Genomic DNA, 115,037 nt, shown 5'->3' with positions numbered 1-115,037 from the left:
AATGAAAATAGATAAAATGCTTAGCCAAAATGTAAAATAACCAATTTCAGACATATACGCATTGAGCATGCTGTATCTTGGCATCATAGAAAAAACGTAATCAATGATATCATTATGTACGGCCCATACAGCGGCAACCGCTACATGCCATAACTTAATCCGGTAAAACGGTACGTATAAAAGCCCTTGAAAAGCCATTGCTGCATGAGAAGCCATTAACATAAGCATCATCCAATCAATGTATCCTGTTAACACATAGACCAATACATTCATTATAACGGCCCAAATCCCGTATTTAAACAGCGTGACCATGGCTAAAGCTTCAAATAGTGAAAAATGTTTTCCAAGTAAAAGACCGATAAGTACGATAACAAAAAACAAGCTTGCCGTTGGACTATCAGGTACAAATAATAAAAACTTCTTAGGTGTTTCCGCTAATTGACTCCCATACCAAATATATCCGTAGATTGTTCCTAGTATATTTACAATCAGCAAAAACGTTAAAAAACGCTTATCTTTTAAGGTATACCATAACCAAGCCATTCAGAAAGTCTCCTTTACATTTAATCTCTTCTTTATTATGTACAGTTTTTGGACAATAGCAAGCACCTATCTCATTGATATAAACCACAACATTAAATAAATTCAAAAAAACCAGCCTTTTGGCTGGTTTTCATTATTCTTTTCCTAAGTTTCCGACAAATTCCGAGAGCGTTTTCAATTCTTTATCTGAACCTTTGAAAACACCTTTTGGCATATTGCCTTTACCATTTTTTGCGATATTGGCGATTTCTTCAGGAGATAAATCAATTCCTGTTAAAGCCGGAGCCGCAGGGCCTCCCTGTAAATTATCACCATGACAGGTCAAGCACGTTTGCTTTTGCATAATTTTGTAGCCTTCTGAATTTTTGTCAATCGCTACTTCTTCTCTAATTTTCCCTTGCTCTTCACGTGCTTTCCAATCTACCTGTGTCGCTGACTGCCACGTTAGGAAAAAGACTGCTGCTATAGCCAGAAGCATGAATCCTGTCGCAAACGGTCTCTTAGCCGGTCTTCTTTCTGGTCCGCGATCAATGAAAGGAGCAAGCATTAATGCGCCAAATGCAATCCCAGGAATAATAAATGCACCTATAATATTATATGGACCAGAAGCAAATGAATATTTAAGCAATTGATATAGGAACAAAAAATACCAGTCGGGAAGAGGCAAGTACCCCGTATCAGTCGGATCGGCAATACGTTCAAGCGGAGATGGATGAGCGATGGTTAAACATAAATAACCAATTAAAAAAACTGCTCCTACCATCCATTCTTTTAGTAAAAAGTTTGGCCAGAATGCTTCTGTTTTCCCTGGAAATTCAGAGTAATCTTTTGGAATATTGGGTTTTCGTTCTGCAGGAACACGTGAATCTCCAACAAACTTCATCCCTTTACCACGATGCATGTTCTCCCTCCTTTTTCTCACTGTTCTAGTGAAAGTACTAACAACGGAGTATGTGCTTGATGCATATGATGACTAGTGTGATTGACTAATTGAATAAAGCGTATAAACTTTTATAGTGGTCCTGAAATTCCTTGTTTACGAATCATTAAGAAGTGGGCACCCATTAAGCCAAGCAGGGCTCCGGGTAAAAAGAATACATGAATGGCGAAAAAGCGAGTTAGTGTTTGAGCACCAACGATGTCTGGATGTCCTGAGAGTAATGTCTTCACTTGCTGGCCTATAATTGGTGTGGATTCAGCAATTTGCAAACCTACTTTCGTTGCAAATAGCGCTTTCATATCCCACGGCAACAAATAACCTGTAAAACCTAAACCTAACATAACAAAGAAAATTAACACACCCACAATCCAGTTTAACTCGCGGGGTTTTTTGTATGCTCCTTGGAAGAAAACACGAAGTGTATGTAAAAACATCATGACGATAACCAAACTTGCTCCCCAGTGATGCATACCTCGAACAATTTGTCCGAAAGCGACTTCATTTTGCAGATAATAAACGGATTCCCATGCATTTTTTATATCTGGTACATAATACATGGTCAAAAACATGCCTGATAAAATTTGAATAACGGTAACAAAAAACGTCAATCCACCAAAACAATACACAAATGCTGAAAAGTGATGTGCAGGATTTACGTGTTCTGGCACTTCATGATCGGCCACATCTCGCCATAAAGGAGTAATATCTAGCCGTTCATCCACCCAGTCATAGATTTTATTCAACATTTTCTATGCCCCTCCTTGTGGTTTGGCTTTTCCTAGATATAACGTACCGCCTTTTACCTTTTGAACGTATACATCTAACGGTCCCATCGGTGGTGTCCCCGGTACATTTTTACCGCTTTTTTCATACATTCCCCCATGACAAGGGCAGTAGAAACGATGTGGATAGTTTTTGTCACCAGCCCAGTTAACCGTACAGCCTAAATGCTTACAAATTGGTGACAGCGCGACGATTTCACCTTTATCAGTTTTGTACACCCAAGCCGATCTTGGTTCTTCTGATTTATGCCACGCATCCACTTGCTTGATTTTAAAATCGACACGTTTCGGCTCTTTTGTAATGTCTTTAACCTGCGCTACAGCTACTAAATCCTGACCCGCTTCTTTTTCCAAAATTGGATCTACTGCAAAGCGCACCATTGGCATTAACATTCCAGCAGCCATAAATCCCCCTACACCAGTGAGCGTATAGTTTAAAAACTGTCGTCTTGATACCCGATCACCCATGCTTTTCCCCCCTTTAAAAAAGTTCAGTCCAGAGAATTTTGGACACATGATGGACCATTCTATTAAACTAGGACATAATCATGATATATTAATATTTCTGGAAGGTCAATACAATAAAAACCTAAAACATGGAAATAATCTTTATTTTTCTAAATTTTTCGTCATTATTTTGTTTGCGCTTCCATTGCTTATTCTACAGCCTTTTTAAACACTCCATTTCTCTACAAAAATCGGCAGGAGCTGTTGGACTTGTTCATGTATGAGCGTATACTTATGCGAGTCGTCTATATGCTCAAGCGGTAAAGCAGGTATCCAAATGCAGTGAGCCCCTATTTCTTTCTCATACTGCAGCCAATCTCGGTCGCTAGTAAGCACAAAAAGATGTTTGACTTCATTGTCATTTATATGCTCATTCCAACGAAGTAATGTTTCATAAACAGCAGCTACTCCATCTTTTTTTAAGTATGTAAAACTAGGTGTTAAAATCACTCTTCCTTTAAATTGTCTCTCTAACTCTTCAGTAAGAGCAGTCGTATATTCACTCATAGATGCAGTAAGCTTTAAATCTTCTCCGAAATCAATAGGAATGAGTGGAACCAATACAGTATCAACATAACTTTTGGATTGTAAATACACATCCATTTCCTTCGCCTGCAGCTTCAACTTTCTTCTCCTCTCAGCAAGCTTGCTAAGGCTTGTCTTATTTATTTTTCAAACTGAATAAGGAGATAAAAAAAGAGATTGACCTTTTTCTAAGAAGCTAGCCAATCTCTCGTTTATCTACTGTACATAATGGTTATTTAAATATTCGCTTAAGCGCTGAAATTCCTCTTTATCATTTTCATCTAATGCTTTATCAATTAGTTCCATGATTTTTGATCGTTGAAATTTCTGAATAGATTCTTCCAATATTTGCTCAGCTAATACTCTATCTTTTTCATTTGTTTGATTAGCTTTTGGCATATACGGATTGTCTTCCAGTACAGCCACATATTGAGGCGATGAATACAACGATCGGAAGTTTAATTGAATATAAATGTCTTCTTCTCGATTCAAACGAATATCATGAAATGATTTTTCTGCATCGGTTGTCATGATATTTTCTTTATAAAAACGAAATGGAGGGTCTTCCACACAGTGCGTAGACATCACCATCCCGCGAGGACAAAACTGTGCTTGCTCAACGAAGTGAACTCGTTTCATCAATTGATCATGGCTCATCAAATAATTTAAAATCCATACACATTCTCTGCGCTTCAGCTGATAATTCGTTAAAAACCAGCGAACAAATTCTTTTTTCTCGTTGACAGTAACAGGGGTCGTCATATTCTCACTTCCCTCCTCTGTGTTTAAACTCTCAGTTAAAACACCTTTTACAGTTATTTATTCCACACGGCAGCAATAAAATCCTCTGAACTATTATTTATTCTTCTAATTGAAATAATATGTCTTGAATTTCATCTACTGTTGGATCCATGGCTAATAAAGCTTGGAAAATCCCCTTCGCTTTCGAGCGCTGTCCTTCTTCTAATAAGAAATAGCCATACTCTTCTAAAAACGCATACTCTTCTTTAAAAACAGTATATGCAGATTCGTAGTATTTTAGCGCTTCTTCATAATTTTCTAATTCCTGATAAGCTTTTGCTAAATCCCATTCAAAATGAGGATCATGCTCATTATATTCTTTGGCATGCTCGATATTCTCTACTACATCTTCATATCTCTCTTGACTCATATAAAGTTTAGAGAGAGTTAAAATAGCTTCAATGTACCCTGGATCTAGTGCAATCGCTTGTTGAAACGCCGATTCAGCCTCTTCTTCTAGACCGCGCTTTAATGCTATTTTACCTTTAAAAAAGTAAAGTTCTTTTTGAAATTCATCCTGCGCAATACCTTCGTTGACAGCCACCGCAGCCTCTTCTAGCATCTCTTCATGTTCATATGACTTTGCTAAATATAAATAAAGAGAATGGTACTCACGGTCTAACTCTTTTAGTTCTGTAAACTTTTCAATAGCGGTCTGATAATGACCTGCTTGATACGCTGAAATCGCATATTCAAATAGTGTGTTAATCTCAAGCTTATCTTTTAACGCTTGATCAAAGTAAGGAAGCGCTTCTTCGAACTGGCCGATACCTGCTAGACTTTCAGCTAATCGCTGACGAAGATCCGTACCGTTAAATTCTTTTTCTGTTTTTAGCAGCGTTTGATAAAAAGGAATTGCCTTTTGATAAATTCCTTGACTGCTGTAAAATTCACCGAGCCCAAAATCGATAACCGGCTCATTTGGAAGCATTTTTTTCGCTTCCATTAACTTTTGCTCACTTACTTCACTAAGGCCTTGCATTTGATATAAGTCAGCTACAAGAAGCAGAGCTGGCACATAATTATCGTCTTCGCTGTTAATTTGATTTAAAATATGAATGGCTTCTTCTTCTTCTTCTAAATCAATGAGCATTTCAGCTTTTAATAAATACAGCTCGCCTTCTTCTGGGTATTTAGCGATGAGCTCGTCTATTAAAGGCAGCGCATCATTTACTAGTCCCCACTCCTGCAGCTGTTCAGCCATTAAAAACTTTTCTTCGTCTGTAGCTTTATCTTTCAATTCATGAATAAGGGCAAGACCTTTTTCAATTTCATTGGATTCTACGTAACCTATCGCGCGGTCTAGTTCTTTCACACACAATTCTCCTTTATTATTACATTCACTTTTTATATAAAAATAAAACGAATTAATTTTCTATTTTTCCAAACTCGAAGCAAGAACACATGCTTCTATACACAATGATAAAATAGTTTGAGCGTTTGTTCAACAAATCAATTTGAATACGCTTACATTTTTTAGGTAAAAACGAGATTGAGACATGAAACCTTCGTTCACCATCTCAATAAAAAATCCGAACGAGTTTGATTTTTCATCAACAATATCAATTCCTCGTTCGGATTTCCCTTCAACCAAAATACGTTTGTTCCAGCCTCTTCCTTATTGGCTTAGCTCATCAAGATCTTCAAAAAAAGTAGGGTAGGAGACGTGAATGGCATCACTTCTATTTAGCGTTACCTCTCCCGTTGCAATGGCTGCTGCGACCGCAAGCATCATTCCAATTCGATGATCTCCGTAGCTGTCTACTTCACCGCTTCGCAGGGCCGTCTTGCCTTCAATGATGAGGCCATCAGCTGTTGGCGTAACAGAGGCACCCAGCTTGCTTAGCTCGGTTGCAACCGTATCGATGCGGTTCGTTTCTTTTACTTTTAGTTCTTCCGCATCTTTAATCACCGTTTTCCCAGTTGCCTGAGTCGCCAAAAGAGCGATTACCGGAATTTCATCAATTAAACGAGGAATTAAATCGCCCCCAATTTCAATCCCTTTCAACTGAGACGTTTCAATCGTCAAATCGCCAATAGGCTCTCCATTTTGAATACGTTCATTGGAAATTGTAAGGCGTGCACCCATTTGCTGAAGCACATCAATAATACCTGTTCTTGTAGGATTGAGTCCGACGTTTTTCAAAACGATTCGGCTGTTTGGAACAATGGCTCCTGCAACAAGAAAGAATGCAGCTGAAGAAATGTCTCCAGGGACGTACACATCCGTTCCGCGCAGGGATTGTCCCCCTTCAATACTTACAGTCGTTCCATCTACCTCTACGTCTACTCCAAATGCGCGAAGCATACGCTCGGTATGGTCGCGTGATGTAAAAGGCTCGGTTACTTTTGTTGTGCCTTCGGCATGAAGTCCCGCTAGTAAAATCGCCGATTTTACTTGTGCACTTGCTACAGGAGAATGGTAATGAATTGCTTTTAATGCTCCTCCTCTAGTAGATAAAGGCGTATATTGGCCATGCTCACGCCCATCAATCTTTGCACCCATAGAGCGCAGCGGCACCGTAACACGGCTCATTGGACGCTTGGCAATCGACTCATCTCCAATTAGAGACGTATGAAATGGCACACCGGCAAGAATCCCCAGCATTAAACGAGTAGTTGTTCCTGAATTTCCTACATCTAAGATGGAAGTAGGTTCACTTAATCCTTCGATACCTTTACCTTCCACTTCAACATACTCGCCTTCTCTTTTAATCGATACGCCCATCTTTTCAAAACAAGAGATGGTACTTAAGCAATCTTCACCTGCTAAAAAATGATTAATCGTAGTTTTCCCTTCTGCCATCGCTCCGAACATCACAGCTCTGTGAGAAATCGACTTATCCCCGGGAATAGAAATTTCTCCTTGAAGAGATGAAAGATTCGTTTTTAATGGTTTTCCACTCATTTCATTCACACCTTTCGTACATTAAGAAATAAACGTCTGATATTGATGCTGATGGAGACACGCTCTTGCCCGCTTTCTATCTTCCTCTGTTTGAAAGCTCAAACGTAATACTCCGTATATATCTTCTCGTGTTTCTAAAATTCGAATGTTTGTAATACTGATTTCATCTTCTGCTAAATAACCGGTTACTTCTGAGATAATACCCGGATAGTCAGGAACATCCACATAGAGATCATAAAAGGATGGAATCGCTCCTTTGGTTCGTACAGGAAGCTGATCTCTAAATTGTTTCGCTTGTGAAAAATATGTATAGATATCATTCGCATCTTTTCGTTCGATCATATTTCGCACGTCGTTCATTTCTTCAAGCCAGTGGTCAAACATTGAAAGAAGCGCATCCTGGTTATGAAGCAAAATATCTCTCCACATAGCTGGACTGCTTGAAGCAATACGTGTAATATCACGAAACCCTCCAGCCGCAAGCTGCGAAACTAGCTGATTGTCTTGTTGGTAATATTCTGCTTGATGAACAAGGCTTGCAGCAATAATATGTGGAAAATGGCTAATGACACCTGCTAATTTATCATGTTCTTGTGGTGACATTACAATAATTTTAGCTTTTGTACCACTTAGCAATTCCTTTAAGCTGTTTAAAGCCTCCGAAGAAGTAGAAGATGAAGGTGTTAATACATACATTGCATTTTCAAATAAATGAGCTTTAGAAGCAGCTACTCCGCTTTTATGAGACCCCGCCATTGGATGACCCCCGATAAACTCAATGCCTTTAGAAATAAGAGCCTCGGCTGTCTTCACTACTTCTTCTTTTGTACTTCCTACGTCTGTTACGATGACAGACTGTTTGAGCGTAAAATGTTCGAACTGTTTTAGCACTTCCGCTGCTTGGGTGACTGGAATGGCAATAACAATATAATCCGCTTGCTCAGCGCCTTGTTGCAAAGAAGAAGCCGCTTGGTCAATTACGCCTAGAGTTTTAGCGAGCTCCAGCTGCTCTTGATTAATGTCAAAACCTATTACATCAAGATGATGATGCGTCTTTTTTATATTAAGTGCAAGAGATCCTCCAATTAATCCTAGGCCTATAACAAAAACATTTTCTTTCACTTTCCTTCACCTCATTGTGCATATGAAGATGAGAGTGTGAAATCACACTCTCATCTTTTACTATATTAGGTATTAAGCTTTCGCCGTTTCTTGGTTAACAAACTGCTGAAGCAATTCAATGATTTGTTCATTTTGTTCTTTTGTTCCCACCGTAATACGAACGGAAGTTGGGAAGCCTAATGCATTCCCTGAACGAACGATAAATCCGCGCTCCAATAAAAATTGAAACACTTCATCCCCTTGACGGCCAAAATCAATTAGAACAAAATTAGTGAAAGAAGGATAATAGTTTAAGCCATTCTTATCACAGAAAGCATAGTACTGCTGCAAACCTGCTTCATTTTTCTTTTTGCACTCTTCAATGAACGCTTGGTCTTCAAGAGCAACGATTGCTGCTTTTTGAGCCATGCGGCTTGTATTAAAAGGTTCGCGAGCCGGCTCAATTTTTTGTAGCAATGATTCGTTTGCAATACCGTAACCAATACGCAAAGAAGCTAAGCCGTATGCTTTTGAAAATGTGCGAAGTACAATTAAGTTTTCGTATTCATTCAAAAGCTCTACCGTATTCGGATAGTCGGCTTGATCTGCTGCATACTCAAAATACGCTTCATCCATAACGATTAACGTATGCTTAGGAACTTGCTTCATAAAGGAAATTAACTCATCGCCCTTCACATACGTTCCCGTTGGATTATTAGGACTGCATACCCATACAATTGTCGTATTTTCATCAATTGCACGAAGCATAGCATTTAAATCATGATCTCCGCCGCGCAGCGGTACTTCACGAATTTCTGCACCTTCAATTACGGCATTGTGCTTATATTGAGGAAATGATGGCGTTGGCATGACAGTGTTTGTATCAGCCGATAGTAAAGCTCGGCAAATAATTTGAATGACTTCATCAGACCCATTTCCAAAAATCAGCTGATCTTGATCTACACCTACGTGTTTTGCTACTGCTGCACGCAGTTCAGCTGCATAACCGTCTGGATAAAGCGCCATATTTTCAATTTCTGCAGCAATCGCCTCTTTTACTAAAGCAGAGCTGCCGTAAGGATTTTCATTGGATGCTAATTTTACAACGCGATCTAAATTAAATTCACGCTTCACTTCTTCAATTGGCTTACCTGGTTTATATGGAGATAAAGTTAGTAATTGTTCTTTTACTTTCACCGTGTTACACCTCGCATTTTTGTATAGGCGAAACGATGGATGCAACATACTCCTCAATTTGATTTAATCCGTCTCGACGTGTATCCTTATTTAAAAGAACTTGTTCAAGCTGGCCAATTTTATTAACAATTGCACTTCCGATTACAATGCCGTCGCTGTGTTCTTTTAATACCTCTACTTGTTCGCTTGTTGAAATCCCAAAACCGACGGCAACCGGTATAGAAGCTACTGCTTTCACATCTTCTAAAAAGGTGCCAATATCAGCCGGCAGCGTAGAGCGAACCCCAGTAACGCCTAAAGACGACACGCAGTATAAGAAGCCCGTTGCATCTGCAGCAATTTTTTGAATACGCTCTTTAGATGTAGGAGCAACCATTGAAATGTACGCAACTTCATTTTCAGCGGCAAGCTCCCGGATACGGCCACTCTCTTCGTACGGTAAATCCGGAATTAGCACTCCATCTATTTCATTTTCTCGCATTAACGCGAAAAAGGATTCTAAACCTAATTGTAACACAGGATTAAAATAGGTAAAGAGAATTACCGGTATTTTCACACCTTTTTTTCTCATCACCGATACAAGCTTAATAGCTTTTGAAATAGACATGCCGCCAGATAAAGCTCTTTTGGACGCCTCTTGAATAATTGGACCATCTGCTAAAGGATCGGAATACGGTACGCCCAGCTCTAAAATAGAAGCACCTTGCTTTTGCAAAGACAAAGCAATCTCCACCGTTGCATCTTCATGAGGATCTCCTGCTGTAATAAATGGAATAAATAATGTTTCATGTTTAGGTAGTCTCGCTTCAAACGTATTCATGTTCTTCTTCCTTCCCTTCTAGCAAGTTTACTAATGTATGAACGTCCTTATCTCCTCGACCTGATAAGCAAATTAAAATGGTTTCTTCTTTCGTCATGCTTTTAGCCAGTTCAAATGCTTTTGCCAGCGCATGGGCGGATTCGATAGCCGGGATGATTCCCTCCGTTTTCGCCAGCAGCTGAAGAGCTTCGATTGATTCATCATCCGTTACACTTTCATATTCTACTCGTCCAATAGATGAAAGGTGAGAATGCTCTGGACCGATACCCGGATAATCCAAACCTGCTGAAATAGAATAAGGCTCTGTAATTTGACCATTTTCATCTTGAAGTAAATACGTGAGCGTTCCATGAATAACACCTTTTGTGCCTTTAGCCATTTTAGCAGCATGAAGAGCTGTATTTAGTCCTTTCCCCCCTGCTTCTACTCCAATCAAGCGTACATTTTCTTCTTTAATAAAATCATAAAACATACCGATTGCATTACTGCCGCCTCCGACGCATGCCACGACAGCATTCGGAAGTTTTCCTTCTACCGCTGTAAACTGTTCTTTTGCTTCTTCTCCAATAATTTTTTGGAAATCTCGAACCATTTTAGGATAAGGATGCGGTCCAATTGCCGAACCAATTAAGTAAAAATGATCTTCACAGTGTTGAACCCAGTAGCGGATCGCTTCATTTGTTGCATCTTTTAGCGTTTTTGTTCCAGAAGTTGCAGGAATGACTTCCGCTCCTAGAAGCTTCATGCGAAAGACGTTCAACGCCTGACGTTCAATATCTTCTTCTCCCATGAATACTTTACATTCCATTCCGAACTTTGCAGCTACTGTAGCTGTGGCTACCCCGTGCTGACCCGCTCCTGTTTCAGCAATAATTTTTGTTTTGCCCATTCGTTTAGCAAGTAAAATCTGTCCAATGGCATTGTTGATTTTGTGAGCACCCGTATGATTTAAGTCTTCACGTTTTAAATAAATTTTTGCCCCGCCGAGTGTTTCGGTAATATTATCAGCATATGTTAAAGCCGTTGGTCGCCCTGAGTAATTGACGAGTAAGGATAGATACTCATCTTTAAATGCCGGATCTTTCATTGCTTCATTCAAAGCTGCTTCTACTTCTTCAAGTGGTTTCATTAATGTTTCAGGTACGTATTTTCCGCCAAATTCACCAAAGCGGCCAAATTCATCAGGGTGATTGTATGTCATAGTATGATCTTCCTTTCAATCTCTATAATTTTTGTATAGTCCTTCGTTCCATTTGTTTCAATACCGCCAGAAATATCAATCGCCCCAGGCTTGTAGGGTAACAAGTTCTCAATGTTAAAAGCATTGATTCCTCCAGCAATAAAGCATTTTTTACCTAACTTTTGTGCAGCTGATTCATACTGAGGAACGAAGCTCCAATCAAAAGCGACGCCCGTTCCTCCGAATTGTTCTTTAACCTTGCTGTCAATTACATAACCGTCAGCTTCTTCATATACATGCATTTGCTGCAGCGTATCTTTATTGTGCGGGAGTGCTTTCCATACTTCATATCCACGCTGCTTTAACTCACGTACTTCAGCAGCTGTTTCTTGCCCGTGGCACTGAATCACATCTAAATTTGTCACGGAGGCAATTTCAAGTATTTGATCCACCGGTGTATTGACAAATACCCCTACTAGCGAGACTTGTTTTTTTATTTCATCCGTTACAAACTCATTTACTCGTTCAGGCTTTACATATCGTTTACTTTTAGGGTAGAAAATAAAGCCAATGTGAGTAGCAGCCGACTTTTCGATTAAAGCTATATCTTGTTTTGATCGAATACCGCAGTACTTAATAAGCATATTCACTTTCCCCAAACAGCTTTTTAATCGCTTTGGTTTGATTATCCTGTCTCATAAGCGATTCTCCTACTAAAATAGCTTTTGCTCCGGCTTCTTTTACGTAGGAAACATCATCGTATAAGTAAATGCCGCTTTCACTTACTAAAAGCTGATCTTTCAGCACGTGCTTAGCGATTTCTTTTGTCTGCTGCACGCTGGTTTCAAACGTATGAAGATTTCGATTATTAATCCCGATAATCTTCGGTGTAAATACAGCTAACAGCTGTTCAAGCGTTTCTAAAGAATGCACTTCTACTAAACAATCTAACTCTTTTTCAGCAGCTTGAAGATAAAGCTCTTGCAATTTTAATGGTTCAAGTGCTTCTCCGATGAGTAAAATAGCATCGGCACCGATTCTTGCACTTTCTTCCACTTGAATGGAATCAATGATGAAATCCTTACGAAGCACAGGAATAGAGACATGCTGTTTAATATCACTTAAAAACGTTCGGTGTCCTTGAAAATAGTGCTGATCCGTTAACACAGACAAAGCATCTGCTTTTCCTTCCTCGTAGGCTTTAGCAATTTCCACAGGCTGAAAATTCTCCTTTATTAACCCTTTGGAAGGAGAGGCTTTTTTTACTTCTGCAATAAGAGCCAGCTCTCGATTTGGATTTGATAAAGCTTCTAAAAATGATCGTTTTGTAACATTTTGCTGTTCGGGTAACTGTAGGTTTTGAATTTCTTCTTTTTTTGTTTCAATAATTTTATTGAGCATGTTCAACCACCTTTTTCGATTTCAATCGTTGTAATTGCGTGTATGCAGCACCTGATTCAATTGTTTCTAAAGCTACAGCTACTCCTTCTTCAAAAGTAGAAACGTTTCCGCTAACGTAAATAGCTGCAGCAGAGTTCAACACGACTGCATTTTTAGCAGTTACATTACTTTTATTTAAAAATAGCGATTCAATGAGCTCTGCACTCGATTTCGCGTCTTCTACCACCAAGTCTTCAAGCTTCCCTCTCTGTAAGTGTACATCCTCTGGTGCAAGCGTATATTCTGTAATAACATTGTCTTGCACTTCTACAATATCCGTTACATCCGTAGCACTAATTTCATCCAAACCGTCCCTGCCCGCAACGAGAAGAACGTGGTTAGCTCCCAGTACAACAAGGGCTTCTGCTAATTTCCGTGCAAGCTCAATAGAGTAAACGCCAATTACTTGCTTTGTGCAATTAGTAGGGTTTGCTAACGGACCTAATGCATTAAAAACGGTTCTAAACCCTAATTCCTTTCGAGTAGCAGCAACGTGCTTCATAGCAGGGTGATAAAGCGGCGCAAATAAAAAGGACATGTTGAGGTCAGACACCGCATTTTTCACTTCTTTTTCATTTCCTTGAATCCATATATCCAGATGTTCTAACACGTCTGCACTTCCGCTTTTAGAAGACACCGCGCGATTCCCATGTTTCGCAACCTTTACTCCAGCAGCAGATGCCACAATCGCACTAGCCGTCGAAATATTAAACGTAGAGGCGCCGTCTCCTCCCGTACCGCACGTATCTACTACGTTTAATTCTTCTAGAGAAATAGCATTCATGTTGTTTTTCATACCCCGGACAAAACCAACAATTTCATCGACGGTTTCTCCTCGGTACGTTAAAATGGTTAGCACGCTAGCAATTTGAGCTGCCGGGACTTTACCGTTCATAATATCATTCATAATTTTTTCTGCTTCTTCTGCTGAAAGTGACTCGCCGCGCAAACACTTTTTCAACAATTCTTTAAACATATACATCCTCCTTTTTATCGTAGATGTCTTGAGCTAATTGAATTGTTTTAATTAAAGCGCTAGCTTTATTGCGGGTTTCTTTCCACTCAAGCTCCGGTTTTGAGTCAGCAACCACTCCTGCTCCAGCCTGTATATAAGCGGTTTGGTCTTTCAAAAGAATGGTACGAATTGCAATGCACGAATCAATGTTTCCATCAAATCCGAGATATGCTACGGTTCCTGCATATACATTTCGCGCAACTGGTTCAATTTCATTTAAGATTTGCATCGCCCGCACTTTTGGAGCGCCAGATACGGTACCCGCTGGAAATGCAGAAAGCAGCGCATCAATAGGATGTACTTTTTCATCTAGGCGTCCTGTCACTTTAGAAATCAAGTGCATGACGTGCGAAAAATTAACCTGCTGCATTAATACCGGCGTTTGGACACTTCCATACTGTGCAACTCGGCCGATGTCATTTCTTGCTAAGTCCACGAGCATATAGTGTTCTGCCCGCTCTTTTTCATCGTTAATTAAGTCTTCATACAAGCGCGCATCTTCTTCTGCATCTCTGCCGCGTCTTCTCGTTCCTGCAATTGGATGAATTTCTAAATGGCCGTTTTCAATTTGAATCAACCGCTCAGGGGAACTTCCAATCAATTCCACTCCCTTTACTTTCACGTAAAATAAATAAGGAGATGGATTAACTAATCGCAATACTCTGTAAATATCAAATCCAGCTACGGTCGTATCAATTTGAAATCTCTGCGACAATACGGCTTGAAAAACATCTCCGCTTTTAATGTATTCCTTAATTTTTTCCACATCTTGCACAAATTTATCTTTTTGGTATGACGATGTCACACCTTCAAAGCTAACTTCGCGCTGCTCGCTTTCAAACATCATCGGCTTTTCTTTCACCGTCTGCGCTATTCTTTCAACATATCGATTGATCTCTGCTAGAGCTTCATCATGTTTTTCTTTTTTCTGCTGTTCTTTATCTTGCTCATCAAGCTGAATGTAGTGAATCACCATAAGCTCTTTTGTTTGGTGATTATAAGCGAGCATCGTTTGACAATAGATAAAGTGAAAAGTAGGCATGTTCAAATCGTTTTGGGCATGTACGTTTACTTTTTCAATTTGCGATACTGCGTCGTAGCTGATAAATCCTACTGCTCCTCCTTTAAAAGGAAGTGCAAGGTCTGGTACTTTCACTTTCAGCTCTTGCTGAATTTTACAAAATACCTCTTTAAAGCTGTCTCCTTGCAGCACAGGTTGAAGCTGCTTGTTTTTTGCTAGATAGGTTCCGTTCTCTTCTTCTACATACAAAAACGGATTCAAGCCAATAAAAGAATAATTGGACCATGGTGATGATTCATCATTGCTTTCAAGCAAATATACAGCTTCATCTTTTACTTGCTGAAAAAGATCAACAGGTGTCATGCTATCGATAAATATTTTTTTTATGATTGGAATGGTTAAATACTTTGTAGAGTCTTCTAAAAAAGAAGTATACGTGTTCGTCATATCTTTCAATCCTCCATTTCATGGAGAATGAGAATAGATGAGGTTATATAAAAGAGGATATAATAAATAAACCCAAAGACACATCAAAAATGGGCCTTTGGGTATACGAATGGTAAAATTCACTCAACTAAACTCTGCTCAACTGTCTCATTCTCGTCTACCCTAATCTCAACTAAACTGTCTATTTTTTTCTCATAACTAAAATCTCTAAACTAACTTGTTACCAATTGTAGTACGTTTCAAATTCATTTGTCAACTACTATCTACTTGGCTTTTGAAGAAACTACGCTTGAAGCTCTTCATTCAGCAGCTTAAGAATCACTTCATCTTCTACTTGTTGAACAAAAGGTTTTCCTACGCCTTCAAGCAGTACCATATGAACATTGCTTGATTTGGACTTCTTGTCTGCTTTCATTCTCACGAGCAGCTTTTCAGCTGAAAGGTGGTTTGGAACAGACGTCTCATAGCCAAATTTTTCAAACCATTTCGCAATTTCAGCTACAGGGAACTCGCTTTTCCCAAGCGTATTGCTGACTTTCATAGCAAACAGCATCCCAATGGCTACGCCTTCTCCGTGACTGATTTGTCCATAGCCGCACTCTGCTTCGATCGCATGACCTAACGTATGTCCAAAGTTCAGGTGAGCGCGAACGCCAGCTTCTGTCTCATCTTCTTTTACAACAGATGCTTTGACTAAAATACCGCTTTGAATAGCATAAATTAATTTTTCATCTTGTAAATCAGTCAGCGATTGTATATTTTGCTGAAGCCATTCATAAAATGCTTCATCGTGAATAAAAGCATGTTTAATCACTTCTGCAAAACCAGAACGCCACTCTCTTTCAGGAAGCGTTTTAAGAAGATCAATGTCATAAACAACCGCTTCAGGCTGATAAAAAGCGCCAATCATATTTTTTCCAAGCTCATGATTAATGGCTACTTTACCGCCTACAGCACTATCGTGAGCAAGAAGCGTCGTTGGCACTTGAATAAACGAAACCCCTCTCATGTATGTAGCGGCTACAAATCCAGCTAAATCGCCAACTACCCCTCCGCCGAAAGCAATAACGAGCGCATTGCGGTCAAGCTGCTGCTCGAGTGCAAAAGTCTGACAATCGTAGTAATGTTGAAATGACTTTGCGTGTTCACCGCTTGGTACTACGTATTTAGCCACTTTAAACTGCGTCTCAATCGCTTTTACAACCGCTTCTCCATAATATGAATCTACAGCCGAATCAGTGATGATTAACACCGACGACAGATTAGGTTTTACACTCTCAATAATAGAAGGCAGCTTTTCAATTAATCCATTTCCTAAATAAAGAGGATATGTTTTGGATAAAGTTTGAATATCAATTTGCAACATTAAAACTCCCTCGCATGTACACGCATTTTCTCAATATTTTCAGCAATTAAATCAATTCGGTCTTGTCCAAACTGTTCGATTAGCGCATCAGCCAATTCCCAAGCTACAACGGCTTCTGCTACAACGCTTGCTGCCGGCACAGCACAGCTGTCTGAACGTTCGATGCTTGCCTCGAAGGCTTCTTTCGTTTCAATATCAACACTTTTTAACGGCTTGTAAAGCGTTGGAATAGGTTTCATTACACCGCGTACTACAATTGGCATACCTGTTGTCATGCCACCTTCAAAGCCGCCTAAGTTGTTTGTTTTACGGGTATATCCATTCTCTTCATCCCATAGAATTTCGTCATGAACTTCGCTTCCTGGTCTGCGAGCCGCTTCAAATCCAATCCCAAACTCAACGCCTTTAAATGCATTAATGCTCATAACAGCTGCAGCAATCTTCGCATCTAATTTACGATCGTAATGGACATAGCTGCCCACTCCTGCTGGCACGCCTTCAATAATAACTTCTACTACGCCTCCGATCGAATCGCCGTTTTTCTTAGCATCATCGATTGCTTGCATCATGTCTTTCTCAACAGCTGAGTCAAAACATCTTACTGGAGAAGCTTCAGTGACTTCTTGAAGTTCCTCTAAGCTTTTGTATTGAGGAGGATTTGCCTGTACGCCGCCAATTTCTAATACATGTCCAGCTACAGAAATCCCGAACTGAGCAAGGATTTGACGAGCCACAGCACCTGCTGCTACCCTTACAGTTGTTTCACGAGCTGAAGAACGTTCTAATACATTTCTCATATCGCGATGACCATATTTAATAGCGCCGTTTAAATCGGCATGCCCTGGTCTTGGTCTTGAGATTTTACGCTTTACTTCTTCTGATTCTTCTTCAGAAATTGGCTCGATGCCCATAATTTTTGTCCAGTGTTTCCAGTCGTTATTTTCTACCGCTAACGTAATAGGAGATCCTAGCGTATAGCCGTGGCGAACACCGCTTAAAATTTCCGCTTGATCTTTTTCAATTTGCATACGTCTTCCGCGACCATGACCTTTTTGTCTTCGCGCTAAATCTGTATTGATGTCTTCGGCTGTTAAAGGAAGTCCTGCGGGAACACCCTCTAAAATAGTAGTCAACTGTGGACCATGTGATTCTCCTGCTGTTAAATATCGCATAATCGTACCTCCGCTTAATATGTATTATTCGTCAGAATTTTTCCATTTTTAAATATGACTATACCATACTATAACATAAGAATATATAAAAAGTTTCACCTCAGCTTGTAAGAAATCGCTTCAGGTTATCTCAATTAAATGGTCTTTACTTTTCTGTAAAAAAACGTATCAGCCGTTTCAAACCCATACTTTTGCGGAGTGAAAATCTGCTCTGTGCTCCCTACAAATAAGATGCCTCCAGGTGCTAAAGCTCTGCTAAACTTTTCATATAAAGCATGCTTTGCTTCATCGGTAAAATAAATAAGCACGTTTCGACAAACAATCAAGTCAACGTTTTTAGGAAAAGAGTCTGACAGTAAGTTATGTTTTTGAAAAATAACTGTTTTTTTGATTTTTTCATCTAATAAGTACCCGGTTCCTCTTTGTTGAAAGTACTTATTTTTCATCGAAACAGGCATTTCCTGAAGTGAACGTTCATCATAAAAGCCTATTTTTGCTTTTTCTATCACTTTTTCATCCAGATCGGTCGCCAATATAGAAATACGCGAAAGCGGAAAAAATGTTGATAAAACCATCGCTAGTGTATACGGCTCTTCCCCTGTTGAACAGGCAGCGCTCCACACTTTCAGATCTGTTTTTCCTTTTACAAGAGTCGGTAAAATTTTTTGCTCCAATATATCCCACCGCTGATAGTTGCGATAAAACTCTGACACGTTAATCGTCATCCGATCTAAAAACTCCTCAAGCAGTTCGTTGTTACTGTTCATTGCTCGATAATATTCAAAAAAACTAGAAAAACCTTTTTTTTCATACAGCGAGGTGAGGCGGCGGTGCATTTGAGACTGCTTATATAGTGATAAATCAATGCCTGTTTTTGTTTTTATTTTCTCCACAAACGCGTCGTATTCATCTATCATTTTTGACTCTCCTTTCTCATTCCTATACGTTTATGTTAGACGTATAAAGAAATAAAACCTTTATATACGCTTATCTTCTTATTAATATATCGGAATACATTATGAAAATGTTTATGCGGGGAAATCTTTGCACTTAATAGCCTAGAAGCCTATTTATACACACAATAAAAAAGACGAATGAAAATTCATTCGTCTTTTTGCGCTATCTAAATTAGTAAATCCAAGCGTCTGCGTCTTTTTTATAGAAAGTCAGCTCTTCACTTTCAAAGAATAAGCTGATTTCACGCTCCGCACTTTCTGGTGAATCTGAGCCGTGAATAATATTCTTATCCACAATCAGTCCATAATCACCTCGAATAGTTCCAGGAAGCGCTTCTTGAGGGTTAGTTTTCCCCACCATTTGACGTGATACTGAAATCACGTTTTCACCTTCCCATACCATAGCAAAAACTGGACCTGATGTGATAAATTTCACTAACTCACCGAAGAAAGGTTTCTCTTTATGTTCACCATAGTGTGTTTCAGCTAATTCCTGCGAAATATGCATAAGCTTAGCTCCAACTAATTGAAAACCTTTTTTCTCAAAGCGAGAAATAACCTCACCAATAATGCTTCTTTGTACCCCGTCTGGTTTGACCATTAAAAACGTTTTTTGTATCATTTTACTCTCCACCCCTGAAGTTCATGATATGTAAACAAGTTTTGAAAGCGCAATCACACCTCATGAAGATATTAACATTGTTTCGAGCAGTTTACAACTTATGAAAGTAAATAAATCAAAATTTCCGTTTTCCAATGTACTTCGCAATTTGATGCAGCGTTTTTTTCGCCTTGTTTGGCGGCAGTTCTTCTAAAATGCTCATCGCTTTTTGCAGATAACGATCGCTCATCTCAAATGAACGTTCAATGGCGTTAGAAGATTTAATATCAGAAATAATTTCATCGATCAGCTCTTGCTCATATTCCCTCTCGAAAAGCTGTTCTACTTTATCTCGAAACTCAGCATTTTCAATGGCATACAAAACTGGCAGCGTAATATTTCCTTGCAGTAAGTCGCTGCCAACTGGTTTCCCAAGCTGTTCTTCTGATGAGATAAAATCTAAAATGTCATCCGTAATTTGAAATGACATTCCCACGTAATATCCAAACCAAAATAAACGTTTATGTATATCTTCAGGAGCTCCCGCTGCAATTGCGCCTAACTGACAGCTTGCAGCAATTAGCAGTGCCGTTTTACGTTTAATTCTACGCAGATACACGCGTAAGTTTTGGTTTAGGTTGTATTTGTCCTTAATCTGTTCAATTTCACCGAGCGTTAATTCCACCATCGTATTAGATAAAATTTTATGTGCTTCCACATCTTTAACCTCACTCATAACTTCAAGTGCACGAGCAAAGATGTAATCCCCTGTATACATAGCAATACGATTGTCCCATTTTGCCTTAATTGTTGGTTTTCCCCGTCGCTTATCAGCGTCATCAATAACATCATCATGAACAAGAGACGCCATATGAATCAGCTCAAGCGCTACTGCCACATGTTTGATTTGGTCGATATTGTAATGCCCAAATTTAGCTGCCAACAAAACAAATACAGGGCGAATTCGTTTCCCCCCTGCTTGTAAAAGGTGAAGAGAAGCATCTGTGATAAGTGTTTCATCGGTATGAACAGTTTGTTCAAGTTCTTTCTCAATAAGGGTAATATCCGTATTCAAAAAAGCGTACATCATTTTTAGTTTCATTGGACTCACCTTGCATTATATATTCATTCTTTACTCCTTATCCTACAGGCTGTTGCACCTGTAGGACAAGCTTTTTCTCTTTTATCGTTTGTACCCTAGATGCATCGCCGCTACTCCACCTGTGTAAGATTTCACTTCAACATCTGTCAAACCGGCTTCACGGAACATATCAGCCAATTGCTTTTGACCTGGAAAGTCCCTAGCTGACTCTTGAAGCCATGAATATTCATCATAGCTTTTAGCGACCATCTTTCCAAGCGCAGGCATAATATACTTAAAATAAAGCAAGTACATTTGTCGGTAACCAATCATCGTTGGCTGAGACGTTTCAAGGCAAACCACTTTTCCGCCAGGTTTCACGACGCGCTGCATTTCCTTTAAAACTTGAAGGTAATCGGGCACGTTGCGCAGTCCGAATCCAATCGTTACATAGTCAAATGAATTATCTTCAAAAGGAAGCTCCATTGCATTGCCATGTAGTAAAGTAATATTTGAAAAAGGTGAGTTTTTTACTTTCTCTTCACCAATCTTTAGCATATTTTGACTAAAATCCAGGCCAACTGCCTCTCCTGTTTCTCCAACTGCTTCAGCCATAGCTAGCGTCCAATCCGCAGTTCCGCAACAAACATCTAAAGCTTTTGTTCCTTTTTGAACATTCATTCGCTTCATCGTATCTTTGCGCCATGCCTTATGACGCTGAAAACTAATAACAGAATTCATTTGATCATAATTTTTGTATATTTTTTCAAATACGCCATGGACACGCTGTTCTTTTGATTGCTGCATATCTCTATCCTTCTCCTACGACATTTTTCAACACTTCTAAGCTAGATGTAAGTTCATCTAAGTGCTCTCTTAAAAACTCATTCATCGCAAATTCACTTCGCAAGTACCCTCTAACAATATTTACAGACTGTTGAGTATACGAATAAAGGTATTCTTTTATTTGTTCTTGATTCATGCCAATTTGTTTGCAATAGTTTAGCAAGAGAGTAGGCTCTTTATGCTGTAATGACTTTAATTGCTTTAATATCCCATTCAAATACGCTGCATGTTTTAAAAGTTCTTTCCACTCTTCACGTTCAAAATAGTCACATAAGCATCTTACAAACGATGATTCTGCTGCTAAAAAACTATTCATAACGTCGTGTGGATTAGTAGAGCGATTGTTATAAATGTGTATCTTAGCGATATTAATTTCTTTAATAGCAGATGCTATAACTTTCATTAAATTCAGCTGGCTGCTTTGAGCTAAATAGTAATAGTACAGGCCGCTGTAATAATCTCCGGCCAAAACTACCAGCTGCCTCTCATGCAGCTTCCCTTCATTTCCGCTAACATTTTGAGTGGAGACTAGATCGTGGGTATCAAGTGCGGTTTGAACGAGCATCACAGATAGCACAGAGCTGTTCTTTTTTTCTTCTTCCATTGAAAGAGTATCTAAGAACGAACACATGTACAGTAATCTATTTTCATCAATACGCGGATGATGAATATATTTTTTTACATATGGATGACTTAATTCAACATGAAGCTGTTCTTTCATGTTGGCCACAATATCATAGATGGTTTTTACGCTCATCATCCTTGTCTCCCTTTCCATCACTATTTGTTTAAAGTTCTTTTAACTCCAAATCGATAGTGTCAATTATAACATAATTACATTATAAAATATCCTTTAAATTCTTTTGAAGCTTTTTCACGGTTTAAATCCTTTAGCTGCTCATCCGCTTGAACACCGTTCATCTACATACCATCTTGATTTCTTAGACAGTAATTTAAGATATTGCTTTTAGTTTCACCATGTTTTTCCTGTTCTTATTCATTTATTTTAAATATAAATAAAAGCAGGAAAATCCCTGCTTATTTTTTCGTATCGGATTCAATTTCTCCGTGAACAGTCTGAACGACGGCTTTGCCACGAATTTTAATTGCGGATGTATGCTCAGTAAACTGCGCAATCATCACTTCGCCTTTATCTAGTTTTTCTGAATGATGAAATCGCGTATCTGCTCCTCGCGTTAAGCCAATTACGTTAACTCCATCTTCGACCGCTTTAATGACAATATACTCTGGCGTTCCTTTTTGTGTCATATTCTCTTCTCCTTCATCATCCACATTATGATTTAATCAATGATAAAACTTCAGCTCTAGAACTTGCATCGTGTTCTAACACTCCACGCACAGCAGAAGTGATTGTCATAGCCCCAGGCTTTTTAATGCCTCGCATGGTCATACACATGTGCTCTGCTTCCACTACTACCATTACCCCGTGCGGCTCTAATATTTCTACAATAGAATCCGCCACTGTAGATGTAATTCTCTCCTGAAGCTGAGGACGTTTCGCAACAGCCTCTACCGCTCTTGCCAGCTTACTTAAACCGGTCACTCGTCCGCCTTTTGGAATATACGCAACATGAGCTTTTCCGTAAAAAGGCACTAAGTGGTGTTCACACATAGAGTAAAAAGGAATATCTTTTACAAGCACTAGCTCTTCATGATCTTCTCCAAAAACTGTTTTAAAATGCTCTTTTGGATCTTCATTCAACCCGGAAAAGACTTCCTCATACATTTTAGCTACTCGCTTTGGTGTATCTAATAATCCTTCACGGTTTGGATCTTCGCCAATTGCTTCTAAAATTAGTCTCACAGCTTGTTCGATCTGTGGTTTATTTACAGATGACATGTTGTTGCCCTCCAATTCGTTGCATTACGACTTTATGAAAAAAATTCTAGCATATGTATATACCAAAGGCAAAAAAGAAAGGTCGCAAATGTGCGACCTTTCAAAGCTCTTCATCAACGGCTATGAATAAAGCCATTTTATGTAGATATTATTTTACAGCATCTTTAAGAGCTTTACCTGGTTTGAATGCAGGAACTTTGCTAGCAGGAATTTCGATTTCTTCGCCAGTTTGTGGATTGCGTCCTTTACGAGCAGCACGTTCACGTACTTCGAAGTTACCAAAACCGATAAGTTGAACTTTGTCCTCAGCTTTTAAAGCTTCTAAAATTGTATCGAAAACAGCATCAACTGCTTTTGTAGCATCCTTTTTTGAAAGCTCACTTGCTTCTGCAACAGCATTAATTAATTCTGTCTTGTTCATGCCATTCACCTCCTCCCAAAATCGGATCATATAATAACTAAAAACCTTGTTAGAAAAGGAATCTAGTAATTCGTTATATCTCATTCTTTAACAAAACAAATGGATATTATACATAACCTGTGTATCGACAAGCCTAATCATAAACGATTGAACTAAATAATTCAATGTTTTTCATTCATCTGCCGTATGTATGTAGTGAAAACAGTATGATCGATCGATTTCTGTTAAAAGATTAACATATTGAACAAGGCATAGCAAGCAGAAAATAACGCAGGAATAGGATAACCACGCGATCTATCACAATATATGTAAAGTTTTGTATGATCTATCCAAAAAGAAGAGGCTCCTTTATGAGGAGCCTAACCTTATATTCTTATAAAATAATCGCGATTAAACCTCCAGATCCTTCGTTAATAATCCGTTCTAGCGTTTCTTTTAACTTATATCGCGCATTTTCAGGCATCAGCGACAGCTTTCCTTGAATCCCTTCTCTTACGATTGAACTTAGAGAGCGGCCAAATATATCTGAATTCCAAATTGAAAGCGGATCATCTTCAAAGTCTTGCATCAAATAACGAACTAATTCTTCGCTTTGCTTCTCCGTTCCGATAATCGGCGCAAATTCTGATTCCACATCCACTTTAATCATGTGTATAGAAGGTGCCACTGCTTTTAAACGAACTCCAAAACGCGATCCTTGGCGAATAATTTCAGGTTCATCAAGGCTCATATCTGAAAGCGAAGGTGCAGCTACACCATAACCCGTTTGCTTAACCATGCGAAGTGCATCAGAGACTTGATCATACTCGGTTTTTGCATGCACAAAGTCTTGCATTAACTGCAGCAAATGATCTCTTCCGCGAATTTCTACTCCCACGATTTCTTTCAAAATCTGATCATATAAGTCATCTGGAGCGTATAAGTCAATTTCGGCAATCCCCTGCCCCATCTCAATTCCGGCTAATCGAGCCTGATCGATAAACTCAAACTGGCTAAATTGCTCTACTACCCGTTCAACGTCTCTCAGTCTCTTAATATCTTTTACCGTTTCTTTAACGGCTTCTTGATAGCTTTCACGCAGCCAATGTTTATCTTTTAAAACCATTACCCAGCTTGGTAGATTAACGTTGACTTCTAATACAGGGAACTCGTATAGTGCTTCTCTTAATACGTTCATCACATCAGTATCGCGCATGCTTTCCACACTCATCGCTAATACTGGGATATCATATTTTTCATTAAGCTTTGCACGAAGCTTTTCTGTATCAGGATGATATGGCTGTACGGTATTAATAACCATGATAAAGGGTTTGCCTACTTCTTTTAGCTCATTAATGACGCGCTCTTCTGCTTCCACGTAATCTTGACGAGGTATATCTCCAATTGAGCCATCTGTTGTAATGACGACACCAATCGTTGAGTGTTCTTGAATGACCTTTCTCGTTCCAATTTCAGCCGCTTCGTGAAATGGAATTGGTTCTTCATACCAAGGTGTATTGATCATTCGAGGTCCATTTTCATCTTCGTACCCTTTAGCGCCTGGCACTGTATATCCTACACAATCTACTAACCGTATGTTAACTTCTAGCCCGTCATCTACCAAAACATTGACTGCTTGATTCGGTACGAATTTTGGCTCAGTTGTCATAATCGTTTTTCCAGCTGCACTTTGTGGTAGTTCATCTTGTGTGCGAGCTCTTTCTGCCTCGTTCTCGATGTGAGGCAGGACCACCAGCTCCATAAACTTTTTAATAAATGTAGATTTTCCTGTTCGAACTGCTCCCACCACACCTAAATATATATCGCCTCCTGTACGTTCAGCGATATCTTTAAATACATCCACCTTTTCCAAAAGATCCCCTCCGATCTATGAGTTCATGGAATATGACATCCATTGCGAGAGTAAATTAGGACACTATATAGTTATGACGTTGTCCTATTAAAATATGACTTTTGATAGAAAAATTTATGATTTTTTTCATGCACATGCTGACTTAGTCATTCTGATTTTCATTATTGGTGTACAAGAAAGAGAAAACCCCTTCTCTCTGAATATTATTCAAGGAGAAGGGGTTCATGACTTATTTTTTAAAAAATATTGGTTCATTCTTATCGTTAACTGTATAAGGAAGAGAGTAAGCAGGTACAAAATCACTGTTTTCCACAAGGAGCTTTCGGATATCTTCACCCGGTTTGTAGGAGCTTTTATGCTTTTGAATGGCATCATACAAATCAGGACGATAATCTACAAATACATCTCCCTGCCCATTAACAATTAAAGAAAGACTATTCCCTGTATACGGGCTAGTAACGACAGGGGGTTCTTTCATATTCAATTTCTTATAGTTAATAGAGAATACGCCGGGAGCGATGACGTCTTTAAACGGTACGTACCCTTTATGGTTTTGACGGTATATATTCAAATGTACATTAACATCTTGAATCGTATCCGCCATCCGTAAGTCTAATAATTTAACCGTGGGCTTTGTTTCTGCATCCACAAGCACGTACGCAAATATCCCTCCGCTTTCATACGAATTCCCAGGTGCGTCTTGCATGTATCTAGGAACAATTTTTGTAAAGTCAATCGGATATTTTTGATAAATCGGCGTGTCCATATCTTTCGTTTTTATCGGCAATAAGCCTCCGCTTTCTTCTTTAAATTGATCAACGGCCGTTTGTACGGAAGCAACTTGATCTTTATAAGGAACTTGATTTTGAGACATTCTTTCCGTCGGGTATAAACAACCGGATAATACAAAAATGGTTAACCCAACCATAGACGTTAGCATGAATTTTTTCATTTTCCTCACCCTACCATATGTACATTAAGCATCTGTCGGACCGCTGAATACAACAATTACCATAATAAGACCTGCTACAATCATGAGCGAATAGGCAATGAAAGCGAGTACAATTTTACCAACACGGTTCGTGATTTTATAACGACTAAAGTAAATAGAAAATACCGCAATAAACATAAATACAATGGAACCCAATGAAATCCACATCTTTAACAAACCTGGCGACAAATTGCATCCACTCCTTTTTTCACCGTTATTATAACATAAGGACTTATAGTTAAGACGGATATTAATAGAACTTTCTAAATTAACTATTTATTCACCTTCCATTGATTTACGCTCTATAGTAATTACTTTCCTATTAAATTGACAAATTCCTGCTTTTTCACATAAAAAAAATCGAAGCGAAGGGGGCTCTTCGCTTCGACCGTAACTAAATATTCCCATACTAACAGTTCTACTCATCTTTATTTACACGTTATTTTATGCAAGTAAATGATTTTGGGTATCACCAATTGCCTATTTTTTCATATTTCTTTGCACTTAATTTAATTTTTCTCCTAAAACATTCGCTAAATCTTCCATTTCATGTGTTTTAGTACGAGACATAAGCGCGTCTACTGCATCTTTTGCCTTCACATCATTAAACAGTACATTATATAAAGCATCAGCAATCGGCATTTTTACGTCGTATTTTTGAGATAGCTGGTAAGCTGCTTTCGTCGTGCGTACACCTTCTACAACCATTCCCATATTTTCTAATACTTCGTCTAAATTTTTGCCTTTTCCAAGAAGATTACCAGCGCGCCAATTTCGAGAATGAACGCTTGTACACGTTACAATCAAATCTCCAATCCCGGTTAAACCTGAGAACGTCAGAGGATTGGCACCAAGCACCGTACCTAAACGAGCGATTTCAGCTAAGCCACGAGTCATAAGAGCGGCCTTCGCATTGTCACCATATCCAAGTCCATCCGTGATACCAGCAGCAAGAGCAATAATATTTTTTAACGCTCCCCCAATTTCCACACCAATCACATCAGGATTTGTATAAACACGGAAGTACTGTTGATTATTAAATAAATCCTGTACTTTTTCTGCTGCTTGTATATTTGTTGAAGCTGACGTCACGGTTGTCGGCTGCCTTCTACTTACTTCTTCAGCATGACTCGGGCCTGATAAGACAACGATGTCTTTTGTATCAATTTCTTGTTGAATCATTTGAGATATACGTAAAAGAGAATCCGGTTCAATTCCTTTACTTACGTGAACAATTGTAAACAGTTCATCGGTAAGGGATTTTAGCTGTTGCAACACTTCACGAATGGCCTTCGTTGGAACAGCTAAAATAAGAGTTTCAACACCCTCTATTGCCTTTTCTAATGACGTAAAACCTTTAATCTGATGAGGAAGCTCTACACCAGGCAGATATTTTTCATTCTGATGCGTCTCGTTGATTTGATCAATGACTTGTTGTCTATGTCCCCAAATGCGAACATCGTGTCCATTTTCCGCCAATACGAAAGCTAATGCAGTTCCCCAACTCCCTGCTCCTAGTACAGCTATTCTTTCCACGCCGATCACATCCTCTGTTATTTTCTTGGTCTTGCAATAATTTTAATTGGAGTTCCTTCGAATCCAAAAGCTTCACGAAGCTTATTTTCTAAGAAACGTTTATATGAAAAATGCATTAGCTCAGGATCATTTACAAACACAACAAAAGTTGGCGGCTTGATTGCTACTTGAGTTGTGTAATAGATTTTTAAGCGGTTGCCGTTGTGAGTAGGCGTAGGGTTCATTGCTACTGCATCCATAATTACATCGTTTAAGATGCTTGTTTCTACACGTACCGCATGGCTTTCGCTTGCAAGATCAATCATTGGCAATAGCGTATGCGTACGTTTTTTCGTTTTAGCTGAAAGGAATACAATTGGAGCATATGTTAAGAACTGAAAATGCTCGCGTATATTTTCTTCAAATTTTTTCATTGTTTTTTCATCTTTTTCTACTGTATCCCATTTGTTCACAACAATGACGACAGCTTTTCCAGCTTCTTGTGCATAGCCAGCAATTTTCTTATCTTGTTCAATAATACCCTCTTCAGCATTTAATACAATTAAGACAACGTCTGAGCGTTCAATTGCCTTTAATGCGCGAAGTACGCTGTATTTTTCAGTACTCTCGTACACTTTTCCACGCTTTCTCATTCCAGCTGTATCAATAACAACATATTCTTGATCTTCTTTTGTAAACTTCGTATCAATAGCATCGCGTGTCGTACCGGCGAGATCACTGACAATAACACGATCTTCACCTAGAAGAGCATTAACTAATGAAGATTTCCCTACGTTAGGACGACCAATCAATGAAAATTTAATGACTTCTTCTCCGTAGTCTTCGTCTTTTTCTTTTGGAAAATGCTTAGCTGCCTCGTCTAACAGGTCACCTAAACCTAAACCATGGGTTCCTGAGATTGGGAACGGTTCTCCATATCCTAGTGCGTAGAAATCATAGATTAATTCTCTCATTTCAGGATTATCTACTTTATTAACGGCTAGGACGACGGGCTTTTTGGATTTGTATAAAATTTTCGCCACTTCTTCATCAGCTGCAGTAATTCCATCGCGTCCATTCACTAGAAAAATGATTACGTCCGCTTCATCAATTGCAATTTCTGCCTGCTGTTTGATCTGTTCTAAAAATGGCTCATCTCCAATATCAATACCGCCAGTATCAATAATGTTAAAGTCCAAATTCAGCCACTCACCTGAACTATAGATACGATCACGAGTTACACCCGGAATATCTTCTACAATAGATACTCGCTCTCCTACAATTCGGTTGAAAATTGTTGATTTTCCTACGTTGGGACGACCAACAATCGCAATAATTGGTTTTGGCATACGATTCTTCCCTTTCCTTGATCTTTTTTATGTATCGGCAACCAGTCTTTAATCGACTAAAGGTATTTATCTACATGTACAAATAAATAAGATCATTCGTTTTTCAAAAATTGAGGCCATGCAGCGTGGCATGACCTCTACTAATCGATCATAAGCGATAAAGCAGGATTTTTATCAGCTCTTTCTTATACTGAACTGATTAACTGCCTATCCGCTGAATAAGCATTACTCTTTCAATCAAACAATTTTATCAAAAATCACCGGTAACAACAATATAATTTTACGAAATCTCTTCTTCTATTTGTAAGTACTTTGCTTTTGCCTGTGAGACTTCAGCACGTACAAATCTAAATAAGCAGAGAAATAAACCAGCATCTCCCAAATAAACATCGCTCCTACTGCTGTGGCTAAAACGTCGAGTGTACGAAGAGACCCTATTTCATAAGATGCGATATCCCGAATGACAACTGCGTATAAAAAGTCTCCTCCAACTACACCTAAAATGATTGCTGCGAATCTTTTTTCAGCATCTTTAACCACCATAAAGCAAATATATAAGATAAGTCCAGTCAAAATCCACTTACGATCAATAAAAATCCACACAGGATCATAGAGCTCAAGTAAACAAAAACTAGCATAGGCAATTATTATAATGCCGCATACAATAACATAATATAACTGCTGAAATCGGCTGTAGCCTGAAGCATACACACACGCTACTCCCACTAAAAACAAAGCGGTGTAGCTACATGAAAACTGAGTCATATGCATGTTCATTCCGCTTAGGAGTATACTGATTAATATAATGGCTGCTACCTTCCAACGCCTAGCTGTTTTGGGCATAAGAAAAGTCGCAACAATCCATCCCATCCACGAAAGCCAATAAAAGAAAATTCCGTCCACTGAATATGGCACCTCCCCTATCTGTCATCAGTATGTATCAATTTTGGAAAACTTAATCGGGGTTTTAGAATAGAACCGCTTATTTTGGACAACCTATCAGAAAAAAGGAGGGAATATAAAATGGGAAAAGATCGTCAAGAGAAAAAATTAAAGGAATCAAAACGAGTTGAATCTGACCGTGATCAAGGACTTCACTATCCGGGAGCAACTAGCTTGCAAAGTCCTGAAGAAGCGCGCGAGTTAAATGAGCATAAATAAAAAAATGCGCTGACTTAGTCAGCGCATTTTTTATTTTAAAACTGGATGTGAAACAGGATAGGAACGTTCTTTCTTTCCTGTAAACAAAAAGAGAACTCCTCCCACTAACAATAGTGCTCCTGACAAATAAAATCCGAATTCCATACTTCCAAGTTTATCTGCAAAATATCCGGTAATGTAAGGTGCAAAGATCGATGACAGCATGCCGCTGAAGTTAAAAAAACCGTACACTTTAGAGTACATGGAAGAGGGAGTAATATCCGCCATATACGAAATTAAAATCGGATCTAATGCTAATTTCCCTATCAGACCGTACACAATTAAGCCGATTAATAGCCAAGAATAACTCTCTGTATAGGGAATAAAAAATTGACATAAAGCGCCCGCTACTGACAAACTCACAATTAATGCTTTTTTATTTGCAATTCGATCCGATATATATCCAAAGAAGATTGCTCCTGGAATAGACGCCCACGGTACTAAAGATGCTATGATGCCTGTTTGAGACCCTTCTAAGCCGCGCGAGTGCTGCAAATAATAAGGAAGCCACGTCAGCATCCCAAAAAATCCGTAAAGAGAGCAGAAGATTAAAATGTATACGAAAATATGATTTTTTGTAAATAATACTTTTAGCGACTGCTTTGTTTCTTTATTTAGCGAATTTTTTTCTTGATCCCTTTGCTTATCTTTTACAAAGAAAGCTATTAAAATAGCTATTACTATAGTCGGAATAGCAAATAAGTAAAAAGTAAACTGCCAGTCTTTTTCTAACGTATATGTAATGTATGTAGAACCGATAAAACCAAGCGATATACCAAAAGCCATTCCACTATTGATGAGCGCAGACACTAGACCTCGGTATCGTTCAGACGTGATGCTTGAAGAAATTCCGTATTGTGAACCATAATACGTTCCTTCTCCAAGTCCTGTCAGCGCCCGCATGAGCAAGAACATACCGAAAGTAGTCGTAAGTCCTGTAAAGAATGTGGCAACTCCAAACAAAATGTATCCAGCCACTAAGATCTTAACGCGACCAAATCGATCTGCCAAAAAACCCGTTGGAATCTGCATAGCTGCATACGCTGCAAAAAATACGGTAGACATTAGCCCAAGTTCAGCTTTATTAAGATCCCACTGCGCACCGATATCTCCCATAACTGGAGATAAAATATTACGATCTGCATACATGAAAACCCAGCCTAAAAAGAAAAGAAAAATTGTAAATATAGGATGTCCCTTTTTCATTACGCCACCTCTTTTTCTGATTTTTCTGTTTATATAACTTATTATAAGTGGCTAACGTTTGGGATTTCATGCTTTTTGTCACTTCTTCTGCCAACATTTTTTGTTTTTTTAAATGAGAACGCGATCATTCATCTTCTAAGGAAATAAAAAAGCAAGCAGTTAACTGCTTGCTTTTTTATCATCTGTTATTAAATGCTTCTATAGATACATTTCGCTGAGTCAGCCAGCTATGGGTATCCCCTGTAATAACTAGAGGCATTTGCTGAAGCTTAGCAATAGAAGTTGCTCCTAATGCAGCCATGATAAACGTTAACTCCTCATGCAGCTCGGCTATCTCTTCTACGACTGCTTCTAAACCAGACTTCATTAAAATGGATAGAAAATATCCTGCCATTCCCGTTGCAGAAGCTCCTAACGCAATGGACTTAGCAACATCCATAGAGGTTTGAATACCTCCTGAACCAATAATGGATATACCTTCTACGTGCTGAGATACTTCCGCTAAAGAAGCTGCTGTGGAAATTCCCCAATCATTAAAGAAGTGAAAATGTTTTGCTCGTCTTTCATTTTCGATTTTCGAAAAATTGGTACCACCGTACCCACCAATATCAACGATTTCAACACCAACATCTTTAAGTTTTTGCACTGCTTGAGCGCTCATCCCAAAACCTACTTCTTTGACAATTACAGGAACGGTTACTTCTCGGACAATTCGTTCAATACGACGTAATGCATCGGTAAAATCACGATCTCCCTCTGGCATGACCAGTTCTTGTATAACATTTAAATGAATTTGAAGTCCATTTGCTTCAAGCATATCAACCGCTTTTTTAGCTTGTTCAACTGTAGCTTCACTGCCTAGGTTGGCAAAAATAATTCCGTTAGGGTTTTCTTGACGCACTACTCTGTATGATTGTTCTTCCTTTTCATCTTTAATCGCAGCCATCTGCGATCCAACGGCCATTGCTAATTGACCATGATGAGCAATTTGAGCAAACGAACGGTTAATCCGTTCCGTTTCTTGTCCGCCTCCACCCGTCATAGCATTTATAAAAATTGGCGAACTTAACAAAAGTTCGCCAATTTTTGTATCAATATGAACATCGTGCACGCCTGTATTTGGTAAGCTATTATGAACGAAGCGAATATCATCTAGCCCGTGCAGCCGATGCTGTCCCGTTTGAATCGCATGATGAATGTGATCAATTTTACGTTTTGCTCTGCTCACAAATCATCACCATTACTTATCTTAATTTTTTTAATTGATCCCCAATCATATCACCTAATTGGAAGCCTTTTGACTCTTCTTGTAATTCATAGTCACCGTAATCTTCTTGCTCTTCTTCCTCAAGGTCACGAATGCTTAACGAAACGCGTCGTTCTTGTTCATTCACATCAAGTACTTTTACCGTCACTTTTTCGCCTTCAGAAAGAACTTCATGCGGTGTCCCGATATGCTTATGTGAAATTTGAGAAATGTGTACAAGTCCTTCTACTCCAGGTAGAACTTCCACAAAAGCTCCAAAAGATACAAGTCTTTTAACAGTTCCATCTACTACATCACCTTGGCGAAGCTTCGTAGAAATGTTGGACCATGGACCTTCTAACGTATCTTTAATAGATAATGAAACACGACCCGTTGATTTGTCAACAGATAATACTTTGACTTTCACAGTATCTCCCTCAGCTACTACGTCTGAAGGCTTTTCTACACGCGTATGTGAAAGCTGAGAGATATGCACTAGCCCATCTACTCCGCCTACATCTACAAACGCACCAAAGTCTGTTAAGCGCTGAACGGTTCCTTCTAAAACCTGACCTTCTTTTAATGACTCAAGAACATTTTCTTTTTGTTGTACAAGCTCTTCTTCTACAACTGCACGATGCGAAAGGATCACGCGATTTTTTTCTTTATCTAATTCCACTACTTTGACTGTAAGAGTTTGATCTTGATATTCTGCGAAATCATCAACGAAATGAGTTTCAACAAGAGAAGCTGGAATGAACCCTCTTACACCAATATCTACTACTAATCCGCCTTTGACAATTTCTTTGACTACCGCTTCAAACACTTCACCTGAAGAAAGTTTTGCTTCTAAACCGTCCCATGCTTTTTCAGCATCTACAGCCCGTTTAGATAACACAAGCACATCGTCTTCCACTTTAATTACTTTCGCTTCGACTTCGGCACCTTCTTGGATTACATCCCCTGCTTTTTCAATATGTAAGCTCGCTAATTCACTAATTGGAATAATACCGTCTAGTTTGCTGTTAGGCACATCTACATACACTTGCTTTTCTTCTACTTTTGTAATAGTACCTTTTACTGTTTCTCCTACTTCTAATGACGTTACCTCTACTTGATTCATATCTTCTGTCATCGTCTTTTCCTCCTCCAATATCCATCTACAATATGTATTCCCTTGTAAGAGTTCTTCACTCTTTTAGCTCATCATTATTGTATATAGCTCTGTATAGAAAAAACTCTCTTTGTTACTAACTTCTAATAAATAGAATCTTTTGTCAAGTCATAAGGTTACAAACTATTGATATTTTTCAATTAATTCACCAATGCTTTTCATAATAACTTCGGTTACTTCCTCGGCTGATGCCTTTCGTTCACGAAGTTCATCCATCTGAATTGGCGGTCCGTACACTACTTTTAACCTTGCAAAACGCTTATATGGACCAATAACAGCACAAGGAACAACAGCTGCTTTTGAACGCAAAGCAAAAAAGCCTACTCCAGCCATTCCTTTTCCTAATTTTCCATCTTTACTTCTTGTTCCTTCTGGAAACAATCCAAGCACTTTTCCTTCTTTTAAAATCTTTAACCCTTGGCGCAAAGCTTCACGATCTGCCATCCCCCGCTTTACAGGGAACGTTTCTAACTTTGGCAGAACCGTCTTCAGAAAAGGTGCTTTAAACAGCTCTGCTTTTGCCATAAACGAAATAGGCCTTGGACATGTCACACCTACCGTAGGCGGATCTAAGTTGTCAATATGATTTGAACAAAGCAAAACTCCGCCTTCTGAAGGGATATTTTCTGCACCGATTACTTCATAACGGTAAACTGGTGTTAAAATACCTTTTACAATGCCACGTGCAAACATATAAAAGCTCAAAATCATCCAATCCTTTCGTTTGTAATAGAAAGTATTTTTTCTACAACTCCTTCAATCGATAAGGAAGTTGTATCGATTTCAATTGCATCTTCAGCTTTTTTAAGAGGTGCTACTTCACGCTCAGAATCCAGCTTGTCTCTGCGGGCAATTTCTTCTTTTAAACGCTCTAAATTTGATTCAAAACCTTTTTTTATGTTTTCATCATGGCGTCGCTGTGCTCTTTCATCCACAGACGCTAATAAAAAGATTTTAACTTCTGCCTGAGGAAGCACGTGTGTACCGATATCACGTCCATCCATTACAACGCCTCCATCTTTAGCAAGACCCTGCTGTCTCGCTACCATCTCTTCACGAACTGCACGATGTTTCGCGACGATGGATACAGAATTGGTTACTTCTGCGGAACGAATTTCACTTGTAACATCCTGTCCATTTAAAATGACTACCTGCCCAGATTCAGACGGTTTTAAATCGATTACTGTTTCGTTAAGCAAATGCAATAGCTCTTCTTCATTTTGCAAATCTACCTGGTTTTTCTGCGCTTGATACGTTAGAGCACGATACATCGCTCCTGTATCAACATAAATATATGATAAGGTTTCTGCTATAATCTTTGCCACTGTACTTTTCCCAGCAGCTGCAGGGCCGTCAATCGCGATTGAAATTTGTTTTTTCATAAGTGCCTCCCTTAATTTCAAAACAGGAACAAACCACTTTCATCTTTTATACAATGAGCCATTTTATATGAAACGTTTATAAACGAAAAAAAGAGCAGGGGGTCTTCTCCTGCCTGGTGTTCACTGCATGTTTCTTTCCTAGTTATTCTACCATACGTCCGACTACTGGTCGAATGTTTCAATAATTTTATTAAAATTATTTTTGCTAACTCCCTCATACTGAATGACCTTTGAGAAATATGTACTGTGACTGCTAGATAGTAAAATACATTGGGCAATTATTAAAAACACAAATTGAATAACCACTAATTTAATTAAAATTCGTTCTATTCGATTCATCTTTTTCTCCTTTTGTAAGAAGTGATACCTTTGCTTACAGTTTAGGAAAGAGAAGTTTTTTTTATACGCTAAAGAAGACCTTTTCTCCTTAGGTCGAGCTGACGCTTTAAGGTATAACGAATCATCATTTCTTTCGTTTGTTTTTCCATGTCCATAAATTTAATAGATAGCTGACCTACTTTACAGGAAGTCGGGGCGGTAATTCGTACAACTTCCCCTTTTAATTCAAGATGCTGCAAAGTTCCCTCACGATTAGGAAGACTTAATCGTACAACAACGGAATCTTTCTCATTAAAAAGCAGCGAATGATGGAAGGAGCCGGCTACTCCACCTGCACTGATGTTTTTAGTCATGATTTCCATTACGGCCTGCTGTTCTTGTTCACTTTTTATCACCGCCTTCACTGTAAGCGGCACACGGAAAAAATTTCTTCTTTGGATGGACTTTAACTTTTTATCGCCCGGGTAAAAGAGTTTTACAACAGGCATGCCTTTTATTTCGCGTCCTGTTACTTCAGTTGGAAAGGTATATACATTTTGATTATATCCAATAAACGTAGCCAGCAATTTTGTACCTTTTAGTAAAAAAGCACTTCGCTGCGTTTCTTCATTTAGCGGATAGCTAATATAAATCACGTCTTCCGTAAACTCAACTACCTTACATCGATACGTTTGTTGTAAGGTAGACTCTCTGTGCCCGCTCTCTAACGTCAACCTCATTCCCGCTTTTATCATCTTCTCTCTCCTTCAGTTCCACTATATACACTTTTTCCCTTTATTTAAACATAGTCAAATATATTTATTTTGTAAATAAAAATTAGTCATTTAGACTCAAAAAAACTTATATAATACAAAAAAACCGGTGTCTATAGACACCGATTTCTCAGCTTTATACTTCATTATATAAAGGTTCTGAGTTTTGCAGTTTTTCGACTTTCTCTTCAAAACCCGTATCGGCATTGATAAAAATACGATACGTATCATTTTTAATTGTCCCTAAAAACTCATAGCATAGCACTTCTTCGTTTAAATCATTTGTAATAATTGCCAAGCGGTCTTCCATCACTTTTACATTCGAGTTTAGCTTGGTTTTTGCCTGTTCTTTCGAAATTTTAGGTTTTGGAATATCTCTTGTACGATGTTTTAATAAGAAGTCTTTAGCTGAGAAGCCAATCACAGATCCATCTTCTAAAGACATTTTCATTTTAACTGAATCCGGATAAATCCGAACTCCACTTTCCGTTTGCTCAACGAATGTAAAGACTCCCATGTTATCGTATTGAGCGCTTTCAGCCATCACTAGGCTTTCAAAACGATGATCTTTTAAAAACTTAGTCGCTTTGTTCATAGCATCGTTTAAACTAATATTTTGTTTTTTAATATCTCGATCTTCGAGCACCCAAAGCGGATATCCACCTTTTTGGGTAATATCCATATACGTCTCTTGTTTAGTCTTTGGATCTGTAATGGTTAAGCTGTACACCTCATAATCGGCATCTTTTCCGCTCTTTACAATATGAATTTGTTCATTTCCTTTTAAATTCAAAAACGAACGCGCCACTTGTTTGGCAACATCTTCACTAACTTCTCTACCTTTTAATTGATGAAAAGCGTTTTTTTCCTGTTCATTCGTTGCATTCATAACCCCTAAATCTGTTTCGGCAAAAGAATCCATACTTTTTTCAACGGTTTTTAATCCGTCAATAATCGTATTGTCCCCTTGCTTTTCTTTTGTGGCTAGAGCTAGCTCAACATCCATCCAGCGCAAGTTATTATCAATGACTAGATGCTGTACTTGGCGCATTTCATTTTGAATTTCGCCTGACTGATCATAAAGCGAATTTAACGTTTTATACTCTTTATCTGTTAAGGGAGATTTGCTTAAATCCCTTACCGCCACTTTGTACGTAAAGTCACCAACATCTGAAAGAAACTCTTCTGTTTTATTGAACGGTAAAAGCGATAAAGGCAGCTGTCCTACATTGTTATGAGCTTCAGAAGTTAAACGCCATACTTCTGCAAGCGCGGGCGAAAGCTGATCTCTCGAACTCATGGCAAGCGTGCCACCGATTTTATCATTTAATAAATCTAGCTGATATGACAAATCATGAAATGCTCGTTGATACGTATTCTCCGCTTGAAGCAGCACAGCATCTTTTTCTTGATGTTCGCTGTACCCCCAATACCCTACACCTACAACACCAATAGCTAATAATACAATTAAAATTGTTCGAATCATGTTTCCTTCACCTCTCTTTATCGACAGAAAATGTGTTTCCCGATTTGCTTAATTTGAGGACGTGACCAAATCCATGCGCTTGTTGCTGTATCCGGATTAAAGTAATAAATAGCATTCCCAGTAGGATCCCATCCGTTAATCGCATCCATAACCGCTTTTTTAGATGTTGGATTGGGTTCAAGCCAAATTTGCCCATCTGCTACGGCAGTAAATGCACGCGGTTCAAAAATAACTCCAGCGACTGTATTTGGAAATGACGGACTGTTAACTCGGTTTAAAATAACGGCCGCTACGGCTACTTGGCCATTATATGGTTCACCCCGTGCTTCACCATGCACAGCATTTGCCATGAGCTGAATATCATTTTGTGAAAACCCGCTCGGTACATTCACCGCTGTTGGCTTTTGTGCTTTTTCTTTCTGTTGTTCAGAATTTCCTTTAGACGTATTACGCTGCGGCTGACTGGCAGGTTTTTTTGCTTGAGAAGATCCGCTTTGTGCTTTTTGCTGACCATTGTTCCCGCTGCTTTTTCCACTGCTACCGCTTCCTTTAGACTGCTGATCAAGAGGCTTACCGCCATAGTGCGTAAACTTATTGCCTTTTCTAATTTGATTTTTCACATAGCTTTCGTGATATTTTGTTGCGTTAGCTAATTTAATCTTTGTTTGCCAGCCTGCTAAACCGTCAATCTTTTTAATGCCAAATTCATATTGAAAATTGCGCAGTGCCCAGTATGTGCTCCATCCAAATACACCGTCAATTTTCCCGTTATAATAACCTAAATACTGAAGTCTCGACTGCAGCTCAATAACGTCATCTCCAACTGCTCCGTGTTGAATGACTTGATTTGAAAACGCGTGAGCGGCCTTTGGACTCACAACGGACGCTGCAATAAATGAACATATGCATATGAGACATGCATACTTTTTAAAACATCGAAATGATAACATGACAAAACCTCCTACATCGTATGTAACTGATAAGATGATAGGAGTATTTTTTGTAAAGGTTGTTTTTTTATACAAGATGCGCAAAATTTACCGAAATGAAAAAACTCAGCTTGTAAATCTCTCAAAAAAGATTTACAAGCTGAGCCTAGACAATCGATGGCTGTTTGGCCTTTTTTACTTTTCTTAATGCCAGCCACCATAAATAAATCATAAATGGAATAATAATAAATACCCAATGATCCATTGTTTTTAAAATATAATCATATGTTCCATGTAAAATGAGCGGCGCAAATACGGAATACAGCGTCCACTTCGTTTTTTCCTTTCCTTCAGAAAACTTTGCTTTCCCTAAATAATACCCCATAATGACGCCGAATAAAGCATGACTAGATACGGGTAAAATGGCTCTTCCTAGCGCTGATTCTAAACCATTTGCAAATAAATATAAAATATTTTCAACGGTAGCAAAACCTAATGAAACAGCTGCCCCGTAAACAATTCCATCGTAATGCTCATCAAATTCCACATGCTGATAAATCGTGAAATATAAAATGAACCATTTGAAAAATTCTTCTAAAAAGCTTGTCGTAAAAAATGCTTCAAGAAAAGGTGATTGAAAAACGTGTTCTTCACCAAATACATATTGAATAAACATAATTGGCAAAACAAGCATTGCTCCAAAAATAAATGTTTTTAATACCATTGAAATAGGCTCAGTTTCATATTCATCTTTCAAATAAAAAAAACTTAACAATGCCAATCCTGGCGCAATGCCTGCAGATACAATCGCCAACATAAATAGCGCCTCATCTCCTCTATTTTTTTTAATAGTAACATGTTATCTTTAGGATGAAAATCTCCGTCTATAATGTCCTTATCTTTATATGTAAATGCTCACATAACTTGCTGTCGATTTACAAAGCCTAACAAAGACCTTAAACAAGTATACCAAAAAATGTATCATACTTATACGAAAAATTGAAAGGAGCTCTCTATGAAAACTGTTTATATTCTTCACACCGGCGGCACAATCTCGATGAAAGAAGACATGGCAACTGGAGCGGTAGCACCAGATATTCAAAACCCGCTTCACCGCTCAACATCATCTGTTTCAGGTATGGCCAATGTAATCGTAGAAGAAGCATTTCATCTGCCTTCTCCTCACATTACTCCTAAGGAAATGCTTATACTTTCAAAAAAAATACGCGATAAAATTAATGAAGGCAAAATTGATGCAGTCGTGTTAACCCACGGCACGGACACGCTGGAAGAAACCGCTTATTTTTTAGATTTAACAGTGCATACAGATATTCCAATTGTCTTAACTGGAGCTATGAGATCAAGCAATGAAATCGGTTCAGACGGTCCTTATAATTTTATATCTGCGGTTCGGGTGGCTATTAGTGACGGGGCAAAAGGAAAAGGTGTCTTAGTTGTGATGAACGATGAAATTCATACCGCTGAAAATGTGACCAAGACCCACACAAGCAACGTGGCGACATTTCAAAGCCCTCAGTACGGGCCAATAGGATTAATCACAAAACGCGGCGTATCTTTTCACCACATGCCTACAGAACATGAATTTTATCCTGTTAATCAAATAGATAAACAAATCACTTTATTAAAAGCTTATGCAGGAATGGACGACCATTTATTTCAAGCAGTGGCTTCAATGAATGTTGACGGACTTGTAATTGAAGCCCTCGGTCAAGGAAATCTGCCTCCTCTCACCATTCCAGGAATTCAATTGCTTTTGAAGCGAAAGATACCCATCGTGCTCGTTTCTCGCTGTTTTAATGGAATTGCTCAAGATGTATATGGGTATGAAGGCGGTGGCAAGCTGTTAAAAGAGATGGGCGTTATTTTTTCAAATGGCTTAAATGGTCCTAAAGCACGCATTAAACTGTTGGTTGCTCTCCAAGTAACAACGAATCATGATGAGCTGCAGCAGCTATTTAATCATTAGTAAAACAACGCATAGAAGCCTATGCGTTGTTTTTGTTGATAATATGAGAAGCGATTGATTTCCCATGAAAACGTCCATTTTCAATAAAAATCTCATTAGCATTGTTTCCTGCAGCAATCACACCAGCGATATAAATTCCTTCCACGTTTGTTTCCATCGTCTCTTCGTTAAAAGAAGGGCGGCCTGTTTCATCATCTAATTCCACACCCATTTTTGTTAAAAACGAGTGATCAGGGTGATAGCCAGTCATGGCAAAAACGAAATCGTTACTAATCGTAAATTCTTTCCCTTCCTGCTCATATGTTACCGTTTCATCCGTTATCTTTGTTACATGAGCGTTAAAATGCATCCCAATCGTTCCATTTCGAACCAGCGCTTCAAATTCAGGCAATATCCAAGGTTTTACGCTAGGGGAGTAATCTGAGCCACGATAAATAACCGTCACCCTTGCATCACACTTCACCAATTCCAGAGCTGCATCGACGCTAGAGTTTTTTCCGCCTATAACGACTACATCTTTATCAAAATACGGATGCGCTTCTTTGAAATAATGAAATACCTTTGATAAATCTTCACCAGGAACATTCATATAATTAGGATGATCGTAATAGCCTGTAGCTATAATGACATTCTCCGCTTCATATGTCTCTTTGGATGTTGTGACAATAATTTGGTTTTCCCCTTGTTTGTCTACTTGCAAGACACGTTCAAACGGCTGAATTCGAACTTGCTTGCGCTTCACCACTTCTCGGTAGTAAGCAAGAGCTTGGTTGCGCACAGGCTTACGATTTTCGGTAATAAAAGGGACATCCCCAATTTCTAGTTTTTCACTTGAACTAAAAAACGTTTGGTGGGTCGGATAGTTATAAATTGCATTCACAATATTGCCTTTTTCAATTACAAGGGCATCAATACCTGTATGTTGAAGCTCAATAGCTGCTGAAAGCCCGCATGGTCCTCCGCCAACAATAATTACTTTTTCTTTCTTCATGCCTGTCACTCCTTCAGTTGTAAACGCACCTTTTTTTTATTTTAACGCAGTGTAAAACAAAAAAATCTCCTCATTAATGATAGGAGATTTTTTCTATTTACGCAATTGTTCTGCTGTTCTGCTGTTCTGTTTTTAAATCCAGCCTCTGAAGCGAGAGCCTTCTGCCATTTTTCTTACGCCTATCATATAAGCAGCTAGACGCATGTCGACTTTTCGAGTTGTAGAAGTTTCGTAGATGTTATTAAATGATTTCACCATTACTTTTTCAAGCTTTTCTTCTACTTCTTCTTCCGTCCAATAATAACCTTGGTTATTTTGCACCCATTCAAAATAAGAGACTGTTACACCGCCCGCACTTGCCAAAACGTCTGGAACTAATAAAATCCCTCTCTCTGACAAGATGCGCGTTGCTTCAAGAGTTGTTGGTCCATTTGCTGCTTCCACCACAATACTCGCTTGAATGTTATGGGCATTTTCTTCTGTAATTTGATTTTCAATCGCAGCTGGAACTAGGATGTCACAGTCAAGTTCAAGCAGCTCTTTGTTGCTGATAGTATTATTGAATAATTTCGTTACTGTACCAAAGCTATCGCGTCGATCTAATAAATAATCAATGTCTAAACCATTAGGATCATGCAGCGCTCCGTATGCATCAGATATCCCTACAATTTTAGCACCAGCGTCGTGCATGAACTTAGCTAAAAAGCTTCCTGCATTTCCAAACCCTTGTACTACTACCCGTGCACCTTGTAATTCAATGCCTCGTTTTTTCGCTGCTTCACGAATACAAATAGTTACTCCTTTTGCAGTCGCTGTTTCACGGCCGTGCGAACCACCTAAGACAAGGGGCTTTCCAGTAATAAAGCCAGGCGAGTTAAATTCATCAATCCGGCTGTATTCATCCATCATCCAAGCCATAATTTGTGAATTTGTAAACACATCCGGCGCTGGAATATCCTTTGTTGGTCCAACAATTTGGCTAATCGCACGAACATATCCGCGGCTTAAACGCTCTAATTCTCCAAAAGACATATTTCGAGGATCACAAACAATTCCACCTTTTCCTCCACCGTAAGGAAGGTCAACGATTCCACATTTTAAACTCATCCATATAGATAGAGCTTTTACTTCTTTTTCAGTTACGTTTGGGTGAAAACGAATTCCACCTTTCGTAGGACCAACTGCATCGTTATGCTGCGCTCGGTGACCTGTAAAAATCTTAACTGATCCGTCATCCATACGAACAGGAATTTTTACTGTCATCATTCGTAATGGCTCTTTTAATAGTTCATACACTTCATCAGGATAGCCTAGTTTTTCTAACGCTTTATGTATCACTGTTTGTGTAGATTTTAAAACATCATGCTTCTCTTCTTGACTATTTTTACTGTCTTGCATCTTGTCGGCTACCATCTGTAAACCTCCTAAAATGTATCGAAAATTATTCGTTTTTAATTGAATGGTGCTTCTTTCATGACATAGTATACACCCTTAGTTTTACATTGCAAAGGAAAATATCGAACTTTTAGTATTTTTTGTGTTCTTCTAAGAAAACGCTTCCAATAACTTTACAAGGTATGCTACAATGTTTTAAGTCTGCCTCTTTCCTAGTATGCGTTAATCGTCTTAAAAAAATAAAAAACACCCGGTGATAAAGAGCACTTTCAACAACTTTGTACAAGCTGACAGTGCAGCCACTCTTATTTTAATAAAAGTGCTTTATCCTTCACGGGTGTAATTATTTCAATTAAACAGTTAAGAAAAGACAGAGTTAATATACTCCAGAGCTCTCTTTTCTACTAATATTTTTCCATATTCATTTACGCGGTGCTTTGTAATTGTAGAGGGATTTCCATACTCCGCCAAAACCGCAATCATATTCCCAACTTCAGCCGGTGACAGCATGTGATAATCCAACAGCACGTAAAAACGTTTTTCGAATGAATAGAGCACGCTATCCGTATCGTAAAAGTTTGACATGCGCTTGGTCAGCTGAATGACATCTTCAAATGAATCAAACTCAAAAAACATGTCTTCGCTTTCATCTAGCATGACCTGCATTTCAATGAAGTCCTCGAACTCGTCTTCATCGAACTCACCGTAGCTGGTTTCTTCTTCATACTGCTTTGTCACAAATACAACCATTCCCTGTGCTTGAAGTGAAAAAACTTCTACCGAAAGAGAATTTGTAGGTTCAAAGTTCAGTTCTTGAGAAGCTTGCTCTATCATCTCACGAAAGAGCTGTTTTACTTTGAATGTATCTGTCCATAGATCTTCTTTTGTTAACCCTCTTTCTTTTAAATCATCGTAGGTCAAAAAAACTTTTAGCTTATTATAGTTTAATCGTTCAAGCCTCATTAGCGTCCCTCCCCGCTTGCACTCATAACCACATGGTTCGATAATGCAGTATATGTATTTTTTGGAAAACGGTTCGTGATGTTTACTTACGAGTTTACAGGTTTATGAAAGGAAAGACAAGCTATTCTCAATCAATTTCTGCTAATTTTTTTGTTAGCCAGCTGTTCCACTCTTCTTTTGTATTTCCTAAAATAAACGGCTGAGCCTCGCCTTTTCTTTTGCTATCTAAACCATCAAACACATAACCGCCTAATCCTACTTTAAGATGCGGGAATTTCTTTATCATTTGGTTCGTCAAATTCAGTGTTTTCTCGGCATTTTCCATCATTGTGCATGACATAAATAAAAACGTTGGGTCTACTTCTTTAACAATTAGCTCAACATCTTTATCTTCAATGCTGCTTCCTAAATAAATAACCTCAAACCCTTTACGGCGTAAAAATAGCGTAAAGACTAGAAGTCCAACTTCATGTGTCTCATTAGGCCCACATACAGCAATCGCTTTAGGCAATAAGCCATTTGAAGGCAGCGAATAAAAAATCATGCTGATACGCGTTTTTAATACTTGAGTCGTATAATGCTCATGAGCACTTGTGATTTGCCCTTTTTCCCACATATCTCCAACCGTCACGAGTAGAGAACCCAAAATATCAATAACCACTTTTTCTACCGAATACAGGCTAAACGCATGATTAATTAAATCCTGTGCTTTTCCTTCTTCAAAAGATAGAAGCATCGTTAACAGCTCATCCCTAATTTTCTGAGGGGAATCTACTTCTCCTTCTTCTTCAAACGCTCCTACTGTACTACTTTCCGTTTCTAATAACGAAACCGCTTGACTAATCGTAAAACCTCCGCTCACTTTTTCCGTGAGCCATTTTAATTTCCGCAAATCTTCCTCTGTATATAACCGATGCCCCGATTCATTGCGGACAGGATTTAAAATTTGATAGCGTCGTTCCCATGCACGCAAAGTTCCCGGCTGGATCCCGACCATATTTGAGATGGCTTTAATATTATACTTCCCTTCGTGAGCCATACGTAACCTCCAACTACTCTTCGTGAACTGTTTCTATTAATTGAATTATAGGATAAGTTATCCTGTGTGTAAAATTTGTATATGCTATGTAAAGAGTTTGTTCAAGGCTATTCTTTCCTTTTTAAAGTGATATAATGCGTTTGTGCTCTAGCTTGTAAACGGAGAGGCAGGGAGGTTGTACCATATCCATTACTAACAAAAAGAGGAATCTGTCTTTTCTCTTTCAGCCCTCCTAATTCATACATACCAAAATTAAATAAGCGTATCTGTCCTCCGTGTGTATGTCCGCTCAAAATTAAATCTACTTTTGATTCTTCATCTACATAATAGATAACATCAGGATTGTGGCTTAGAAGAATGGTAAGCTGGTCAGGTTCAATGGAAGAAACAGCTCGCTTTAGATCCATCTCACCTTCGGATAAATCATCTACTCCCGCAAAATTGCATGTAGTACCATGTTTAGAAACTGCAGAGACATGCTCGTTTTTAAGGGTAATAACTCCCTCATCCTTAAGCATCTGCTTCAATTGCACTTGACTTACTTCGTAATCATTATTTCCCCATACAAAATAGACCGGTCCAAGCGTTTTAAGCTTTTGAATATTTTGACGAGCACGCAATAAAGGTACTCCTCCTTCTAGTAAGTCACCGCCTATGATCACAAAATCTACTTCACCAGGTATTTTTTCCAACAGCTTCGACGAAACTGTTCGCTTATGTACATCCGATATAAAAAACAGGCGTAAAGGCTGCTGATTTCCGGGAAATGTTGATAAATGAATCGTTCTTTCTTCTACATATGTACGATGGGCTTCCGAAAACATAAAAATCAGCAGGCCTATGCCTAACGCTAAAATAATTAAAGAAATAACCATATATTCTCCTTCTTTTCATTTTATACACGGTGTGTTTCTGTTAAAGAAGAAAGGGCATAAATTGTCGCAATTGTTAACAAACCTACTACTTGATAAAGCGCAACTGTGCTTAACGATAAAACTCCTATCACACATAGACATGAAACAAGATATTCATGCCATTTTACCTTATAGCCTTTTAGAAACAACCGACTTTGCAGAAACACTTTACGAACTGCCGCCGACAGACAAAAAAGAGCCGTGAAAAATAAAATTATAATACCAAACACATCTAACGGATGTAAAATCATTTGAATAAGTAAATAGGTTAACGAAGCTTTTGAGCCTACAGCCGTTAAACTGCTGATATAATAACTGCATAACCACGCAGCCAGCAAGTTAAACCAATCTCTCACAAAAAAACCCCCTTCACTAAACTTCTATGTAAAAAGAGGCTTTTTCATGCGATTCTATTTATTTTCATGATATAAATTAATTCCATAAGTGGACTGCATCCAGCGGAACGTTTCTTTTCGGTTCTCCCATGTTTCAGGCGTCGCCCATAGCTCTTTGCTTCTTTTAATAATCTCACAGCGCAAGTCTTGAAAAGTCTTTTCCGCTTTCTCGCTTTTTTTCTGCAGCTGTACAGTATAAAAATAAAGGGAGACGGTGAGCAATAGAAACATCAAATGCCCTATGTTACCTAACAAAAATGAGAAAAATTCGCTAAACGTCGTAAAAAAACCGCTTTGAAATATGAAAAAAAAGTAGCTAATAACAGCCGTTACGCTGGCTAAAAACAAAAGCTTCCATCTTTTCTCTTTAGCTTTCAGCTTATTAACCGTCTCTTTTCTTTTGATAACGCTCGCTAATATATATTGAAGTGTTTCATCGCTTTCAAAGTCTATCAACTTGTTTTCCAACATTCCACCCCCTCGTATGCTAGTACAACATATGAGTGAATATAAAAGATTATGTGGATAACACTGAAAATAATGGCTGTTTCCTTAACCTTTACTGCATGAGTTCTTCTGACTGTACAGATTTCCCTTTTGACTTTCGTATCTGCAGGCCTAATAAAAAATCAATGAGAAAATGAGTAAAAATCGTGACATACAAATTTTCAGTCCACCAAAACAGCAACCCTATTAAAAAGCTTAAAACCACAACCGAAATAAAAAGAAACCACTTTTTTAAATATCGAATGTGAACGAGTGCAAATACGATACTCGCCCAAAAAAGGCCAAACTGAACTTGTATAACCCCTCGAAATAATATTTCTTCTGAACAGGCAACGATTAGGCAAATAAGGGCTAGATGAGGAATGGAACGATTAGCAAATAAACGTTCATTAATCCCTCCGTCATCATATAAATGCTCGGGTACACACTTCATTAGAAGCATATCTCCTCCTACTACCAAGAGAGCTGTACCTCCCCCGTACAATAAAATAGAAGCCCAATCCAGCTCAAAAAACTGTAAAAAGGAATGCCACGAATCAAATGTGAAAAAACCGATGCCTAAAGCAATAAAGCAGATGAGCAGCTGCGTTACATATAAATTTTTAACCAGCTCTGCATCCGTCATGGATGAAATAAGCTCTTGCTGTGACTTTGCCATTATATCTCTCCTTGACGAAGCAAACGAGCTAATTCTAATTCCCAGCCTTGAAATGTCCATTGCTCTTGCTCACCATTTGTTTTTTTATAGGCTTCTAAATCCAATCCGCAGCAATCGCAACAATTCTGAAGCTCTGATTTTCCCAGCTCATTGAAATAGCCAAGCAGCACCTGACGACGGCATTCTTTTGCCTCAATAAACTCCTTCATCGCACGGTACTTGTCATGTTTGTTTCGAAGACGTTTATTTACAGCTGCAACAATCGTTTCATGCAGCGATTCAGGGATTTTCCTAGGTTCAACATGTTCATTTTCCACTACATTTTCTCTGTACAAATAATAACGAATAAATCGCCAATGTGTTTCTTGAATACCCACTGTATAAAGAAAATGAGACTCTACTTGTTTTAAAGGAATGGCCTGATCATGATTTCGTAAATACGACAGGCAGTATAAGATGATATCTGAAGAAGGAAGCTCAATTTCAAGTAAAGAATGAGCAAAATCATCGTCTCCTTCGGCATAAAGCAAAATCGCAATACTGTTTTGCTGATCGCGTCCACTTCTTCCAATTTCCTGTACGTATGCTTCTAGCTGCGTAGGTGTATGAAAATGAATAACAAAGCGAACATTCGATTTATTAACCCCCATTCCAAATGCACTTGTGCAGCAAATGATATCCAGCTGATTTTCTAAAAATTGCTGTTGAACAAGCATTCTTTCATTCGGTTCCATTCCCCCATGGTAATACTGCACTCGCTGTATCCCATTTTCCTTTAGAAGCTGTGTTAATGCTTCTGTCCAAGATCGGCTGGAACAATAGATAATTCCTGGACTTTGCAGTTCACTAACGTACATCAGCAACTTCTCTTTTTTCTCTTCAATACTTGCAACAAAATCAACTTTCATCGCAATATTACTTCGATTCATGGAATAGATGTGCTCGTTGACAGCAGGCAGCGATAAGTAGCGCTTAATATCTTCCACTACTTCCCTAGTCGCAGTTCCTGTTAGTGCCAGACATAGCGGACTGCCAAGTTCCTTCCATATATCTCCTAACTGAAGATAATCCAAACGGAAATCATGTCCCCACTGAGAAATACAGTGCGCCTCGTCCACAACGAAAAGGCCTACCTTTGCCTGTTTTAATGCTTCTACCACAACAGCGTTTTGCAAAATTTCAGGAGATGCATAAATAAAACGATAAAAAGCTAAATCTTTTAGCGCCCGTCTTTTTTCTTCTTGTTGTAGGAAACTATTTAAGGCAATAACTCTCTTTTCTCCACTTGCCTTTAGTTGTTGAACTTGATCTTCCATCAGTGAAATTAAAGGAGATACAATCAGCACCGGTCGGTTCAACACATAAGCGGGGAGCTGATAGCACAATGATTTCCCTGTTCCTGTAGGAAGAACCGCTAACACATTATGACCTGTTAAAATATCTTGAATAATCTCTTTTTGTCCTAGTCGAAATTGGCTATAGCCAAATTGTTTCTGTAGAAGTTGTTCTATCTTCACATCAAACACCACTTTTTTTAGTATCAGGTAAAATGTTTTGCTAATACGAGACGAATCTGAAAATAGGTAACGTCGTCTTTTACTTCTTCCTTTATCGCCTTTAATTTATTTGTACGCAAACTTTCAAAAGCCGAGATAATTTCTTCCTGCTGCTTAGGCGATACGTATGCATCGATTGAAAAAGATGGAACAAACAGAGCTAATTCTGCAATATGATCTTCAATTGTACTTTCTTTTAAACGCCTTATATAAGCAATTTCTTCAAGCGCCTTTCCTTTTTGAAGCCAGCTATACGTTTTTAACGTCGAGCTTGTCAAAGGCAATTCTAAATATAGATCATGCAAAAAAGAAGAAAGTACATGAAAGCTTTCATTATTTTGACTCACTTTTTCAATGATATGATGAATAACCCCTAAAAGTTGAATATGCACATAATGCTCATCGAGTTCATATTGATATGCTAACTGATTTTTTGTAAAGCCTACTCTTTCGTATCCAGTCAGTTGCAAAACAAAAAGAGACGCATCCCGTTCCGTACAATCTTTCAAGCACGTTCGGAGCTCTTTGAATAGCTCGGCGGCTAACTCTTGACGCGTTTGCTTTTGAGACATAATATACGTTTTGACCCATTGAATGACCTCAGGATTTTTGGAAATGGGTAAAAACCCTTTTTGAAAATACTGTAGGTTTGATAAGGTCTGAATGAACAAAGTGATTCTTGCTAAAAATAATTGAGTACTGCTTGCGAATTTCCATCCGTCTAAAGCTGGATGAAAGGGCCGAGCCGTCAGTTCATCTTCAAGGCGTGTTCGTCCCTTATCTGTCATCACATACTTTTGATTTTCAGTTTCTTCGATATACTGCTGTTCTTTTAAATATGCAACGCAGGTTTCAAAAGACCGTTTATCTAAGTAAAGAAATGACTGAAAAAGAAAAGAGATTCCAAAAATTTTTCCGTCTTGAATTGTTTGCGCTGACTTTTTACCTGTTAATAAATGATAAATACCATAGGCGGTTCGCTCACCTTTTAACTGTTTTATACAAAATAAAATGCTAACTTGAATATAATTCAAAGGTGTCAACTTCCTTTCTCATTCATTGTACCAAAAGTGACCAATAGCATGTGAGATAAAGGCTTTTTAGCTCTTTCCTTTATGTATCAAAACGTTTGGATAAGTGAAGAAACCTTGATTTGATAAGCATTCTCAGTGACTTTTCTATTGAAAAGTTTTATAAATCATTTTACAATGAATAAGGAGAAATTTCACTCTTGATTCGCGAAGAGATTATATAATAAGAAATTTTCGAACACTTTACAGGAGGTCTTGTTATGCCAAAATATACAATTGTTGATAAAGATACTTGCATCGCATGCGGCGCTTGCGGAGCAGCAGCACCAGACATTTATGATTATGATGATGAAGGTATTGCATTCGTAACATTAGATGATAACCAAGGTGTAGTAGAAATTCCAGAAGATCTAGAAGATGATATGATGGATGCAATGGAAGGCTGCCCTACGGATTCAATTCGCGTAGCGGATGAAAAATTCGAAGGCGATGCTAATAAATTCGAATAAGTATTGAACAAACCTGTAGTATAGTACATGCTGCAGGTTTTTTTATATATAAAAATCGCTCTCCCCGGGAGAGCGATTGAATTAAACAGCAACGCGGCGCGTGATCCATTGCTTCATTTTTGAAAACAATAAGACAAAAATAACCCCTGTTGCTGCTCCTTTTATTAAGTTAAACGGCAAAATACCTGCAACGATATATTGACGCGCTTGTTCACTAGACATTTCTGGCGATTGTAAGAAGATTGTATACGCCGGTAAAAAGACATAATAATTTAAGACAGCCATGAGTACCGTCATTACAACCGTACCCGTAACCAAACCTATCGTTACGCCTTTAGCTGTTTTAAATCGACGGAACATATATGATACAGGAAGAACGAACAGTAAACCAGCTACAAAGTTCGCCACTTGACCAACCGGAACCCCTGTGGCACTTCCTTGAATTAAATAATTCAATAAATTTTTTATTCCTTCTACTATAACAGCAGCCATAGGTCCAAATATAATTGCTGCTACGAGTGCAGGAATTTCGCTAAAATCAATTGTTAAAAACGGAGGTAATCCAGGAATCGGAAAATTAATCATCATTAAAATGTAAGCAATACTGCTTAACATTCCTAGTACAACCAGCTTTTGAGTTTTCTTACTTTGTTGCATCTTGCCTCTCTCCTTCTTTGTGATCCACTCTTCAAAGAAGAAAGGTTCAACTTCATATCCCCACGCAAAAACCTCCCAACAAATGATTCGTTGAGAGGAGACATGGCAGGCATATTTAATAAACGTTCATCACATTAGGTTTTGAACGCTGAACCTCCACCTTCTCCCATCCAGACTGTACTGTCGGCTTTGGAATTTCACCAAATCTGCTCGTATGCATTACATATAAGCTCGCGGGCTCAAAACAATTTGTTTTTTTACCGCCGGTCGGGAATTTCACCCTGCCCCGAAGATAGACCAATATTTAATTATGAATTTATTATATGTTATCTCGAATTAAAAGTAAATAAAGAAGTTTTTTTATTTCCTATTAAATTGATGTCTTTTATAAACTTCATTACTGTTTTATATGTAAAATAAGGAAATAAGTGCATAACCAACAGCATTATGACATATTTATAGTTTCAATTTTACGTTTACAATTGTGTATTTGATAACTAATTGTAAAGTTTAAAAAATATAATTGACAGAATTTTTTTAACATGGTAAATTATCAAATATTTGATGATAGTAAAATCCAAGGGAGATGTTCACGTCATGTATAACGTATTAGTAGCTGATTCAATTAGCAATGAAGGTCTTGCTCCACTACTTGAAGCTCCTCATGTGAATCTTACGCGAAAAAAAGTTGAAGAAGTTGAGAATGATTTGCATACGTACGATGCGCTTTTAGTACGGAGTGCTACGACGGTTACAGAGGATTTGCTGGCAAAAATGCCGAATTTAAAAATTGTTGCTCGCGCTGGAGTAGGTGTCGATAATATTGATATTGAAGCCTCAACCAAACGAGGGGTTGTCGTTATTAACGCACCGAACGGAAATACCATTTCAACGGCGGAACATACATTTGCTATGATGGCTAGCTTGTTTCGGCATATCCCCCAAGGAAATGCTTCAGTCAAAGCGCGCGAATGGAACCGCTCAGCATTTGTTGGAACAGAGCTTAATCGCAAACACCTGGGCATTATCGGATTTGGACGAATTGGCTCAGAGCTTGCTAAACGCGCAAAAGCCTTCAATATGAGCGTTCACGTTTACGATCCTTTTTTAACCTCTTCCCGAGCTGAAAAACTAGGCGTAGAACTATTATCCCTGGATGAATTACTAGCAGCAGCGGATGTAATTACCGTACACACTCCGCTTACGAAAGAAACCAAGGGATTGCTCAATCATGAAACATTAGCCAAAACAAAGAAGGGTGTATTTTTATTAAACTGCGCACGCGGCGGGATCATTGATGAAAAATCCTTAGTTCATTATTTAGAAATTGGCCATGTTCAAGGTGCAGCTATTGACGTATTTGAAGTTGAACCGCCGATTGATAACCCTTTGTTACATTTTGATCAAGTTATTACAACTCCCCATTTAGGAGCTTCTACAAAAGAAGCCCAGCTTAACGTTGCTGAAGACGTGGCACATGACGTTCTGCGTTTTCTAGAAGGTAATCCTGTAAGTTCATCCATTAATTTACCAACGCTTTCTAAAGAAGTTTTTGAAAAAATTCAGCCGTTTACGAGCCTTACTAAACAAATGGGAGCTATTTTATCTCAATGCATGCGAGAACCCGTTCAGCATATCTCGATCTCCTACGGAGGTACAGTGACGGATTTAGAAACCACTTATATTACACGGAGCTTGTTATCAGGCTTTTTAACCCATCGTATTGACTCACCTGTTAACGAAGTCAATGCTTCTATGATTGCCAAAGAACGAGGAATTACATTTGGTGAAAAAACATCGGAAGATACACAAGGATATTCTAATATAATTGACGTTACAGTAACAGGCGAACAGCGTACATTTACGATTACGGGCACTTATATAGCAGGATATGGACCTCGAATTGTTAATATTGATTCGTTTGATATTGATTTTTATCCAGAAGGACATCTTCTTTATATCCGTCACAGTGATCAGCCCGGAGTTATTGGAAATGTAGGGAAAGTACTTGGAGATTTACGTATTAACATTGCTACCATGCAAGTGGGCCGTAAGCAAAAAGGCGGCGAAGCCATTATGATGCTCACGTTTGATAAACTTTTAGATGATTCTGTCATCACTTCATTAAAACAAACAAGCGAAATTGTGACCATACAGCGCATTGAGTTGTGACATTGAAAAAAGAGCCTTAGCGGCTCTTTTTTTATGGACTTATTTTTAACACTTGTCCTGCATTTAAAGCGGTGTTTTTTAAATGATTCCACTTTCTTAGCTGCTCCACATCGACTTCATATTTGGCCGCAAGTTCAGATAATGTATCTCCTTGATGGATAAGAATACAGTTATCAGAAGCCTGATGTAACTGCTGAAAAACCGTGGCAGCTAAATCGTTTTTTACGTATGCCGATAGTTTTTGCCTGTCCAATTTGGCGAGTGGGTTTACCGCATTGGTTTTATCCGGATTCCAACTTCCTTGATGAACTTCAAAATGCAAATGTGCACCTGAAGATCGTCCTGTATTGCCAACCCATCCAATGTTTTGACCTGCGGCTACAGAATTTCCTTCTGCAACAAGTCGTTTCTCTAGATGAGCATAGACCGTTTCGTATCCATTTGTTTGTTTGATAAAAACAACTTGCCCGTATGTATTTGAATAATAAGAGCGGCTCACCACTCCTTTTGCAACAGCATACACCTGTGTACCAACAGGTGCTGCTATATCGATTCCAAAGTGTTTGGCGTGACGAGAACCAAATATATCGGTTAAGACTCCTTCAACCGGCCACTCCCACTGCTTCTCTTCTGCCTTTACCATTTGCCCGCCCAAAAATAAAAGACCTATACACAATCCCATCACTAATACAACCAATATTCTTCTTAACACGTCAATCATGAAGAAAGAACCTCCTATGTAGATCTTTGCACACAAAACATACTATATGCCAATTCCTTCTTTTTTAGACTTGTTTATAGAAAAAATAAAGAGATGTGATTCTCCAATGAATCACATCTCTTTGCTATTCTTATTATTTCAGCCGAAGACAAACTGTTAATTAGCATGTGTTTACTTTGGCAGTTTGATAAAGAAAGTTGTTCCTTCATTTAATTCACTTTCAACCGCAATAATCCCTTGATGTGCCTCCACGATATTTTTAGCGATCGCAAGCCCAAGACCAGTTCCTGACTTTCCTCTCGTTCTAGCTTTATCAGCTTTATAAAATCGCTCAAATACAAACGGAAGATCTTCTTTTGGAATCCCTGCTCCCGTATCTTGAACAGAAAGATGGATTTCGGATTGACTTTTATCAAGATGCAGCTTTACTTCTCCGTAGTCATCCGTATGACGAATGGCATTATCAATTAAGTTTGTCAGCACTTGTTCCATACGGTCTGAATCAATCATCGCTTCAAATTCATCTTCTATTTTTCCATTAAGAGACAGTTTAATATGTTTTTCTTTAGCTAACCCTTGAAACTTGCGCAAAACACGTTCTGTAAATTCAACCATTGCTACAGATTCTAAGTGAAGCTGCACATGTCCCGCTTCCATTCGCGCTAAATCTAAAAGTTCATTTACAAGCCGGCCCATACGGAGTGATTCATCATAAATCACCTGTGCAATTTCTTTCTTTTCTTCATCCGTACTTGCAATATCGTCAATAATAGCTTCACTATAACCTTGAAGCATAGAAATAGGTGTACGCAATTCATGAGACACGTTTGCAATAAAATCTTTTCTTGATTTATCAAGTTTACGCTCTTCAGACATATCTCGCAGTACAGCTACAGCACCGCGGATTTTCGTTTGATTATAGAGCGGTGACATTAAAATGACCCACGTTTTCCCTTGAATTTTCAACTCTGCACTTCGCTCCGTTTCAGTCTCTACTACCGTTTGAAACAAATGCACGACGTTTGCTGGAAGCTCAGGCACCTGCTGGTTGTTCACATCCTGCTCGTAATACCAAGTCTGAAGAAAATGCTCCGCTGGGGGATTGGTAATTAAAATCGATCCGTCTCTACTAAACGTAATAACACCGTCTGCCATACTGCTTAAAATACTTGAAAGCTGTTCTTTTTCCTGATTGAGCGCATTGAGATTAAACTTTAACTGCCTGCCCATTTGATTAAAAGCAATCGCTAACTCTCCAATTTCATCGTGAGTTAAAATAGGTACTTTTGTATCAAAGTTCCCTTTGGTTACTTCAAATGCCGCCTGCCTCATTTTTCTAAGAGGTGCTGTAATTCGAGTGGATAAGAAAAAAGCAAAGATAGTAGTTAAAATAATAGCAATACCTGCAGCCAATAAAATGAACTTAGTCGTATATTGAGCGGGCTCTTCAATTTCAGAAAGAGATTGATACAGATAAACGCCGCCTGTCGGTTTATTATCTTTCATTAAAGGTACACCGACAACAAACATTAAAGGCTCATCACTCGTGTCTTTCTTTGTGGTCATGTACATTTTTTCCCGTATTACTTTGCCTTTTTCAACCACTTGATTTAGCTGATCGTTTTGTTTAACAATGGCCGAAATAGCTTTCTTATTTTCTTTATCAGGATGTGTGGAATGCCAATAGAAATCTTTATCTTGAACAATAACTACACTTGCTTGATCTGCAAGTTCACGAGCAATGGATAGTCCTAGCTTTTCATCCTCTGTTTCCTGCACAATGGTAGAGATTTTAGCAGCCGTTTTAGTTAAACGGTTTTCTGCGTCTACAACATGATAATTTTCAAAAAACTGAAGCAGTAAAATGGTCAAAATAAATAAAACAAGCGTAACGAGCAATAGGATAGTAAACCATAGTTTACCAACTACACTTCTCCAAAACATCAGTTATTTTCAACCTCAAATTTATACCCTACTCCCCAAACGGTTACGATCATTTTCGCCGCTTGTGACGATACGCGATTTAACTTTTCACGCAAACGCTTGACGTGCGTATCTACCGTACGAAGATCTCCAAAGAAATCATAATGCCACACTTCACGCAGCAGCTGCTCTCTGTCGTATACTTTATCTGGCGTTTTTGCAAGGTAGCATAATAATTCATATTCTTTTGGAGTTAAGTTAACTTCTTTTCCGTCTGCTGTAACGCGATGTGCATCATTATCAATCGTTAAGTGATCAAAGACAATAAGGTTTTTCACGCTCGTTTCTGGCTGAATAAACGTTGCTTGAGAAGAACGTCGAAGCAGTGCTTTTACGCGAAGAACCACTTCTCTTGGGCTAAACGGCTTAACGATGTAATCATCTGTACCTACTTCAAACCCTTGGACTCTGTTTACTTCTTCACCTTTAGCTGTAAGCATGATAATAGGAGTTGCTTTTTTCTCGCGAATTTGTTTACAGACCTCAATACCGTCTATGCCAGGCATCATTAAATCTAATACAATCAAATCATAATCTATGTGTAACGCTTTTTCGATTGCTTCATGCCCGTCGGCTGCTTCTTCAATGATGTATCCTTCTTTTTCTAAGTACATTTTTAACAATCGTCTAATGCGATCTTCATCGTCTACTAGCAGTAATCTTTGTTCGTTTTGCATGTATTTTCAACCTCCTAGTCTTAGTGTACAAAAAAAAACCGGCGAGTTCTACTTATGTTACCCAAACAATGTGACAATTCGTGAACACCTTTATGAAAAATAGCTTTTTTCCTCAAAAAAGAGGTTGAGACATATCGAAATCCATCCAATCTACAGATGGACAAATAAAATACAGGAGCTAGAAGCAACTACATATATGAAGCCTCCGTTCACCATGCAAATAAAAAAATCCGAACGAATGTGATTCTCCATCAAGAATCTCAACTCATCGTTCGGATCTTCTTCAACTAAAATATCTTTATTTCAGCCTCTATTCTATTTTTAAAGGTTACGCATATGAATGTAAACCTGCAATAACTAGGTTCACGGCCACTAAGTTGAACATGATGATGGCAAACCCGCCAACTGCCAGCCAAGCTGATTTTTCACCGTGCCATCCTTTAGACAGCCGAAGATGAAGAAAAGCGGCATAAAATAAAAAGGTGATCAGCGCCCACACCTCTTTGGGGTCCCATCCCCAAAAGCGCGTCCAGGCCATCTGAGCCCAAATCATAGCGAAAATAAGTGCTCCTAATGTAAAAATAGGAAATCCAATCGCCACTGCTCTGTAGCTTACTTCATCAAGCAAGTCGCTGTTTACCTGCTTTACAAGCGGCTGCAGTGCGGCTCCAATTCGCTTCCGTAAAATAAGACGAATCAGCCAATATAAGACAAACCCACCGGCTAACGACCAAATAACCGTATTTAATTTTTTAGCATTGATAATAGCCGGCATATCAACAAGCGGCTGTATGTCGTTCCCGTCTGTCCACTCACTTTGATGAGGCCCCACTAGCGGAACCATATGATATACGACTTGCTCTTGTTCGCCACTTTTATTAACCCAATTAAATGATGACTCGTAGTGAGCCGCATTAAAAGCCAGCGTCACCGCTACAAACCCAAGCGTACTAATAAGCGTATACAGGATGAATTCCAGCCAAAATGCTTTTTTATTTCGCTTGGATTGATCAATTGTTTTGATTAAATAAATCAATCCTGCAACAAAGCTAATGGAAAGCACGGCTTCACCCGTAGCTGCCGTTGTAACGTGAATATGCAGCCAATTCGTCTGGAGAGCTGGTATCAGCGGCGTAATTTCAGTTGGAAACATGCTTGCATAAGCAATGATTAAAAGAGCCACCGGCAAGGCAAAAAGTCCAAGCATGCTAAGACGATAAATAAAGTAAATAACAATAAATGCGCCAACAAGCATCATGCCAAAAAACGTCGTAAATTCAAATAAATTACTAACAGGAGCGTGGCCTGATGCAATCCACCTTGTAATGAAATAGCCAATCTGTGCAATAAAACCGATGATGGTAACCGCAATTCCAAACGTTGCCCACTTTGTTTTCTTTTGAGCTGCTCGCTTATCTCGAATAGCTCCTCCGAAAAAAAAGGTTGCAACTAAATAAGCAATAAACGCCACATACAGTAAATTACTACTTATACTCGCGTAATCCATGCTTTTTCCTCCTATTTTGTTTCTTTATCATTTTGGTCCTTCAGCTGTGTGAGGGATGTGGATTCTAATAAACCATTTAATTCTTTTTTAAGACCATACCAGTTTTTATTTGTATGTGCGGCCAACCATATCTCATTATTGACTTTTTGAATCCACATGCGGCGATGATTCCAATACATCCCTTGAATCACACCAATCATAAAGATGGCTCCGCCAATCCCTAAAAACCAAAGCGTATAGTCTCTGCGAACGGTTAATCCCGTTACATTTTTCGTTTCTACACCAGCAAAGGTCATTTTATAATCGTTATTTCCTAGCGGTTCCAAGTTCTCTCTAATTCCAACAAAAGCAACTTCGCCTTTTTTATGCTGAGGCGTAATCATTTTAAATACAAAAGCCGGGTTGTTAGGCACTCTTGTTTTTGTATTTGGGTTTCCTTCATCATCAAAGAAAAAGTCTGGAAAGTAGCTCATGAGCTTGACTTTATATCCGTTTTTTATATCATATGTTGCTTTTGGATTATGTAAATCTACTGTAAGTGAACCAACGTTTTTATTTGCATTTTTATCTGTTAAATGGAAAGACATAGAGCTAAACTCATTTAACTTGAAGTCCACTTGGTACATGGCATATCCTTCAAACTTAAGCGGCTGATTCACACGAATCTCTGAATCTTTTATTTTCTTTAGCTTTGGATCTGCTCCCGGTATAAGCTTTCCTTCGCGCTTATACAGACTAACATCCGCTTCATATTTTTTGGCTACTTTATTATTCCCTGCACGATCAATTGCTTCTTGAAACACGGCGCTTTCGCTATCTTTATCATACGTTTCCACAGTAAAACGATGGTTTTTCAAAAAATACTCTCCGTTCGTCCCAGGAATAACTTTTGTTTCACCTTCACGGATCCAAAGAACTTCATCTATATACATACCTGGTACAAATCTAAGCATAGCACCTAGTAAAAAGATAATGAGACCGATATGATTAACGTATGGACCCCATCTTGAGAAGCGTCCTTTTTCAGCCAACAGATTGCCCTTTTCTTCGCGAATAGAGTATCTTCTTTTTTTCAGCATGCTTTTTACATGTTCATAATCTTGATCCGTCCACGATGATGAAGTGCTGTATAAACGCTGTCTCTTTAAGAAGTTTGGATGTTTTGTTACACTCTGCTTTTTTAGAGCTCGGTACAAAGGCACTACTCGATCTAAACTGCAAATGACTAACGACATTCCTAAAGCAGCAATTAAAAGCAAGTACCACCACGATTCATAGAGATGATGAAAACCTAACTTATAATAAAGCTCTCCTGTCCATCCATATTCCTTTTGATAATACTCACCTGCTGTCACATTAGGAGGTATGTAAGCTTCTTGAGGATAAATGGTTCCGACTGCAGACGCAACAAGCGTCACAATAATGATCCAAATGCCTACCTTTACAGAAGAGAAAAAATTCCATATTTTATCGATAACTGTTTTATTGTACGTTTGCGATCGCCTTGCGCTTCCTTCATAACGCATATCTACTAATTTTTCAGTTGTTTCTTCTGCAATTGGTTTACCACAGGCTTCACACAAAATCGTACCATGCGGGTTAACGTGTCCACATTCACATTTTACGTGTTTCATTGTCAACACTCCCTATGGTTTAATTTCTTCCATATATTCTTTTATTTTAGATTCTTCTAATCCGCCAATAAAGCTGTCTACAATCTTTCCGTTTTTATCAATTAAAAACGTAGTCGGAAGAGGATCTATCCCGTACGCACCCAACACTTGTGAATCTTTATCCATCAAAATTGGAAAAGATAGCCCATACTGTTTAGCAAACTGCTCTACCGCTATATTCGTTTCTGCAACGTTAACAGCTAAAATTTCAACGCCTTGCTTTTTATATGCTGCATACTGCTTTTCCATCGCCGGCATCTCTTGTTTACAGGGCTTGCACCATGTTCCCCAAAAATTCAAAAAAACTCCTTTGCCTTTGTAATCTGATAGCTGATGAGTTTCTCCATTAATATCTCTTAATATAAAGTCAGGTGCCTCATCTCCTACCGATACCTTTTGTTTATCAGCAAAAAATTGAGCATAAAGGGTATATCCAACCGCGCACAGTAAAACTGCTAATATAACTGTTCGAATAATCAAGCGCTTTTTTTTCATAGCACGAACTCCTTTTAACCGCTTTCAATACGCTTTTTTTCTACCATTATATCATTTTTTTGGTAGTGGCTTTCCGATAATATTTCGACGTTTCTGTGAAGTCTTCCTCTCATTCTACAAGTTCGACATTTTTTCAAAAAACCTTGCTTGATTTTCTAATTCACGACATTTTTCATAAAAAAAACAGGTAAGTGAAAATTACTTACCTGTTTGAGACATTGAATATAATTGTTTGACTTCATGAGCCGTAAGCTCGCGTGCTTCTCCTGCATTTAATCCGCGTAAGTCTAAAGGTCCGTAGCGCTCACGTTTTAACTTTAATACAGAATGTCCGATTGCATCGAACATGCGACGTACTTGACGGTTTTTCCCTTCGTGAATCGTCAGTTCTACGATCGCCGTCTGCTTGCTTTTATCAATGGAAAGAACTTTTGCACGAGCTGGTGCTGTTTTTCCGTCTTCAAGCATCACTCCGCGCTGCAGCTGTCTGATGCTTTCACGACTTGGGATTCCTTTAATTTTAGCCACATACACTTTATCCACTTCAAATTTCGGGTGCATTAGCTGATTAGCAAATTCACCATCATTTGTTAAAAGAAGTAGACCCGACGTATCATAGTCCAGACGTCCAATCGGGTAAATTCTTTCTTCTACATGCGGAAAGAAGTCAACGACTGTTTTTCTTCCTTTGTCGTCGTTAGCAGCTGAAATCACGCCTCTTGGTTTGTATAGCATAAAATAAACGGGCGCTTCGCTTTCTACCGGCACTTCGTCTACTTCAATTTTATCGTTAGGACCTACTTTCGTGCCCAATTCTTTTACAACTTTTCCATTTACTTTCACTCGGCCTTGGCCGATTAATTCTTCAGCTTTACGTCTTGATGCTACACCTGCGTGAGCAATCACTTTTTGTAATCGTTCCATTAACACTTCACCTCTTGTAACATCTTACTTGTTTACGAAGTAATACACAAGTCTATTTGCCACACAGAGGTAGAATTTTCGATTTCTTACCGGCCAAATACAAGGATTACGATCACAACTGATGCAATAATCCCTACCAAATCCGCCAGTAAACCAACCTTCAGCGCATCTCCCATTTTTTTAATACCTACTGCTCCGAAATAAACCGTTAAAATATAAAACGTGGTATCTGTACTTCCCTGCATGGTCGATGCCAAACGACCGATAAAAGAATCAGGTCCATATGTAGAAATTAGATCCGTTGTGATACCAAGGGCAGCCGTTCCAGATATGGGTTTAATAAGAGCTAAAGGTACAATTTCAGCCGGAACGCCGACTGCTTGCAGCATAGGTTTTAAAACAGATAAGAAAAAATCAAGGGCTCCTGAAGCTCGAAAAATAGAGATGCTCACTAACATGCCGACTAAGTAAGGAATGATGGAAAAAGCAATTTGTAATCCGTCTTTCCCTCCCTCTACAAACTTTTCATACGTAGGAATTTTTTTGTAGGTTCCATAAAGTAAAATACATCCTACGATAAGAGGAATAAACATCAATGATACTTGATTAAGCATCGTCATTTTCGTTTTCCTCCTTTTCGCGTACGTCGATAATAAAAGAAGCGATCGATGATGATAGCTCCTATTGTAGCTACAACAGTTGCTAAAAGCGTAGTACCCACAATTTCAGTAGGATTAGCCGAGTTATACGTAATTCGAATGGCAATAACTGTGGTCGGTATAAGCGTTAAACTGGTTGTGTTAAGTGCTAAAAGTGTGATCATAGAACGGCTTGCTTCGTCTCTGTCGCCGTTCAGTTTTTTAAGCTGCTCCATCGCTTTAATACCAAGAGGAGTTGCCGCATTCCCCAGCCCAAACATATTCGCCATCATATTGGACAATATGTATCCTAAGGCCGGATGATCTTTTGGAACATCAGGGAAAAGTCTAGTAATAATGGGTCGAAATAGTCTCGCTAACTTGTCGAGAAGCCCTGCACTTTGAGCAATATTCATCATACCTAACCAAAAGACCAGCACGCTGATTAATCCAATGCTGATGGTCACCGCTTCGCCTGCTCCTTGAAAAATTGCTTTGTTTACATCACCAATTTTCCCATTTATAATTGCAAAAACAATTCCGATAATGGTCAGCAGCATCCAAATAATATTAACCATCTGTTTTGGCTCCAGACTGAATAAACATTAATCGCTTCACTCGATTAAAGAAACCTTCTTGCTGCTCGGCCTGCTTTTCGAAATAAATAGGAACACTGTCAATCGTTTCTCCACTTCTATAAATATCGAGCTTCCCTACAACATTGGGAACTTTCCCTGTTTCTTCCCACTGCTTTTTAGGCTGAATTAACGTTGTTTTCACTTCTACAGAGCTCTGTTCTTTCTTTGTAAGAGGATAGACGACATTTCGTTTAATATACAACTGATCTTTATAGAAAGAATCTTTTATATCTGCCAATTCGCCTTTTGCAGCTAAACTGGTCATATCATATTTATCAAATGCATTTTCATACATGGAAATGTGATCGTTCCAATCATCTGGCGCATTAATCGTTACGGCGATTAAATCCATTCCATCTTTTGTAGCAGTTGTCACAAGCGTTCGTTTTGCTAATTTTGTATATCCTGTTTTTCCGCCAGTACAGTATGCATATAGTGTTGTCAGCAGTTTATTTTTGTTTTTCCACACTCGATCCCATTTCTCTTCAGGGTGCTTCATTCGATAGACTTTTGTTCCTGAAATCTCTTTGAAAATTTTATTATTCATTGCATAGCGCATAAGCAAAGCCATATCGTGCGCTGTTGAGCGATGATTTTCATGATCGTCTAATCCATGCGGATTTTGAAATGTTGTATTCGTCATGCCAATTTCTTCTGCTTTTTTATTCATCAAATAAACAAATCCATCTTCGCTTCCTCCAACGGCTTCTGCGATAGCTACAGCAGCATCATTACCTGAGCGAAGCATCAAGCCATACACTAAATCTTTTAATTTTATTTTTTCACCTTCAACTAAATACACAGAAGAACCTTCAACGCCAACTGCGTTGTGGCTAACGGTAACTTTTTTATTTATTTTGCCAGATTCAATCGCCAGTATTGCTGTCATAATTTTTGTGATGCTAGCAATTCGGCTAACTTGATCTGCATTTTTAGCGTATAACACTCTTCCTGACTTCTGTTCCATCAAAATAGCACTATGAGCACTTACACTCCCTGCTGCAGATGATACGGAAGGCCAACCGCTGAGACATAGCAATACAATAAATAGATAGATGATACTTTTTTTGCTTCTTTTCATGTCATCCCCGTCCCTCTACCTGTTTGTACAAGTTTATGCTCGTCTTTTTTGGTTATGAATGAAAAGATTTGTCCATACAAAAAAGAACATAGAAAAACTCTATGTTCTTTTACGGTTTCACTTCATTTCTTGAAACGATTGAAAAAATAAATCTGCCTCTTGATTGGTTCCTTCTTGTAACAAATCTTCTGGAAGCGGCGGCAGCTCTTCGATACTTTTAAGCCCAAAATAGCCTAAAAATTCTTTTGTCGTTCCGTATAAGATGGCACGCCCTGCGCCTTCCGCTCGTCCCACTTCTTTTAACAGAACCTTTCCAATTAAAGTTTGAAGAGGTCTTTCCGTTTTCACTCCGCGAATCTCTTCGATTTCAGCTCTTGTAATTGGCTGCTTATACGCTACAATAGCTAACGTTTCAAGCGCTGCTTGTGACAATGATTGATTAGCAGGAGCTTCTACGAGCTTCTCAATATATGGTGCATGCTCTTTTTTTGTAACAAGCTGATAGGCCCCGCCTATTTCAACAAGTGTAACTCCTCTGGACTTACACTCTTGCTCTAAGCTTTCCAAAGCACCTTGAATGTCTTCATGAGGCTTTTCTATAATCTCAGCTAACCGGCTAATAGACAGACCTTCATCACCAGAAACAAAAAGTAAGCTCTCAATAATAGCCTGTAAATTATTCGTTGTCATTCCTCTTCATTCCTTTCTCGATACGATACATAAAGCTCGTCTAGATTGTGCTGCTGTTCCACAACGATTTCATTTTCTTTCATTAATTCCAGCACAGCTAAAAACGTTACAACAATATGATCACGCTCTTGATAAGGAAACAGCTGATAAAAACTTTTTTTCCCTTTAAAGGCTTTTAATTCATTCACAATTTCACTCATGCGCTTGTCAATTGGAATATCTTGTCTTGCTATTTTCGTCTGCATAGGCTTTTTGTTTTGCTTTCGTTTCATTAACTTTTGAAAAGCACTTAGCATATCATACAGTGATATATCCAACCCTTCGTCCTGAGGCTGCGTACGTTCTTCTGCATTTATTTGCACATTACTTGGAGGTTTTGTATACACATGACTTTGGTCTTCTTCCAGCTTTTGAAGCTCTACTGCCGCTTCTTTAAACTTTCGATATTCAATTAAGCGCTGCATCAATTCTTCACGCGGATCTTCTTCATCGACCATTTCAATTTCATCCATATCTTCTTCATACGTAGGCAGAAGCATTTTACTTTTAATTTGAAGCAAAGTTGCTGCCATGACTAGATACTCACTGGCAACGTCTAGCTGAAGCTCATTCATTGTATGTATAAACATCATATATTGCTCAGTAATTGTCGCTACTGGGATATCGTAAATATCAATTTCAAATCGGTTAATCAAATGCAGAAGAAGATCTAAAGGTCCTTCAAACGCATCTACTTTTACACTGTACTCCACTTTTATCTCACCAACACTTTTCAATTGCTTATCATTTCTGCTGCTTTATATAACGTTACTATCATTAGTATAGAGGATTATAGACACATGTCCAATACAAATTAACGTAAAAATAGGTCATTTGCCCATACAAAAAGTTTAAACATACATATGATGTCAAGGTAATAACATTTTCAAATGGCTGAAGGAGGAACTCGCATGGGTGAAAAATCTTGTGGATACGGTAGCGGTTTCGCTTTAATTGTTGTACTGTTTATTTTATTAATTATTGTTGGTTGTTCTTGCTTACGCTTCTAACCACACATATTGAATAAAAACAAACGTGTTCGCCATACCTTGAGCACGTTTGTCTCTTTAAAGGCACAGCGCTGATGAATAGCTAATTTTTGTGATACACTACATATAGAGTCTTACCAGGAGGGAACAAGATTGTATTCACAAGCCTATATTGATTATTTAGTTCATTTTCATGGCGACCGGGATTACTTTGAATGCCATGAACTGCTAGAAGAACACTGGAAAAAAGACGAAAGAGGACACCGCAATATTATTTGGGTTGGCCTTATTCAAATTGCTGTTTCACTCTATCATCATCGACGTCAAAATTTCGCGGGAGCCAAAAGAACGATGCAAAAGGCGCTGGCAATTTTAACGAAGGAAGAAGAAAATATTGCACAGCTTGGACTTAATTATCCTTCACTGCTTAAACTTCTTCGCAAACAATTAGCTTTAATCGATACCTATCAGCCATATAAAAGCATTAACTTACCTATTGAAGATCCAGCATTATTACGAGCTTGCAAACAAAGAAGCACTGATAAACAGCTTGTCTGGTTATCAGCTTCTAATCTGCAAAATGATGCGATTGTTCATCGTCACAGCACGCGAGATCGTTCAGATGTGATTGCGGAAAGACAAGCGAACTTATTGGCAAAACAAAACAACAGGTAGCTAGAAGCTACCTGTTGTTTTATGATGACTAGGATGTGAAAGACGCTTTCGCACCTCAACTAATCATGCTTTTCTTTATTCATCCGCCTGACACTTTTCATAAAAAGGAGCGATGATTTCACTCGGCTTAATTTGTGCAGTCGTATACATTTCTTTAAGAGCTTTAATCATTTTTTTGCCAATGCCCTGTTGGCGGTGTGAAGGGTTTACACTGACGTGTTGAACCTCAATCAAACTTTTATCGAGCATGGAAATGCCAACAATTCCAATAATATCTTCTTCTTGCTTCCAAAGATACAGCTGCCAATGTTCGTTTTGCTCATATTCTTTCATCGTTTGTTGAAGTTTTTTTAAATCTTTTTCCGTAGGTACAAACGATAGAAGACCCATGGCAATTTTTTCATAGTTTCGTTTATAGCGAATAAGCATACGATTCTCCCTCGTCCTCAAACTTTCCTACAAATTAATGCGCTGCGTTTTTTACTGCTTTTATCATACAAAATTTATAAGTAAATAGCAATATTACACAAAAGCTTGTCATATGTCACGCGTGTATGAGAAACCTAATCTATTACGCTTTTTGAGCTGTTGCGCGAAGAAAAAACGCCGTAACCCCCTGTAAAAGGTTGTTATGACGTTTTATTAGCTGATATCCATTTATAGCAGTATACTCTTATTCTTCCCAGACTTTTACTTCTTTCATTACGTCGCCATTTTTCATTTTCAACACTGTATCAAGTCCTTCTGTTACTTTTCCAAATACAGTGTGAACACCGTTCAAATGAGGCTGTGGCTCATGAACAAGAAAGAACTGACTGCCGCCTGTGTCTTTACCAGCATGCGCCATTGATAGAGAACCCGCTTCGTGTTTGTGAGGGTTTCCTTCTGTTTCACATTTAATTGAATAGCCAGGGCCGCCAGCACCTGTACCAGTTGGGTCTCCTCCTTGAGAAACAAATCCAGGGATAACGCGGTGGAACGTTACGCCGTTGTAGAATCCTTCATTAGCTAACTTTTCAAAGTTTTCTACTGTTCCTGGTGCTTCGTTCGGAAATAAATCGATTAGAATTTTTTCACCATTTTCCATTAAAATACTTGCTTTTTTCATATAAATGACCTCCAATATATGTATTAGTACCGCTACAGGCTCTATCTTCCCCGTCAAAGCGGCAAAACGTAAAAGTTGTAAATGCCACCTAGAGGCAGAACACTTACATTTATAAACTCACTCTATTCTACTACAAACAAGCTCATGAATTCAATGAATGCACTTTTTCACTTTCTTATCGTAGGGCTCTAAATAAAAAATAGTAGTTGTGAGATGAAACTTTTTATAGTATCATCCGTCTAATACAGTGATGGAGATACATAGATTTCATTTTATATAGAAATCTACGCCTCTAGACTGATTTATGGGAAAATGATGAATTGACTCTGTTACTTCAGACCTGCCCGTATTATAATAGGGCAAGTATGGGATTAAAGGAGGAAAAAGGTTTGAAATTAACGATAAAAGCAATGATGGTGACATTAGGTCTTCTTCTATTCCTAACCGCACCCTTAAAAAGTTTTGCAGATGCTGCTCCGGGCGATGTGATTATTACATTAGGTCAGGACTTAACCAGCTCTCAGAAGCAACAGGTATTAAATGACCTTGATGCACCAAGCAATGCTCAAACAGTAACCGTGACAAACCAAGAAGAGCATGAATACTTAGGTGACTTTATTCCAAAGGCTACTATTGGATCTCGTGCTATTTCATCTTCTAGTATTACCCTTGGCTCAAAAGATTCTGGTTTAAGCGTATCAACTCAAAATATTAATGGTATTACAGATGACATGTATATTAATGCTTTAATGACCGCCGGCGTTAAAGATGCAAAAATCCAGATTACTGCTCCATTTGAAGTATCTGGTACAGCCGCTTTAACAGGTATTATGAAAGCATATGAAGTTCAAACAGATCAAAAAATCCCAGAAGAAGTAAAAAAAGCAGCCAACGAAGAGATGGTCCAAACATCTGAACTTGGTGAAAAAATCGGTAAAGAAAAAGCAGCGCAGTTTATGGCAACGATTAAAGAAGAAATTGCTAAAGAAAATCCTCAAACAAAGGACGATTTACGCACGTTAATTCAGCGCGTGGCTGATGATTTAGGTATTAAATTAACAGATTCAGAGCTTAATACACTGGTTGACTTTTTCAATCGGTTAAAAGATATGAACATCGATTGGAACCAAGTAAAAGACCAGCTTTCTGCGACAAAAGAAAAAGTAACAACATTTCTTCAGTCAGAAGAAGGCCAATCATTTCTTGATAAATTAAAGCAATTCTTTGTTGATATTATTGATGCTATTAAATCGTTATTCTCATAAAAAAGAGCCTCTTGAACAAGAGGCTCTTTTTTTACGTTAATCACTCGTTACTTTTTTACCGTCACTTTGTATTTCACGTCATTTTTTACAATGTCTTCATACGTTTCGCGTTTTACGACTAGCTGTGCTTCTCCATCTTCTACGAACACGACAGCTGGCTTTGGCAAACGGTTATAGTGACTTGCCATAGAATAACCGTATGCGCCTGTACAAAACATCGCTAATAAATCATCTGGGTTTGCTTTTGGAAGATGTACATCCCACATCAGCATATCCCCCGATTCGCAGCACTTACCTGCGATGGATACGAGCTCATCACTCTCATCATTCATTCGATTGGCAATGACCGCTTCATATTTCGCTTGATACAGTGCGGGACGAATATTGTCGTTCATGCCTCCATCAATCGCTACATATTCACGTACATTCGGTACGTGTTTACGAGAACCGATTGAATACAGGGTCGTTCCAGCATCTCCTACAAGAGAGCGCCCGGGCTCAATCCAAATTTCAGGAATTTCTACTCCTAACTGTTTGGACTGCTTTTTGACCTCTTCTATAATAACTTCCACATACTGAGAAACAGGGATAGGCTGATCTTCTTCCGTATAACGAATGCCAAAACCCCCGCCTAAATTTAATACCTGCGGAACAAATTTTATACGTTGTTTCCACTCTTTCATTTTTGCAAAAAGCTTTTGAGTCGCCATAATAAATCCCGTTGTTTCAAAAATTTGCGATCCTATATGACAGTGAATACCTAAAAGTTCTAGCCCCTTGCTATTTTGCACAAGATGCACAGCTTCGTCTGCTTGACCGTTTTGAAGATCAAATCCAAACTTCGAGTCTTCTTGCCCTGTCAAGATATAATCATGTGTATGAGCTTCAATTCCAGGTGTTAATCTGAGAAGAACAGGCATCTTTTTTTGATACTGTTCCGTTATTTCCTCAAGCAATGCAATTTCATAAAAATTATCAACTACAATGCATCCTACATCTTCTTTGACGGCCATTTCTAGTTCTGCTCGGCTTTTATTGTTTCCGTGAAAATGAATCCGTTCTTTTGGAAAGTCAGCTGCTAAAGCCGTATACAGTTCTCCCCCCGAAACAACGTCTAACGAAAGACCTTCTTCATGAACGACTTGGACCATTGCAATTGTCGAAAAAGCTTTGCTTGCATAAGCGACCTGTGCTTTTACCCCATGCTTTTCAAATGTTTCTTTAAATCCTCTAGCACGCTGCCGAATTAAAGCCACGTCATATACGTAAAGGGGTGTCCCAAAATTTGATGCTAATTCAACCGTATCAACTCCACCAATTTCCAGATGCCCCTGCTTATTTATGCGACTTGTTCCGTGTAAAAACATGTTTAGACCCCGTTCCTGTGTATAGTGTAAAAAAGACAGTTAACGGCAATTCGCTGCTAACTGTCTAAATATTTATTATTTTCCATATTTAAAACAAATCTATCACATCTTCATACAGGTTTCAACCACATATTTTGTTTAAGGTTTTGCAGGCTGGCGGTCTTTATCCTGCGGATGCACAATACTAGGTCGCGGATTCGCTCCAGGAACCGGTGTGCGGATGAGAATCTGCCACAAAGCCTGCGGATTAAATGGAAGAAACGGCCACAAATAAGGCGTATTTAATGATTTTAGTCGCGCCATGTAGAGAATGATACACGTTGTCGCAATAAGAAACCCTGGAGTATGAAAGGCCGCCACGAAAATTAACAGAAACAATCGCAGCATTTTATTTGCTACCGCTAGCTCATAGCTTGGCGTCGCGAATGAACCAATTGCTGCAATAGCCACATACAAAATAACCTCCGGAACAAAAAGACCTACATCAATAGCAATTTGCCCAATAAGCGCGGCTGCAATCAAGCCCATCGCCGTGGCAAGCGGCGTCGGCGTATGAATGGCCGCCATCCTCAGAAATTCAATCCCAAAATCAGCTAGGAAAATTTGAACAACAGTTGGAATATTTGTTTCTTCGTTTGGCCCAATAAATTGCAATTTTGACGGCAGCAAGTCTGGCTCAAGTACAAATAACAGCCATAACGGTAATAAGAAAAGAGAAGCAAGAATTCCTAAAAACCGTATCCAGCGGATAAACGTACCGACAGAAGGAGCCTGCCTGTATTCTTCCGCATGCTGCACGTGATGAAACAGCGTAGTTGGCGTAATAATAACGCTTGGAGACGTATCGGTAATAATGATTACATGCCCTTCTAGCACATGAGCTGCTGCTGTGTCCGGTCGTTCTGTATAGCGTACCATTGGAAAAGGATTAATTCCTTGTTTGACTAAGAACTCTTCAATTGATTTGTCAGCCATCGGCAAACCATCTATATCAATTGCTTCCAGTTCATCTTTTATCAGTTTAACCAGCCCTGGATCAGCTACGCCATTTATGTACCCAATCGCTACGTCCAATTTTGATCGTTCGCCTACCTTCATAATTTCAAAACGAAATCTTCCGTCACGAATTCGTCTTCTTGTTAACGCTGTATTGATAATGATGTTTTCAGTGTATCCATCTCTTGCTCCGCGAATCACTTTCTCTGTATCCGCTTCTTCAGGGGATCTGCCAGGATATGTACGCACATCGACTTCAAAGCCAACTTCTTCACCGTCAATTAAAACGAATAGCAGTCCTGATAAAACCGATACCATTCCATCATCCAGCGTCTTTAAAGGCTTGACTTGCTGATGAATAAGACGGTTTTCAACAATATCCTTTAACTTTGCTCGTTCAACTTCATTATCATTAATTTGAATGAGTACTTTTGCAATTTCAATAATAAATGAACTATCACACAGCCCCGTTACGTAGTAAATATGAACTTCTCGATCCAAAATAAGCAGTTTACGTACTCCCACATCAAAGCTTGTGTTCATACTAGCGTTTTCCTTGAACCACTGATCGTTTTTTTGCACTTTTGAAAAAATAGCTGTTTTCTTCTCTGCTAGCTTACCCAAACGAACCGCTCCTTTCTAAAATAAGTCTTGCTGCTTTTTCAGTAATAGGACATCCCAGTTTGACATCATCCATCCTAGCCATTTTGCCGATATCTCCTATTCCTACAACTAAGGGAATATCGAGCTGATCCAAGCAGTAAACTGTATCTCCATTAATTCGTCCGACTTCTAACTCTTGAATTCCGCTTTTATCCACGCCGTAATGCGATATTTCCCCAAAACGATCAATGGTCACATCCACTCTTGTCCATTCGCTTTGATGAGTACGTGATGCAACGGCAATCACTCCAAGAACTTCTACTTGAGGATGCTTTGCTACATGCAGCAAAGCAATTTCCCCAGGTCCTTCCTCTAAGAAACCGCTATCGTCGAACATCACAAAGACGGGATCATATGGTGCTTGAAGAATTAAATCTACCGTTTGACTCCCTGTTAACGTAGTAGGGTTTCCATATGACCTCGAAATGCACCTGCCACCAACGGATTTAGCTACATGCTCAATTGCTTTGCGCGCATATTCATCGCCATCGGTTACAATAATGATCCTTCTTTTTTTCATAATCTTTTATCCTTTCGGTTTAAAGATTAACGCGATAATAAAAGCAAATAAAATAGCTGCTGAAATTCCAGCGGAGGTAAGTTCAAAAATCCCAATCCCAATCCCGATAAATCCATGGTCATCCGCTTGCTTCATCGCTCCGTGCAGCAAGGAATGACCAAAGCTTGTAATTGGAACCGTCGCTCCGGCGCCAGCAAATTCAATCAACTTATCATAAAGACCAAATCCATCTAAAATCGCTCCCGCAACTACAAACGAACTCATAACATGCGCTGGAGTAAGTTTAGCAAGATCCAGCAGCAGCTGCCCAATAACGCAAATGATTCCTCCTACAGCAAAAGCTATTACATACTCCATTGATCATCCCCCTCCCCGATATGTTCTAAGACGACGCCATGAGCAATTGTTGGAATTGACTCTTTTTGCTGAATCATCGTTGGACTTAAAAGAGCTCCTGTTGCCACCATAAACACTTTCTTTAAGTTTCCCGATTTTAATTCATTTAAAATATGACCATACGTGACAATAGCCGAGCAGCCGCAGCCGCTTCCTCCTGCAAATACATTTTGGTCGGGGCGATATACCATTAATCCGCAATCATTATGATTGGTTGATATATCGTAGCCTTCGTCCTTGAGCAGCTGTTTTAAAATTGGACTGCCTACACCAGATAAATCTCCTGTTAAAATAAGATCATACTCGCTTGGCGCGACGTTTAAGTCTTCCAAATGCCTTTGAATGGTATCTGCAGCAGCTGGTGCCATAGCAGAACCCATATCGTTTGCGTTTTTAATCCCATAATCCATTACACGCCCAATCGTTGCAGACGTGAGACGCACAATACCTTTTTCTTTCGAGACCAGCGCTGCCCCTGCTCCCGTAATAGTTGCCGTTGCCGTATCTGGTTTTTGTCCTCCGTACTCGGTAGGATTTCGAAATTGGCGCTCAGCGGTTGCGTTATGACTGCTCGCTGATGCAATAACACGATTAGCAAATCCCGCATCCACAAGAGCTGCCCCTGTTGCCAGCGTTTCCATTGATGTGGAGCAAGCGCCAAACATGCATAGAAATGGAATTTGGTTATGTCGAGCTACAAAATTAGCCGTTACGTTCTGATTTAATAAATCTCCAGCCAAAAACAAATCAATGTCTTCATAGGATAAATTTATTTTTTGCAAGCAGGAGTCAATGGACTCCGTCATCAGTCTTCTTTCAGCTAACTCCCAGTTGTCTTCTTCACAGTGCAAATCTTTATGTGTAATATCAAATGTTTCTCCCAACGGTCCATCTGCTTCTTTTGGCCCTACGGCTGTTCCTGTAGCATTAATGTAAATAGGATTTTCATAAACCCACGTTTGCTTTCCAGTTTTTCTCATAATCCCCCTCTTTTCATAGCAAATAAGTTTTAAAAAGGTAGCGAATGATTCCTACAACGTAAGCCGAAACCGTCCCAAATACAATGACGTTTCCAGCCAGCTTGAACATGTTGGTCGCAACTCCGAGAACAATTCCTTCACTTCGATGTTCAAGCGCTGCACTCGTCATGGAATTGGCAAAACCCGTAACAGGAACGGCTGAACCTGCACCTGCGAATTGACCAATACGATCATATATCCCAAACCCGGTTAAGAGCGCAGATATTAAAATAAGGGTTGCGACGGTAGGATTACCTGCATTTTTTTCATTAAAGTCAAAAAATGCAATATAGAAATTTTGAATTGCCTGTCCTAATGTACAAATGATTCCCCCTACCAAAAAGGCCTTTAGGCAATTTGCCACATATGAAGGTTTAGGCTGAAATGGTTTAATGCTTTCTTGATAGTTATCTTTTAATTTTTGATTATTTGCCATGTTACATACATCCTTTTCTTATTGATTAACAAAATAAATCCAATGAAATAATGACCCGCATACTTTGCCTAGTACAATGGCCATTAACAATAAAATAAGCTTGCCTTCCATTCCTATTCGTTTCGTTAACGTCGGCAATACATTAAGCACTTCTGTTAACGCTGCTGCCAGCATTCCAATAAAAATACCGCTCGTTAGACCTATGATCATAATAAGCACCGCAGGAAACTGCCACGTGTATTGATGAAGACTGCACCAACCGCCTGTAACGGCACCACCTACGACTCCCCACTCATATGCTTGAATGTATTTCATGGTTTTGGTCAGCTGCATCAAACGCGGAATAATGCCCAGCACCGTTAAAAATGCTACAAATCCAGCACCTGCAGCCAATCCTCCCGCAAGTCCAATTACAATGGTCATCACAATGTTAATGATCATCAATTTTTTTCATACTTTCTTTATTCTCGTGCATAATGACGTATTGATCTAAGTCTTGCTGGTAATTAAACATTTCGACTTCGAGAGGACTAGGCTCTTCATTAATTCGTTTTCTAAAGACGTGGTTAAAAAACAGAATCATTCCCAACCCTAAACCGATAGAGTAAGGTACTTGAATCAGCAAAGGCTGCTTATCTCTCAGACCGGTCAGCATATAGAACAATTTTTGATGTACTTGTCTCATACTCACATCTTCGTGAAAGTTCATAATTGCTAAAGCAGCTCCGATGAAGAGAAGAAACCAAACAGCTAGAAAAAACAAAAAGGAATATTGTCTCTTTTTATACACGACCTCTACAATTGTTTGAGCGGGTCCAATCGTCTGAATGTCTAAGTGCGGATACTGAGAGGCAACTTTTTCAATTACCTTCATTAAATCAACAATGATAATATTTCGATCACTCATACTTACTTGATAGACAATTAGCTTTTCAATTTGCTTTTGAACAGAATCTCCTGCTATAACCATTGCTAATTGTCCAATATTTACAGCTTCATCAGGTTTTACTTGAATACGATGCCTCATTTTAAGATAAAGAACGTTTTCCATTCATATCACACCTTACGATTCATTATCTCCCTGTACGTGTAGTATGGATTTTCTTAAATTTTCTAATTCACGTTTCTGAACAGACCATTAATTACCAAATAAAAAAAAGCAATCCGTTTCACTATTCTTCTTTGAATAGCAAAACGGATTGCTTCTTAAGTATTACGTGTCATTCATATGCAGCTTCATTTGTTTTAAGATTTTCTTCTCAAGCCTCGATACCTGAACCTGAGAAATTCCCAGCCTTGCGGCCACTTCGGACTGAGTTTGATCTTTGTAATACCTCAAATAGACAATGAGCTTTTCACGCTCATCAAGTTCTTCAATTGCTTCTTTTAATGCAATTTTATCAAACCACTTCGCTTCCGTATGATCAGCAATTTGGTCAAGAAGGGTAATTGGATCTCCATCATTTTCATAGACGGTCTCGTGAATAGACGAAGGAGCACGATTAGCTTCTTGAGCCAGCACTACTTCTTCAGGAGTGAGATCCAAATGTTCTGCAACCTCAGCGACTGTAGGGACGCGTCCAAGCAATTTGGAAAGCTCATCTTTTGCTTTACGTATTTTATTGCTCATTTCTTTCAGAGAACGGCTAACCTTTACCGTGCCATCATCACGAATAAACCGCTGAATTTCACCAATAATCATCGGAACAGCATATGTTGAAAATTTAACATCATACGATAGGTCAAATTTATCAACGGACTTTAATAGTCCTATACATCCAATTTGAAATAAATCATCGGGCTCATAACCACGGTTAATAAAACGTTGAACAACCGACCAAACGAGCCGCATATTTTTTTGGACGATTGTATCTCGTGCAATTTGATCACCTTGCTGACTGCGCTTGATGAGGTCTTTAACTTCATGATCCTTTAAATACGGTTCGTTTTTATTTTTTTTGACCTCCACATCCATTGGCAAGTCTCCTTAATTACATAGCGCTTTACTATTTGTTAAGTGCTTTTTTAAATATAAGGTCGTACCTTCTAATACAGTAGACTCTACTCGAATTTCGTCCATAAAGTTTTCCATTATGGTGAAACCCATTCCAGAGCGTTCTAGATCTGGTTTCGTTGTGTATAAAGGCTGCTTTGCTTCATCCACGTTATCGATACCAATTCCTTCATCACGAATCATCAGCTCCACTACACCGTCTTCATGAAGCGTCACAGAAATATATACCACACCATCCGGATTGCTTTCGTAGCCGTGAATAATAGCATTTGTTACTGCTTCAGATACGACTGTTTTAATTTCTGTTAACTCATCCATTGTTGGATCTAACTGTGTAATAAATGATGCTACCGTGACACGGGCAAACGATTCATTTTGACTAAGCGCGGAAAATTGGAGGTTCATTTGATTTTTCATTATGCCACCCCCAATTTTTGAAGCGCGTTTTCTTCATTAGGTTCAAAACGAATAATTTTAAATAAGCCTGACATATTAAACAAACGTTCTACAGCGGGAGAAATAGCGCATACAACCATTTCCCCACCGTTATTATGAACTTGTTTGTATCTCCCTAAAATAACCCCCAAGCCAGAGCTGTCCATAAAGGTTAAATGCTGTAGATTTAAAATCAAATGGCTGATAGATTCCTTCTCTATCGCTTGGGTGATTTTGCTTCTTAGCTCTTCTGCCGTATGATGATCTAATTCTCCTGTTAATCGAACCAACAAGACATCTTGTTTGAATTCCAGTTCAATTGAAAGACTCACTATACAAACCTCCTCGGAAATCTTATAGTCAATCTTTCGCTGCCAACAGAATAGAATCCTTCTCACCGACAAAACTAGTTCTATTTCGTCACATTTAGCTGTTTAAGATGTTTGAGAGAAAATAGAGAATGTACGTTTAAATAGCTTCCACCAAGAAGCAGCATCGATATCTTCTTTTGCAAGAAGCGGTGAAGAACTCATTACTTTGTTATCCTTCTTAATGGTCAACGTTCCAATTTTGTCGCCTTTTTGAATAGGCGCATTTAACTTCTCGTTCATTTTCACTTCTGTTTTAACATCTTTGGCTGCATTTCCTTTTTTCAATAAAACAGAAATAGGCTCTGACGTAACGGCTGTTACCTGATCTTCACTACCCTTGTTTACATCTATCTTGGCAATAACGTCTCCTTTTTTGTATAAAGGCTTCGTTGTATATTGACTGAATGCGTAGTCTAACATTTTGGTTACTTGATTATTGCGATCTTTTGGCGTGCTTGCACCGAATACAACCGCTAACACACGCATATTTCCCTTTTTAGCGGTAGCTGTCAGGCAATACTTAGCTTGACCTGTAAATCCCGTTTTGAGTCCATCAACCCCGGGATAAAATTTCACTAAACGATTCGTATTTACTAACCAAAACTTCTTATCTGTATCCGTGCGTAAATAAGCTTCGTATTTACTTGTATAGTTAATAATTTTTTCATACTTTAGTAGCTCTCTGCCCATCATGGCCATATCATGAGCTGTACTATAGTGATTTTCTACAGGCAGGCCTGTCGGATTTTGAAATTTTGTATGAGTCAAACCAAGCTCTTTCGCTTTTTGGTTCATCTTTGCTACAAATTTTTCTTCTGATCCAGCTAAATATTCAGCCATTGCCATAGAAGCATCGTTACCAGAACCTATCGCAATCCCTTTTAGCAAATCATTTACCGTCATTTCTTCTCCGGGCTCTAAAAAGATTTGTGAGCCTCCCATTGAAGCGGCATATTCACTTGCTCGCACTTTATCTTTTAAGGTAATTTTCCCTTTATCCAAAGCCTCCATAATTAAAATCATTGTCATAATTTTAGTCATACTGGCAGGGGGAAGTTCTTGATTACTATTTTTTTCGTATAGAATTTTTCCTGTATCCCGTTCAATTAAAATAGCTGACCTAGCACTGTCAGCAAGCTCAGAACTCTTTTTTTCTGCGGCTAAAACAGGTTGCGTCATAAGTGGAAATAAAAATATGACAACGAGTAACTTTACAATAGTTCGCTTCATCTCCACAAACCTCCATTCTTTATACAACCTATTTTTTCCAAGGTATAATCGATTTATACTAAACGAAATAAAAAAAGCATCGAGAAATTCTCGATGCTTGAAGTCATATTTTCTTCTTATTTTTGATCAGCTGGAAGTTGCTTTACTACTTCTTTTACAAGCGATAAAAACTGCTGTTTTACTTTTTCAGTCGTTTCAATCACTTCTTCATGATTTAACGGCTGATCTAAAATACCAGCTGCCATATTAGAAATACAAGAAATACCCAGTACTTTCATACCTGCATGGCGTGCTACAATAACTTCTGGTACTGTAGACATACCGACCGCGTCTCCCCCGATAATGCGAAGCATTCGTACTTCAGCAGGCGTTTCATATGTTGGACCTGTATTTCCTACATATACACCTTCTTGTAAGGCGATATTTAAATCAGCTCCTACTTTCTTCGCTAATTGACGAAGGTCCTTGCAGTAAGCAGTTGACATATCCGGGAATCTTACGCCAAAATCAGAGTCATTAGGTCCAATCAAAGGGTTCGTTCCAAAGTTATTAATATGATCAGAAATAATCATTAAGTCTCCTGGATTAAAGGATTCGTTTACTCCGCCTGCTGCATTCGTTACAATCAACGTTTCTACACCGATTTCTTTCATTACGCGCACTGGAAATGTTACTTTATCAAGGGCGTACCCTTCATAAAAGTGAAAACGTCCTTGCATAGCTACAACCGGTACGTCATGAATAGTACCTATTACTAATTGACCTGCGTGACCTTCAACTGTTGAAACCGGGAACTCAGGAATGTCGTTGTACGGAATTTTTACCGCGCCTTCAATTTCGTCAGCTAATACCCCTAGTCCAGAACCTAAAATAAGCCCAATGGTTGGTGTAACAGCTGATTGATTTTTAATATATGCTGCTGCTTTTTCAATATATTCTTTTGTCATACTCCATTCCCCCTGCTTAATTCAGCTCTTGTAAAAAACTTTTTCCATGCTTAGGCATTGCTACGCCAAAATTTTCTGCTACCGTTGCGCCAATATCCGCAAACGTTTGACGAATAGAAAGTTCTTTTCCTTCTTTCATGCCTTTATTGTACACAAGAAGCGGCACGTATTCACGCGTATGGTCTGTCCCATGATGAACAGGGTCATTTCCATGATCCGCTGTAATAATCAATAAATCATCTTCTTTTAATAAATCAAATACTTCTTCCAAGCGTGCATCATATTCTTCAAGCGCTTGCCCATATCCTTGTGGATCGCGGCGATGGCCATAGAGAGCATCAAAATCAACTAAATTTAAGAAGCTTAAGCCTGTGAAGTCCATGTTTAATGTATCAACTAGCTTATCCATGCCGTCCATATTCGACTTGGTACGAAGAGATTTTGTGACCCCTTCTCCGTCGTAAATATCAGAAATTTTACCGATAGCAATAACATCGATGTCATTGTCTTTTAATTCATTCATTACTGTACGTCCAAAAGGCTTTAATGCATAGTCATGACGATTGGATGTACGAGTGAAGTTACCTGGTTCACCTAAAAACGGGCGAGCGATAACACGTCCAATCATATATGGATCATCAAGCGTTAATTCACGAGCAATCTCACAAATTTTGTACAATTCATCAATTGGAACAATTTCTTCATGAGCAGCAATTTGCAAAACAGAATCTGCTGATGTATAGACGATTAAGTCACCTGTTTCCATATGCTGTTTTCCTAGCTCATCTAAAATTTCTGTACCAGATGCTGGTTTGTTTCCAATAATTTTACGGCCTGTTTTTTCTTCTAATTGTGAAATCAGCTCTTCTGGAAATCCGTCTGGAAACACATTAAAAGGCGTATCAATATTAAGGCCCATAATTTCCCAATGACCTGTCATTGTATCTTTTCCGGCAGAAGCTTCCTGCATCTTTGTATAGTAAGCCAACGGCTTTTCGGCTTTATCAATTCCTTTAATTTCACGGATATTGCTTAGACCAAGCTTAGCCATATTAGGCATATGAAGACCGTTGCAGTGTTCTGCAATATGACCAAACGTATCGGCACCTTTATCATTGTATTTTTCAGCATCCGGTGATTCACCGATACCTACTGAATCCATGACAACTAAAAATACGCGTTTATATGTATGCGCCATTTTATTCCCTCCAAATATCAATTTATTTATTCTCTATAAAATTCCCGTTTGGAAATAATTTAACCATCTTCTCTTATTGGTCAGAAGTCTGACCTCTCTATTAGTATAGACGCTTTTTATTTTTTTGTACACAGGAATGAAAGTGTTTTCAATCAAAAAAACCAATGTCTATGAACTTACTGGACATTGGGATCTTCCTACGCTCGCGGGTGAAACTGATTGTATACATCTTTTAAACGCGCTTTTGTGACATGTGTATAAATTTGAGTGGTCGAAATATCCGCATGCCCGAGCATTTCTTGAACAGCTCTCAAATCCGCGCCGTTCTCTAACAAATGAGTAGCAAACGAATGGCGTAACGTATGTGGAGTTAATTCTTTTTCAATTTTTGCTTCAGAAGCTAACTTTTTTAATATTTTCCAAAACCCCTGCCTTGTCAAGCGCCTTCCATGATGATTAACAAAAAGTGCTTTGTCCTGTTCCTTTTGCTTTGTTAAAATACTCCGGCCATGCTGTAAGTACTCTTCAATCGCCTCTGTTGCCAACCTTCCGATGGGGACAATTCTTTCTTTATTCCCTTTTCCGATACACCGAATAAATCCCATCGTCAAATGTGCATCATCAATATTTAAGTTAACGAGTTCAGATACACGAATTCCAGTAGCATAAAGCAATTCAAGCATCGCTTTGTCTCGTATGCCAAAAGGCGTCGAAGTATCAAACACATTTAACAGCGCCTCTACTTCCTCTGCATTTAGCACTTTTGGCAGCTTGCGCTCAAGCTGCGGAGTATCAATATGAACGGATGGATCTGTATCCGCTGCTTTTTCCCTTAGTAAGAATTGATGAAAAGATCTAGTTGAAGCCACATGTCTCGCAATCGTTTTAGATGATTTTTGCTGATCACTTAAATATTTCAGAAAATTAACGATGTGGAGTCTTGTTACTTCATTAAATGATTTCAGCTGCTCTACATGCTCTAAATATTGAGCATACTTTTTTAAATCTCGTTCATACGAATCAATCGTATTTTTCGCCAGTCCCCGCTCTACTACTAAATAATGAATAAAATCTTGAATTTGATCATTCAATAGCCTCTACTCCCCGTTTTGATAAAACATAAATAAACGCTCCAGCCACGTCTGATCTTTGTTCACACTTGCTTGCATGACCTTAACTGCTGAACCCGACGGCTCATCATAACGTTTATAATTTTGATACTCTTGAGATACCCATATCATTCCAAAATAAAACAAAAGAGTAAACCCGGTAAATAAGATAAATACTTTACATGTATTATATACCATTTCAGTCCATGATTTCATGAAACAATTCCTCCAATTTTTGATTCTATTAGAAGATATGCCAATTGGGACAGGTTTTATACATGTTTCTTGCCTTTATACGCTGAGTTCTCTCCTTGTCATTTCCTTCCTTTCTATAAAACCATATAGCTTGTAACCTCGTTATTTTTTCTATTTATGTACAACAAAAAACCTTCTCCATTATGGAAAAGGCTTTTACTGCTTGTCTTCTTTATCCTGACAGCGATGGCAAATGCCATGAAATGTCAAGCGGTGATCTTTAATTTTAAAATTCCATTGCTTTTCCACAATTTCTTCAACGTCTTCAAGCAAATCTTCTTGAATTTCGTCCACAGATCCACATTCCATACACACAAGGTGATGATGAAAGTGTGCGGCTCCTTCTTGTCTTAAATCGTAGCGAGAAACGCCATCGCCAAAGTTTATTTTATCAACAATTTTAAGTTCAGTTAACAATTCTAACGTACGATAAACAGTTGCCAATCCAATTTCCGGAGACTTTTCCTTGACGAGGAGATATACATCTTCGGCACTTAAATGATCCTCTTCATGTTCAAGAAGTACTCTTACAGTCGCCTCACGTTGAGGTGTCAATTTATAGCTAGCTGAGTGCAACTGCTGCTTAATTCGCTCAATTCGACTTTCCATAATTATTCCCTCCCTCGCCATTCACTAATCCATTATATCAGATGTGTCGAGGGTGTCAAAATAAAGTTATTCTTAATAAGAAAAAAGAATTCTTTTTATTTAATACTTATTCTTACTTATTTAATAGAGCCATTACACTTTTCATTAAAGTAGGTGATACGTAAGCTTCAACTGTAGCTGCACAGGCAACCAAGCATATCATTGCAATCATCGTGCCGCTATAGCGTAAAAAGGATGCAGAAATTGGCTCCGCTGCTTTTTTAAAAAACTGCTGCCGCACGAGCTTCAAAGAAAAGGCAACTGAAGCTGCAGACAGAATCAGAAATGCCGGTATGAGAAAGATATTTTGCGGCATAACAGATACAAAAGATAGCGCAAACCCAGAGAGTCCCATTTGATTGACTAAAAAGCCTACGGTAAAACCAATCACCATTCCTTTTAAAAACAGCAGAATTAACACTACAGGCAAACCAATAATAGCAATTCCTAGTATCCAAATGAGCCCTAAGTATTTAACATTGTGAAAAAAACTTTGCTGAAACATTTCAACGCTGCTTGCTACTTCCCCACTCTTTACCTGTCCGAAAAACCGGTTTAAATAGAAGTACAGGTCTTCTTTTTGATCAAGCGTCAAACTATTTACAACAATAGCCCCAAAAATGATTCCCATTAAAAACAGCACGGTTACAAATAAATAAATAGAACTGTTTTCTTGAAAATGTCTTGCATACGATAATGGCAATTGTTTTTTTCTCATCGTCTTCCTCCTATTAATCGCTTAATAGAGTGTATGATAGAGTACAAAAACTATGCCAAGAATCTTTTAAATCTATCACATAAAAAAGAGATTAAGACATAATGAAATTAATCTAATCTAAATAAGAACAAATGAGATAGTATGGATAGCTTGTGACACCGCTGTTGATTTTCATGCAAGGCTTCGCTTTCCGCGGGAGTCTTCGCCTTGACCTCCAATCAACCGCTAGAACCAACTACATAAATGAAAGCTACGTTCACCATCAACTTAAAAAAAATCCGAACGAATTTGATTCTAAATCAAGAATCTCTATTTATCGTTCGGATTTTTCTTCAACTAATATATGGTTGTCACACATTTTTTAAGCTAGAGATACGCGCATGCCTGTTTTTTCTCACATCAAATGACGTTTCAATGTAAACCTCTAAATTGCTAGATTGCCGTACGTATGTAAAAGAAAAAACTCTCTTACTCTCCTAATCCGCTTTTTAACTGTAAGTACTGCACAGCATATGCTGTTTTTGCATCGTAAATTTCTTTGTTTTGAATAAGAGTAAGGGCCTCATCTACAGTAACTTCCATCACTTCAACAAATTCATCTTCGTCCAATTCCGCTTTGGTGGTCATCACTTTTAAATCTTCTGCTAAATAAACGTGAACCAACTCATCTGCAAAACCTGGCGATGTGTAAAAAGAAATAATATGGCTAAGGGAATCTGTTGTATAGCCCGTTTCTTCTTCTAACTCACGTTTTGCCGTTACAATCGGCTCTTCTCCTTTTTCCAGCTTGCCGGCTGGAATTTCCACTAAAATACGATCCATCGGTCTGCGATACTGTTTGACCATAACCATTTTATGATCGCTTGTTAACGCAATGACAGCGACAGCTCCAGGATGCTTAACTACTTCTCTTGTACTCGTTTTTCCGTTCGGAAGCTCTACTTCTTCTAAGTACAAATCAATCACTCTGCCTCCAAACAGCTTTTCAGAAGACCGCATTTTTTCTGTTAAATGATCCATTTTCTCCACCTCGTTCTATTTTTTTGACTCTTACATATATTCTATCATACGAATCTTGGGAGGTAGAAAAAATGAAAGTTTATGTTCACGAGAAGCAAATCATTTTAGTCGGTAAAGCATGGGAAATTAAGCAAAAGTTAAAAGAATACGGCGAACAATTTCAGTATGTTGATGAGTGGACGAACGCTATCTCTCAAAATTTTAATTCTTACAAACAACAAGCAGACTGCAGACACTAATTGTGCTGCAGTTTTTTAATCTTCTTATTTGAGTTTTCCTCTATCATAGCGCTACAATAGATAGAAACAAGTAAAAAATAAGGAGTGGCATATATGGAAAAAAGACGCTTAGGTACTTCAGATTTGCTGGTCAGTACATTAGGTTTAGGATGCATGTCTCTTGGCACGGAACAGAAACACGCTGTCAATATGATTGATGAAGCTCTGGAATATGGCATTAATTATTTTGATACAGCAGATTTATATGACTTTGGCTTAAACGAGGAGTTTGTGGGACAAGCTTTAAAAAACCGCAGACATGATATTGTTTTAGCCACAAAAGTAGGAAATCGCTGGAATGATGCAAAAGACAGCTGGACGTGGGATCCGTCTAAAGCTTACATAAAAGATGAAGTGAAAGAAAGCCTGCGCCGGCTTCAAACGGATTACATCGATTTATATCAACTGCACGGAGGGACTGTTGAAGACAATATTGAAGAAACGATTGAAGCATTTGAAGAATTAAAACAAGAAGGCGTCATTCGCTACTATGGTATTTCATCTATCCGGCCGAATGTGATTCGAGAGTATGTGCAAAACTCTTCTATTGTCAGTGTCATGATGCAATATAGCTTGTTAGACAGACGTCCTGAAGAAAGTGCACTTCCCCTTTTGCACGATAACGGCATTAGCGTTGTAGCCAGAGGTCCAGTAGCCAAAGGGCTGCTAACCGAAAAAGGAGAGCAAAAGCTTGCTGCATTCGAAGGTAAGGGATACTTAGACTATAGCGGTACGGAATTATCAAAAACGATTGAAGCATTTCGTCACGTACGACCAAATCACTCTCTGAATTCAACTGCACTTCAATACTGTTTAGCTAATCCTACGGTAGCCTCAGTTGTAGCAGGAGCAAGCTCTTCTTCACAGCTTCGTGAAAACGTAAAGGCTGTCGAGACCTCCCCCCTACAGCCTACTGAAGTGAACAAACTGCACTCGATTTTTAAAGCAAATCAATATGAAGCTCATCGTTAAAAAATAAAAGCGCCTTTATCGGCGCTTTTATTTTTTAAATTCGGACCAGTTCATATCACTTTCATTTAACAGTTCTTCAAACGATTTATTTTTTTCTTTTTCTTTTCGAATTCGAGCAGCTTCTTTACGTTCTGTTTCTTTCTGCTCTTCTTCTTTTAAAGAAAGCGCCTGTTTTTTAGCCTGAAGCTGTTTTAATAAGCTATCATTTAGCTGATCTTTGATACTGAGCTGATCATTTTGTTTTTGTGCTGATTGTTTTTGCTTTTTTTTAGCCATCACAATTCCCCCGCTACTTTAATTGAGAGATATTGTATCATATTCTTGCTTTTGTTACCAAAAATCAAAATGCATCTAGTTTTACATGTTCATCAATGATTAGAGTTGGCTCTGTAGACTGTTGAATATCTTCTACCGTATAGCCTTTCGCTACTTCGACAAGTTTTAGGCCTTCTGCCGTAATGTCAATGACCGCTCGATCTGTAATAATACGATCTACTACCCCTTTTCCTGTCAGAGGGAGGGTGCACTCATTTAAGATTTTAGGTTGGTCTTTTCTCGTCACATGTTCCATAATAACAATGATGCGCTGCGCTCCATGAACTAAATCCATTGCACCGCCCATTCCTTTAATCATTTTTCCAGGAATCATCCAGTTAGCTAAGTCACCAGTTTTTGAGACTTCCATGCCTCCTAAAATCGCAATATTAATATGCCCTCCGCGAATCATGCCAAACGATTCAGCACTGTCGAAGTAAGAAGCCCCTTTTGTCGCCGTTACGGTTTCTTTACCTGCATTAATTAAATCAGGATCTACTTCTCCTTCTTTCGGATATGGTCCAATGCCTAACAGACCGTTTTCGGACTGAAGCACAACCGTTTTATTATCTGAGATATGATTAGCCACAAGCGTTGGAATACCAATTCCAAGGTTTACATAAAATCCGTCCAAAATTTCTTTTTCAGCACGTTTTGCAATTCGCTCTCTCACGTTCACGCCGTTTTCAATCATGAAAAATCTCTCCCCTTTTGTTATTTTTGAACGGTTAAACGCTCAATACGTTTTTCTTGTTCACCAATAATTAACGATTGAACATATACACTAGGTGTGTGGATAATATTTGGATCAAGTGAACCTGTTGGATGAAGTTCCTCTACTTCTGCTATCGTCACTTTTCCTGCTGCTGCAATCATTGGGCTGAAATTGCGCGCTGTCTTGTTATACACTAAATTCCCCATATGATCGGCTTTCCAAGCTCTAACCAAACTAAAATCAGCTTTTAACGCCTCTTCTAGTAAATATTCTTTCCCATCAAACACACGAACTTCTTTTCCTTCAGCAATGGGTGTTCCCACTCCCGCTGGTGTATAAAATGCAGGTATGCCCGCTCCGCCGGCGCGAATCTTTTCAGCTAGCGTGCCTTGAGGTAGCAATTCTACTTCAATTTCTCCTGACAATACTTGTCTTTCAAACTCTTTATTTTCTCCCACGTAAGAGCCAATCATCTTTTTAATTTGTTTGTTTTTCAGAAGCAGTCCAAGTCCCCAGTCGTCTACGCCGCAGTTATTTGAAATTACGGTTAAATCTTTTACCCCTGTTTCAACTAACGCTAAAATCAAATTCTCCGGAATTCCACATAAACCAAAACCACCGACCATCATCGTAGCACCGTCGTGAATATCTTTCACCGCTTCTTTAAACGACGTATGTACTTGTTTCATACATAACCACCCCTTCGTTATTTTTGAAAACGCTTTCTAATCTATTATAAAAGATTTTTATTTCTTTTTAAATATATATATAACTAAAAATTATAATTTAATCATTTTTTTGTCAAAAAAGTTATATTAGTAGACAAAATTCAAAGAAAAACAAAAACGCCACGAGTTCCAAAGCAGTATGTTTGGAATCTGTGGCGTTGTGATATAGCTTTAATGTTTGTTAAAGCTATATCAAAAATTAAGGACGTTCAACGATTGTTGCAACACCTTGGCCTCCGCCAATACATAACGTTGCTAAACCAAGTTTTGCGTCGCGTTTTTGCATTTCATGAATAAGTGAAACCAGGACACGTGTACCACTTGCACCAATAGGATGTCCAAGCGCAATTGCTCCACCGTTTACATTTAAAATATCATGGTTAAATTGAAGTTCACGATCCACAGCGATTGACTGTGCAGCGAATGCTTCGTTTGCTTCTACTAGTTGAACGTCTTCTAATGAAACAGCAGCTCTTTCAAGCGCCTTTTTCACTGCGCTTACAGGACCGATTCCCATAATGCTTGGGTCTACTCCAGCAGTTGCATTAGCTTTAATAGACACTAATGGTGTTAGGCCTAACTCGTCTGCTTTTTTACGGCTCATTACCACTACTGCAGCTGCACCGTCATTGATACCAGATGCATTACCAGCTGTTACTGAACCGTCTTTTTTGAAAGCTGGACGTAGCTTTCCTAGACTTTCAGCCGTTGTGCCTGCGCGTGGGAACTCATCTTGTTCAAAAATTGTTACTTGGCCTTTTCTTCCAGGCACTTCTACTGGCACAATTTCATCTGCGAAACGGCCAGATTGAATAGCTGCTTCTGCTTTTTGCTGACTTGAAGCTGCAAATGCATCTTGTTCGTCGCGAGTAATTTCATATTTATCACACAGGTTTTCAGCTGTAACGCCCATATGGTAGTCGTTAAATGCACACCATAATCCATCTTGGATCATGCTGTCGACTACTTTTTGATCGCCCATTTTAAACCCGTTGCGTGCATTTTTTAATAGGTATGGTGCTTGGCTCATGTTTTCCATTCCACCAGCAACAATCACATCAGCATCCCCAGCAAGAATCGCCTGTGTAGCGAGATGTACTGCTTTTAGTCCTGATCCGCATACTTTATTGATGGTTAATGCTGAAACAGTTTCAGGCAACCCTGCTGCTAAAGTTGCTTGTCGTGCTGGATTTTGTCCTAAACCTGCTTGTAAGACATTTCCCATAATAACTTCATCTACTTCGTTTGCTGATACCCCTGCTTTGTTTAAAGCTTCTTTAATTACAGTACCACCTAAAGTTGTTGCGGATACATTTTGTAAGCTTCCCCCAAAGCTGCCGATTGCTGTACGTACAGCGCTTACAATGACTACTTCTGTTTGACCCATGTCGAAAACCTCTCCTTACTGTTTGATTACTGTGATTAACTGTCACTTGTATTAATTTCGACATCACTTGCGAAATTCCTCTTTTTTTGTAAAAATTTATAATTTTTATTGAATTTTAATTTTTTAGAATTAAAATAAATATTAGTAAGCGTTTACATTGTGGGAGGAGAGCGGTTTATGGGATTTCCTGAAAAAGTAACAATTATAGAAGTTGGTCCACGAGATGGACTTCAAAATGAAAAAAATTTTGTTCCAACTGATAAAAAAATTAATTTTATCAAAAAATTAAAAGAAGCTGGACTATCTGAAATCGAAATTACATCCTTTGTTTCTCCAAAATGGGTTCCTCAAATGAAAGATGCTTCTACCATCGCACCTATATTCCAGCCTGATACATGCCGAAACATTGTACTGGTGCCGAATCAAAAAGGCTTGGAAAAGGCACTGCAAGCTGATTGCCGCTCGGTTGCGCTTTTTATTGGCGTAAGCGATACTTTTAATCAAAAAAATATTAACAAAAACACCGAAGAAGCTGTCCAAACGCTGCTTCCTCTCATTCAGCAGCTTAAGCAGCAAGAATGTTTTATTCGCACCTGCATTTCCACCGCCTTTTATTGCCCATATGAAGGAAAAATAAATGAACGTGACGTGCTGAGCCTTTGCGAAAGCTTTGTGGAAGCTGGAGTAGATGAGCTAAGCGTTGCCGATACAATTGGCATGGCAAATCCTAAAGATGTATTTTCACTTTTCTCGAAATTAAAACAAAGTTTTTCCCACACGCTACTTGCTGCGCACTTTCACGATACGAGAGGATTGGCTATTGCCAATATCTATGCAGCTCTGCAAGCCGGTATTAACAGGTTCGATTCATCCGCTGGCGGGCTAGGAGGATGTCCATTTGCTAAGGGAGCAACGGGAAACGTAGCTACCGAAGATCTTGTCTTTATGCTTCATGAAATGGGTATTTCCACTTCTATTAATGAAGAAAAGCTGCTCGAAGCGGTCGATTTTATCGCTCCTTACATTTCAAGACCGATTGAAAGCAAGCAATACTCTTTATTTGCACAGCGTTAAAAATTAGGTTTTTATGAGAGCGATGCTATAATAACTAATAGCTATATTAACAAAAGGAGCCGCTAATCATGAAAAAATGGCTATTATTAGTAGGAAGCGTTCTCGGAGCATTTGCCGCTCTTGGCATCTTTTTTACAAATCAAATGATGTACATCCGTAAAAAGACCGACAAAGTTATTATTGACCGCGATACGGAAGATGGCTTTTATGATGAGAAAGTCTATAGCACTCTTCCTAAAGAAGCATTTGTACTTCCTTCTTCTCTAGGCTATAACATAGCTGGGACCGTTATTAAACAACACGATCACAACCGATTTATGATTCTTTCGCATGGAGTCACAGTTCATTCACTGAATTCTATGAAATATGCTCGGCTTTTTCTGAAGCTTGGATGGAACGTCGTTCTTTATGATCATCGCCGTCACGGCAAGTCTGAAGGGAAAACAACGAGCTACGGCTATTATGAAAAGCTGGACCTTCAATCTGTTGTTCACTGGGTAAAAGAACAATTCGGTTCAACTATTTCCCTTGGGATTCACGGGGAGTCTATGGGAGCTGCGACCACTCTTTTGTATGCTGGAATGGAAGACGGAGCTGATTTTTATATTGTCGACTGCCCTTTTTCAGACTTGGAAGAACTTCTTGCCTATCGCTTAAAACAAGATTTCCATCTGCCCAAACAGCTTGTGATGCCAGCAGCCAATATTATTTTAAAATGGCGAGAAGGCTATTCATTTAAAGACGTATCCCCCATTTCAGTCGTAGATCAAATAAAACATCCTGTTCTGTTTATCCATAGTAAAGAAGATGACTATATTCTTCCTAAAATGACGGAGCAGCTGCATGCCAAAAAAATGGGTGCAAAACGGATGTATTTGGCACCTGTAGGCACTCATGCCCGCTCGTATGCTGATAATCCAGGGGAATATGAACAAGTTATTGAATCATTTTTAGAAAAAATACAAAAAGAAGCGCATTAAAGCGCTTCTTTTGTTTTATCGATGAATGACATGCGCGGATTTAAAATTTGAGAAGGACATTTTAGCATAAACGCATATGCACTTTCATTGTAGTCAACCGTCATATTATCATCTAGAAATACTTGCTTTGTTTTTTCGACAAGAACGGGAACAAAATTCGTCTCGATGGTCACATCATCGCTCTCTTTTTCATCAACAATCCATAGCGTCGTTACACCGCTCACCACACAGCCGCATCCATCCGTATCGTATTTCAATTTTAAATATAGTGAAGAATCTTTTCCGTACTTTTCTTGTATTTTTGTTATTGCTTTATCTGTAAAGGTAATATTCATTTTCCTTTAACTCCTTTTAAACTAATTGTATAAACAAACGAAAATTGCTTATATAATGAGTATAATACACATCTTGCTTTCATTAAACTCTGGCGCTTCATATAGGTGTGTACAAAAAGGAGGTTTTTCTATGTCAAAAGTACAAATTAAAGTAATGGATAACGGTTCTTTCCGTGTCACTGGAGACGTTGAATTAATTGATGCAGACGGCAATAAATTTGAAACAAAGCCGACATTTTCACTATGCCGATGTGGCCAGTCGCAAAAGATGCCCTTTTGCGACGGAAATCATAAAGGAAAATTCGACTCTTGTGTGCGCGCTGCAAAAGTTTTAGACGAGCAGTAGATTCATAGAAATACAGCTTTACTGAACGAAAGCATTAACGAAAAACATTGATAACCTGTGATTAAAGCACAGGTTATTTTCTATTAAACGCATCCCCTGCCAATTTTTCTACGAGCCCCGGGGCAAGCTGATACACCTTCGAACCCATGTTCATCCACTTAGGCAAGTTGACTTCTCGTTTTGGTTTCCCAATAATATTGACCGTTTTTTCAGCTACGTATTGAGGTGTTAACATAAACTTTTCTACACTTTTTTCATAGTTTCCTGACTGATCCGCTATTGAAAAAAAGTTGGTTTGAATAGGACCTGGATTCACTGCGGTTACATAGATATCCGTTTTTGCTAATTCCATTCGCAGGCTGTTGGTAAACCCTAGCACGGCATGTTTAGAAGCTGAATAGCCACTGGATTTAGGCGTTGCCAGTTTGCCTGCTTGAGAAGCAATGTTAATAATATGTCCTTTGTTTTCTTTTAGCATATAAGCTAAAATTTCTTGTGTACATGCAATTAATCCAATAACATTGACTTGAAACATTGATGCAATTGTCGAAATGGATGCTTCTTTCACTTCTTCAAATACACCAAAGCCTGCATTATTAATCAGCACATCAACACGCTTAATTTCACTTATCATTTTCTGAACAACACTTCTGACTTCCTCTACGTTCGCTACGTCAGCTTTATATATGTAAGAGGTAATCCCATACTTTTGATTAATTTGCTCAGCTACTCGCTGCAGCTTTTCTTCTGTACGTGCAAGTAAAACGGGGACGCCCCCTCTTTTGGCCACTTCATAAGCTAAATGTTCTCCAAGACCTCCTGAAGCGCCTGTAATCACGACATGTTGGTTCTTTAACGAGGATTTCAAATATAACACACCTTTTTTGTAAGTTAAGAGCACACAGAATAAATAAGCGTACTTTCCTTTTCATGTGTACTGATTTTATTTGCATCTTCTAAAAAATCGAGCTGACCAATTGTTTCAGAAAGAGTTAGCCCTAGTTCTTTTTCATAAATAGTAGGAAATAGCTGTTTGCAAATATCAAACGCTGTTTGAGGGCGTTCTTTTATCATGCTAAGCACTTTATCCGCTCGGTCGCTTTGCTTTTGTAACCTCTCTTGTACAAGTTCACGGACATGTAATACTTCATCTCCATGACCTGTATAGATACAGCTTATCTCTAAGTCAAGCAGACGTCTTAACGAATGATTATATTGAAGAAGCGTTTTAGGCCGCTCGCCGCTTGGTTTCATAGGAGGTTCAATAAGCGGATTAGATGAAATATGCTTTAACAGCAAATCTCCTCCAATCATAACCGCTGTTTTTTCATTGTATAATGCAATATGGCTTTGAGCATGACCGGGCACTTCAAGCACTTTCCAACTCTCTAGGCCCCGAATGTAATCTCCTTCCTGCACAGAAGTCGTAAGAGAACGGTGACATGAATACTTCATTGATGCTTTTAAACGTTTTAAATAGGGGCGAAATCTTTCATCTACGCCCGCTTTCATAAAGTGATCTTCAAAAAACGCATCGTACCACTGAAAAAAATCCGGATTCTGAGAGATCCAAGGCTGATTTTTCGCATGACCGACTATGGCGATATCTTTATCAAAAAAATCAAGCATTCCTACGTGATCAGGATGGTGATGAGTTAGGACAACTTGTTTAATATCATCAGGTTTTAATCCTATTTCATTAAGCTTTTCTTTAAATACAGACCACGCTGCCTCCGTTTTAATACCAGCATCGATTAGCGTAACGGTCTGACCTTTTATAACAAAAACATTCACATCTCCTACCGCAAAAGGAGTAGGCAGCACAATTTTATACAATTGCTCATTCATCTGTATTTTTGCTCCTTTACCATCGCATTTTCTTTTAAGTTTACACGATTTTTCCCCTTATTTATACAATTGCTTTCGTTTTCTGAAAATTACATTGACATCCCTCTCTTTTTCATTGCATAATGACAGAAATATAGTGAAGTTTTATTCATATCTTTAGATAACTATGCATTTTATAAAGAAGAGATACACAAACACAAACCTTTAACAGATACTGAAATTTCAGTATCTGTTTTCATTGGATAGCAAATGACTGGAGGAAATTTTAATGAAAACGGATTTAAACATCGCCTTTATTGGAGCTGGATCAATGGCTGAAGCCATGATCTCAGGGCTGCTGTCAGATAAAAAGCTTCGCCCCAATCAAATCACCGTAACAAATCATAGCAACGATAAAAGACTTCACGAACTTCGAAACGCCTATGGAATTAACATTACGCGTAATCATGCCTTGTTAATAGAAAAAAGCGATATCGTCGTGCTTGCTATCAAACCAAAAGACGTAGCCGAAAGCATCAATACAATTAAGTCCTATATTCGTCCCCATCACCTCGTTCTCTCTGTTTTAGCGGGTGTATCGACTGCCACAATTGTAAACTTGTTTGACCAAGAAGTAGCGGTTGTAAGAGCTATGCCAAATACATCTGCTTCTATTGGATTATCGGCTACAGCCATTGCACCCGGGAAGTTTGCTACAGCGGAGCATATGAACGTTACTACTGCTTTATTTGAAACGATTGGTACGGTTACAACTGTAGAGGAAGAGCAGCTTCACGCTGTAACAGGACTATCTGGAAGCGGCCCAGCGTATGTCTATTATCTAGTAGAAGCAATGGAAAAAGCAGCTGAAAAACAAGGCTTGGATACGTCAGTGTCAAATGAACTAATTCTTCAAACGCTTATCGGTGCTGCAGAAATGCTGAAACAGTCACCTAAAACACCGGCCGTACTTCGAAAAGAAGTTATGAGTCCTGGCGGTACAACAGAAGCAGGAATCGAACAGCTTATTTCTCATAACTTCCAAGAAGCGATGATGCAGTGTATTGAACAAGCTACCATTCGCTCTAAATATTTAGGAGATACGATTGACGAAAAAATCTCGAGTAAACGTTCGTAAAGGTTCACCTCTTTCTAAAAAAAGAAAGAGGTTTTTTTATGATTAAAAATGGATAAGCAGATTATGTGAAAGATATTTCAATGCGGTGATATAATAACTTTTGTTTAGAGTATCGAAATAATTGGAGGTTAAACCGAATGACAACAAAACTATTTTCACCTTATACAGTGAAAGACGTAACATTAAAAAACCGAATTGTAATGTCACCAATGTGCATGTATTCATGCGAAAAAGAAGACGGAGTAGTAACCGACTTTCATATGGTTCACTACACAACTCGCGCGGTTGGACAAGTAGGTCTCATTATGGTTGAAGCCTCAGCTGTCGTCCCACAAGGTCGTATTTCAGCTCAAGACTTAGGGATTTGGAATGATGAGCAAAGAGATGGATTAACAAAACTTGTGACACAGCTAAAAGAAAACGGTGCAAAAACGGCCATTCAACTTGCACACGCAGGACGTAAAGCAACTGTTGAAGGCGATATTTATGCTCCTTCTGCGATTGCTTTTGATGATAAAAGTAAAAAACCTGTGGAAATGACCACAGAACAAATTCATGAAACGATTTCTGCCTTCAAAGAAAGCGCTCGACGCTCAAAGGAAGCTGGATTTGATATTATCGAGCTTCACGCGGCACACGGTTATTTAGTACATCAATTCCTATCACCGCTAAGCAATAAACGCAGCGACGAATATGGCGGCAGCGCAGAAAACCGCTATCGTTTCTTAAAGGAAATTATTGACGCTGTGAAAACAGAGTGGGACGGTCCTTTATTTGTCCGTGTTTCTGCTTCTGACTATACAGAAGGCGGATTAACAGTCGATGATCACGTTGTATTTGCAAAATGGATGAAAGAACAAGGCGTCGACTTAATTGACGTTAGTTCCGGTGCTCTTGTACATGCTCCAATTAACGTATACCCTGGCTATCAAGTTCCGTTTGCAGATAAAATTAAGCAGCAGGCAAATATTGATACAGGCGCAGTTGGATTAATTACAACTGGACGACAAGCTGAAGAGGTTTTACAAAGCGAACGCGCTGATTTAATTTTTGTTGCGCGCGAACTTCTGCGCGATCCGTACTTCCCGCGCACGGCGGCAAAAGAATTAAATGAAACACTTTCAGCACCCGTTCAGTACGAACGCGGATGGTAAAAAAAGACGAGGATATCCTCGTCTTTTTTTATGAAATCGTAAACCTTTTTAAGTCTTCTGCTATATCGGTATTCGGAAAAATTTCTTTTGCTCCTTCTGCTAACTGGCTGACTGCGTCTCCTTGGTAACGCGAACTGATATGAGATAAAATAAGACGCTCGGCCGATGCTGTTTTAGCAATTTCAGCGGCTTCTTTTGCAGTAGAATGAAAATAGTTGTAAGCAAGCTCCTCGTCTCCCGCTGCAAACGTAGCTTCATGGATTAACACATTCGCATGCATAGCAAGCTGAACACTTTGCGTGCACCTTCTTGTATCTCCTAAAACCGTGATGACCTTCCCTTTTTTAGGTTCTCCTACAAACTCTTGTCCATTGATTAGACGCCCATCTTTTAATACTACTTCTTTCCCTTCTTTTAACTGCTGATAATGAGGCCCTGGGGGAATATTCATTTCTCTTAAACGCTGAACGTCCAGTGACCCTGGCAAATCTTTTTCGACAACGCGATATCCATAAGATAAAATGCCATGTTCAAGTTTGCCAAACTCCACTGAAAAAGTTTCATCTTCAAAAATCGTTCCACTTTCACTTTCCTCTTCTATTTCAACAACCTCTAGAGGATATTGCAGATGAGTTTGACTTACAGCAAGCGTGACTTCAATAAATTCTTTAATTCCTTTTGGCCCGTATACAGTAAGCAGCGATTCTCCGCCTTGAAACGAACGGCTTCCAAGGAGTCCAGGTAAGCCATAAATATGATCACCGTGAAGGTGCGTAATAAAAATTTTCTCAATTCGTCTCGGTTTAACGGTTGTATGTAAAATTTGATGCTGCGTTGCTTCTCCGCAATCAAAAAGCCACACCGCCCCTCTTTCTTGCAAAAGTTCGAGCGCAAGAGATGAAACATTCCGCTGTTTTGCTGGTACTCCTGCACCCGTTCCTAAAAATAACAATTCCATTTTCTACTTCCTCCTTCACACGCACAAAAAGCCTGTAAGTATATTATACAGGCTTTTTGCAAACTTACCTATTTGATGCTGTCAAGCGCATACGTAATAGTAGCTAATAACAGCTCAATATCACTTTCCTCAATGTTGAGCGGCGGCGAGAGCGTGAGAACATTATTATAGCCGGCTACCGTTGCTCCATTTTTCCCAATAATGACTCCTTTGCTTTTACATTTAGCAATCACTTCATTTACAAGATTAACGTCTAGCGGTTCCTTCGTTTGCTTATCAGCTACAAGTTCAATTCCGATTAAAAGCCCTTTACCTCTTACATCTCCAACGTATGGGTGGCTATCAATAAGCGGCGTTAGCTCACTTAATACGTAAGCCCCGAGCTGTTTAGAACGATCAAACAGATTTTCTCTTTCCATAATTTCTAAATTCTTTAATGCCAGTGCACACGCAGCCGGGCTTCCTCCAAATGTATTAACGTGGCGAAAATACTCGTACTGATCGCTATCTTTGAACGCTTCATAGATTTCTTTTTTAACAGCAGTTGCCGAGAGCGGAAGATATGCGCTTGTAATTCCTTTTGCCATGGTAATGATATCTGGTTTTACATCATAGTTCATAAAACCAAAGGCTTCTCCTGTACGTCCAAAGCCGCAAATAACTTCATCTACAATTAGAAGTGCACCGTGTTTTTCACACGTTTCTTTTACGCCTTTCATATAATTTTGAGGCGGTAAAAGAATTCCTCCACCTGTAATAATTGGCTCCATAATAACAGCGGCAATCGTTTCGCTTAGCTCCCACGTCATGACATTGTCAATATCTTTTACAGATTGAAGCTCTTCTTTTGGCGCATGGTAGTCATCTTGCCCTCGGTATGAATCAGGCGGCGCAACGTGAATAAAGCCAGGAGCAAGCGGTTCATATTTATATTTACGCTGAGCTTGGCCCGTTGCTGCTAGTGCGCCCATTGAATTTCCGTGATACCCTCGGTAACGCGAAATAAATTTGTAGCGAGAATGCTCTCCTTTTTGCTGATGGTATTGACGCACAATTTTAAAAGCCGTTTCATTTGCTTCAGATCCGCTATTTGAAAAGAAGATAACATAATCATCACCTAGCATTTCATTTAGCTTCTCTGCTAGTTTGATAGCAGGTACGTGAGATTGAGTGAGCGGAAAATAAGCCAGTTCTTTTAGCTGCTCATAGGCTGCGAGCGCTAACTCATCCCGTCCATACCCGGTATTTACACACCAAAGCCCTGCCATTGCATCTAAATAGCGATTTCCTTGTTCATCTGTAATCCAAGCACCTTTTGCTTTTGTAGCTACCATCGTTGCATCCGGACTGTATGGTTTCATTCCATGCCATACATACTGCTCATCTTTTGCACGCAGATCTTTTTCATTTTGACTGACCTGTACCATCTTATCCACTCCCAAATCGCTAGCGCGGTATTTTTTTCTGTATGAAAAGACTTCGACAAAATGCCGAAGCCACTTGCTATATTCATCTATATGTTAAAAGTCAAAGCGTGATGTAACCATCTTTTTACGTGTAAAGAAGTTCAAACCGTCTTTGCCGTTTACATGCAAATCTCCGTAAAAAGAGTCTTTCCAGCCGGAGAATGGGAAGAAGGCCATCGTAGCAGGTACTCCTACGTTAATGCCGAGCATACCCGCATCTGCTTCTTCTCTAAATTGACGCACCGCTTTTGCATCTTTTGTATAAATCGTTGCTCCATTTCCAAAACGAGATTTTTCCATATAGCGAAGTGCTTCATCTAATGTGTCAGCGCGAAGCAAGCTTAGTACAGGTGCAAAAATCTCTTCTTTAGCAATGGTCATATCAGGAGTTACGCGGTCAAAAATGGTTGCTCCTAAGAAATTTCCTTCTGCATGTTCATCCATTTCTTTACGTCCGTCACGAATGAGTTCCGCCCCTTCTTTCATGCCAAGTTCAATATAATCCAGCACCTTATCACGGTGCTCTTTTCGAATCACGGGCGTTAGAAGCACTTCATCATCAAATCCGCTTCCCATAATTAATTCATCTGCTTTTTGCTTTAATTTTGCGACGAATTCATCTCCTTTTTCACCAACTACGACCACGGCGCTGCAAGCCATGCATCGCTGGCCGGCACTTCCATAAGCCGAGCTGATAATATGGGATACCGCTTTATCCATATCGCAGTCTGGCATCACAACATGATGATTTTTAGCTCCGGATAAAGCCTGAACTCGTTTCCCTTGAGCTGCAGCTTGTTCATAAACATACTTTGCTACCGGCTGCGATCCGACGAATGAAATCGCTTTAACTTTTTCGTGCTCTATTAATCCATTCACGACATCATGTGCCCCGTGTACAATATTTAATAATCCATCCGGTGCTCCTGCTTCTGTAAAAAGTTCAGCAAGTCGCGTTGCTAAAAGCGGCGTTCGCTCAGACGGTTTTAATACAAACGTATTTCCACATACAATGGCAAGCGGGAACATCCACAGCGGTACCATCATTGGAAAATTAAAAGGTGTGATGCCTCCGACAACACCAAGTGGGAAACGGAACATTTCAGAATCAATTTCTTCCGCTATGTTATTTAATGATTCTCCCATTAATAAAGTAGGAGCACCCGCAGCAAACTCCACGCATTCAATACCGCGCTGTACTTCACCGTAAGCTTCTTTAAAAGCCTTGCCGTTTTCTTGTACAACTAATTTCGCTAACTCTTCGTGATGCTTAACTAGTAAATGCTGAAACGCAAACATTAATCTTGCTCGTTTTGGAGCAGGAACGTTACGCCATGTTTCAAATGTTTTTTGCGCTGTTTCCACCGCATTGGCTACGTCTTCTTTTGTAGAAAGCGGTACTTTTGCAATTACTTCGCCCGTCGATGGATTAATTACCTCTCCAAATTTTTGCCCTGCCGTATCAACCCATTTTCCGCCCACGTAATTTTTTAAAACTTGCGTATCATTATTCACAACTGACATATCGCTTGGCCTCCTCAAAAAATAAGAAATGACAAATCTACCTTTATTATTGAATAAATAAATGGTGGTTGCATTAGACAAAATGTGAAACAACTCTAGATTCTCGTTTCACATTTTGCGCAGTGAACTCGGAGAAAGCATGAACTAAAATGAACATATAGTAAAATCATCCTCAACATAAAAAAACAGCTGTTTCCAGCTGCTTACTTATCCGTTTATAAATTCCGCACGCGACTTTTTCATCATAAACAAATATTCATATGCCATAATCATAAATTCAATCGCCAATCGTTTTTCCGGCTCCATAAAATCTTCACCCAGCAGCTTTTCTAGTTTTTCAATGCGGTGATACAGCGTTTGCCGCACAATGTATAAACGCTTAGCCGTCTCTTGTTTAGATCCGTTGCATGCTAAATAAATTTTTAATGTTTCCATGAGTTTTGCATTGTACGTTTCATCATATGTAATAACGGGCTGCAGATATTCAAACACCACTTCCTGTAAGTCTTCATGCTGATGTAAAAGCGAAATAATTCGGTACATATGCAAATCATCATAAAAATGAATAATGGTTTGTTTTTGCAGCATTTCTTGAATCGAAATTGTTTCTTTAGCCGTTTCATAGCTTTTATGCATACAGTCAAGCTGTTCACAGTATTGGCCAATTCCGATAAAGCTAATAGCGTTCCGCTTTGAGTTTTCATCCGATTCGTATTGATTCATCCAGCGGTGAAGACTGCTTTCTAATCTCTCTCTCCACGTGCTAACCATTCGTTTGTTCAAAAGAATAAATAACACTTCGCGATTTCGCTCGGAGACTAATAAGTGAAAGCCTTCTTGTTCAAAGATGCTTCGTAAGATCAGCTTAAAATACGTTCGATCAAACTTTTCCCGTCTTTGCCACTTACAGCAAACAACGATACCCCCGCGAATAGGAGAATCTGAACACACCTCGTGCATAGAATCTTTTATTTGTTCAAGAGTTAGCTCTCCGTTCATCCATTTCGTCATCCATTCAGTTTCATCTACTCTTTTTTTCTCTTCGACATACAAGTCCTTCAAAAAATGCTGAGCAAGTGCAGTTGCCGTCCGGTCAACGGTGAGCACTTCAAGTTCTGTTAACGCTTCATTTATAGAGGCGACATACAGCTGAGCATAATCTTGTCCTAATAAATGAATAGGCTGCTCAGTAAAATGCGGACTCTCATTTTGCCTGCTTATATAATGAAGTAGAAGCTGCTGTTTGAGTAAGTCCATCTCCGGAGCAAAGGTAAATAATTCATTTGAAACTTTAAGGCCGACAAGAAGCCCCGTAGATTCATATAAACACTGTAAGATAACGGCCGGGTCATTAACTGTTAACAGCAGCTGATTTAGCCGATGAGAATACTGTTCTAAATCGGAAATCATTTGATAATGCTGATTAATTAAAAGTGAGTGAACATCTTGCGTAATTTCAACGAACGGAACTTCTTCGTGAAATAAAATAATCGGAAAATCACATTCGTTCGCTTTATCAATGACAATTTGCGGAATCTTAGAAGTATAAGTGCCAAGTTCAATACACAGTCCTGATGCCTTACAAGAAATTAATTGCTGAAGAAATGATAAACAAGATTGAGGATCTTCTCCCCAGCCTACCCCTGTTGATAAAATGAGCTCGTTTCCTTTTAGCAGCTCATTAATGCGCGTCACTTCCATCACGTGCACCCACTTCACAGAATTAGTAAGCCCTTTCTCTCCAGCTATTACTTCACAGTTTACAAAATGTTTCCTTGTTAAAATCTCTGTTACTGTTAAATATGATTTCAAGTCAACACCGCCCCTAGCGAATTTCACATCATGTCTCCTGGATCATTAACGCGTATTTCGCATATGTGTAGAACAAAAGCTATATCTTCTTACATTATATTAAATATTTAGAAGAAATAAAATATTTAATAAAAGAAACGAAAAAAGCTGTAACGATAATGGATCGTTACAGCTTCTGAGCCGTTTGCTGTAATTTATTAAAAAAACCGTGGCGCTTAACCGCTTGTTCTTTAATTCGGTGAATTTCTTTTTTATAAAAACGCAAATCTTGTAGTGACACTGCATTTAACATTTCCATTTTTAATTTATCAATAATTTTTGTTTCTTCTTGTGTCATACACTGCGTAGCTTGATCCATCCGTGTCACACCCTTTTTATATTTAATAGATTTATTGTGAAAACGTTCTACTATAATATTTACTACAATTTACTAGATAACTAAACCTTTTCTCTTTCGATGTAAACGAAATGTAACAACTGTAATACAGTCAATGGATAATATCTAGTTATTTTGTTTCACATCCAAAACGAAAAAAACACAAAAACGGATCACTTTTGTCAGCCAATATAGTAAAAAACTTATAGGTCTTAGTAAACAAAGAAAGGGATTGAGACATAACTAAATTACTTCCATCAACATCTAGGAGCTCCTGCATACGTGAAACCTACGTTCACCCTACCAATAAAAAAATCCGAACGATTCATCGTTCGGATCTTCCTTCAGCTAAAATAATTTTGTCTCAGCCTTCGTTTTTATACTTGTTGAATCAGTAAGGATGAAAAATACTTTCTAGCATCCGCCGTCAATATATGAAGCGTTTCTTGTTCGGTTTGATTCTTTTCGATGTGTTCAAACGTCACAAACGCCCCGCTTAGATTCTCTGTTACAGCCGTTATTTTAAATCCTTTTTGCAGCAAAAAATCAATCTTTTCCCGCTCTGCCATATATTCATGGTAACTTGACATTCCCCTGCCTCCAATCTATTTTGGCATCTGTTTTTATAACGTTAATTTTTCAGCTTCGTTAGCCGTGTTTAACTCATTAAACTTTGCTCTTTTTGTATACTGTCCATAGCCTTTTTGACCGACAAACTGCTTATCTTTTACGACAAATTCTCCTCGGCAAAGCACTGAAACCGGCTCACCTGTAACTTTCATTCCCTCAAATGCGCTATAATCAACTGCCATATGATGCGTTTTAGCTGAAATCGCACGTTCAACAGAAGGGTCAAATATAAGCAGATCCGCGTCTGCACCAACTGCTATCGTTCCTTTTTTCGGATACAGTCCGAACAGCTTCGCGATTTTTGTTGACGTTATATCCACAAACTGATTGATATTAATTCGGTTTTTCACTACTCCTTCTGAAAATAAAAGGCTCATGCGATCCTCGATAATAGGTCCTCCGTTTGGAATCTTTGTAAAATCTCCTTTTCCTAGATCTTTTTGACCGTTAAAATCAAACGAGCACTGATCTGATCCAATCGTTTGCAAGTCGCCATTACGCAGGGCATTCCACAAAACATCTTGGTTCCATTTTTCACGTAAAGGCGGCGACCATACGTATTTTGCTCCTTCAAAATCCGGTTTCTCTAAATAGGTTTGGTCAAGCGTCAAATACTGCGGACACGTTTCGCCCCAGATATTTACGCCTTTTTCCCTTGCTTCAGCAATCTTTTTAACTGCTTCAGCGCAAGATACGTGAACAACATAGAGCTGTGAGTCAGCAAGCTCGGTTAGCACTGCGGCTCTTCCCGTAGCTTCTCCTTCTATTTCCGGAGGACGAGTGAGGGCATGATAGATAGGATCAGTTTGTCCTTGCTCCAGCGCTTTTGCCGTTAAATACTCAATAACATCTCCATTTTCAGCATGTACCATCACAAGCGCCCCTAGTTTTTTAGCTTGCACTAGCGTTTGGTAAAGGGTAGCATCGTCTGCTTGAAAAACATTTTTATAGGCCATGAACACTTTAAAAGAAGTAATTCCTTCTTTTTCAATAATCGTAGGAAGCTCATTTAATACATCTTCCGTGATTTCTCCAATCATTAGATGAAAGCTGTAATCGATAGCCGCTTTTCCTTTTGATTTTTCATGCCATGTGCCGATCGCTTTTTGGAGCGGTTCGCCTTTATTGGTTAAGCAAAAATCAATAACAGTTGTCGTACCTCCAAAAGCTGCTGCTCTTGTACCTGTTTCAAAGTCGTCTTTTGTAACGGTCCCTCCAAACGGCATATCTAAATGAGTATGGGGATCGATGCCTCCTGGGAATACATAGTTGCCTTTTGCATCAATCACTTCGCATCCCTGTTCTTCAAAAGCTGAGCCAATTGCCGAAATCACTCCATTTTCAATTAAAATATCGGCTTTATACGTATCTGTTGCTGTGACTATGACACCATTTTTAACGATTTTCTTCATTTCTTCATCCCCTTTGTATTTATACGTCCAATCGCTGTGCAGCCGTCGCTTGTAAAGCAGCTTGGCGTTCATTCCACGTCATTGGCGGTTGTTCATTTGGTAATTCAACCATAGATATAGCTCCGTCCACAGGACATACAATCGAACATAAATTACAGCCTACACAATCTTCTTCTCGTACTTTTAAATAAGGTTTCCCTGAAGGATCTTTCAACATATCAATACATTGGTGAGAAGTATCTTCACAAGAAATATGACACTTATTGCAGTTAATACACGTATCAGGGTCGATGCGAGCCACTACTTTATAATTGAGATCTAAGTTGCCCCAGTCGGAATATTTTGAAACGGCTTTCCCTACAATATCGCTTACTTTTTCGATTCCTCTTTCATCCAAGTAATAGTTGAGACCTTGAATCATATCCTCTACAATGCGGAATCCGTGATGCATAGCAGCTGTACATACTTGCACACCTGTAGCACCCATGAGCATAAATTCCACTGCTTCTTGCCAGTTCGAAACGCCTCCCATACCAGATATTGGAACGTTAATAAACGGACTTCTTGCACATTCAGCAACCATGTTTAATGCAATCGGCTTAACAGCCGGGCCGCAATAGCCTCCGTGAGCGCCTTTTCCCGCTACGTGTGGAATTGTATTCCATGAATGAATGTCTACTCCTGCTAAACTATTAATGGTGTTAATCATACTAACAGCGTCGGCACCACCTCGAACCGCTGCTTCTGCTGTAACGGTAATATCTGTGATATTTGGGGTTAGCTTAACAATGACCGGCGTTTGGGCTACTTCTTTAGCCCAATACGTTTGTTTTTCAACTAAATCAGGGACTTGCCCAGAGGCAGCACCCATCCCTCGTTCTGCCATTCCATGCGGACAGCCAAAGTTCAGCTCTAATCCATCTACTCCTACATCTTCTACTTTTTTGACAATCTCATGCCATTTTTCTTGCTGAGGCTCTACCATAAGAGAGGCAATAATTGCGTGGTTAGGAAACTTCTTTTTCGTTTCATAGATTTCCTTCAAATTAACTTCAAGCGGACGATCGGTGATTAGCTCAATATTGTTAAAGCCGGCTACGCGCTGACCGTTGAAGCCAACGGCAGCAAATCGAGAGGAAACATTTAAAATCGGATCACCAAGCGTTTTCCAAACTGCGCCTCCCCATCCTGCTTCAAATGCACGCTGCACTTGATAACCTGAATTGGTTGGCGGTGCGGATGCCAGCCAAAACGGATTTGGTGATTGAATACCTGCTAAATTTGTTGTTAAATCTGCCATAGATTTCTCCTCCTCCTGATTTTAAGCTGTTTCCATTGTTTCTTTTGTTAACTGCATATGAATATTTAACGCCGTTTGTTTTCCTTGCTGAGCAGCGGTCACAACCATTGCTTCTCCTTGTCCTTTACCAAAAATGACGTCTCCACAAGCAAATACTTTTGGATTTGATGTTTGGAACGTCTCTTGATTGATTAAGACAACTCCGTCTTCATGGTTCAGCTGGAATTGTTGAATCAAAGACAGGTAACGTTCTTGACCAATTGCTTTAACAACAGCATCGACTGGAATCGTAAACGTTGAACCTTCAACAGGAACAGGCTTCCTGCGGCCGTCTGCATCTGGATCTGTTAGGGTCATTTTTACACATTCAATCCCGCTCACCTTACCATTTTCATCTCCAATAATTCGTATAGGAGCCGTTAACCAGCGGAATTCAACACCATCTTGTTTCGCAAATTCAAATTCAAAATCATAAGCCGTCATTTCTTCTCGTGTACGACGGTATAAAATTTGAACATTTTCAGCCCCCAAGCGCACAGAACACGTAGCACCATCAATCGCAGTATTTCCCGCTCCAATGACGGCTACACGCTTACCAACAAATTCTGTTGATAGCGCTTTCGACTTCGTTTTTTTCACAAAATCAATCGCATCATACACACCGTCTAGCTCTTCACCTTCAACATGTAGAGAAGGCACCTTACTCATACCAATAGCTAATACAACCGCGTCATATGACTGCAGTAATTCGCTTGGAAGAATATCTTCTCCAATTCTTACGTTTGTTTTAATTTTTACATCTAAGCTTTTTACTTGTTCAACTTCCCAGAATGAAATCGCTTGAGGAAGACGGAACGACACGATTCCATATGTATTTAACCCTCCTGCTTGTTTTTCCGCTTCAAAAATGGTTACGTCGTACCCGAATCGGGCCAGTTCTCTTGCTGCAGAGAGACCAGCCGGACCTCCCCCAACAATCGCTACCTTTTTGCCGTTGGCTTTTCCTTTCTCAAACAGCACCTGTTCATTTTGAATAGCCCAATCCGTTGCGTAGCGCTGCAAATCTCCAATCATAATTGGTTTGGTTGAATGGTTTAGCACACACGCTCCTTCACATAGTTCATCGGTTGGACAGACTCTCGAACAGCTTGCTCCTACTGGATTCGAAGACATAATCGTTTCGGCAGAGCCCTTTAAATTGCCCGATGCAATTTTTTTAATAAACGTCGGGATGTCAATTCCTGTAGGGCATGCCTGAATACAGGGTGCATCATAACAGTACAAACATCGATTAGATTCTTCGACTGCTTCTCTATTGGACAACCCTTTTTCTACTTCATTAAAGTTTTGAATGATGGACTGCAAACTTTCCGGTGATCGCATTGCATCAACCTCCCAAGAATATCTGTTGATAAAACTCAAATTGAAAGCGCTTACATATTTTTTATATACGTTATTTTCAACTTCTACTTTGTAAAATGTATTACTAACTTTATTGTACAAAACGACCGTCTTTTCTTCATTATACATTATGTTAAAAAATTCAGACTATTTACTATTCACTATGTAAAAAGCCTTGCTTTTATATAAAAGCAAGGCTTCAACTATTATTTTGCTACTTCTTTAATAATCGACACTACTAGTTCAGATGTCTTCACCAGTTCTTCTACCGGAATTTTTTCATTGGTTGTATGAATGTCTTCATAACCAACTGCTAAATTTACTGTTGGGATATCAAAGCCTGCGATTACATTTGCATCGCTTCCGCCTCCGCTTTGAAGCAGGCGTGAAGGACGATCGATATTAGCCACGGCTTTTTTAGCAACTTCAACAACATGATCTCCATCGCCAAATTTAAAGCCTGGATACATCACTTTAATATCAACTTCTGCACGTCCGCCCATTTCTTGTGCAGCTGTTTCAAACGCTTCTTTCATTTTCGCTACTTGTGCTTCCATTTTTTCTGGAATTAATGAACGAGCTTCTGCTAAAATATCGACGCGGTCACACACGATATTCGTTTGCGTTCCACCTTCAAAACGTCCAATATTCGCTGTAGTCTCTTCATCAATACGTCCAAGCGGCATTTTAGAAATGGCTCTTGAAGCAATCGTAATAGCAGAAACGCCTCGTTCAGGAGCTACACCCGCATGAGCTGTTTTTCCATAAATTGTTGTATTTACTTTTGCTTGCGTCGGCGCAGCAACAATAATGTCTCCCACTTTGCCATCGCTATCTAAAGCATAGCCGAATTTTGCCGTTACGAGACTAGAATCAAGAGCTTTAGCACCCACTAAGCCAGATTCTTCTCCTACTGTAATAATAAATTCAATTTTGCCGTGCGCGATTTTTTCTTCTTTTAATACGGTGATTGCTTCTAGCATTGCTGCTAAGCCTGCTTTATCATCCGCTCCAAGAATTGTCGTGCCGTCACTTTTAATATAGCCATCTTCAATAGATGGTTTAATACCATTTCCAGGTACGACTGTATCCATATGAGAAGTAAAGTAGATTGTGTCTACGCCTTCTTTTGTAGCTGGCAGTGTGCAGATTAAGTTGTTGGCTCCGTGGCCTGTTTTTTCTTTGGCATCATCTTCTACTACTTCGACGCCTAATGCGGTAAATTTTTCTTTTAGTACAACAGCGATTTTTTCTTCATGCTTTGTTTCTGAGTCTACTTGTACTAATTCAATAAATAAATCAACGATTCGTTGTTCATTAATCATAATATGTAATCCCTCCAAAAATAACCTACAATGGTATGTTACCATGTTTCTTTGCTGGACGCTCTTCCTTTTTATTGTGCAACATTTCAAGCGCTTGTATTAATTTTATTCGTGTTTCCCGAGGATCAATCACATCATCGACCATTCCAGCGCTTGCCGCTACGTAAGGATTAGCAAATTTCTCGCGATACTGCTCAATTTTTTCGTGTCTTGTTTCATCTGGGTTTTCGCTGCCTCGAATGTCGTTTGCAAAGATAATATTTGCAGCACCTTGAGGACCCATAACAGCGATTTCTGCATTCGGCCACGAATACACAAGGTCCGCTCCAATCGATTTACTATTTAAAGCTACGTATGCACCTCCGTACGCCTTTCGCAAAATCACTGTGATTTTCGGAACGGTAGCTTCGGAGTATGCATATAAAATTTTAGCACCATGACGTATAATTCCGCCATGTTCCTGCTTGATACCTGGGAAAAAACCTGTAACATCTTCAAATGTAATAAGTGGGATATTAAATGAATCGCAAAATCGAATAAACCTTGCTGCTTTATCTGAGGAGTTAATATCTAAACTGCCTGCCATTACTTTAGGCTGGTTACACACAAGTCCGACAACTTTTCCATCTATGCGAGCAAAACCAATGACAATATTTCTTGCAAAGTCTTTTTGCACTTCAAAAAATGAGCGCTCGTCCACTACTTGCTGAATAACTTGACGCACATCGTAAGGGCGCACGGCATCAAACGGGACAACGTCTAATAAATCCGGACGATAATGATCAGACTCTGCTTTTGAGGCTAAAGGAGGCTGCTCTTGACTAGACTGAGGAAGATAGCTTAAGAGCGTTCGTACTTGTTCTAGCACCTCTTGTTCTGTTGCACCTCTAAAATGGGCATTACCGCTAATTTCGTTATGAACAGCTGCTCCTCCAAGATTTTCAGAGGAAATGCTTTCTCCCGTTACCGTTTCAATTACTTTTGGTCCTGTAATGAACATTTGACTTGTTTCTTCTACCATAAAAACAAAGTCCGTAATCGCCGGTGAGTACACGGCTCCGCCTGCACAAGGACCCATAATAACAGATATTTGAGGCATGACACCCGAATAAATGGCATTTCGATAAAAAATATGACCGTATCCATCAAGAGACATGACGCCCTCTTGAATACGAGCCCCGCCTGAATCATTTAAGCCAATAAACGGCACGCCTGTTTTAGCCGCTAAGTCCATTACGTGCGCAATTTTTTTAGCATGCATCTCACCTAACGCGCCTCCGAATACTGTAAAATCTTGCGAAAACAAGTAGACTGAGCGACCGTTTATCTTGCCGTAACCTGTTACTACCCCGTCTCCTGGTCCTACTTGATTATTCATACTGAAATCCGCACACCGATGTTCAATAAACGGATTTAATTCCACAAATGTATGTTCGTCCAAAAGAATTTCAATTCGTTCGCGCGCCGTTAGCTTTCCTTTATGGTGCTGTTTTTCAATTTTTTCGTCTCCACCGCCTAACTCGATTTTCCGGCGCTTATCGTACAATTCATTTAATTTATCATAAATGTCAACCATGTTTCTTCTCCTCCTCTAGTGTTTTTTCACAGAGCTCATAAAGAACACCGTTTGCTGATTTTGGATGCAAAAAAGCAATGGATGCTTCCCCTGCGCCTTTTCGCGGAACATCGTCAATCATTTGTACACCCTTTTCCTTTAACTCGTTAATCCGTTCTTCAATCGTGCGCACACCTAAAGCAACATGATGAAGACCTTCACCTCTCTTTTTGATAAACGCGCCGACCGCACTGTCTTCAAAGAGTGGCTCTAATAATTCAATTTTTACGTTGCCGCACTGAATAAAAGCAACTTTTACTCCTTGTTCTTCTACTTCTTCTACTTTTAATAGAGACAGTCCTAATACCTTTTCATAAAATGGGAGGCTGCCTTCAATTGATTTTACAGCTATTCCTATGTGGTCAATTCCTTTTATCACTTTCTCACCTCTTAAAAAAGCGTTTTCATTTACACATATTCTTGAAAACAAAAGAAATCTCCTGCTCGCGTATGTACAGAAAGTTGCTTGTCTAAGCAGCGGAAGACATGTAAAATAAGAAAAAAACGTGTAGGAGGACTTTGGTTGTATGTCTAATAAGAAAATCCAAAAAACCATTGTGTTTTTAATGCTTCTTGTCATGTTAATATCCACGCTTTTAGCGGGACTTGCCATGTGGTTTTAATCGGGACTGATGACGAAAAACATAGCTGCACTGCTGTTTCTGTGTGCAATGCAAACATATAAAAAGACTGGTGACTAGTCACCAGTCTTTTGCTGTATATTCACAATGCCTTTTTGGGCGGCTAACTCTTCAAAAGATTGATCTGTAGATACAATCCATACTTTTGTACCTAACGGGACTTGATCATATAGATGGCTTACTTCACGATTTTCTACGCGAATACAGCCATTCGATACATATTTACCGATGGAATCCGGCTGATTTGTACCATGGATGCCATAAATACGTCCGTCAGTCTCTCTTGCATCAAATCCAATCCACCTTACACCTAGAGGATTTTGAGGAGCGCCTCCTTCAATGTTACTTCTCCGATAATAAGGATTAACAGCTTTTACTGTTACCGTGAACTCTCCTTCGGGCGTCAGATTAACTGTTTTCCCCGTTGCTACTTTAATAATTTGTTTAATTTCTTTATTTTGAATATAAGCAAGCTCATTGCTTTGTTTATTAATAATAATATAAGGATCATTTGGCAACGGATTTTCTCCTAATGGCCAAACCGGAGATAGTAGTAAAAGGATAAAAGCAAACACATGCACGTAATCCACCACCTTACGTTAGTCCTAAGTAAAAGACAAGAGAGATATCTCTTGTCTTATTTAGTGTTCGTAAGCAAGATAAACAACATGCATGCTGTTTAACTTATTTTTAAGGTTTGTTTAATAACCAAATATTGTTCAATTTCTTTGACTACGTGCAGTAAATCGGCACGCGCTTCAAACTCTTCCCGCGTTTTAGGAAGCGGCATCTCTGCAAACGCTTCTCGTAGATGCTGAAGTTTGGCTAAAAATAATTTTGCTGTATTACCAGGGTGGATGGATAGACTTAATTCTTCAATGAAATCGGCAATCATGTAGCGCTGTTCTACTACCAGATCAATAGCGGTAATGAGAGGAAGCGTGCGTTCAATAATTTCAAGCTGTTTTTCACGAATTTTAAAATAGCGGTAATAATAATTTTCCCCACGAACAAAATGATTTTCTACATCACGAAACGCAAGGCTTTTTGCTTTTTCTAAAATTTTTACCGTATCTGCAATTTCCTTACCGTCCCAACTGCTGTCATTGGTTCTGAGATACAGGGCGATTTCCTTTAACATCGACCGGAAATTTTCTTCAATTTCTTGCTGATACGTGCGAAGCTCTTGATCTAAACTTGGCATATATAAATTCACAAGCAGGGCAACACCTATCCCAATTACAATTAAGCCAAGTTCATTAAAGACGATTCCCCATGTCATATTGCCTTTGGAGTAAATATGAAGCAAAATAACGGAGCTTGTAACAATGCCTGCATTCACTTTGAATATAACCGTAACCGGGATAAACAAAAGCAGCATCAGTCCTATAACAAGTGGATGATAAGCAATCCCTTCAAAGAATATAAACGAAAACAGAATGGATAAAGAACAAGCAATAAAACGATCGCTTGCACTTCGCAACGATTTTTTCTTTGAATTTTGAATGCACAAAATGGTGATAATTCCAGCTGATACAAAAAACTCGAGGTGAAAGAACTGAGCTATAATAATAGCCAGTGATGTACCGACGGCTGTTTTAATTGTCCGGTACCCAATTTTAAATTTCATTTTCTAGACTCCTACATGTTGGTTTCTTTTTAGTGTGATAAAATACTCTATTCTTTATTAACACGAATAGAAAAATAACACAACCTTAAATCTTGCTGTACCGTATAAATTTCAATAAAAAAAGTGCAGAAAAGATCGTACTCTTCCTGCACTTTTTTATTATAAAATCTTTTCTAAGAAATCTTTAGCACGCTTGCTTTTAGGCGCTGAAAAAAATTCAGCCGGAGGCGCATCTTCAACAAGCACACCGCCGTCTAAAAACAGCACGCGATCTGCTACTTCTCGTGCAAATCCCATTTCATGCGTTACAATGACCATCGTCATTCCTGTTTCTGTTAGCGACTTCATTACATCTAGTACTTCTTTTACCATCTCTGGATCCAATGCTGATGTTGGTTCGTCAAACAGCATTACTTTCGGCTCCATTGCCAATGCTCTTGCAATAGCTACACGCTGCTTTTGACCGCCCGATAAGCGACTTGGAAACTCGTTGGCTTTTTGAGCAAGTCCAACTTTTTGGAGTAATTCTTTGCCTTTAGCAACAGCCGTTTCTCTTGACACGCCTTTTACCGTCATCGGAGCATACGTCAAATTTTCAAGCACTGTCATATGTGGAAACAAGTGAAAATGCTGAAATACCATTCCTACATTTTCACGCACACGCATAATGTTTGTTTTTTTATCTGTAATCACTTGACCGTTAATGGAAACTAATCCGCTCGTCGGTTCTTCAAGCAGGTTCATACAGCGTAAAAAAGTAGATTTACCAGAACCAGAAGGGCCAATAACAGCTACGACTTCTTTTTCCTTAATCGTAGTTGAAATACCTTTTAAAACGTCATTCTTACCAAATGATTTGTGTAAATTTTCAACGTTAATCACCTTTTCTCATTCTCCTCTCGACTGCTTTACCAAGGAGCGTTAAGCCCATTACCATTACATAATAAATCAACCCTGCAAAAATTAACGGTTCAAGGTAGGCGAATTTTTCTCCCCCTACAATGTAAGCACGGCGCATAATGTCGAGTGCTCCAATAACTGTAACGATAGCTGATTCCTTTGTTAATGTAATGAACTCATTCATTAAAGCAGGTAAAATATTTTTAAGTGCCTGTGGCAAAATAATTTGTCCCATCATGCGGCGATAAGGAATTCCTAACGCTAATGCCGCTTCACGCTGTCCTTTATCAACAGCTAAAATACCAGCGCGAATAATTTCAGATATATATGCTGCAGAGTTTAGCCCGAACGCAGCAACGGCCGCTGGAAACGGGGCAATATCAAACCCGAGCAGCTGAGGTAATCCAAAGTATATTAATAATAATTGCAGTACAAGCGGTGTTCCGCGAAACACGGACGTATATGCATCCGCAAACCATTGAAGAGGTTTATTGCGGCTGATTTTACATAAAGATAAAATAACTCCCAGCACAAACCCTAAAATTGCTGAAGCTAGGACTATCTGTATCGTTACCCCTATCCCTTTTAAAATATAAGGCATAGAAGGCACGATTTGCGAAAAATCCAAATTCATGCCTAGTTCCATTCCTCTCTAACTATCATTCTTATTTTTGGTCGTCAAACCACTTAACGATTAATTTATCCAATTCACCGTTTTCTTTCATTTTCTTTAATTCACGGTTAAAGTCATTCGTTAGCTTGCTGTCTTTAGGAAATGCGATTGCTGATCCTTTACTTGAATCGGGACGTCCTGTATCAGACATTTGCAAGCTTTTGTCTTTGTTCACATACCCTTTAGCTACTGTATCTTCAATAATCGCTGCATCGATACGATTTGATTTCATTTCTTGAATTAGTTCTGGAATACGGTCACGCGTTGTTACATTTACTCCGTCAACTTCTTTTGCAATTTCTTTTGCTTCGTCTGCTTGAATAGAAGAAGTTTGTACACCGACTGTTTTTCCTTTTAGTTCTTCTGCGTTTTTAATTGGCGCATCTTTCTTCGATACAATCATGTTTTTTGCTTCGTAGTATACGTCTGAGAAGTCCACGTTCTTTTTACGCTTTTCAGTTGGCGTCATACCGGCTAAAACTAAATCGACTTTATTAGATTGTAAAGCTGGAATTAATCCGCCAAATTCCATATCCTTTACCTGCACGTCATAGCCTAACTTTTTACCGATTGTTTTTGCTAAATCTACGTCAAATCCGATTGCTTCACTATCACCTTTTGCCGTATCAATATATTCAAAGGGTGGGTAATCTGCTGATGTTCCCATTACAAGTACTTTTTTATCTTTGTCGTCGCTGCTTGCTCCGCCATTAGACGTTCCTTCTCCTGCTCCGCATGCAGCTAAAACGCCTGCTGTTAAGAGACCAATTGCCGTTACCGATAACCACTTTTTCAATTTCATCTTCGTTCCCCCTAGTTTATTCCTTACATTATTTTTTAAAAATTAATAATATTATGAAATAAGTTTTTTACTATTGCAAGTAAATGTCGAAATTTAAATATATATTCATATAAATGTATTTTAACACAACATTATAAATATGCAATATCTTTTTTAAATATAAGTTTCACTATTTGAAAATACCTTTTCTCAACATTTTCCACTCATTAGAAAGCCTGCATACAGACGGATAAAAAAATGCATAAAAAAAGAAGCCGTTCAAAACGGCTTCTCTCTTACACTTCTTCACAGTTCTGTTCGAACGCTTCTTGCAGCTTCATCACAACTGACATTGGCTCATGGCCTTCAATTTCGTGACGCTCTACCATTGTGATAATTTTTCCGTCTTTTAATAAAGCGAAAGATGGAGATGAAGGCGGATAACCTTCAAAGTATTCGCGTGCACGCGCAGTTGCTTCTTTATCTTGCCCAGCAAATACTGTAACCAAGTTTGTTGGACGTTTATCATAATGTACAGCGTGCGCTGCAGCAGGTCTTGCAATACCTCCTGCACAACCGCAAACTGAATTCACCATTACAAGCGTTGTGCCAGGCTGTTTAAACGTTTCATCTACCGCTTCAGCCGTCGTTAATTCTGTATAACCAGCAGCTGTAATTTCTTTACGGGCCTGACGAACAACGTCGTTCATAAACAAGTTAAAATCGATATTCATTTTCATACCTCCCTTTTGCTATCTATCCTTTATCATAGCAAACGAAAACTAAAAAGGCGATTGCTTTGACTCATTTTTTCTTGGTAATCAAGATTAAACAAGAAAAGAAATGGTGATACTGTTTTTACAGCTAGAAAACCATACTCTTAACTCCCTAGTGTAGAAGGATCCGCATAAAATGCAGGATCCTTTTTTACATTTCTTTCATCGCCTGCTGATAGATTTTAATCAAGTGTTGGAGAGCTTCAGCCATTGTGGCATCTCCGGTCATCATTTGTTTTTCAACATCCCCTAATGTTTGCTTAACTAAAGGATGTTCATAAAATGATTCTTGTAAATATTCATTAACACTTGCTTGTAACCATGCCTTCATTTGCTTTTGTCTTACTGCATAAAACAGATCTTTTTTATTCATCCATTCCTTATAGTCACAAATTAT

General features: G+C 38.9%; 127 protein-coding genes and 1 riboswitch (2 of these 128 running past the window's edge). Of the genes, 15 read left to right on the top strand and 112 right to left on the bottom strand.

Annotated features, from left to right (window positions below):
- From lhaT to AC1VNJ_RS02835, 32 genes are all read right to left on the bottom strand, one after another.
- Positions 1–543, bottom strand: partial view of a lipoprotein heptaprenylglyceryl N-acetyltransferase LhaT gene (gene lhaT / locus AC1VNJ_RS02990; RefSeq protein WP_482640298.1) — the 5' portion only. Its footprint begins 45 nt before the window's first position; the window shows 543 of its 588 coding nt (coding positions 1–543); it begins with the start codon at positions 541–543; its stop codon lies beyond the left edge, outside the window.
- 133 nt (positions 544–676) lie between these two features.
- Positions 677–1,444, bottom strand: a complete 768-nt coding sequence (locus tag AC1VNJ_RS02985; RefSeq protein WP_028411493.1) for a menaquinol-cytochrome c reductase cytochrome b/c subunit — start codon at positions 1,442–1,444, stop codon at positions 677–679.
- A gap of 110 nt (positions 1,445–1,554) precedes the next feature.
- Positions 1,555–2,229 carry a menaquinol-cytochrome c reductase cytochrome b subunit gene (qcrB, locus tag AC1VNJ_RS02980; protein ID WP_013058992.1) on the bottom strand — a complete coding sequence of 225 codons (675 nt, stop codon included), beginning with the start codon at positions 2,227–2,229 and terminating at the stop codon, positions 1,555–1,557.
- A gap of 3 nt (positions 2,230–2,232) precedes the next feature.
- Complete coding sequence (locus AC1VNJ_RS02975; protein WP_013058993.1) at positions 2,233–2,733, bottom strand: QcrA and Rieske domain-containing protein; 501 nt, start codon at positions 2,731–2,733, stop codon at positions 2,233–2,235.
- A gap of 204 nt (positions 2,734–2,937) precedes the next feature.
- The gene (locus AC1VNJ_RS02970) at positions 2,938–3,396 is read right to left on the bottom strand and encodes a YpiF family protein (RefSeq protein ID WP_028411494.1); all 459 of its coding nucleotides are present in this window, start codon (positions 3,394–3,396) and stop codon (positions 2,938–2,940) included.
- 117 nt (positions 3,397–3,513) lie between these two features.
- A complete protein-coding gene (locus tag AC1VNJ_RS02965) occupies positions 3,514–4,059 on the bottom strand; it encodes a ReoY family proteolytic degradation factor (protein ID WP_013058996.1) in 546 nt (181 codons plus the stop codon).
- Positions 4,060–4,156: 97 nt separating this feature from the next.
- A complete protein-coding gene (locus AC1VNJ_RS02960) occupies positions 4,157–5,419 on the bottom strand; it encodes a tetratricopeptide repeat protein (RefSeq protein WP_285851863.1) in 1,263 nt (420 codons plus the stop codon).
- Between the two features lie 297 nt (positions 5,420–5,716).
- Positions 5,717–7,006 (bottom strand): 3-phosphoshikimate 1-carboxyvinyltransferase, encoded by a 1,290-nt coding sequence (gene aroA / locus AC1VNJ_RS02955; protein WP_047749880.1) that lies wholly within the window; start codon positions 7,004–7,006, stop codon positions 5,717–5,719.
- Between the two features lie 21 nt (positions 7,007–7,027).
- Entirely contained in the window at positions 7,028–8,128 is a 1,101-nt protein-coding gene (locus AC1VNJ_RS02950; protein ID WP_482640297.1) for a prephenate dehydrogenase, read from the bottom strand.
- 72 nt (positions 8,129–8,200) lie between these two features.
- Positions 8,201–9,304 carry a histidinol-phosphate transaminase gene (gene hisC / locus AC1VNJ_RS02945; RefSeq protein WP_028411499.1) on the bottom strand — a complete coding sequence of 368 codons (1,104 nt, stop codon included), beginning with the start codon at positions 9,302–9,304 and terminating at the stop codon, positions 8,201–8,203.
- Between the two features lie 4 nt (positions 9,305–9,308).
- Entirely contained in the window at positions 9,309–10,124 is an 816-nt protein-coding gene (trpA, locus tag AC1VNJ_RS02940; protein WP_034270878.1) for a tryptophan synthase subunit alpha, read from the bottom strand.
- Positions 10,111–11,325, bottom strand: coding sequence for a tryptophan synthase subunit beta (gene trpB, locus AC1VNJ_RS02935; protein ID WP_045292887.1), 1,215 nt, complete (start codon positions 11,323–11,325; stop codon positions 10,111–10,113). The genes trpA and trpB overlap by 14 nt, the downstream gene beginning before the upstream one ends.
- Positions 11,322–11,948: a phosphoribosylanthranilate isomerase gene (locus AC1VNJ_RS02930; protein WP_154991818.1), complete on the bottom strand. Its 627-nt coding sequence runs from the start codon at positions 11,946–11,948 to the stop codon at positions 11,322–11,324. Before AC1VNJ_RS02930 ends, trpB begins: the two co-directional genes overlap by 4 nt.
- A complete protein-coding gene (gene trpC, locus AC1VNJ_RS02925; protein ID WP_098112918.1) occupies positions 11,938–12,705 on the bottom strand; it encodes an indole-3-glycerol phosphate synthase TrpC in 768 nt (255 codons plus the stop codon). The genes AC1VNJ_RS02930 and trpC overlap by 11 nt, the downstream gene beginning before the upstream one ends.
- Positions 12,695–13,720, bottom strand: coding sequence for an anthranilate phosphoribosyltransferase (gene trpD, locus AC1VNJ_RS02920; protein WP_028411502.1), 1,026 nt, complete (start codon positions 13,718–13,720; stop codon positions 12,695–12,697). Before trpD ends, trpC begins: the two co-directional genes overlap by 11 nt.
- Positions 13,713–15,227, bottom strand: a complete 1,515-nt coding sequence (gene trpE, locus AC1VNJ_RS02915; RefSeq protein WP_028411503.1) for an anthranilate synthase component I — start codon at positions 15,225–15,227, stop codon at positions 13,713–13,715. The genes trpD and trpE overlap by 8 nt, the downstream gene beginning before the upstream one ends.
- A gap of 283 nt (positions 15,228–15,510) precedes the next feature.
- Positions 15,511–16,593 (bottom strand): 3-dehydroquinate synthase, encoded by a 1,083-nt coding sequence (gene aroB / locus AC1VNJ_RS02910; RefSeq protein ID WP_028411504.1) that lies wholly within the window; start codon positions 16,591–16,593, stop codon positions 15,511–15,513.
- Positions 16,593–17,765: a chorismate synthase gene (gene aroC / locus AC1VNJ_RS02905; protein WP_028411505.1), complete on the bottom strand. Its 1,173-nt coding sequence runs from the start codon at positions 17,763–17,765 to the stop codon at positions 16,593–16,595. Before aroC ends, aroB begins: the two co-directional genes overlap by 1 nt.
- A 134-nt stretch (positions 17,766–17,899) precedes the next feature.
- Positions 17,900–18,682, bottom strand: coding sequence for a CheR family methyltransferase (locus tag AC1VNJ_RS02900; RefSeq protein ID WP_028411506.1), 783 nt, complete (start codon positions 18,680–18,682; stop codon positions 17,900–17,902).
- 211 nt (positions 18,683–18,893) lie between these two features.
- Entirely contained in the window at positions 18,894–19,343 is a 450-nt protein-coding gene (ndk, locus tag AC1VNJ_RS02895) for a nucleoside-diphosphate kinase (RefSeq protein ID WP_013059010.1), read from the bottom strand.
- A gap of 115 nt (positions 19,344–19,458) precedes the next feature.
- A complete protein-coding gene (gene hepT / locus AC1VNJ_RS02890) occupies positions 19,459–20,424 on the bottom strand; it encodes a heptaprenyl diphosphate synthase component II (protein ID WP_028411507.1) in 966 nt (321 codons plus the stop codon).
- 81 nt (positions 20,425–20,505) lie between these two features.
- Positions 20,506–21,210 carry a demethylmenaquinone methyltransferase gene (locus tag AC1VNJ_RS02885; RefSeq protein ID WP_013059012.1) on the bottom strand — a complete coding sequence of 235 codons (705 nt, stop codon included), beginning with the start codon at positions 21,208–21,210 and terminating at the stop codon, positions 20,506–20,508.
- A 4-nt stretch (positions 21,211–21,214) separates the two neighbouring features.
- Positions 21,215–22,006 (bottom strand): heptaprenyl diphosphate synthase component 1, encoded by a 792-nt coding sequence (locus AC1VNJ_RS02880; RefSeq protein ID WP_230624662.1) that lies wholly within the window; start codon positions 22,004–22,006, stop codon positions 21,215–21,217.
- Between the two features lie 281 nt (positions 22,007–22,287).
- A complete protein-coding gene (gene mtrB / locus AC1VNJ_RS02875) occupies positions 22,288–22,518 on the bottom strand; it encodes a trp RNA-binding attenuation protein MtrB (RefSeq protein WP_028411509.1) in 231 nt (76 codons plus the stop codon).
- A 25-nt stretch (positions 22,519–22,543) separates the two neighbouring features.
- Positions 22,544–23,110: a GTP cyclohydrolase I FolE gene (gene folE, locus AC1VNJ_RS02870; RefSeq protein WP_482640296.1), complete on the bottom strand. Its 567-nt coding sequence runs from the start codon at positions 23,108–23,110 to the stop codon at positions 22,544–22,546.
- 148 nt (positions 23,111–23,258) lie between these two features.
- Complete coding sequence (locus tag AC1VNJ_RS02865; protein WP_013059016.1) at positions 23,259–23,531, bottom strand: HU family DNA-binding protein; 273 nt, start codon at positions 23,529–23,531, stop codon at positions 23,259–23,261.
- Between the two features lie 373 nt (positions 23,532–23,904).
- Complete coding sequence (gene spoIVA, locus AC1VNJ_RS02860; protein WP_013059017.1) at positions 23,905–25,383, bottom strand: stage IV sporulation protein A; 1,479 nt, start codon at positions 25,381–25,383, stop codon at positions 23,905–23,907.
- A 229-nt stretch (positions 25,384–25,612) separates the two neighbouring features.
- Positions 25,613–26,335, bottom strand: a complete 723-nt coding sequence (locus AC1VNJ_RS02855) for a hypothetical protein (protein WP_033579749.1) — start codon at positions 26,333–26,335, stop codon at positions 25,613–25,615.
- 24 nt (positions 26,336–26,359) lie between these two features.
- A complete protein-coding gene (locus AC1VNJ_RS02850) occupies positions 26,360–26,563 on the bottom strand; it encodes a DUF2768 domain-containing protein (RefSeq protein WP_028411511.1) in 204 nt (67 codons plus the stop codon).
- Positions 26,564–26,878: 315 nt separating this feature from the next.
- Positions 26,879–27,910, bottom strand: coding sequence for an NAD(P)H-dependent glycerol-3-phosphate dehydrogenase (locus AC1VNJ_RS02845; RefSeq protein WP_013059021.1), 1,032 nt, complete (start codon positions 27,908–27,910; stop codon positions 26,879–26,881).
- A gap of 17 nt (positions 27,911–27,927) precedes the next feature.
- Positions 27,928–29,238, bottom strand: coding sequence for a ribosome biogenesis GTPase Der (gene der / locus AC1VNJ_RS02840; protein WP_014458340.1), 1,311 nt, complete (start codon positions 29,236–29,238; stop codon positions 27,928–27,930).
- Between the two features lie 297 nt (positions 29,239–29,535).
- Positions 29,536–30,141 (bottom strand): YphA family membrane protein, encoded by a 606-nt coding sequence (locus AC1VNJ_RS02835; protein ID WP_028411513.1) that lies wholly within the window; start codon positions 30,139–30,141, stop codon positions 29,536–29,538.
- Positions 30,142–30,261: 120 nt separating this feature from the next.
- Here AC1VNJ_RS02835 and AC1VNJ_RS02830 point away from each other — a divergent pair, with 120 nt between their 5' ends.
- Complete coding sequence (locus AC1VNJ_RS02830) at positions 30,262–30,399, top strand: YpzI family protein (RefSeq protein ID WP_013059024.1); 138 nt, start codon at positions 30,262–30,264, stop codon at positions 30,397–30,399.
- Between the two features lie 30 nt (positions 30,400–30,429).
- Here AC1VNJ_RS02830 and AC1VNJ_RS02825 read toward each other — a convergent pair whose 3' ends face one another.
- The 10 genes from AC1VNJ_RS02825 to prsW all read right to left on the bottom strand — a co-directional run bounded on the left by AC1VNJ_RS02825 (position 30,430) and on the right by prsW (position 39,769).
- Positions 30,430–31,644 carry an MFS transporter gene (locus AC1VNJ_RS02825; protein ID WP_028411514.1) on the bottom strand — a complete coding sequence of 405 codons (1,215 nt, stop codon included), beginning with the start codon at positions 31,642–31,644 and terminating at the stop codon, positions 30,430–30,432.
- Between the two features lie 178 nt (positions 31,645–31,822).
- Complete coding sequence (gene fni / locus AC1VNJ_RS02820) at positions 31,823–32,872, bottom strand: type 2 isopentenyl-diphosphate Delta-isomerase (protein ID WP_098112919.1); 1,050 nt, start codon at positions 32,870–32,872, stop codon at positions 31,823–31,825.
- A 16-nt stretch (positions 32,873–32,888) separates the two neighbouring features.
- The gene (gene rpsA, locus AC1VNJ_RS02815) at positions 32,889–34,025 is read right to left on the bottom strand and encodes a 30S ribosomal protein S1 (protein ID WP_028410732.1); all 1,137 of its coding nucleotides are present in this window, start codon (positions 34,023–34,025) and stop codon (positions 32,889–32,891) included.
- Between the two features lie 162 nt (positions 34,026–34,187).
- Complete coding sequence (locus AC1VNJ_RS02810; protein WP_033579748.1) at positions 34,188–34,775, bottom strand: lysophospholipid acyltransferase family protein; 588 nt, start codon at positions 34,773–34,775, stop codon at positions 34,188–34,190.
- On the bottom strand, positions 34,772–35,446 hold the full coding sequence (cmk, locus tag AC1VNJ_RS02805) for a (d)CMP kinase (protein ID WP_034270899.1): 675 nt from the start codon (positions 35,444–35,446) through the stop codon (positions 34,772–34,774). The genes AC1VNJ_RS02810 and cmk overlap by 4 nt, the downstream gene beginning before the upstream one ends.
- A gap of 162 nt (positions 35,447–35,608) precedes the next feature.
- On the bottom strand, positions 35,609–35,785 hold the full coding sequence (locus AC1VNJ_RS02800) for a YpfB family protein (RefSeq protein WP_013059030.1): 177 nt from the start codon (positions 35,783–35,785) through the stop codon (positions 35,609–35,611).
- Between the two features lie 68 nt (positions 35,786–35,853).
- Positions 35,854–36,519: a flagellar brake protein gene (locus tag AC1VNJ_RS02795; protein ID WP_028411518.1), complete on the bottom strand. Its 666-nt coding sequence runs from the start codon at positions 36,517–36,519 to the stop codon at positions 35,854–35,856.
- A 154-nt stretch (positions 36,520–36,673) separates the two neighbouring features.
- Positions 36,674–38,023, bottom strand: a complete 1,350-nt coding sequence (gene ypeB / locus AC1VNJ_RS02790; protein WP_014458333.1) for a germination protein YpeB — start codon at positions 38,021–38,023, stop codon at positions 36,674–36,676.
- Positions 38,024–38,040: 17 nt separating this feature from the next.
- Entirely contained in the window at positions 38,041–38,973 is a 933-nt protein-coding gene (gene sleB / locus AC1VNJ_RS02785) for a spore cortex-lytic enzyme (RefSeq protein WP_028411519.1), read from the bottom strand.
- A gap of 145 nt (positions 38,974–39,118) precedes the next feature.
- Positions 39,119–39,769: a glutamic-type intramembrane protease PrsW gene (gene prsW, locus AC1VNJ_RS02780; protein WP_028411520.1), complete on the bottom strand. Its 651-nt coding sequence runs from the start codon at positions 39,767–39,769 to the stop codon at positions 39,119–39,121.
- Between the two features lie 198 nt (positions 39,770–39,967).
- Here prsW and AC1VNJ_RS02775 point away from each other — a divergent pair, with 198 nt between their 5' ends.
- Positions 39,968–40,939, top strand: coding sequence for an asparaginase (locus AC1VNJ_RS02775; RefSeq protein ID WP_028411521.1), 972 nt, complete (start codon positions 39,968–39,970; stop codon positions 40,937–40,939).
- Between the two features lie 19 nt (positions 40,940–40,958).
- Here AC1VNJ_RS02775 and AC1VNJ_RS02770 read toward each other — a convergent pair whose 3' ends face one another.
- The 10 genes from AC1VNJ_RS02770 to AC1VNJ_RS02725 form a co-directional block, all read right to left on the bottom strand.
- Positions 40,959–41,930, bottom strand: coding sequence for a YpdA family putative bacillithiol disulfide reductase (locus AC1VNJ_RS02770; protein ID WP_482640295.1), 972 nt, complete (start codon positions 41,928–41,930; stop codon positions 40,959–40,961).
- 132 nt (positions 41,931–42,062) lie between these two features.
- Positions 42,063–43,328, bottom strand: a complete 1,266-nt coding sequence (locus AC1VNJ_RS02765; RefSeq protein ID WP_370506064.1) for a Glu/Leu/Phe/Val family dehydrogenase — start codon at positions 43,326–43,328, stop codon at positions 42,063–42,065.
- Between the two features lie 357 nt (positions 43,329–43,685).
- Positions 43,686–44,288: a genetic competence negative regulator gene (locus AC1VNJ_RS02760; RefSeq protein ID WP_025750420.1), complete on the bottom strand. Its 603-nt coding sequence runs from the start codon at positions 44,286–44,288 to the stop codon at positions 43,686–43,688.
- A gap of 127 nt (positions 44,289–44,415) precedes the next feature.
- Positions 44,416–45,327 (bottom strand): MerR family transcriptional regulator, encoded by a 912-nt coding sequence (locus tag AC1VNJ_RS02755; protein WP_028411523.1) that lies wholly within the window; start codon positions 45,325–45,327, stop codon positions 44,416–44,418.
- 107 nt (positions 45,328–45,434) lie between these two features.
- Positions 45,435–46,202 carry a metallophosphoesterase gene (locus tag AC1VNJ_RS02750; RefSeq protein WP_028411524.1) on the bottom strand — a complete coding sequence of 256 codons (768 nt, stop codon included), beginning with the start codon at positions 46,200–46,202 and terminating at the stop codon, positions 45,435–45,437.
- 20 nt (positions 46,203–46,222) lie between these two features.
- Entirely contained in the window at positions 46,223–46,597 is a 375-nt protein-coding gene (locus AC1VNJ_RS02745) for a hypothetical protein (RefSeq protein ID WP_028411525.1), read from the bottom strand.
- A 54-nt stretch (positions 46,598–46,651) separates the two neighbouring features.
- Positions 46,652–47,107, bottom strand: coding sequence for a DUF2663 family protein (locus AC1VNJ_RS02740; RefSeq protein WP_033579743.1), 456 nt, complete (start codon positions 47,105–47,107; stop codon positions 46,652–46,654).
- 88 nt (positions 47,108–47,195) lie between these two features.
- The gene (locus AC1VNJ_RS02735; RefSeq protein WP_028411527.1) at positions 47,196–47,801 is read right to left on the bottom strand and encodes a CPBP family intramembrane glutamic endopeptidase; all 606 of its coding nucleotides are present in this window, start codon (positions 47,799–47,801) and stop codon (positions 47,196–47,198) included.
- Entirely contained in the window at positions 47,801–49,318 is a 1,518-nt protein-coding gene (locus tag AC1VNJ_RS02730) for a RecQ family ATP-dependent DNA helicase (RefSeq protein ID WP_028411528.1), read from the bottom strand. The genes AC1VNJ_RS02735 and AC1VNJ_RS02730 overlap by 1 nt, the downstream gene beginning before the upstream one ends.
- A 23-nt stretch (positions 49,319–49,341) precedes the next feature.
- Positions 49,342–50,391 carry a YpbB family protein gene (locus AC1VNJ_RS02725; RefSeq protein ID WP_048019801.1) on the bottom strand — a complete coding sequence of 350 codons (1,050 nt, stop codon included), beginning with the start codon at positions 50,389–50,391 and terminating at the stop codon, positions 49,342–49,344.
- A gap of 257 nt (positions 50,392–50,648) precedes the next feature.
- Here AC1VNJ_RS02725 and AC1VNJ_RS02720 point away from each other — a divergent pair, with 257 nt between their 5' ends.
- Positions 50,649–50,897: a ferredoxin gene (locus AC1VNJ_RS02720; protein WP_013059046.1), complete on the top strand. Its 249-nt coding sequence runs from the start codon at positions 50,649–50,651 to the stop codon at positions 50,895–50,897.
- An 81-nt stretch (positions 50,898–50,978) separates the two neighbouring features.
- On the opposite strand, the gene AC1VNJ_RS02715 is transcribed toward AC1VNJ_RS02720, so the two are convergent.
- On the bottom strand, positions 50,979–51,554 hold the full coding sequence (locus AC1VNJ_RS02715; RefSeq protein ID WP_482640294.1) for an ECF transporter S component: 576 nt from the start codon (positions 51,552–51,554) through the stop codon (positions 50,979–50,981).
- Positions 51,555–51,708: 154 nt separating this feature from the next.
- Positions 51,709–51,852: riboswitch (FMN riboswitch) on the bottom strand.
- A gap of 299 nt (positions 51,853–52,151) precedes the next feature.
- Here AC1VNJ_RS02715 and serA point away from each other — a divergent pair.
- The gene (gene serA / locus AC1VNJ_RS02710; protein WP_482640293.1) at positions 52,152–53,726 is read left to right on the top strand and encodes a phosphoglycerate dehydrogenase; all 1,575 of its coding nucleotides are present in this window, start codon (positions 52,152–52,154) and stop codon (positions 53,724–53,726) included.
- Positions 53,727–53,757: 31 nt separating this feature from the next.
- Here the strand turns inward: serA and AC1VNJ_RS02705 are convergent, their stop codons facing one another.
- The 12 genes from AC1VNJ_RS02705 to AC1VNJ_RS02650 form a co-directional block, all read right to left on the bottom strand.
- Positions 53,758–54,447, bottom strand: coding sequence for a peptidoglycan DD-metalloendopeptidase family protein (locus tag AC1VNJ_RS02705; RefSeq protein ID WP_482640292.1), 690 nt, complete (start codon positions 54,445–54,447; stop codon positions 53,758–53,760).
- A gap of 171 nt (positions 54,448–54,618) precedes the next feature.
- Complete coding sequence (locus AC1VNJ_RS02700; RefSeq protein ID WP_033579740.1) at positions 54,619–56,391, bottom strand: ATP-binding protein; 1,773 nt, start codon at positions 56,389–56,391, stop codon at positions 54,619–54,621.
- Complete coding sequence (locus tag AC1VNJ_RS02695; protein ID WP_013059051.1) at positions 56,391–57,107, bottom strand: response regulator transcription factor; 717 nt, start codon at positions 57,105–57,107, stop codon at positions 56,391–56,393. Before AC1VNJ_RS02695 ends, AC1VNJ_RS02700 begins: the two co-directional genes overlap by 1 nt.
- A 328-nt stretch (positions 57,108–57,435) precedes the next feature.
- A complete protein-coding gene (ccsB, locus tag AC1VNJ_RS02690; protein WP_034270935.1) occupies positions 57,436–58,614 on the bottom strand; it encodes a c-type cytochrome biogenesis protein CcsB in 1,179 nt (392 codons plus the stop codon).
- An 11-nt stretch (positions 58,615–58,625) separates the two neighbouring features.
- Positions 58,626–60,248: a cytochrome c biogenesis protein ResB gene (gene resB, locus AC1VNJ_RS02685; RefSeq protein WP_482640291.1), complete on the bottom strand. Its 1,623-nt coding sequence runs from the start codon at positions 60,246–60,248 to the stop codon at positions 58,626–58,628.
- A gap of 12 nt (positions 60,249–60,260) precedes the next feature.
- Positions 60,261–60,782, bottom strand: a complete 522-nt coding sequence (gene resA / locus AC1VNJ_RS02680) for a thiol-disulfide oxidoreductase ResA (RefSeq protein WP_028411536.1) — start codon at positions 60,780–60,782, stop codon at positions 60,261–60,263.
- Between the two features lie 198 nt (positions 60,783–60,980).
- Positions 60,981–61,706 carry a pseudouridine synthase gene (locus AC1VNJ_RS02675; protein WP_028411537.1) on the bottom strand — a complete coding sequence of 242 codons (726 nt, stop codon included), beginning with the start codon at positions 61,704–61,706 and terminating at the stop codon, positions 60,981–60,983.
- Positions 61,707–61,792: 86 nt separating this feature from the next.
- Positions 61,793–62,326: a spore maturation protein gene (locus AC1VNJ_RS02670; protein ID WP_013084923.1), complete on the bottom strand. Its 534-nt coding sequence runs from the start codon at positions 62,324–62,326 to the stop codon at positions 61,793–61,795.
- Entirely contained in the window at positions 62,323–62,922 is a 600-nt protein-coding gene (locus AC1VNJ_RS02665; protein WP_154989715.1) for a nucleoside recognition domain-containing protein, read from the bottom strand. Before AC1VNJ_RS02665 ends, AC1VNJ_RS02670 begins: the two co-directional genes overlap by 4 nt.
- Entirely contained in the window at positions 62,915–64,063 is a 1,149-nt protein-coding gene (locus tag AC1VNJ_RS02660; protein WP_033579737.1) for a D-alanyl-D-alanine carboxypeptidase family protein, read from the bottom strand. Before AC1VNJ_RS02660 ends, AC1VNJ_RS02665 begins: the two co-directional genes overlap by 8 nt.
- A gap of 117 nt (positions 64,064–64,180) precedes the next feature.
- Entirely contained in the window at positions 64,181–64,753 is a 573-nt protein-coding gene (gene scpB / locus AC1VNJ_RS02655; RefSeq protein WP_482640290.1) for an SMC-Scp complex subunit ScpB, read from the bottom strand.
- Positions 64,750–65,505 (bottom strand): segregation/condensation protein A, encoded by a 756-nt coding sequence (locus AC1VNJ_RS02650; protein ID WP_013059060.1) that lies wholly within the window; start codon positions 65,503–65,505, stop codon positions 64,750–64,752. Before AC1VNJ_RS02650 ends, scpB begins: the two co-directional genes overlap by 4 nt.
- 198 nt (positions 65,506–65,703) lie before the next feature.
- On the opposite strand from AC1VNJ_RS02650, the gene AC1VNJ_RS02645 reads away from it, so the two are divergent.
- Both AC1VNJ_RS02645 and AC1VNJ_RS02640 read left to right on the top strand, forming a co-directional pair.
- Positions 65,704–65,802: a YjcZ family sporulation protein gene (locus tag AC1VNJ_RS02645; RefSeq protein ID WP_170836726.1), complete on the top strand. Its 99-nt coding sequence runs from the start codon at positions 65,704–65,706 to the stop codon at positions 65,800–65,802.
- A 132-nt stretch (positions 65,803–65,934) separates the two neighbouring features.
- Positions 65,935–66,456 carry a DUF309 domain-containing protein gene (locus AC1VNJ_RS02640; protein ID WP_014458309.1) on the top strand — a complete coding sequence of 174 codons (522 nt, stop codon included), beginning with the start codon at positions 65,935–65,937 and terminating at the stop codon, positions 66,454–66,456.
- 75 nt (positions 66,457–66,531) lie between these two features.
- Here AC1VNJ_RS02640 and AC1VNJ_RS02635 read toward each other — a convergent pair whose 3' ends face one another.
- The gene (locus AC1VNJ_RS02635) at positions 66,532–66,885 is read right to left on the bottom strand and encodes a GNAT family N-acetyltransferase (RefSeq protein WP_013059063.1); all 354 of its coding nucleotides are present in this window, start codon (positions 66,883–66,885) and stop codon (positions 66,532–66,534) included.
- 244 nt (positions 66,886–67,129) lie between these two features.
- On the bottom strand, positions 67,130–67,564 hold the full coding sequence (locus tag AC1VNJ_RS02630; RefSeq protein ID WP_013059064.1) for a peptidylprolyl isomerase: 435 nt from the start codon (positions 67,562–67,564) through the stop codon (positions 67,130–67,132).
- A gap of 389 nt (positions 67,565–67,953) precedes the next feature.
- Between AC1VNJ_RS02630 and AC1VNJ_RS02625 the strand changes: the two genes are divergently transcribed.
- Positions 67,954–68,829, top strand: a complete 876-nt coding sequence (locus AC1VNJ_RS02625; RefSeq protein WP_014458307.1) for a DUF1002 domain-containing protein — start codon at positions 67,954–67,956, stop codon at positions 68,827–68,829.
- 47 nt (positions 68,830–68,876) lie between these two features.
- Here AC1VNJ_RS02625 and lysA read toward each other — a convergent pair whose 3' ends face one another.
- The 19 genes from lysA to AC1VNJ_RS02530 all read right to left on the bottom strand — a co-directional run bounded on the left by lysA (position 68,877) and on the right by AC1VNJ_RS02530 (position 84,171).
- A complete protein-coding gene (gene lysA, locus AC1VNJ_RS02620; protein WP_367071637.1) occupies positions 68,877–70,196 on the bottom strand; it encodes a diaminopimelate decarboxylase in 1,320 nt (439 codons plus the stop codon).
- A 138-nt stretch (positions 70,197–70,334) separates the two neighbouring features.
- Complete coding sequence (locus AC1VNJ_RS02615; RefSeq protein ID WP_033579733.1) at positions 70,335–71,816, bottom strand: spore germination protein; 1,482 nt, start codon at positions 71,814–71,816, stop codon at positions 70,335–70,337.
- Entirely contained in the window at positions 71,809–72,375 is a 567-nt protein-coding gene (spoVAEA, locus tag AC1VNJ_RS02610) for a stage V sporulation protein SpoVABEA (protein ID WP_014458304.1), read from the bottom strand. The genes AC1VNJ_RS02615 and spoVAEA overlap by 8 nt, the downstream gene beginning before the upstream one ends.
- 6 nt (positions 72,376–72,381) lie before the next feature.
- Positions 72,382–72,732: a stage V sporulation protein AE gene (gene spoVAE, locus AC1VNJ_RS02605; RefSeq protein WP_013059069.1), complete on the bottom strand. Its 351-nt coding sequence runs from the start codon at positions 72,730–72,732 to the stop codon at positions 72,382–72,384.
- On the bottom strand, positions 72,720–73,751 hold the full coding sequence (gene spoVAD / locus AC1VNJ_RS02600) for a stage V sporulation protein AD (protein ID WP_028411544.1): 1,032 nt from the start codon (positions 73,749–73,751) through the stop codon (positions 72,720–72,722). Before spoVAD ends, spoVAE begins: the two co-directional genes overlap by 13 nt.
- A 13-nt stretch (positions 73,752–73,764) precedes the next feature.
- Positions 73,765–74,226, bottom strand: coding sequence for a stage V sporulation protein AC (spoVAC, locus tag AC1VNJ_RS02595; RefSeq protein ID WP_028411545.1), 462 nt, complete (start codon positions 74,224–74,226; stop codon positions 73,765–73,767).
- A gap of 18 nt (positions 74,227–74,244) precedes the next feature.
- On the bottom strand, positions 74,245–74,667 hold the full coding sequence (locus tag AC1VNJ_RS02590) for a stage V sporulation protein AB (RefSeq protein WP_014458301.1): 423 nt from the start codon (positions 74,665–74,667) through the stop codon (positions 74,245–74,247).
- Entirely contained in the window at positions 74,657–75,277 is a 621-nt protein-coding gene (locus AC1VNJ_RS02585; RefSeq protein ID WP_028411546.1) for a stage V sporulation protein AA, read from the bottom strand. Before AC1VNJ_RS02585 ends, AC1VNJ_RS02590 begins: the two co-directional genes overlap by 11 nt.
- A 162-nt stretch (positions 75,278–75,439) precedes the next feature.
- Positions 75,440–76,201, bottom strand: coding sequence for an RNA polymerase sporulation sigma factor SigF (sigF, locus tag AC1VNJ_RS02580; RefSeq protein WP_013059074.1), 762 nt, complete (start codon positions 76,199–76,201; stop codon positions 75,440–75,442).
- Between the two features lie 12 nt (positions 76,202–76,213).
- The gene (spoIIAB, locus tag AC1VNJ_RS02575) at positions 76,214–76,657 is read right to left on the bottom strand and encodes an anti-sigma F factor (RefSeq protein ID WP_013084935.1); all 444 of its coding nucleotides are present in this window, start codon (positions 76,655–76,657) and stop codon (positions 76,214–76,216) included.
- Positions 76,657–77,007: an anti-sigma F factor antagonist gene (gene spoIIAA, locus AC1VNJ_RS02570; RefSeq protein WP_014458299.1), complete on the bottom strand. Its 351-nt coding sequence runs from the start codon at positions 77,005–77,007 to the stop codon at positions 76,657–76,659. The genes spoIIAB and spoIIAA overlap by 1 nt, the downstream gene beginning before the upstream one ends.
- 102 nt (positions 77,008–77,109) lie before the next feature.
- Positions 77,110–78,276, bottom strand: a complete 1,167-nt coding sequence (locus AC1VNJ_RS02565) for a D-alanyl-D-alanine carboxypeptidase family protein (protein WP_033579732.1) — start codon at positions 78,274–78,276, stop codon at positions 77,110–77,112.
- Positions 78,277–78,392: 116 nt separating this feature from the next.
- The gene (locus AC1VNJ_RS02560; protein ID WP_482640289.1) at positions 78,393–79,223 is read right to left on the bottom strand and encodes a purine-nucleoside phosphorylase; all 831 of its coding nucleotides are present in this window, start codon (positions 79,221–79,223) and stop codon (positions 78,393–78,395) included.
- A 16-nt stretch (positions 79,224–79,239) separates the two neighbouring features.
- A complete protein-coding gene (gene deoB, locus AC1VNJ_RS02555; RefSeq protein ID WP_028411549.1) occupies positions 79,240–80,421 on the bottom strand; it encodes a phosphopentomutase in 1,182 nt (393 codons plus the stop codon).
- A 197-nt stretch (positions 80,422–80,618) separates the two neighbouring features.
- A complete protein-coding gene (xerD, locus tag AC1VNJ_RS02550; RefSeq protein WP_028411550.1) occupies positions 80,619–81,512 on the bottom strand; it encodes a site-specific tyrosine recombinase XerD in 894 nt (297 codons plus the stop codon).
- Positions 81,513–81,518: 6 nt separating this feature from the next.
- Positions 81,519–81,746 (bottom strand): YqzK family protein, encoded by a 228-nt coding sequence (locus AC1VNJ_RS02545; protein ID WP_336119422.1) that lies wholly within the window; start codon positions 81,744–81,746, stop codon positions 81,519–81,521.
- Between the two features lie 195 nt (positions 81,747–81,941).
- The gene (gene fur / locus AC1VNJ_RS02540) at positions 81,942–82,394 is read right to left on the bottom strand and encodes a ferric iron uptake transcriptional regulator (RefSeq protein WP_013059082.1); all 453 of its coding nucleotides are present in this window, start codon (positions 82,392–82,394) and stop codon (positions 81,942–81,944) included.
- A 112-nt stretch (positions 82,395–82,506) separates the two neighbouring features.
- A complete protein-coding gene (gene spoIIM, locus AC1VNJ_RS02535) occupies positions 82,507–83,151 on the bottom strand; it encodes a stage II sporulation protein M (protein ID WP_025750451.1) in 645 nt (214 codons plus the stop codon).
- Between the two features lie 468 nt (positions 83,152–83,619).
- Positions 83,620–84,171, bottom strand: a complete 552-nt coding sequence (locus tag AC1VNJ_RS02530) for an NUDIX hydrolase (RefSeq protein WP_028411551.1) — start codon at positions 84,169–84,171, stop codon at positions 83,620–83,622.
- A 71-nt stretch (positions 84,172–84,242) separates the two neighbouring features.
- On the opposite strand from AC1VNJ_RS02530, the gene mciZ reads away from it, so the two are divergent.
- Together mciZ and AC1VNJ_RS02520 are read left to right on the top strand one after the other, a co-directional pair.
- Entirely contained in the window at positions 84,243–84,410 is a 168-nt protein-coding gene (gene mciZ, locus AC1VNJ_RS02525) for a Z-ring formation inhibitor MciZ (RefSeq protein WP_033579730.1), read from the top strand.
- Between the two features lie 93 nt (positions 84,411–84,503).
- Positions 84,504–85,421: an aldo/keto reductase gene (locus tag AC1VNJ_RS02520; RefSeq protein WP_028411552.1), complete on the top strand. Its 918-nt coding sequence runs from the start codon at positions 84,504–84,506 to the stop codon at positions 85,419–85,421.
- A 27-nt stretch (positions 85,422–85,448) separates the two neighbouring features.
- Here AC1VNJ_RS02520 and AC1VNJ_RS02515 read toward each other — a convergent pair whose 3' ends face one another.
- From AC1VNJ_RS02515 to AC1VNJ_RS02500, 4 genes are all read right to left on the bottom strand, one after another.
- The gene (locus AC1VNJ_RS02515; protein ID WP_033579729.1) at positions 85,449–85,697 is read right to left on the bottom strand and encodes a YqkE family protein; all 249 of its coding nucleotides are present in this window, start codon (positions 85,695–85,697) and stop codon (positions 85,449–85,451) included.
- Positions 85,698–85,761: 64 nt separating this feature from the next.
- Entirely contained in the window at positions 85,762–86,430 is a 669-nt protein-coding gene (locus AC1VNJ_RS02510) for a CoA transferase subunit B (RefSeq protein ID WP_028411554.1), read from the bottom strand.
- A gap of 20 nt (positions 86,431–86,450) precedes the next feature.
- A complete protein-coding gene (locus tag AC1VNJ_RS02505) occupies positions 86,451–87,140 on the bottom strand; it encodes a CoA transferase subunit A (RefSeq protein WP_028411555.1) in 690 nt (229 codons plus the stop codon).
- 238 nt (positions 87,141–87,378) lie between these two features.
- On the bottom strand, positions 87,379–88,566 hold the full coding sequence (locus AC1VNJ_RS02500; protein ID WP_028411556.1) for an acetyl-CoA C-acetyltransferase: 1,188 nt from the start codon (positions 88,564–88,566) through the stop codon (positions 87,379–87,381).
- A gap of 177 nt (positions 88,567–88,743) precedes the next feature.
- Between AC1VNJ_RS02500 and AC1VNJ_RS02495 the strand changes: the two genes are divergently transcribed.
- Positions 88,744–89,640, top strand: a complete 897-nt coding sequence (locus AC1VNJ_RS02495; protein WP_028411557.1) for a hydroxymethylglutaryl-CoA lyase — start codon at positions 88,744–88,746, stop codon at positions 89,638–89,640.
- Between the two features lie 68 nt (positions 89,641–89,708).
- On the top strand, positions 89,709–90,620 hold the full coding sequence (locus AC1VNJ_RS02490) for an alpha/beta hydrolase (protein ID WP_033579727.1): 912 nt from the start codon (positions 89,709–89,711) through the stop codon (positions 90,618–90,620).
- Here AC1VNJ_RS02490 and AC1VNJ_RS02485 read toward each other — a convergent pair.
- Positions 90,617–90,955 carry an iron-sulfur cluster biosynthesis family protein gene (locus AC1VNJ_RS02485; RefSeq protein WP_028411559.1) on the bottom strand — a complete coding sequence of 113 codons (339 nt, stop codon included), beginning with the start codon at positions 90,953–90,955 and terminating at the stop codon, positions 90,617–90,619. The genes AC1VNJ_RS02490 and AC1VNJ_RS02485 overlap by 4 nt on opposite strands.
- A gap of 130 nt (positions 90,956–91,085) precedes the next feature.
- Between AC1VNJ_RS02485 and AC1VNJ_RS02480 the strand changes: the two genes are divergently transcribed.
- Entirely contained in the window at positions 91,086–91,301 is a 216-nt protein-coding gene (locus AC1VNJ_RS02480; RefSeq protein WP_028410691.1) for a CDGSH iron-sulfur domain-containing protein, read from the top strand.
- A gap of 73 nt (positions 91,302–91,374) precedes the next feature.
- Here AC1VNJ_RS02480 and AC1VNJ_RS02475 read toward each other — a convergent pair whose 3' ends face one another.
- Both AC1VNJ_RS02475 and AC1VNJ_RS02470 read right to left on the bottom strand, forming a co-directional pair.
- The gene (locus AC1VNJ_RS02475) at positions 91,375–92,169 is read right to left on the bottom strand and encodes an SDR family NAD(P)-dependent oxidoreductase (protein WP_047749858.1); all 795 of its coding nucleotides are present in this window, start codon (positions 92,167–92,169) and stop codon (positions 91,375–91,377) included.
- A gap of 23 nt (positions 92,170–92,192) precedes the next feature.
- Positions 92,193–93,149, bottom strand: coding sequence for an MBL fold metallo-hydrolase (locus AC1VNJ_RS02470; RefSeq protein ID WP_482640288.1), 957 nt, complete (start codon positions 93,147–93,149; stop codon positions 92,193–92,195).
- A 268-nt stretch (positions 93,150–93,417) separates the two neighbouring features.
- Here AC1VNJ_RS02470 and proI point away from each other — a divergent pair, with 268 nt between their 5' ends.
- Together proI and namA are read left to right on the top strand one after the other, a co-directional pair.
- Complete coding sequence (gene proI / locus AC1VNJ_RS02465; protein ID WP_033579726.1) at positions 93,418–94,266, top strand: pyrroline-5-carboxylate reductase ProI; 849 nt, start codon at positions 93,418–93,420, stop codon at positions 94,264–94,266.
- Between the two features lie 137 nt (positions 94,267–94,403).
- Positions 94,404–95,420 (top strand): NADPH dehydrogenase NamA, encoded by a 1,017-nt coding sequence (gene namA / locus AC1VNJ_RS02460; protein WP_028411563.1) that lies wholly within the window; start codon positions 94,404–94,406, stop codon positions 95,418–95,420.
- Positions 95,421–95,448: 28 nt separating this feature from the next.
- On the opposite strand, the gene rnz is transcribed toward namA, so the two are convergent.
- The 12 genes from rnz to mce all read right to left on the bottom strand — a co-directional run bounded on the left by rnz (position 95,449) and on the right by mce (position 109,618).
- Positions 95,449–96,378 carry a ribonuclease Z gene (gene rnz, locus AC1VNJ_RS02455; RefSeq protein ID WP_033579725.1) on the bottom strand — a complete coding sequence of 310 codons (930 nt, stop codon included), beginning with the start codon at positions 96,376–96,378 and terminating at the stop codon, positions 95,449–95,451.
- Between the two features lie 68 nt (positions 96,379–96,446).
- Positions 96,447–97,805 carry an aspartate aminotransferase family protein gene (locus AC1VNJ_RS02450; RefSeq protein WP_028411565.1) on the bottom strand — a complete coding sequence of 453 codons (1,359 nt, stop codon included), beginning with the start codon at positions 97,803–97,805 and terminating at the stop codon, positions 96,447–96,449.
- Between the two features lie 93 nt (positions 97,806–97,898).
- Positions 97,899–99,368 carry a CoA-acylating methylmalonate-semialdehyde dehydrogenase gene (locus AC1VNJ_RS02445; protein ID WP_028411566.1) on the bottom strand — a complete coding sequence of 490 codons (1,470 nt, stop codon included), beginning with the start codon at positions 99,366–99,368 and terminating at the stop codon, positions 97,899–97,901.
- Between the two features lie 207 nt (positions 99,369–99,575).
- Positions 99,576–101,207, bottom strand: a complete 1,632-nt coding sequence (locus AC1VNJ_RS02440) for a PucR family transcriptional regulator (protein WP_482640287.1) — start codon at positions 101,205–101,207, stop codon at positions 99,576–99,578.
- Between the two features lie 139 nt (positions 101,208–101,346).
- Positions 101,347–101,538 carry a hypothetical protein gene (locus tag AC1VNJ_RS02435; protein ID WP_013059103.1) on the bottom strand — a complete coding sequence of 64 codons (192 nt, stop codon included), beginning with the start codon at positions 101,536–101,538 and terminating at the stop codon, positions 101,347–101,349.
- A 395-nt stretch (positions 101,539–101,933) separates the two neighbouring features.
- The gene (locus AC1VNJ_RS02430) at positions 101,934–102,146 is read right to left on the bottom strand and encodes a hypothetical protein (RefSeq protein ID WP_049166188.1); all 213 of its coding nucleotides are present in this window, start codon (positions 102,144–102,146) and stop codon (positions 101,934–101,936) included.
- A gap of 33 nt (positions 102,147–102,179) precedes the next feature.
- Positions 102,180–103,598: a dihydropyrimidinase gene (gene hydA / locus AC1VNJ_RS02425; protein WP_033579723.1), complete on the bottom strand. Its 1,419-nt coding sequence runs from the start codon at positions 103,596–103,598 to the stop codon at positions 102,180–102,182.
- Positions 103,599–103,617: 19 nt separating this feature from the next.
- Complete coding sequence (preA, locus tag AC1VNJ_RS02420) at positions 103,618–104,898, bottom strand: NAD-dependent dihydropyrimidine dehydrogenase subunit PreA (RefSeq protein WP_028411570.1); 1,281 nt, start codon at positions 104,896–104,898, stop codon at positions 103,618–103,620.
- Between the two features lie 21 nt (positions 104,899–104,919).
- Positions 104,920–106,281 carry an NAD(P)-dependent oxidoreductase gene (locus tag AC1VNJ_RS02415; protein ID WP_034270985.1) on the bottom strand — a complete coding sequence of 454 codons (1,362 nt, stop codon included), beginning with the start codon at positions 106,279–106,281 and terminating at the stop codon, positions 104,920–104,922.
- Positions 106,282–106,505: 224 nt separating this feature from the next.
- A complete protein-coding gene (locus tag AC1VNJ_RS02410; protein WP_482640286.1) occupies positions 106,506–107,624 on the bottom strand; it encodes a tripeptidase T in 1,119 nt (372 codons plus the stop codon).
- 25 nt (positions 107,625–107,649) lie between these two features.
- Positions 107,650–109,200, bottom strand: a complete 1,551-nt coding sequence (locus AC1VNJ_RS02405) for an acyl-CoA carboxylase subunit beta (protein WP_028411572.1) — start codon at positions 109,198–109,200, stop codon at positions 107,650–107,652.
- Entirely contained in the window at positions 109,193–109,618 is a 426-nt protein-coding gene (mce, locus tag AC1VNJ_RS02400) for a methylmalonyl-CoA epimerase (RefSeq protein WP_028411573.1), read from the bottom strand. The genes AC1VNJ_RS02405 and mce overlap by 8 nt, the downstream gene beginning before the upstream one ends.
- A 148-nt stretch (positions 109,619–109,766) precedes the next feature.
- Between mce and prli42 the strand changes: the two genes are divergently transcribed.
- Positions 109,767–109,862 (top strand): stressosome-associated protein Prli42, encoded by a 96-nt coding sequence (prli42, locus tag AC1VNJ_RS02395; protein WP_149917156.1) that lies wholly within the window; start codon positions 109,767–109,769, stop codon positions 109,860–109,862.
- Between the two features lie 74 nt (positions 109,863–109,936).
- Here prli42 and AC1VNJ_RS02390 read toward each other — a convergent pair whose 3' ends face one another.
- From AC1VNJ_RS02390 to meaB, 7 genes are all read right to left on the bottom strand, one after another.
- Positions 109,937–110,461 carry a L,D-transpeptidase gene (locus tag AC1VNJ_RS02390; protein WP_014458269.1) on the bottom strand — a complete coding sequence of 175 codons (525 nt, stop codon included), beginning with the start codon at positions 110,459–110,461 and terminating at the stop codon, positions 109,937–109,939.
- Between the two features lie 98 nt (positions 110,462–110,559).
- Positions 110,560–111,510, bottom strand: a complete 951-nt coding sequence (locus AC1VNJ_RS02385) for an aromatic acid exporter family protein (RefSeq protein ID WP_013059112.1) — start codon at positions 111,508–111,510, stop codon at positions 110,560–110,562.
- 159 nt (positions 111,511–111,669) lie between these two features.
- Positions 111,670–112,392: an amino acid ABC transporter ATP-binding protein gene (locus AC1VNJ_RS02380; RefSeq protein WP_028411574.1), complete on the bottom strand. Its 723-nt coding sequence runs from the start codon at positions 112,390–112,392 to the stop codon at positions 111,670–111,672.
- Positions 112,385–113,044: an amino acid ABC transporter permease gene (locus AC1VNJ_RS02375; protein WP_013059114.1), complete on the bottom strand. Its 660-nt coding sequence runs from the start codon at positions 113,042–113,044 to the stop codon at positions 112,385–112,387. Before AC1VNJ_RS02375 ends, AC1VNJ_RS02380 begins: the two co-directional genes overlap by 8 nt.
- Before the next feature lie 31 nt (positions 113,045–113,075).
- On the bottom strand, positions 113,076–113,879 hold the full coding sequence (locus tag AC1VNJ_RS02370; RefSeq protein ID WP_026106695.1) for a transporter substrate-binding domain-containing protein: 804 nt from the start codon (positions 113,877–113,879) through the stop codon (positions 113,076–113,078).
- A 281-nt stretch (positions 113,880–114,160) separates the two neighbouring features.
- Positions 114,161–114,598: a BrxA/BrxB family bacilliredoxin gene (locus AC1VNJ_RS02365; protein ID WP_028411575.1), complete on the bottom strand. Its 438-nt coding sequence runs from the start codon at positions 114,596–114,598 to the stop codon at positions 114,161–114,163.
- A 193-nt stretch (positions 114,599–114,791) separates the two neighbouring features.
- Positions 114,792–115,037, bottom strand: partial view of a methylmalonyl Co-A mutase-associated GTPase MeaB gene (gene meaB, locus AC1VNJ_RS02360; protein ID WP_033579718.1) — the end only. It continues 750 nt past the right edge of the window; 246 of the gene's 996 nt are visible here — the last part of the coding sequence; the start codon falls outside the window, past its right edge; its stop codon occupies positions 114,792–114,794.

This window comes from Priestia sp. 3CA3, from assembly GCF_056836725.1.
The sequence above is the reverse complement of the archived record's forward strand: the minus strand, read 5'-3'. Positions and strand labels throughout refer to the sequence as shown.

What these genes read in the sequence shown, in the direction of transcription:
- spoVAC (WP_028411545.1), bottom strand. Translation starts at nt 74,226, where the DNA reads ATGGCAAATAATCAAAAATTAAAAGATAACTATCAAGAAAGCATTAAA.
- AC1VNJ_RS02435 (WP_013059103.1), bottom strand. Translation starts at nt 101,538, where the DNA reads ATGGATCAAGCTACGCAGTGTATGACACAAGAAGAAACAAAAATTATT.
- sigF (WP_013059074.1), bottom strand. Translation starts at nt 76,201, where the DNA reads ATGGATGTGGAGGTCAAAAAAAATAAAAACGAACCGTATTTAAAGGAT.
- AC1VNJ_RS02410 (WP_482640286.1), bottom strand. Translation starts at nt 107,624, where the DNA reads ATGATTAATGAACAACGAATCGTTGATTTATTTATTGAATTAGTACAA.
- AC1VNJ_RS02700 (WP_033579740.1), bottom strand. Translation starts at nt 56,391, where the DNA reads ATGTTTTGGAGAAGTGTAGTTGGTAAACTATGGTTTACTATCCTATTG.
- AC1VNJ_RS02405 (WP_028411572.1), bottom strand. Translation starts at nt 109,200, where the DNA reads ATGGTTGACATTTATGATAAATTAAATGAATTGTACGATAAGCGCCGG.
- trpD (WP_028411502.1), bottom strand. Translation starts at nt 13,720, where the DNA reads ATGTTTAAAGAATTGTTGAAAAAGTGTTTGCGCGGCGAGTCACTTTCA.
- AC1VNJ_RS02545 (WP_336119422.1), bottom strand. Translation starts at nt 81,746, where the DNA reads ATGAAATCATGGACTGAAATGGTATATAATACATGTAAAGTATTTATC.
- AC1VNJ_RS02720 (WP_013059046.1), top strand. Translation starts at nt 50,649, where the DNA reads ATGCCAAAATATACAATTGTTGATAAAGATACTTGCATCGCATGCGGC.
- AC1VNJ_RS02800 (WP_013059030.1), bottom strand. Translation starts at nt 35,785, where the DNA reads ATGAATCGAATAGAACGAATTTTAATTAAATTAGTGGTTATTCAATTT.
- AC1VNJ_RS02510 (WP_028411554.1), bottom strand. Translation starts at nt 86,430, where the DNA reads ATGATTGAAAACGGCGTGAACGTGAGAGAGCGAATTGCAAAACGTGCT.
- AC1VNJ_RS02880 (WP_230624662.1), bottom strand. Translation starts at nt 22,006, where the DNA reads ATGAGCGTAAAAACCATCTATGATATTGTGGCCAACATGAAAGAACAG.
- AC1VNJ_RS02445 (WP_028411566.1), bottom strand. Translation starts at nt 99,368, where the DNA reads ATGTCAGTTGTGAATAATGATACGCAAGTTTTAAAAAATTACGTGGGC.
- AC1VNJ_RS02865 (WP_013059016.1), bottom strand. Translation starts at nt 23,531, where the DNA reads ATGAACAAGACAGAATTAATTAATGCTGTTGCAGAAGCAAGTGAGCTT.
- trpC (WP_098112918.1), bottom strand. Translation starts at nt 12,705, where the DNA reads ATGCTCAATAAAATTATTGAAACAAAAAAAGAAGAAATTCAAAACCTA.
- resB (WP_482640291.1), bottom strand. Translation starts at nt 60,248, where the DNA reads ATGAAACACGTAAAATGTGAATGTGGACACGTTAACCCGCATGGTACG.
- AC1VNJ_RS02470 (WP_482640288.1), bottom strand. Translation starts at nt 93,149, where the DNA reads ATGAATGAGCAATTGTATAAAATTGTGCTGCCTACTCCTTTTGCGGTA.
- AC1VNJ_RS02760 (WP_025750420.1), bottom strand. Translation starts at nt 44,288, where the DNA reads ATGAGGCTTGAACGATTAAACTATAATAAGCTAAAAGTTTTTTTGACC.
- namA (WP_028411563.1), top strand. Translation starts at nt 94,404, where the DNA reads ATGACAACAAAACTATTTTCACCTTATACAGTGAAAGACGTAACATTA.
- AC1VNJ_RS02385 (WP_013059112.1), bottom strand. Translation starts at nt 111,510, where the DNA reads ATGAAATTTAAAATTGGGTACCGGACAATTAAAACAGCCGTCGGTACA.
- AC1VNJ_RS02855 (WP_033579749.1), bottom strand. Translation starts at nt 26,335, where the DNA reads ATGAAAAAATTCATGCTAACGTCTATGGTTGGGTTAACCATTTTTGTA.
- AC1VNJ_RS02565 (WP_033579732.1), bottom strand. Translation starts at nt 78,276, where the DNA reads ATGAAGCGAACTATTGTAAAGTTACTCGTTGTCATATTTTTATTTCCA.
- AC1VNJ_RS02770 (WP_482640295.1), bottom strand. Translation starts at nt 41,930, where the DNA reads ATGAAGAAAGAAAAAGTAATTATTGTTGGCGGAGGACCATGCGGGCTT.
- AC1VNJ_RS02485 (WP_028411559.1), bottom strand. Translation starts at nt 90,955, where the DNA reads ATGAATATTACCTTTACAGATAAAGCAATAACAAAAATACAAGAAAAG.
- sleB (WP_028411519.1), bottom strand. Translation starts at nt 38,973, where the DNA reads ATGTTATCATTTCGATGTTTTAAAAAGTATGCATGTCTCATATGCATA.
- mtrB (WP_028411509.1), bottom strand. Translation starts at nt 22,518, where the DNA reads ATGACACAAAAAGGAACGCCAGAGTATATTGTCATTAAAGCGGTCGAA.
- AC1VNJ_RS02450 (WP_028411565.1), bottom strand. Translation starts at nt 97,805, where the DNA reads ATGGTACAGGTCAGTCAAAATGAAAAAGATCTGCGTGCAAAAGATGAG.
- AC1VNJ_RS02930 (WP_154991818.1), bottom strand. Translation starts at nt 11,948, where the DNA reads ATGCTTATTAAGTACTGCGGTATTCGATCAAAACAAGATATAGCTTTA.
- AC1VNJ_RS02975 (WP_013058993.1), bottom strand. Translation starts at nt 2,733, where the DNA reads ATGGGTGATCGGGTATCAAGACGACAGTTTTTAAACTATACGCTCACT.
- ndk (WP_013059010.1), bottom strand. Translation starts at nt 19,343, where the DNA reads ATGATACAAAAAACGTTTTTAATGGTCAAACCAGACGGGGTACAAAGA.
- AC1VNJ_RS02715 (WP_482640294.1), bottom strand. Translation starts at nt 51,554, where the DNA reads ATGCAACAAAGTAAGAAAACTCAAAAGCTGGTTGTACTAGGAATGTTA.
- rnz (WP_033579725.1), bottom strand. Translation starts at nt 96,378, where the DNA reads ATGGAATTGTTATTTTTAGGAACGGGTGCAGGAGTACCAGCAAAACAG.
- AC1VNJ_RS02965 (WP_013058996.1), bottom strand. Translation starts at nt 4,059, where the DNA reads ATGACGACCCCTGTTACTGTCAACGAGAAAAAAGAATTTGTTCGCTGG.
- AC1VNJ_RS02500 (WP_028411556.1), bottom strand. Translation starts at nt 88,566, where the DNA reads ATGGGTCAAACAGAAGTAGTCATTGTAAGCGCTGTACGTACAGCAATC.
- AC1VNJ_RS02900 (WP_028411506.1), bottom strand. Translation starts at nt 18,682, where the DNA reads ATGATAGATGAATACGACGCGTTTGTGGAGAAAATAAAAACAAAAACA.
- lysA (WP_367071637.1), bottom strand. Translation starts at nt 70,196, where the DNA reads ATGTTTTTACACGGAACAAGTCGCATAAATAAGCAGGGGCATCTGGAA.
- prli42 (WP_149917156.1), top strand. Translation starts at nt 109,767, where the DNA reads ATGTCTAATAAGAAAATCCAAAAAACCATTGTGTTTTTAATGCTTCTT.
- trpA (WP_034270878.1), bottom strand. Translation starts at nt 10,124, where the DNA reads ATGAATACGTTTGAAGCGAGACTACCTAAACATGAAACATTATTTATT.
- AC1VNJ_RS02775 (WP_028411521.1), top strand. Translation starts at nt 39,968, where the DNA reads ATGAAAACTGTTTATATTCTTCACACCGGCGGCACAATCTCGATGAAA.
- AC1VNJ_RS02670 (WP_013084923.1), bottom strand. Translation starts at nt 62,326, where the DNA reads ATGACGATGCTTAATCAAGTATCATTGATGTTTATTCCTCTTATCGTA.
- trpB (WP_045292887.1), bottom strand. Translation starts at nt 11,325, where the DNA reads ATGACATACAATCACCCTGATGAATTTGGCCGCTTTGGTGAATTTGGC.
- proI (WP_033579726.1), top strand. Translation starts at nt 93,418, where the DNA reads ATGAAAACGGATTTAAACATCGCCTTTATTGGAGCTGGATCAATGGCT.
- der (WP_014458340.1), bottom strand. Translation starts at nt 29,238, where the DNA reads ATGCCAAAACCAATTATTGCGATTGTTGGTCGTCCCAACGTAGGAAAA.
- AC1VNJ_RS02645 (WP_170836726.1), top strand. Translation starts at nt 65,704, where the DNA reads ATGGGTGAAAAATCTTGTGGATACGGTAGCGGTTTCGCTTTAATTGTT.
- spoVAE (WP_013059069.1), bottom strand. Translation starts at nt 72,732, where the DNA reads ATGGAGTATGTAATAGCTTTTGCTGTAGGAGGAATCATTTGCGTTATT.
- AC1VNJ_RS02885 (WP_013059012.1), bottom strand. Translation starts at nt 21,210, where the DNA reads ATGCAGCAATCAAAAGAACAGCGTGTCCATGGCGTATTTGAAAAAATA.
- AC1VNJ_RS02520 (WP_028411552.1), top strand. Translation starts at nt 84,504, where the DNA reads ATGGAAAAAAGACGCTTAGGTACTTCAGATTTGCTGGTCAGTACATTA.
- ccsB (WP_034270935.1), bottom strand. Translation starts at nt 58,614, where the DNA reads ATGGATTACGCGAGTATAAGTAGTAATTTACTGTATGTGGCGTTTATT.
- AC1VNJ_RS02480 (WP_028410691.1), top strand. Translation starts at nt 91,086, where the DNA reads ATGTCAAAAGTACAAATTAAAGTAATGGATAACGGTTCTTTCCGTGTC.
- AC1VNJ_RS02560 (WP_482640289.1), bottom strand. Translation starts at nt 79,223, where the DNA reads ATGACAAAAGAATATATTGAAAAAGCAGCAGCATATATTAAAAATCAA.
- spoIIAB (WP_013084935.1), bottom strand. Translation starts at nt 76,657, where the DNA reads ATGAAAAATCAAATGAACCTCCAATTTTCCGCGCTTAGTCAAAATGAA.
- deoB (WP_028411549.1), bottom strand. Translation starts at nt 80,421, where the DNA reads ATGGCGCATACATATAAACGCGTATTTTTAGTTGTCATGGATTCAGTA.
- AC1VNJ_RS02740 (WP_033579743.1), bottom strand. Translation starts at nt 47,107, where the DNA reads ATGTTGGAAAACAAGTTGATAGACTTTGAAAGCGATGAAACACTTCAA.
- AC1VNJ_RS02490 (WP_033579727.1), top strand. Translation starts at nt 89,709, where the DNA reads ATGAAAAAATGGCTATTATTAGTAGGAAGCGTTCTCGGAGCATTTGCC.
- hydA (WP_033579723.1), bottom strand. Translation starts at nt 103,598, where the DNA reads ATGAAGAAAATCGTTAAAAATGGTGTCATAGTCACAGCAACAGATACG.
- AC1VNJ_RS02530 (WP_028411551.1), bottom strand. Translation starts at nt 84,171, where the DNA reads ATGGATCATTTAACAGAAAAAATGCGGTCTTCTGAAAAGCTGTTTGGA.
- spoIIM (WP_025750451.1), bottom strand. Translation starts at nt 83,151, where the DNA reads ATGAGAAAAAAACAATTGCCATTATCGTATGCAAGACATTTTCAAGAA.
- AC1VNJ_RS02830 (WP_013059024.1), top strand. Translation starts at nt 30,262, where the DNA reads ATGGGAAAAGATCGTCAAGAGAAAAAATTAAAGGAATCAAAACGAGTT.
- AC1VNJ_RS02735 (WP_028411527.1), bottom strand. Translation starts at nt 47,801, where the DNA reads ATGGCAAAGTCACAGCAAGAGCTTATTTCATCCATGACGGATGCAGAG.
- qcrB (WP_013058992.1), bottom strand. Translation starts at nt 2,229, where the DNA reads ATGTTGAATAAAATCTATGACTGGGTGGATGAACGGCTAGATATTACT.
- AC1VNJ_RS02415 (WP_034270985.1), bottom strand. Translation starts at nt 106,281, where the DNA reads ATGCGATCACCGGAAAGTTTGCAGTCCATCATTCAAAACTTTAATGAA.
- AC1VNJ_RS02665 (WP_154989715.1), bottom strand. Translation starts at nt 62,922, where the DNA reads ATGGTTAATATTATTTGGATGCTGCTGACCATTATCGGAATTGTTTTT.
- preA (WP_028411570.1), bottom strand. Translation starts at nt 104,898, where the DNA reads ATGGCAGATTTAACAACAAATTTAGCAGGTATTCAATCACCAAATCCG.
- AC1VNJ_RS02585 (WP_028411546.1), bottom strand. Translation starts at nt 75,277, where the DNA reads ATGGAAAACGTTCTTTATCTTAAAATGAGGCATCGTATTCAAGTAAAA.
- AC1VNJ_RS02985 (WP_028411493.1), bottom strand. Translation starts at nt 1,444, where the DNA reads ATGCATCGTGGTAAAGGGATGAAGTTTGTTGGAGATTCACGTGTTCCT.
- AC1VNJ_RS02825 (WP_028411514.1), bottom strand. Translation starts at nt 31,644, where the DNA reads ATGAAAAAGGGACATCCTATATTTACAATTTTTCTTTTCTTTTTAGGC.
- ypeB (WP_014458333.1), bottom strand. Translation starts at nt 38,023, where the DNA reads ATGATTCGAACAATTTTAATTGTATTATTAGCTATTGGTGTTGTAGGT.
- spoVAD (WP_028411544.1), bottom strand. Translation starts at nt 73,751, where the DNA reads ATGAGAAAAACTGGAAAGCAAACGTGGGTTTATGAAAATCCTATTTAC.
- AC1VNJ_RS02495 (WP_028411557.1), top strand. Translation starts at nt 88,744, where the DNA reads ATGGGATTTCCTGAAAAAGTAACAATTATAGAAGTTGGTCCACGAGAT.
- AC1VNJ_RS02630 (WP_013059064.1), bottom strand. Translation starts at nt 67,564, where the DNA reads ATGAAAAAAGCAAGTATTTTAATGGAAAATGGTGAAAAAATTCTAATC.
- hepT (WP_028411507.1), bottom strand. Translation starts at nt 20,424, where the DNA reads ATGAAACTAAAAATGATGTACGCTTTTTTGAATACGGATATTACCCTT.
- AC1VNJ_RS02505 (WP_028411555.1), bottom strand. Translation starts at nt 87,140, where the DNA reads ATGAAACAAGTACATACGTCGTTTAAAGAAGCGGTGAAAGATATTCAC.
- AC1VNJ_RS02590 (WP_014458301.1), bottom strand. Translation starts at nt 74,667, where the DNA reads ATGATCATTAACATTGTGATGACCATTGTAATTGGACTTGCGGGAGGA.
- AC1VNJ_RS02635 (WP_013059063.1), bottom strand. Translation starts at nt 66,885, where the DNA reads ATGCTTATTCGCTATAAACGAAACTATGAAAAAATTGCCATGGGTCTT.
- AC1VNJ_RS02755 (WP_028411523.1), bottom strand. Translation starts at nt 45,327, where the DNA reads ATGGCTCACGAAGGGAAGTATAATATTAAAGCCATCTCAAATATGGTC.
- aroB (WP_028411504.1), bottom strand. Translation starts at nt 16,593, where the DNA reads ATGTTGCAAATTGATATTCAAACTTTATCCAAAACATATCCTCTTTAT.
- AC1VNJ_RS02765 (WP_370506064.1), bottom strand. Translation starts at nt 43,328, where the DNA reads ATGCAAGACAGTAAAAATAGTCAAGAAGAGAAGCATGATGTTTTAAAA.
- mciZ (WP_033579730.1), top strand. Translation starts at nt 84,243, where the DNA reads ATGAAAGTTTATGTTCACGAGAAGCAAATCATTTTAGTCGGTAAAGCA.
- AC1VNJ_RS02430 (WP_049166188.1), bottom strand. Translation starts at nt 102,146, where the DNA reads ATGTCAAGTTACCATGAATATATGGCAGAGCGGGAAAAGATTGATTTT.
- aroC (WP_028411505.1), bottom strand. Translation starts at nt 17,765, where the DNA reads ATGCGATATTTAACAGCAGGAGAATCACATGGTCCACAGTTGACTACT.
- AC1VNJ_RS02675 (WP_028411537.1), bottom strand. Translation starts at nt 61,706, where the DNA reads ATGGAACGATTACAAAAAGTGATTGCTCACGCAGGTGTAGCATCAAGA.
- prsW (WP_028411520.1), bottom strand. Translation starts at nt 39,769, where the DNA reads ATGTTGGCGATTGTATCTGCAGGCATTGCGCCAGGATTGGCATTGTTA.
- fur (WP_013059082.1), bottom strand. Translation starts at nt 82,394, where the DNA reads ATGGAAAGTCGAATTGAGCGAATTAAGCAGCAGTTGCACTCAGCTAGC.
- AC1VNJ_RS02365 (WP_028411575.1), bottom strand. Translation starts at nt 114,598, where the DNA reads ATGAATATCGATTTTAACTTGTTTATGAACGACGTTGTTCGTCAGGCC.
- AC1VNJ_RS02375 (WP_013059114.1), bottom strand. Translation starts at nt 113,044, where the DNA reads ATGAATTTGGATTTTTCGCAAATCGTGCCTTCTATGCCTTATATTTTA.
- cmk (WP_034270899.1), bottom strand. Translation starts at nt 35,446, where the DNA reads ATGAAAAAACAAATTTCAATCGCGATTGACGGCCCTGCAGCTGCTGGG.
- rpsA (WP_028410732.1), bottom strand. Translation starts at nt 34,025, where the DNA reads ATGACAGAAGATATGAATCAAGTAGAGGTAACGTCATTAGAAGTAGGA.
- AC1VNJ_RS02795 (WP_028411518.1), bottom strand. Translation starts at nt 36,519, where the DNA reads ATGATAAAAGCGGGAATGAGGTTGACGTTAGAGAGCGGGCACAGAGAG.
- AC1VNJ_RS02660 (WP_033579737.1), bottom strand. Translation starts at nt 64,063, where the DNA reads ATGAAAAGAAGCAAAAAAAGTATCATCTATCTATTTATTGTATTGCTA.
- resA (WP_028411536.1), bottom strand. Translation starts at nt 60,782, where the DNA reads ATGAAAAAAAAGCGCTTGATTATTCGAACAGTTATATTAGCAGTTTTA.
- scpB (WP_482640290.1), bottom strand. Translation starts at nt 64,753, where the DNA reads ATGACAACGAATAATTTACAGGCTATTATTGAGAGCTTACTTTTTGTT.
- AC1VNJ_RS02695 (WP_013059051.1), bottom strand. Translation starts at nt 57,107, where the DNA reads ATGCAAAACGAACAAAGATTACTGCTAGTAGACGATGAAGATCGCATT.
- folE (WP_482640296.1), bottom strand. Translation starts at nt 23,110, where the DNA reads ATGTCATCTGTAAATAAACCACAGATCGAACAAGCTGTGAGACTAATT.
- spoVAEA (WP_014458304.1), bottom strand. Translation starts at nt 72,375, where the DNA reads ATGAAAAAAAGAAGGATCATTATTGTAACCGATGGCGATGAATATGCG.
- AC1VNJ_RS02515 (WP_033579729.1), bottom strand. Translation starts at nt 85,697, where the DNA reads ATGGCTAAAAAAAAGCAAAAACAATCAGCACAAAAACAAAATGATCAG.
- AC1VNJ_RS02750 (WP_028411524.1), bottom strand. Translation starts at nt 46,202, where the DNA reads ATGGTTATTTCTTTAATTATTTTAGCGTTAGGCATAGGCCTGCTGATT.
- trpE (WP_028411503.1), bottom strand. Translation starts at nt 15,227, where the DNA reads ATGACGAACACGTATACTTCTTTTTTAGAAGACTCTACAAAGTATTTA.
- AC1VNJ_RS02810 (WP_033579748.1), bottom strand. Translation starts at nt 34,775, where the DNA reads ATGATTTTGAGCTTTTATATGTTTGCACGTGGCATTGTAAAAGGTATT.
- aroA (WP_047749880.1), bottom strand. Translation starts at nt 7,006, where the DNA reads ATGAGTGGAAAACCATTAAAAACGAATCTTTCATCTCTTCAAGGAGAA.
- AC1VNJ_RS02705 (WP_482640292.1), bottom strand. Translation starts at nt 54,447, where the DNA reads ATGATTGACGTGTTAAGAAGAATATTGGTTGTATTAGTGATGGGATTG.
- serA (WP_482640293.1), top strand. Translation starts at nt 52,152, where the DNA reads ATGTATAACGTATTAGTAGCTGATTCAATTAGCAATGAAGGTCTTGCT.